Origin of the sequence: Listeria booriae (genome assembly GCF_000766865.1) — a bacterium.
GTDB lineage: Bacteria > Bacillota > Bacilli > Lactobacillales > Listeriaceae > Listeria_A > Listeria_A booriae.
The window spans coordinates 1-115,343 of the sequence record NZ_JNFA01000011.1 but is presented as its reverse complement, the minus strand read 5'-3'; the positions used below and the strand labels follow the sequence as shown (position 1 = coordinate 115,343).

Genomic DNA, 115,343 nt, shown 5'->3' with positions numbered 1-115,343 from the left:
CAACAATGGCTCAGGGAAATCGACCTTGCTCAATCTGCTAGCGACGAAACTAGGGATGAAAGGTGCCGAGACAAATAAGGTATGGGGTACGGTTGATTATTACATGAAGTACGTCGCAGAAAGCAAAGTGAGCTATGAAAGCGCGGAGAACGGTACTGGCGATATTGCAATTCCATACAACAGCCGCTATCTTAAAAGCGAAGATGTGCTATATGAAATTAAGAAAATTCAGCAGGAAGCGATACTTCGCGAAGGTTATTTGTATGAACGCGGCAAGCTGGGAATGACAAAAGAAGCGATTGCCAGTCACAACGGTTCGTATTTGATGAAAAAGCAAATCGAGAAACGGCAATTTGCCCAAGAGAAGTATTCCAATGGTGAGACGGCGATGCAGATTTATGAGGATTACATTTTGCCAGACGGTCTGTATTTATTGGATGAGCCGGAGAGTTCGTTGTCACCTGAGAACCAATTGAAGTTAGCCGAAATGATTAATCAGGCCGCGCGGTTACTGGGCTGCCAGTTTGTTATCGCAACACATTCTCCATTTTTACTCGGGTCGCTTGCGGGGACGGTCTATAATTTAGATTTGGATGGATTGCGGACTTGTAAATGGACGGAACTCGACAATATCAAAGTATTTGAGCAGTTTTTCTCTGCGCATCGGCATGAATTCGAAAAGCGTTAATTGTGATAGATTGGCGCTTTTTTCTGTATATTCTATGCTATAATGAAAGTTAATAGTGAATTTTAAGGAGATACAATCTATGAAAACCACAAACCGATTTTGGCCAATTGCTGCATTTCTCGTTTTTTGCGCGATTGGTATTCCGGCAATTATTGTTGCTATTAATACACAGCGAGCGGAAAGCGCCATCAACCAATATATTACGGATTATGGCATTCCCGAAACCGAAGTTGTGACGATTAGCCCAACGAGTTATGATCTGAAATTTGGCGGCTACAATAAGATAATCACTACCAAAAAGGACATGGCACGATGGAAAGCGTACTTAGAAAACCCTAAAAACGAAGCACTGAATTATTATTATGTTGGCGACGTTCGTAAAAAGAAAAATACGAATAGCTCCGCAGATACAGACTGGAGTTATATTTTTCATTATCAAGATGGTAAAGTGGATGCATCTGTGAACGTGTTTGGAACTTGGGTAGATCCGAATGATCCGAATACGAAAGAATTTTCGTCGCGCATGTCGTATCAAGCACCTGTATGGGTGAATAAATAAGGAGTGTGGCAACATGAAACAAGTCGCGCGTAGCAAGATGTAAACGGGAACTTAGCGATTTTTACGGAAGCGATATACGAAGAAGAGTAAAGAGGGGGAACGACCATGTACTGGATAACGAATGAATTACCGACGGCGTCCGAGTTTGTGCAACTTCGAGTGGATTGCGGACTTAGTTTTCGGGATGTAGGAATATCGGCAAAAGCATTGCAAAAAAGTGACTATTTCATAGGATTGCGTCATAATGACACGAACGCGCTAATCGGAATGGGGCGAATCGTCGGCGATGGCATTATGTTCATTGTTTCGGATGTCGCGGTTCACCCAACCCAGCAAGGACAAGGCCTGGGCAAGGTTATCATGACACATATTCAGAAACACATTGATACAACGATTGACAAAACAGCGTGCGTCACCTTACTTGCAGACGTCCCGGCAGATCAGCTTTACAAGCAATTCGGTTTTGAAGAATCGGCTCCAGCTTCTATTGGAATGATGTACAAGATGAAATAAAGGAGTAAAAACATGAAAACAAGAGACCCTATCATCAAAGTCAGCAGTTGGCTACTCATTATTTATTCGATTGTGGAAATCGTGATATATCTTATTTTCTTTATTGTGAGCAAAATTGCAAAGAAATACTTAAGCGGATACATCGACCAGTTAGCGAGCAATTATGTCGATTTTACTTTTCATGAACAAGTATCGAAATTCGCCAGTTCATGGATGATAAATTGGATAATGGATTCGTTCGTGTTTACGACGGAAATATTTTTGCTGTTTAGTATAATTAGGATAGTTGCGGCGACGCTTATTTTGAAAAACAACAAGTTCTCGATTATTTTCGTTATTGCAATGATGATTTGGGGAATTTGGATTTCAGTCACTGCAATCATTTTTATCCCCTTATTCACAATTATTGCTTTAGTTGCGAACATTGGGCTGTTTTTGGTTATTATGTTCCGGAAAGAGTATCGGGTGTTGGTGTTTGGCAGTTGGAAGCAGGGGGTTGGGAAATGAGGAAAATAGCAGTTGCGATTCTAAGCTTGATGCTCCTCTCAGGATGTAGCTTATTTTCTGATGAGGAAAAAGAAATGAAGCAGACCATTCCTGAAATCACATTGAAATCATCGCCAAATACGGAAATAAAGGCAACACGAAGCGGTTTTACTTGGTTGGGAGCTACGACAAAAGCGTATTTACCAACGCCGCAGGAATTTTTTAAGGATGAGAAGTTGGTGCGGGTGAGTAAGACGGATCAAATTCGTGTGGCGACGGAAAACAAGGTGCGGATGGGGCTTTTTAAGAAGGTGGATTTAGATTCGATGCGATTGACGCTGGTTCTTGATTCGGGGGAGTTTGAGCAGGTAGCTTTAACGGAGCGGGACGATGGGCGTTGGGAATTTTCGGTGCCGCAAAAGTCTGGAAAGTATATGTATGTGCTGGATGAAGGGTATCAGGACGGGGATTATGAAGTGAGTTATTATTTTGGTGTGGAAATTAGCGAGTGATGAAAGGAGGTATTCAAGATGGGTGAGGCAGTGATTTCTGTGCCTAGATGGCGGGATTTAATTCAGATTTTGTATGTGAAAATGGATTTTGTTAGTGGGAAAGAACTTGGGGATCAGTTGCAGGTGGATCCGCGGACGATTCGAAATGATATTAAAGCGCTTCATCCGATTTTGAGTGCCTCGAATAATGAGATTACCTCGGTGCGTGGCGTTGGTTATAAGCTTGTGGTTCGGGATGAGACGGCTTTGCGGAACTTGTTGCTTGCGGATGTTCGGGAGCGCTCGAACCTTCATATTACGCCGATGCTTGCGGAAGACCGGGTCGATTATATTATTCGCTATTTGTTACTGGAAAACAGATTTGTGAAATTGGAAGATATCGCGGACGAGCTTTATGTCAGCAAATCGACAATCAATCTTATCATTCCAGAAGTGAAGAAAAAGCTGGGCGAATTTCAGCTTACTTTGGATAAAAAAGCGGGACATGGGGTTAAAATTTCGGGAACGGAGTTAAATATCCGATTTTGCTTTTCGCATTTTTTATTAGGAAAGTCGCCGAGTTTGTTAATTAGTGAGACGGAGCAGGCGTTTTTTGATGATGTGGATTTGGAGCGAATTCAGCAAGTTGTGGTGGATAGTGTGTCGACATACGCGATTCATATGACAGATATTGCGCTGAAGAACTTGATTATTCATATTGCCATTGCGGTTTGCCGGATTCGTGATGATTGTTATGTGGCGGCCGATGAGTTGTTGAACGTTGAATTTAACATGCAGGAATTGCGTGCGGCGCAGACGATGATTCGCGGGATTGAGGAGCAGGAAGGGATTACGTTTCCGGAGACGGAGTTATCGTATTTGCTGCTACATTTGAGCGCGAAACATATCGCGGCGAATGAGGATGATGATCGGGAATATATGTTGGTCAGCAAAATGCTAGAACGGATTCAAAAACGTTACGGTTACGCGTTAATGCAAGATAAAGCGCTAGTTTCCAATCTTGTTTTGCATTTAAAACCTGCGATTAACCGGATAAAATTTCATATGAACATTCAAAATCCATATTTGCCGAATTTGAAACAAAATTATCCGCTAGCTTTTGAGTTGGGGCTTACGGCGAAAGATGTTTTGGAGGAGGAGCTTGGCGCGGAGGTGAATGAGGCGGAGGCCGGTTATTTGGCGATTCATTTGCTTTACGCGATGGATAAGGCAGAAGATGGGGCGAAGAAACGGGTACTTATTGTGTGTGCGTCGGGATTAGGAACTTCGCAACTTTTGGAGTCGAAGGTGAGGCGTGCCTTTGCCGAGCAGCTGGACATTATCGGCGTGCAGTCTTTTTATGCGTATGAGAATGAGCCGCGAGCTTGCGATTTCGTCATTGCGACAGTGCCTTTGCGCCAGAAAAATCATCCGTATGTTCAAGTATCGCCGTTTTTGACGCGTGCGGATGTGCGAGCCATTGAAGGAATGTTAGAATCAGGGGATGAAAAAGTAACGTTAGAGCTGGAAAACGTGTTTTCGGAGGACTTATTTTTAGTTTCACGGGCGAATCAGACGAAAAATGAGATTTTGCAGGATTTGGCGTTGTTATTGATGCAAAAAGGGTATGTTGGTGAGGATTATTTGCCGTCGATTTTCGAGCGGGAACAAGTGGTGCCGACGTATTTGGGGAATGGCTTGGCGACGCCGCATCCGATTCAAGCAGATGTTGCGCGAACGGCGATTGCAGTTTGTATTTGTGAGTCACCGGTGCTTTGGAATGAGGAAGACAAGGCGCAAGTCGTGTTTATGCTAGCCGTGAAAAACAAGGAACAGTCACAACTTGCTACGACGTATGAGTTGATTAGCGATATTGTGGAGGACCCTAAAACAATGCGCCAACTGAAAGAAGTTCGCGATTTTGAAGGGTTAATACGAATTTTAAGGAGGCTCAGCTTATAGCGTTGACCTTCTTTCTTTTCGTGGATTTCCTTTAGGTAAGACTTCTTGCGGAAAAAGTCTAGCTTTATTTATTAAAAAGAAAGCGCTACACTTGAGGTATAATAAAGAGGAGGGTTACAACATGAAGAAATTTGTTGAAAAACTGGGTTGGCTTTCGCAGAAGTTAGGGAATCAAATCCATTTGAAATCGATGCGTGATGCGTTTGCGACGATTTTGCCATTTATCATGCTAGCTGGTTTTATGGTTTTGATTAATAACGTGATTATTAAACCGGATGGGTTTATGTCAAATGTTATTAGTTCGGAGACGTTGGCTAATTGGCAGCAGCTCGGAAACAGTATTGTGAACGGGACGTTGGGGATTATTACGATTTTGATTGGGGCTTCGGTTTCGTATTTTCTAGCGCAAAATCGTCAATTTGAGAATCCGTTTGCGCCGGCTTTACAAACGATTGCTTTGATTGTCATTTTTATTCCGCTTACGAATGATGTGATTCCAGTTGGGGCGCAGAAGGCTGTGGAGATTGGTGGCGTTATTCCAACGGCTTTGACTGGTTCGGCTGGAATGTTCGTGGGGATTGTGACGGCGCTTTTGTCCACGGAATTGTTTATTCGTTTCTCACAGAGCGAGCGCTTGAAAATCAAGATTTCTGGTGATAGTGTGCCGCCAGCGGTTATTAAATCGTTTAATGTGTTGATTCCGACGATGTTGACGGTGCTTGTGTTTGCCTTTGTGTCATTCTTGTTGACGCAGTTGTTCTCGCTAAATATTTATGCATTAATTGGAACGATTATTCAAAAACCGTTAACGTTCTTGGTGACGAGTGTTCCTGGATTCTTAGCGTTGATGACGATTTCGCAAATGCTTTATTCGATTGGTATTGCGGGAAGTGGGATTTTGGGACCGATTATGGATCCGGTATTGCTTGCGAATATGCAGGATAATATGACGGCGTACGCGAATAATGCGGCAATTCCACATATTATTAATACGACATTCCGTGATATTTTTGGTGTTATGGGTGGCGGAGGAAATACGATTGCGCTACTCATTGCGATATTTATTTGGAGTAAGCGGAAAGATTATCGAGAAATTGCGGCTTTGTCTTCTGCGCCGGGGCTTTTCAATATTAATGAACCTGTCGTTTTTGGACTGCCGATTGTGTATAATTTAAGTTTGATGATACCTTTCATTATTTCAACCCCATTATGTTTACTTTTGGCGTATATTGCAACGAAGATTCATATGATTTCGGAGGTTGTCGTGATGGTACCGTGGACGACGCCGGTTGTCGCTTCTGGATTTTTGGCAACGGGTGGGGATTGGCGCGCAGCAGTTTTCCAAGTATTTTTAGTGGGGATTTGTGTGTTGCTATATCTACCGTTCTTGAAAGTGAATGACCGAATTAAAGCGTAAGGAGGAACAGCGATGAGACGGCTAATGTTAATGTGTAACGCTGGTATGTCTACAAGTGTGCTCGTTCGTAAAATGCAAAAAGTAGCCGCGGAAAAGGGCTTGGATATCGAAATTTGGGCGATTTCGGAGACGGATTTCGAGAAAAATTGGCGCAATGCTGAGGCGATTCTGTTAGGGCCGCAAGTGAGTTATATGCAGAGCAAGGTGAGCGAATCGGTTGGTCAGGCGATCCCAGTGGGCGTGATTGCGATTGTGGACTACGGCCGGATGGACGGCGAAAAGGTTCTGGCGCAAGGCTTGGCGTTGCTAGGAGAGGGGTGACATGATGGCGAACTATTTGGATGCGACGTGTGATGTGACGGAGCGTGTGGCGGATCTGTTGGGACGGATGACGTTGGTGGAGAAGTGTGGTCAGTTGAATCAGCGCTTATATGGCTGGGATACGTTTGTGCGTGACGGTGAGGATTTTGATGTGACGGCTGTTTTTAAGGATGAGGTCGCGACGTTTGGCGGGATTGGCGCGCTATACGGGTTGTTTCGGGCGGATCCGTGGTCGGGAATGAATCACGAAAATGGAATTAGTCGGGAAAATTCGGCACGTGTGGCGAACTTGTTGCAGCGGTATGTGATGGAGAATACAAGATTGGGAATCCCGATGCTACTTTCGGAGGAGGTGCCGCATGGGCATCAGGCGCTGGACAGTGAGTCTTATCCGGTGAACTTGGCACGGGGAGCGTCGTTTAATAGGGAGTTGCAACGGGAAATTGCGGCCGCGATTGCGACGGAGATTCGTGATAAGGGTGTGCATTTGGCACTAGCCTCGGCGCTTGATATTATGCGGGACCCGAGATGGGGGCGTGCTGAGGAGTGTTTCAGTGAGGACCCGTACTTAGCAGCGGAATTTACGAAGGCGATTACGACGGGATTCCAGGAGAGTGGCGAAATTGCAGTGATTCTGAAACATTTTGCGGCGCAAGGCGAGCCTGTTGGTGGGCATAATTCGGGGCCAGTTTCGATTGGGATGCGGGAATTACGCGAGATTTTCCTGCCGCCGATGGTTGCTGCAACGGATGCGCTTGGTGTGATGGCGGCCTACAATGAGATTGATGGTGTGCCGTGTCATGCGAATGTGGATTTGTTGACGGGAATTTTGCGGGATGAGCTTGGATTTGAGGGGATTGTGATGGCCGATGGTTGCGCGCTGGATCGATTGCTGAACTTGATGCCAGACACGAAAAAGGCTGCGGCTCTTGGACTCACGGCAGGTGTTGATTTGAGTTTGTGGGATTCTGTTTATCCTGACTTGGCTGCGGCTGTGACGGCTGGCGAGGTGGATGAAGCGCTCGTGGACCGTGCGGTTAGCAGAGTTTTGCGAGTGAAATTTGAACTTGGCTTATTTGAAAAACCATACGTGACTGAAAAAGTAGCTGAACATTCGGCGTCATGGCGTACCCTGAATTTACAAGCGGCACGTGAAGCAATTTGTTTGTTGGAAAATCGAAAGAACGTATTGCCGCTTCGTGGCGCGAAACATATTGCGGTAATTGGACCAAATGCGGATGCGCTATACAATCAACTCGGCGATTATACGGCGCCACAAAATATGGCGGATGGCGTGACGATTTTACAAGGATTGCAAAACTTAGCGCCTGAAAATGTAACAATCAGCTATGAAAAAGGTAGCGAAGTCCGTGAAAAAGTAATAAACGGTGTTGAAAAAGCAGTAGAACTAGCGAATTCTGCTGATGTCATTGTCCTTGCGCTCGGCGGGTCAAGTGCGCGTAATTTTGATATGGAATTTTTAAATAATGGTGCGGTCAGCTCGAAGGGGCCGAATATGGATGCGGGCGAGAACGTTGATGTGGCGGACCTTGCGTTGCCGGATGCGCAAATCGAACTTTTTCAAGCGGTCAGAGCATTAGGAAAACCAGTCGTGGTGGTGCTCGTTCATGGGCGGCCCAATGCGATTCCTGAAATTAGCGAACAAACCGATGCGCTTTTAACAGCTTGGTATCCAGGGGCACAGGGCGGAACGGCGGTTGCAGAAGTGCTATTTGGCATAACGAATCCATCGGGAAAACTGCCAGTCAGCATTCCGCGTTCCTCCGGCCAACTTCCCGTTTACTACAATCAAAAAGCTGGCGAATACAAAGAAGATTATTTCGACGAACGTGGCGCGGCACTTTACAACTTTGGCTACGGCTTGAGCTACAGTGATTTCGAGTATCAAAAAATCGAGACTGCGCGCACAAGTCTAACCATCGCTGAACTAGAAGCTGGCGAGCAATTCGAATTCCGCGTAACCATCGCCAACAATTCGGACGTCGCTGGGCAAGAAGTCGTACAGCTTTACATTCACGATGAAGAAGCAAGCATTACGCGCCGCAAAAAAGAACTAAAAGACTTCCAAAAAATAGAAATAGGCGCACGAAAAACACAAGAAGTCGTATTAAAAATCGGATTAGCCGAACTACAAATTTGGTCAATCAAAAATCGCTGGGAACTAGAGGCAGGAAACGTATGTATTTTTGTCGGCGGGAGTTCTGATACAGCATTAGAGACAATGATTCAAATCCAAAACGGGGTGGTATGAATGGAAAGCATGGAATTAGCCTCTTTTCAAATAATTAGTACAGTCGGCGGGGCTAGGAGCAAAATCACCGAAGCTTTACAATGTGCCAGACAGCGAAATTTTACAGAAGCCTATCAAAAAATCGACGAAGCCAATGAATTTTTAAAAGAAGGCCATAAAAATCACGTCGATCTCATTCAAAAAGAAGCTGATGGCCAAGAAATTCCGTTTTCCATGCTATTTATGCACGCAGAAGACCAATTTATGTCGGTGTATTTATTGCGTGACATTGCGTATGAAATGATTGCGATGTGGAAAGAAATTAAATAATTTTTTGAGTGTGCGCCTAACTTGGTGTACACTTTTTTGTTATGCTGAGTATATTACCTTGACTGTCATAGTAATATGATGTATTATATACTCATGGAGGCGATCACATGGCTGATAAAAAACTTTCCTCGGATTTACTTCGAGGGCACACGGATACCATTATTTTGAAGTTATTGATGAGCGGCGATAAATACGGTTACGATATTTTAAAGTTGATTCAGACGAATTCAAACGGGGAATATGAATTGAAGGAAGCAACGATGTATTCGAGTTTGAAGCGCTTAGAAAAAGAGGACTACATTACCTCTTATTGGGGCGATGCAACGCAAGGCGGTCGTCGAAAATACTACAAGTTAACAGAAAAAGGCGAAGAATTGTACGCTGAAAATAAGAAGCAATGGGAGTCTGCTAAACGCATTCTCGACCAGTTGCTATAAGGAAAGAGGTTAAAAGTGATGAAAGAGAAGTTGACCCTGCACATTGATGAAGTGTTCGCCGGATACGAGCTAACGGATGAAATACATGAATTGAAAGAAGAATTGGCCCACGATTTACAAGAGAAGTTCAATGATTTGAAAGAACAAGGTTACGAAGACGAAGAAGCGTATGAAATGACTATCCATTCACTAGGCGATGTTTCCGAGATTATCGAAAGCATCGGCGGCCAAAAGCTAGAAGACACTACCCCAATTGAATTCGGGACTGGCGGTATGAAGGGCATGAACATCCATGACGGCAAATTTAAAAACAGTACATTACAAGGTGCCGATTTCACAGGCTCGAACTTGACGGGCAGTAGTTTTGACGGTAGTAATATGAACGCCGCACGCTTTGATGGTTCTGATTTACGCGAAGCTAAACTAACAAACGCAACATTGAAAAACGCTAGTTTCACGAATAGTACGCTTGATAATGTGAACTTTAAATATTCGAATTTGTCGGGTATTAATTTTGACCATCAAACGATTTCAGAAGGCACATTTGATTACGCGAATGTAACCGATGCTTCGTTCGAAGACGTTGATTTTCACGGCGTTAGCTTCAAAGGAGTTTACGCGAAAAAAAGCGATGGACTGCCAAGCTTCAAAGGCTCCAGCTTATCCAATACGAATTTTTCAATCGTTACACTAAAAGGCGCGAATTTCAGTTACGCGAACTTGAGCAACTGCACGTTCAATGCTTCTGAGCTTACTGGAGCCTCATTTGAAGGCGCTGACTTAACATTTGCCGAACTGAAAAAATCAGCAATCCGCAAATCCAATTTCAAAAATGCGATTATGGATCAAGCTGACTTCACGCATTCCGACCTATCTGGCGTGAACTTCGACGGCGAGATTTTCCGTGGCACGAACTTCAGAGGTACCGGATTAATCGACGCTTCCTTCCAAAACGCGATTTTTGAAAATGTTTCTTTCAAAGGCAGTTATGTAAAACGAGCAAATTTCGACGGCGCCATCATGGACGCTGCGTCTTATGAAAGTCTAAAAAGTAATCGAAAAGCCGATTTAAGCGGTATTATCCTATCGTAAAAGGAGTGTAAAATCATGTTAGAAACTGTGATTTCAGTAAATAATCTCGAGAAATCTTATAAAAACGTAGATGTCTTGAAAAAAATCAATTTTACCGTTAAAAAAGGATCAATTTTCGCGCTGTTGGGTTCCAATGGCGCGGGAAAAACCACGACAATTCGTATTTTAACGACGCTAATCAAGCCAGATCGTGGCGATGCGCAAGTTTGTGGTGCCGATGTGGTGAAACAAGGAAATAAAGTACGCGAAGCGATCAGCTTAACTGGACAATCCGCAGCGGTTGACGATATTTTGACAGGCCGTGAAAATTTGCGATTAATCGCGAAATTACGCCATTTACCGAATGCGAAAGAAGTTGCAGACGAGTTATTGGAACGATTTAATCTGACGGATGCGGCGGACCGGGCACTTGCGACTTATTCTGGTGGGATGAGACGCCGGCTTGATTTAGCGATGAGTTTGGTTGGAACGCCAAGTGTTATTTTTCTAGATGAACCGACGACGGGACTTGATCCACAAAGTCGGATGGCAATGTGGAAAATTATTCGTGAGCTTGCGGATGGCGGAACAACGGTATTTTTAACGACACAATATTTAGAAGAAGCAGAACAATTAGCCGACCAAATCGCGATACTAAATGAAGGTACAATCGTTGCAGATGGCACGGTCGCAGAATTGAAGCAGCTATTGCCGAATGGTCATTTGGAGTTGCGTTTTGCAGAATTGGATGAGGCGAAACAAGCCGAAGTCGCATTAGCAGCCTACACACCAGTTTTAGATGAAGCGGCACAAATTGTAACGGTAACAATGGACGGCACGGTGAAACAAATGATGGCGATTTTGGGAGAACTAGAAGGCGCTAACATTCCTGTGTTGGAATTTTCGCAAAAATCACCGACGTTAGAAGACGTATTTCTTAAAATTGTGGAACACGGAAAGGAAGGATTATGATGCGGAACAAGTGGAGTGACATGGTAGTGATGCTTGGGCGTAATATGCGTCATGCTTTTCGGAGCGTGGACACAATTATTACAACCATCGCGATGCCATTAATGATGATGTTATTGTTTGTGTATGTATTTGGTGGTTCGATTGATACAGGTTCAGAAGATTATATTAATTATGTCGTACCGGGAATTATGTTTCTATGTATTGCCCTTGGAACGACTTACACAGCGGTTCGGCTCAACAATGACGTCACAAAAGGTATTATTGACCGCTTTCATTCAATGCCAATCGCGAAATCTTCTATTTTGACAGGACATGTTGTAACTTCGATCGTGTTTAACTTAATTTCCACATTATTTATCGTGCTAATCGCATTTATACTTGGATTCCGACCAGAAGCAGGATTTGTCGGCTGGCTCGTTATCATCTTGATTTTGCTATTATTCACGCTAGCGATGACATGGATTGCCGTTGTTTCAGGCCTACTCGCAAAATCGGCAGAAGGCTCTGGAACGTTCAGCTACCTCGTATTGATGCTACTATTCGTCAGCTCAGCGTTCACACCGACCGATTCGATGAACAATGTCGTTCGCGCATTTGCAGAAAACCAACCGATGACACCGATTATCGAAAGCGTCCGCTCACTTCTTGTGGGCAATGTAAATACAGGCGATGTTTGGACGGCGATCGCTTGGTGCGCAGGTATTTTCCTAGTCGCATGGGTTGCTGCGATACAAATTTATAAACACCGCACAGCATAAACATAAACAAGGTAACCGTCGCAATTTGGATGGTTACCTTGTTTATTTTTAGTTTTGCTGTAAAGAACGTTCTAACTCTAGTCGCTGAATTTTCATCGTCGCCGTACGAGGCATTTCCTCATATTTCATAATAATCGGCTCATTTAGATGCGGCATATCAGAGACCTTTTTCCACCACAAATCCCAGTTCATTTCTTTACTCTCATTTACCGCGATGATTGGCTGTGGACTGCCGTTTTCCCCACGAATAATAACAACTTCATCTAAAAATGTCAGCTCATCAAGAATCGCGTCCTCGATAGCAAGTGTACTTTCAATTTTATCAACCAAATCCACTTGGCGGTCAAGCAAAGATAGTACGCCGAAACGACTTTTCACACCGTAATCGCCACTGTCCCACCAAGCCCCGTATACATTTTCCTCAAAACGAGGCGTCTCTTTGTAGTACGTCAGCGCCCGACCTTTCGAGAACATCTGAATATTACCGCTCACACCAGCTTTGACAGGCTTCCCATTTTGATCCACAATCCGAGCTTTCGTCAGCCGCGGCATCCCAATTCCCATCGCCCGCGCATTCGTATTTTGGAGCGAAGACTTTGTATGGAAGCGCATAATCATCGGCCCACATTCACTTTGCCCATACACTTGCAGAAACACTGGTTTCGCGTGTTTCGAACAACGCAAAAACGTTGCCATCGTCTCCTTGTTTATCGCATCAAATGTCGAATGATAATACTTCAAACTTTGAAAAACTTCCGGCTTATCCCGAGCAAGCGAGGCCCACTGCACAAAATGATTCGGATGCGTTTCCAAAACCATCGGCTCGTAATCCATCAAAACCTTCGTAACATTCTCCCGACTTGGATTGGCAATCGGTAACAACGGAAAACCTTTCGCCATCAACGACGAAATCCCAATATTAAAACGAGAATGTACAGGCGAAATATGAAAAGCAACAAGCCCACGTTTACGAATCAAGCTCAAAATATTCTTTTGCCATTTCGTCCGCCATCCCATCGAATTCGCCGAGTGAGCGATCAACTTAGGCACACCAGTCGTTCCAGAAGTGTGCGTCATGTAAGATATCGTGTCTAGAGGTAATTTGCCTTGAGCGCAAGGTTGTTCAAAAGCAGTCGCAAGAATTTCCTCAACAGCAATCAATTTCTGCTTAGAGATGTTCTGAAGAATCTGAGCTTTATGCGCCGTATCCCCATCAAAAATCATCCAAGGATCATCCAGCCGAGAAACAAGAATATCCATCGTTTCAGCAGGAAGATGCGGCGAAATCATAATCGGAACCGCGCCAAGATAAGAAACAGCAACAGCCAAGAGATACGTGTCGAATTTCGCAGACTTATAAATAATAACTTTCTCGCCCTTTTTAACCCCAAGAGTATGAATTTGCGAAGCCTTCGTGATTAATGCATCCTTAGCCCCGAGATATGTAGTTTGCAATTGCAGCTCAGGAAAAGCAGTCAGCAGCTCATCAAAGTAAATAGCCTGCGTCGGAAATTTCTCAGCAGCCTCGGCGAAATTAGAATAAAGATTTAGCGGTTTGTATTTGTTAAACATGGGTGGATGGTCAACTCCTTTTTAGTTGTGATGGGGTTATTATAGCATTTTGAAAGCGGGATTTACAGAGCTTAGTGAAAAAGTATGCAAAAATATTTTGGGAAATAGAGGATAATATTTCATTTTTAAATCAGTTTATACATGCGTGAAATCAAACGGTATATTATACTAAAGATACATAAACAAAAAATCAAAGCATTACTAGGAGAGATGATATGGCTTCAGAACTGATACAGATAAAAAAATTTAAAAAAGCTTCTATCCAAGAAATAAATGCAACATACTTTAACAACTATCCAATAGTGTATATTCTGTATACAAATGCCAAAAAAGAAACGGCATATATAGGGCAAACAGTGCACTTACAAAGAAGAATGCAAAAGCATCTAAGTGATGCTTCAAGAAAAAAACTCGATACAGCTTTATTTATTGGCAATGAGAAGTTTAATCAATCTGCGACTTACAATATAGAAACGAACTTAATTAACTTTTTTATTGCAGATAAAAAATACGAGTTGCAAAACAAAAGTCAAACTATGGATAGCAAAATGCATGACTACTACAATAAAGAATACTATGATCAAACTTTTTTCAAGCATATATGGGAAGAATTGAGGCAACATAAAGTTGTAAGGGAGTCTCTGGAAGATTTACGGAATAAGGATGTTTTTAAGTTATCACCGTATAAAGAACTATCGGCAGAACAAATGGATTTGAAATATCATATAATTGATTACTGCAAAAAGCACATCAATGATGAGCAACACAGTATTTTCTTTATTGAAGGAGATGCTGGTACAGGAAAAAGCGTAGTTTTGAGCTCTACTTTTAATACCATTCAAGATCTTTCATACGACAAATCTTCCAAACTATATGGTACTAAAAACTACCTGTTAGTTAATCACCAAGAAATGCTTAAAACATATAAGGAAATTTCAGAAAGTCTCCCAAATTTAAAAAAGAAGAGCTTTATGAAGCCAACAAGTTTTATAAACCAGCAAATGAAATCGGACGCAGCTACTGCAGATATTGTATTTGTAGACGAGGCTCATCTACTACTTTCAAAAAAAGATAGCTATAATAACTTCAATCAAGATAATCATCTAGAAGAGATTATTAAACAAAGTAAAATCACAATAGTCGTTTTTGATAGAAGACAAGTACTTAAATTAAAAAGTTACTGGGATTCGAAGATGTTGGATAGTATAAAAAAAGGCTTGCACAGCGAAGTATTTATGCTGACGAATCAATTTCGAATTCAAGCTGAAGAGCGTGTATTGAATTGGATAGATGCATTTTCAAACAAGAAAGTACTAGATCTACCAGATAATAAAAAGGACAGTTTTGAATTAAAAATTTTTTCAGATGCAGATAAAATGTATCAAGAAATTAGAAAGAAAAACGAAGAATATGGTCTGTCTAGGCTTGTTGCTACTTTTGATTATATGCATAAAAAAGATGGTCAAGATTATTTTATTGAAGAGGGAAATTTCAAACTACCATGGAACAGAACACATTATAAAAATACATGGGCTGAGCAGGAATGTACAATTGATGAAGTTGGTTCCATTTATACGATTCAGGGCTTCGACTTAAATTATGTGGGTGTGATACTAGGCCCCTCTGTTTCATACAACTTTGAGAAACAAGAGTTAGAGATTATAACAACAAAATACGAAGACCTAGAAGCATTCAGAGGACGAGATGATATTTCTAAGGATAAAATGAGTGAAATAAAACAACAGATTATCTTAAACTCTATTAATGTTCTAATGAAACGAGGAATTAATGGTCTATATATCTATGCTAGTGACCCTAAGCTACAGCAAAAATTGATGTCGTTATATAAATAGTATTAGGAGGTTTTCAAATTGAATCAGAGTATGGACAAGATTAATAAATTCAGGGATGAGCGTGATTGGAGACAATTTCATAATCCAAAAGATTTATCAATTTCAATTTCATTGGAGGCTGCTGAATTACTAGAGAACTTTCAATGGAGAACTAGCGAGGAAGTTTTAGCAGGAGACACGGAAAATGTGAAAGAGGAACTTGCAGATATTTTGATATATTCATTTATGCTAGCTTCAGATTTAGGCTTAGATATAGATGAAATTATTGCAGAAAAGCTACTGAAAAATAACTTGAAATACCCAATCTCAACCAGTAAAGGGAGTAATAAAAAGTATACTGATTTCTAAAGAATAAAGCACTGAGTTTGGCGGAAATCTCAGTGCTTTTTCTTCATATCTTCCTCGGCAACCTAAACACCAACACAAAACAAACCACCAACAACGCAATATTCACATACATACTCATCTGCAAGCTATCAGAAAACGCGTTAGCCTTCGAGTGTGCGGTGGTATGATCTAGCGTCCTGAAAAACACCGAGCCAACAACGGCAATCCCGAATGACGAACCGATACGTTGCGCTGTGTTAAACATCCCACTCGCGCCGCCACGTTCAGGACCAACGACCGTCGAAAGCGTAAAACTGTTAAGCGGCGCAATAATCAAGCCACTCCCAATTCCCGCGGTAAGTAGGGGCAAGGCCATCCACCATGCGGAAAACACGCCATCATGTAGATGAAAAACGAGTGAAACGCCAGATAATCCGATAATGACTAACACAACGCCGAGATGTAGTAACTTTCGGCCAATTTTCATGATAAAACGATTGCTATTCGCAGCTGCGAGGACACTCCCAATCGCGAATGGCGTAATCGCAAGGCCTGACGAAATCGCGGATTGACCAAAACCTGTTTGCCATGTCACGGATAGAATAAAGAAGATACTCGTAAATGCTGCAAAGTAAACAAGTGATAGTACCATTCCAGATACAAATGGCTGATTTTTAAGCAAGTTTGGTGAAATTAACGGCTGTTTTCCTCTTTTTGCTTGGCGAACACTCCACCAGTATAACAAAAGGAAAACAGGAATAGATGAAGCCATCCAAATATAATCAACTAGTCTAAAACCGTTGGAACCACGTGAAATCACAGGGTAAAGCAACATCATCAAAGCAAGCGTTAATCCCAAGACACCAGGAATGTCAAAGCGTACTTTCTCTTTCGGAGCTTGATGTTTTGGCAAGTAAAGCATTGCTAAAACAAGTGTCACCAGAACGATCGGTACATTCACGAAAAACACTGCGCGCCAACCGTTATCAGCGCCAAATAATTCGATTAATAAACCACCGGCTAACGGTCCAATTGCTGTCCCGACACCAATAACAGAACCTAAAATCCCGAAAATTTTGCCGAGGTGTTTGCCACTGTACATATCCATTATTACCGCATTGATTTGTGGGAAGAATAAGCCGGCGCCAAGTCCTTGTATTACCCGAGAAATAATTAGACTTTCCTCAGATTGCGCGTATCCAGCTGTAATACTCATAATTAAAAATAGCAAAATCCCGAAAATATAAAGATTCTTCCGACCGAAGCGATCGCCTAGCCGTCCAGCTAAGATCAGCACAACACCAAACGCAAGTGCATAACCAGAAATAATCCACTCAATGGATTGGCTTGTAGCATGAAGTGCAACGGTTATATCAGGTAACGCGACATTCACAATCGTAGTGTCAAGTAATGAAATGAAAGCACCAAGCATGATTGAAATTAGTGCTAATGTTTTTCGTCTATTTGTTTTTTCCATTTTTCAGCCCCCTCTATACAGTTTATTTCCTCCAATTCAGATTTTAAACTGTCCTTCGTTAGTATATGCTATAATCCGCGAGAAATCCATTTTGTAATCGATAAATTTGTGGAGCCGTAATGACGTGAATTTATGTAAGCATTGCAAAAAGAAGGTAGACATGTTATAATGAGATTGAAAAAGAGAGTCATGCGCTAACATGACTCCCTTAACAAGACCATGTTAAGAATGGTTGACTATTTTGTAGAAATGTAAACTACTCGAAAGCCCTCATGCCAAAGAGTAGTTTATTTTTTTCGATCATTTTTCATGTAAGTTAACAGGGCAAGGGTGTATATCCCAAAAGCAAGCATAATTTCTATTGCCGTCCCAACTTCCATTTTATCACCTCCAATCTCGCTGACTGGGGCGAAAACAATCATAGGCGTCACCCCACTTTCATTCGGAGGTTAGCCAACTACTCATAACATTTACTTGTCATAATCCATTCTATATGAAAATATTATTAAAAACAACCCTTATTGTATTAATTTGAACACAAATAAAGAGGTGCATTCCAAATCGGCGATGCACCTCTTTATTATTATTCTCCTAAATCCACGTTATGATAGACTTTCTGCACATCTTCTAAATCTTCTAGTGCATCGAGCATTTTCTCGAATTTCACTAAATCTTCTTCGCCTAAAGTTACTTCATTCTGTGGAATCATTTCGATTTCGGCAACGGTGAATTCTTCAATACCTGCTGTTTTCAACGCTTCTTGTACGCTATGGAAATCTTCTGGTTCTGCGTAAACAATCGCTTGACCATCTTCGTCTAGTACATCGCGAACGTCGATGTCTGCTTCCATCAATAATTCCAATAGTTCATCTGCATCTTTATCGGCAATCCCGAAAATTGCTGTATTATCAAACATATAAGCAACGGAGCCGCTCACGCCCATGTTTCCGCCATTTTTGCTGTAGGCTGCGCGAACGTCTGATGCGGTACGGTTAACGTTGTTTGTTAAGGCGTCTACAATGACCATCGAGCCGTTTGGACCAAAGCCTTCGTAGCGTAATTCGGAATAGTTTTCATCGCCTGTGCCTTTTGCTTTTTCGATGGCGCGGTCGATGATGTGTTTTGGTACGTTGTATGTTTTGGCGCGCTCAATAACGAAGCGCAGTTTTTGATTGGAATGTGGGTCTGGATCGCCTTGTTTTGCGGCTACATAGATTTCAACCCCGAATTTTGCGTAAATACGACTGTTATTTGCGTCTTTTGATGCTTTCTTTTCTTTAATATTTGCCCATTTGCGGCCCATATTACCACTCTCTTTCTGATTAGGAGTTTCCTTTACTTGTTTCATTATAAATGTATTAGGCCGATTTGTTAAGTCTGATGTGAAATTCTTGCAAAAAAACACCAATCTCTATTTCCAAAAAATCGAAAATTAAAACTGGTTCAAAAGTACTGTTTTTAAAAATGTCTAGTATATATAAAGCGTAAACATTTCACAAATGAAACATAAAAACGGCTAATTGTGGCGAAAATGTGACGGAACTGCACATGTTGTCACGAAAAGGTGAATAATGTTACTAAATCATCATTTTGTGTTTTTCCTCTAGTTTTTAAAATTGTTTAGGTGTAAACTAACGATATTGAAATGATGAATAAGCGTAGATTCTTTTATTCATGCGGTGTTTGTGCAATATTGATTTGGCTTTGACATGTTTTTGAGAAGGCTTGTTTCATAGGAAGGGGAATCAAGATGAAAAGGTTTTTTAGTCTTTTCGCTGCTCTTCTCTTGATACTACAAATGATTTTACCGCAAATGGTTTTGGCACAAACAACTACGGATACAAAAGAGACAGACGGCGCTGTATTAGTGGATATTATTGTGAATAAAAACACAGATTCAACGAGTAATTATACGATTAGTGGACGGATGCTAAATCATTCGGATGAAGCAAAAGTGGGAACGGTGAAGGTTTCTGATAATGTGGAGGTCTCAGCGATTCAGGATGCTGTCGTGACGGATGATCAACAACAGGTTATTGGCAAATATGATGTGACAAATAATGAGATTACTTTTCCTATTTCAGGGAATTCGGATACTGTTTTTAATTTTCAAGTAAATGGTAAATATGTTGGTGATAGTACGGATGATCAGGTGACTTTTTCGGATGGTGTGCATGTGATTTCGAAAGATGTTGGTAAAACTGCCGAGCCTCAACAAGAGGAAGCAACGGCAACAGTGCCAGCAAGTCCAGCGCAACCTGAGGAAGCGGCTGTTCCAAAACGCGATACGGTTGTGAAAAAAGTGAAGGAAAACGGTCCGCGTGACTTGAAAGATATTTTTGCAGAACTTGGTTATCCGAGTGAGGAAAGTTCGATTTTGTCGGACATGAAAGTGACATACAGAGATAAGGACGGCAATGTGGTAACGGAGCCAACCGTGAATGATAAAATTGAATTTGCGTTTGACTGGCATATCCCAAACGATGTTGGGGAGTTAGTAAATGCAGGTGATTATTACACGTTTGAATTACCTGACAATATAAAAATTCCTAAAAATATGACAATTGATCTTGGTGAATTTGGGACAGCGACGGTAGATACGAACGGCAAGGTGACGATCACATTTACCGACGAAGTGAAAAATAATTCTGACGTGAATGGAACGCTTCATTTTGACGCTGGTTTTAATGAAAATGCGATTGACGGACCTGGCGATATGACAATTAAGATTCCAGATGAAGTCAATTTACCAAGTACGGAAGTTCCGATTAAGCCTTTTGGCGCGGGTATGATTGAAAAAAGCGGTCATTTTGACAAGGAGCAAAATCCGGATCGTGTCATTTGGAATGTGGATATTAATAAAGGCTTGAAGACAATTGATAATGCGAAAGTAACGGAGGCGTTTCCGGATGGTTTGACGTATGAATCTGTGAAAGTGTATCAGATTGACGTGGATTTGCATGGCAAAGTTATTCCTGATAGCGAGAAGCTTGTGACGACTGGCTATACGGTGGATGCGAACGGGAATGTGACGTTTACCGAACCGATTGACGGTGCCTATCGATTGGAATATACGACAAAAATCAATGATGACAAAAAGCCATTTGCAGGTGGTACGGTTAATTTTAAGAATAATGCGACATTGATTGGCGATAATTTAACAGATTTAACTACTTCAGCAACAGTGAGCGCGAAATATGGCAAAGTCCTTGCGAAATCAGCGACGAACTATAATTCGAAAGACCAAACATTCGACTGGACGATTAAATACAATTATGGCGAGAAACACATTAGCAAAGATGACGCGGTGATTAAAGATACTTTTGGCTCTGATAAAATGATTTTGGTCAGTGATTCTGTGCAACTGTACAATATGACATTTGATCAAAGTGGTAAGGAAATCCAAGGCGCGGCGCTAGTTGAAGGCATAGATTATGAACTTGTTCCGACGGCAAACGGTTTTGAAATTCACTTTTTGCATGATGTGGATGGTGCGGTGAAAATTGATTATAAAACTGGTGTGTCAGGCACGTTAACCGAAAATACGAATATTTCGAATAAAGTCGATGTCTCTACAGGTCAAATCAGCAACGGTACAGGCACGATGTATCAACAAAGTCTGGTGAAGAGACTTGGCGATGTGAACTACGATACGAAGACGGCTTCGTGGGTTATCGATGTGAATAAAAATCACTACTTTATGAAAAACTGGGAAATGACAGATACGTTGAGCCGCGGTTTGACGCTAATTCCAGATTCTTTAAAAGTTTATGATGTGGATCAAAAACACGAACTTGTAGCAGGAACAGACTATGATTTTGTGTATGATGAGGGTACGAATGTTTTTAAAATTACGTTTTTAAATAGTTACAAAGATGGGACGGAGAATCAATTCAGAATTTCCTATGATACGAAATATGATATGAATGTGGTGCGTGGTAGCGACTCTGAGTTGAGTTTCAAAAATGATGCTTCGGCTACTTGGATGGATCAAAATGGGGATCCGAAAACGAGTAAGGACTCTGTGGTTTTCAAACCGAATGATCCGACGAAATACAATGGTTTCAAAAATGGTTCTTATAACGCGCAAACGAAATTGATTACATGGTCGATTGGTGTGAACTACGACAGTATTGATTTGGAAAATGCGAAAGTGGTAGACCCGATTCTTGGAAATCAGCAATTTGTGCCGGGTTCTGTGAAGATTTATCATTATACGATTAATCATGACGGCTCGATTGTTAAGGGTGCGGAAATTAGTGATTATTCTGAGTTCTTAATTAGTGAACCTTCGAATAAAAATGATAATACTCTGACGGTGAACTTCCCAGATGACAAAGCGGCGATGTATTTGATTGAGTTCGATACGAGCGTGAAGGGTCAACTTGTTTCTGCGAACTACAAGAACGATGCGGTTTTTCAAAATGATACGTATCCGGATCAGACGTTAAGCGCGGATGTTTCTGTGACGAACGGCGGCAAATTTGCGGTGAAGTCAGGGATGCAGGATGATGACGGTTATGTGAATTGGTCGGTGACTGTGAATCCGAGCTTGTCGCAGTTGGATGATGTTGTTATGACGGATCGCCCGTCTACGAATCAGTCGATTGATTTGGCTTCGTTAGTTATTTATGGCACGACGGTGAATGCTGACGGGACGCTTGTGGTGAACAAGAATGTGAAGTTGACGAAAGATGTGGACTACACGGCGACGCTTACGACGGATAATGAGACTGGCCAGCAGGAATTGAAAGTGACTTTTGCGAAACAGTTGAATACGGCATACGTGGTGCAATACCGCACGATGGTTCTCATGACGGGGGACAAGGATAAAGTATCAAACAATGTTAAAATCACGGGGAATCATGAGGAAGAAGTGACTGGTGGCAGTGAGACAACGCTAGATGTTGTTGTGTCAAACGGTGGCGGGACAGCGGTTGGAACGAAAGGTAGCATTACGTTCCAAAAAGTCGACCCGAACGATGCGATATTGCACGGTGCTAAATTCCAACTTTTAGATAAGAATAACCGTGTCGTTGTGCGTGAAGGCACGATAGATCAAGACGGTAAGCTGACTTTTGGTAATTTGCCATATGGTACGTATTACTTAAAAGAAGTGAAGGCCCCAGAAGGATTCTCAGCCAGCGATGAGTTAGTAAACGGTAAGAAAGTAACGATTTCGAAAGACACGACGGATGCAAAAATTGCTGAAAAAATCGTGAACGCGGCGAATAAAGTAACCTTTGTGAAGCAAAATGAAGCGCATGATGCACTTTCAGGAGCCATTTTCAAATTACAATGGCAAGTTGGCGACGAGTGGCTAGATATTCGCGGAGATGAAACGTTTGAAACGGATTCGGACGGCAGACTTGTCATCGAAGGTTTGCTTCCTGCGAATTATCGCTTAGTGGAAACGGTCGCGCCACATGGTTATGTTTTAAATACAGAGCCAATTCCGTTCGCAGTAACGCAAGACAGCAACGGCCAAATCGCAGATGTTGATGTTGCACCATTTGTGAACTACAAAGGAAGTTTTGAATTTGAAAAACAAGATGACGCAGGAAATGCGCTAAGCGATGCAGCATTCATTTTGCAAGACCAAACAGGAGCAACAGTTGCTACACTAGCGTCCAGTTCGGATGGTAAAGTGAGTGCCACGGACCTAGCGCCAGGCGATTACACGATTACGGAAGTTAAAGCACCGACTGGCTACATCTTAAACACGCAACCGATTCATTTTACAATTGCGAGTCAGGCGAACGGCAAACCAGCCACAGAAATGCTCGACAATTTTACGAACTATAAAGGAAAAGCCTCTCTTAAGAAAAATGGGGAAGATGGCGCGGCACTAAAAGGCGCTGTATTCCAAGTGACAGACCAAGAAGGCAACGTGATACGCGAGAATTTGGTAACGAATTTAGACGGCATCATTGATGTCACTGACTTGGCACCAGGAACGTATCACTTTATCGAAACTGCGGCACCAACAGGTTATTTAATCAACGAAAAGCCAGTAGAATTCACAATCGCAGACAATGCAAACGGCGAACCAGTAAAAGTGCGAACACAATTGACGGATTATCAAGGTTCTGTAGTTTTAAAAAAAGTAAATGACAGTGGGCAAACACTTGAAGGAGCAGCATTTGATTTACTAAGCGAAGATGGCACGATCATTTCAAGCTTAGTAACAGACGCAGATGGAAAAATTAGCGCCAGCGGCCTTGCACCAGGCAATTACTACTTCACAGAAACAGCCGCGCCGGTAGGATATAAACTAGACAGCACACCAATTCCGTTCACAATTCTCACAACAGCAGTAGACAAACCGGAATTAATCGAGCTCGAATTCACCAACAAGAAATTACCACCACAAATCCTACCACCAAAACCAGTCGAGCCCGAAAAACCAACCACCCCAGAAAAACCGACAAAACCAGTGACCCCAACACCAACGCCAAAACCACTCGAAGTAACACCAGGGGAACAAACAATGCAACCACAACCAATACCAAAAGCAGAAGTAACACCGAAACCAGTAATCAAACCCGACACGAAATTACCACAAACCGGCGATAACAACGCAGAAACAGTTTTGTTTACACTTCTCGGCACAGCAATGATAGCCGCATGGTTCAGATTGACTCGAAAATAATAACCATAAATCCGCCTAAGACATAACTAATTTTCATACAAAATAAGCAGGAAATCACGAGCCACCTTTTTCGGGTAAGACGTGTTTTCTGCTTTACACAAATCGAGCGAAAGCGTTTGTATTCAGGGGATTTGGTGGAAGCCGGAAGCGGAGCATACTTGTGTATGTGATGACTGAAAGCAGGGAGGGAGTCGTATCCCCGACCATGCGAGAAGTTAAGCGTAACGTTAGTGTAGCAGAACCGCTTGGAAATTCACCGTCCAAATCCTGATGGAACGCCTACTCGCAAGCTCGTAGGCATATTGGGACTGTAACTCAGTTTCTTCGAACAGTCCCAACAATGCGAGCGCTTGTCGCCGATTTATTTGGGTTATGTCCTACCCCCTTTTTTCCATATTCGATGGAGTTCCACGTGGGAATGTACTATAATAGAAGTATAAAACCGAATGGAGGAAATTAAATATGGCTGATTTGCCAAAATGTCCAGAATGTAATTCCGAATACACGTACGAAGATAGAGGTCTATTTATTTGCCCAGAATGTGGTCACGAGTGGTCTGCTGATGCTGCAGAGGCAAGCGATGACGTGAAAGTTGTCCGCGATTCTAACGGTAACGTACTGACGGATGGCGATTCTATTACAGTAATTAAAGATCTAAAAGTAAAAGGCAGTTCATCGGTTGTCAAAATCGGAACAAAAGTAAAAAACATCCGTTTAGTAGACGGCGACCATGACATCGACTGCAAAATTGACGGGTTCGGACCAATGAAATTAAAATCAGAGTTTGTTAAGAAATTATGATTTATCAAAAACGCTTGCTCCAGCAAGCGTTTTTATATGAAAGGAGTGGAGATAATGAGGTATGTAAAATCACAAATGAAACAATTAGTACGTGAAAATGAGAGATTACAACAAAAATTACAAGCGTTGATGACAGAGCATGATTTAGAGAAGACTTTTGCGTTGAAAGCGTTGTATCATGCGGATGTAGCGGATGGTGGGAAGTATCAAGAAGACTATCAAGCGTTGGATGATTTACGATAATTTTTTTGCTATGAAGTATTGATGTAGAGGGCTTTTATGAGATTTGTCGGGTTTATACGGTAGCTTATGATGTGACGCGTCTGGAATTTGGTGATATGATGTTACTTTAAGAACTTTGGAATGTATTATTTGCAAGGTTTTTAACAATCATGAATTTTCAGGCGAAAGGAAGCGAACAAGGGATGCGGAAAACAACTTCGATTCCACTTTATGCATTACTTGTTGTTCTGATCCACATAGTTGCGGTCGTGTTATTGCTCATCTATGTCCAGACAACACCAGCATTACTTGCAAGTGCGATTCTTGCATATTCTTACGGGGCAAGGCATGCTTTTGACGCGGACCACATTGTAGCAATTGACAATACGGTGCGCAAATTAGTAAGTAGAAAGACAGACGGAAACGGTGTCGGATTTTTCTTCTCCATGGGGCATTCAACGGTAGTCATTCTAATGATTTTCGTGCTCATATGGGTGACAGGAAAATTAACGGGAAAATGGGCTTTCATTACAGATTACGGTCCAGCAATCGGCACAGTTGTAGCGGGTACTTTCCTGATTTTAATTGCAATTTCGAATATCATTTCATTGCGAAAATTAATGGCGGCAGAGCGAAATGGAACTGGCATGGACGACGCATTGGCGTCCCGCGGGTTTATTGTTCGTCTTGTAGAACCGCTCAACAAGTTTGTAACAAAAAGTTGGCATATTTATCCGATTGGCTTTTTGTTTGGGCTTGGGTTTGATACGGCGACAGAGATTGGGCTGATTACACTGAGCGTGCAGTCTAGTGCGACTGTTCCAGCGATTGGCTTGTTATGCTTACCATTGTCCTTTTTGGCGGGTATGTGCTTATTTGATACATTAGATAGTATCATAATGAGTCAAACATACGGTTGGGCATATGACAACCATAAACGTCGCTATCGTTATAATGTTATCGTCACGGTGATTTCAGTTGTTTCGGCAGTTGTTGTCGGTGGCACAATATTAATGCAGTTCTTGCTAAGCTATACAGACTTGAACGGTGCGGTTGTGCATTTCATTAACGGTATTGATTTTAATGGTTTTGGAATCACATTGATGCTCTCGTTCCTATTAATATGGTTCTGCGCCATGCTGATTTATCGACGGCAAAAAAGATTATAGCGCGAAGAGAGTTTGGGACATAACCCAAATAAATCGGCGACAAGCGCTCGCATTCAGGGAGTTTGGCGGACTTCCGGTTCTCACATACACGAGTATGCTCCGCTTCCGGCTTCCACCAAACTCCCTGAATACAAACGCTTTCGCTCGATTTGTGTATAGCAGGAAACACGTCTTACCCGAAAAAGGGGGTCGCGGTTTCCTGCTTATTTTGTGTGGAAATTAGTTATGTCTCAGGTTCTTTTACTAAAAAAATATAAAAAAATCGTGTTTTTTACTAACTATTCCTAGCAAATTTTTCACATAAGCTCTATAATAAAGCTAGTAAATACTTATAAAAGGTGATAAAAATGGCGACGATGACTGATATTGCGAAGCAAGCAGGTGTTTCGATAGCAACTGTTTCGCGTGTGTTAAATTATGATGAGACGCTCTCGGCTTCTGGGGAGACGCGGCGTAAGATTTTTGAAATTGCGGAGAGTTTAGATTATACGAAACATAAACAAAAAGCAACGAAAAAAACAGGTAAAATTGCAATTGTTCAATGGAATACGGAAGAGGAAGAATTAAATGATATATACTATATGTCAATTAGAATAGGTGCAGAGAATCGAGCACGGGAACATGGGATTGAGATATCGACATTGTATGAACTAGACAAGATTGCGCAGGCTACAATCGATGGAATTTTGGCGATTGGGAAGTTTACATTGGAGCAAGTAGAGCAGTTAAAGGAAATCCATCCACATATTTGTTTTGTTGATACGGATTATCGCTTGAATAAATATGATTCTGTAGTGATTGATTTTGTACAGTCGACGCGCGAGGTCATAGATTATTTTATTGCGGGTGGGCATACGAATATTGGCTTTATTGGTGCTGAGGAGCGTAGTGAAATTGACGGTAGCATGAATGATCCGCGTTCGGTGGCTTATGTGGAGTACATGAAAGAACGCCAGTTGTATGCCAAACAAAACATGTTTGTCGTTGGTGGTCGTTTCGACGTACCTTCGGGCTATGAGCAAATGAAGCAAGCGATTGAGCAGTTAGGCGAGGAACTTCCAACCGCGTTTTTCGTGGCGAATGATCCGATGGCGATTGGCTGTTTACGCGCGCTTTCGGAAGCTGGAATTGCAGTTCCAGAACGTGTGAGTATTGTTGGTTTTAATGATATTAGCGTGTCACAGTATGTGTCCCCTGCGCTGAGTACGATTCGCGTTTACACCGAATTTATGGGTGAAGAAGGCATGGATATGTTGATTGAACGGATGAACGGGCGCAAACACGCGAAACGAACGATATTAGAGACGGATTTAGTCCTCAGAGAAAGTTCCAGATAGAGCGATGAAACCTTGATAAATTTCAAGGTTTTTTATTTTTACTAAATATGTAGTAAAAATGATTGACTTTTAACTAAAAACTTGTTATTCTGATGATGAAGCACAACGAGGGATTTCACAAACTAACAAATGTTAGCGATTACAAAAATGGAGGGGTAAAGAATGAAGAAGCGTTTTGCAATACTTTTAATGGTAAGTATGGCTGTCATGTTAGTTGTAGCAGGGTGTGGAGGGGGAAGCTCAGATAGCGTAAACGAAAATAAAAAAGAACTGACTGCTTGGGCTTGGAATGTGAATGTTAAAGCTTTGGAAGGTGCAGCGAAAGAATACGAGAAAGATAACCCAGGCTTCAAACTAAAAGTCGTAGAAATGAGTAACACAGATGCGTATCAAAAAATCACAACAGGCTTACAAGCTGGTGGTAAAGGCTTGCCGGACATTTTGCTAATTGAAGATGACCAGGTGCAAGGGTACTTAGAGAACTTCCCGAAAGGCTTTGTCAACTTGTCTGATAAAGGTTTTGACGATGAAAAGAGTAAATTCCCAGAGTATAAAGTAAGTCTTTTAAGTAAAAATGATAAAATTTACGGATTCCCATTTGATGCGGGGCCAGCAGGCGTTTTCTATCGTACAGATATTTTCAAACAAGCAGGCGTTGATCCGAAATCGATTGAAACATGGGATGATTACATTGCGGCAGGTAAAACAATTAAAGCAAAAACAGGTAAAGATATGATTGGTATGGATTACAACAACGATGATGGGCAATACCGCATCATGCTAAACACGCTCGGCACGTTCTATTTTGATGACAAAGGCGATATCGCATTTACTTCTGATGAGTCCGAAAAAGCAATGAGCATGGTACAAAAAATCAAAGACGCTGGCGTTTCGAAAAACACGTCTGGCTGGGATCCTTGGGTTAGCGCCTTGGCGAATGGGGAAGTAGTGACAGCACCAACTGGCGCATGGTTCTCTGGTTCATTAATTCAACAAGCACCAGACTTAGCTGGTAAATGGAGCGTATTCCCGATTCCTGCTTTTGAAAAAGGTGGCAATCATGCGGCAAATAATGGCGGTAGTAATTTCATGATTCCATCGGCAAGTGAGAAATCAGACGAAGCATACAAGTTCTTGAAATATTTCAGCACGTCTAACGATATACAAGAGTTAGCAATGAGTGAGGGAGGTTTATTCCCATCGCTCAACACCGTTTATGAAACCGATACATTCAAAAATGCGGGCGATTATTTCACACAAGAAAATATTTGGCAGTTATTCGCGAATCAAATGGACGATATCAAACCAGCGAACTACACAGGAAATTACTCGATTGCAAAAGACGAAGCGGTAAAAGCACAATCTAAAGTTTTGGAAGGCGAAAATGTGAAGAAAGCGCTTGAAGCAGCGAAGAAAAGTTTAGCTAACCGAATTCAACAGTAAAACAGCCAACATGGTGAGGGCGGGGAACAATGTGTTGTTCTTCTGCCTTCCCTGTTTTTGAAAGGAGAATGGACATTTTGAGTAGAAGTAAGACTTTTCCGTATGTATTTATTTTACCGTCGGTGTTGCTGTTTGTTGTGTTTATTTTGTATCCGATTATTTCGTCCTTTGTATTGAGTTTTCAAACGAGTAATGGCGGGGAGACTTCGTTTGCGGGACTTGCGAATTATGAGCGATTGTTGCATGATGAAATTTTTTGGAAAGCTTTGAAGAATACGTTTATTATCTTTATTTTTCAAGTGCCGATTATGCTGTTTTTAGGGCTTGTTTTGGCGACGGTGTTGAATAATAAGTTATTGAAATGGAAAGGGTTTTTCCGAGTTGGCTTTTATTTGCCGGCGGTGACATCGCTTGTTGCGTATTCTTTGCTATTTTCGATTATGTTGCAGGATTCTGGACTGATTAATAATTTGTTGTCGTACATAGGGATTGGACCGATTCCTTGGCTTTCTTCGGCGAGTTGGTCGAAAGTATCGATTATTTTGGCGATGATTTGGCGTTGGACGGGTTACAATATGGTCATTTATTTGGCGGCGTTGCAAAATATACCGGAAGATACGTATGAAGCGGCGGATATGGATGGTGCTGGGAAGATACGACAGTTTTTCAGCATCACGATTCCGCAGTTGAAGCCAGTGATTTTGTTTACGGCAATCTTGTCGACGATTGGGACGCTGCAACTGTTTGACGAACCATTCAACTTAACAAAAGGTGGACCGGCGGATTCGACGATGACGCTTGGCTTGTATATTTATCAAAACGGATTTAAATATTTTGACTTCAGTTATGCGTCGGCAGTGGCTTATGTAGTCGTAATTATCGTTGCCGTGCTGTCGTTCTTACAATTCAAATTTACGGGAGCTGATAAAAAATGAGTGAGAGAATGTTAGGCAGGACGATTGGTAGATATGTATTGCTCTCGATTTTTATGGTTATTTCGATTTTTCCGTTTTATTGGATGTTGATCGGCGCGACGAACCACTCGAGTAAAATGTTTTCGAAACCGATTACGTTGTTGCCAGGGAAAGAATTTATTACGAATCTGGTGAATTTGAATGATAATATCGGAATTTACCGGGTGTTATTTAATTCTTTACTAGTGTCAGGTGCTTATGTGATTTTGGCATTGGCGATTTGTACGGCGGCGGCTTACGTGCTTGCAAAATTCCGATTTCGCGGGGCAAATTTGATTTTCTTAATGTTCATGTTATCGATGATGATACCTTCGCAGGCGACCGTGATACCGTTATTTAAATTAATGTCGAATTTTGAGTTGTTAAATACGTATTTTGCGTTGATTGTACCACAATTATGTTATCCTTTCGCGATCTTTTTAATGCGGCAAAATTTCATGGCGTTTCCGAGTGAACTGTTGGAGTCGGCACGATTGGACGGGGCGGGGGAGTATCGGATTTTCTTTCAAATTGTGTTGCCATCTATGAAACCTGCGCTTGCTGCGACGTCGATTTTCTTGTTTATGACGCAGTGGAATAACTTTATGTGGCCGCTTGTTGTAACGACTTCGAGTGAGATGTATACGTTCCCGGTGGCGCTTTCAAGCTTGATGGGCGTGTCGTTTACGGATTATGGGCAAGTGATGACGGGGATTACTTTTGCGACGATCCCGATTATTATTTTCTTCTTGATGTTGCAAAAACACTTTATTTCAGGAATGCTGGGCAGTGCGCTCAAGTAAAATGGGGAGGTTATTGGAATGTTGCGAGAACAGCAAAATTTTTATTATGGTGGAGATTATAACCCAGAGCAGTGGGACGAGTCGGTTTGGCTAGAGGACATGCGCTTGATGAAGAAGGCGGGCGTGAATTATGTGAGTGTGAATATTTTTAGTTGGGCGAAGTTGCAGCCGAATGAGGAGACGTACGATTTCACGACGCTCGATAAAATCATGAATATGCTTGCGGAAAATAGGATTGGTGCGGATTTGGCGACGGGAACGGCGGCGCCTCCTGCTTGGATTGCGCGGAAATATCCGGATTCGTTGCCGGTGGATGTGGACGGCGTGCGATTGTTGCCTGGGTCTAGGCAGCATTATTGCCCGAATAGTGAGGATTATGCGCGGCTTGCGGGAGCTTTGACGCGAAAAGTGGCGGAGCGTTACCATGATCATCCGGCGCTTGTGATGTGGCATATTAATAATGAATACGGATGCCATATTGGCGAGTGTTATTGCGGAAAGTGCCAGACGGAGTTTCAGGTTTGGTTGAAGGGGAAATATGAGACGGTAGAGCAGTTGAATGTGAGTTGGTCGACGGATTTTTGGAGTCAGCGTTACTATGAATGGGAAGAGATTTTTTTGCCTGGAAAAACGCCAACGTATGCGAATCCGAATCAGCAGGTAGATTTCAAGCGATTTATGAGCGATTCTTTGCTTGATTTATATAAAATGGAGCGGGATATTATACGGGAATTTTCGGCGGACATTCCGATTATGACAAATTTGATGGGGCTGCATAAGCCGATTGATGGCTTTAAATGGGGCGCAGAGATGGATTTGGTGTCGTGGGACGCGTATCCTGATCCGTATGATGAGATTCCGTATGCGCAGTTCATGGCGCATGATTTGACGCGGAGTTTGAAGAAAAAGCCGTTTTTACTTATGGAACAAGCGGCGAGTGCGGTGAATTGGCGTAGTCAGAATGGGGCGAAAACACCTGGAATCATGCGACTTTGGAGTTATGAATCGGTTGCGCACGGTGCGGACGGAATCATGTTTTTCCAATGGCGGGCATCACAAGGTGGCGCGGAGAAGTTTCATAGTGGGATGGTGCCGCATTCTGGTGATGAAGAAAGCCGGAATTTCAAAGAAGTTGCGGAGTTAGGGCAGGAATTGAAACGGTTAGATGAACTTGTTGGTTCAGAATTTGATGCGCAAGTGGCGATTATTTTTGACTGGGAGAATTGGTGGGCTTTGGAGCTTGATTCGAAACCGTCTGATTTAGTGACTTATATGCGTCAATTATTGGCTTATTATAAAGTGTTGCATCGCTTGAATGTTCGCGTGGACTTTGTGCATCCGAATGAAGACTTGTCAGGTTATAAACTTGTGTTTGCACCGGCGAGCTATCAAGTGTCGCGAGAGTTTGCGGATAAAGTCGCGAGTTATGTGGAGCAGGGTGGTCATTTTGTTGCGAATTTCTTTAGCGGGATTGTGGATGAGAATGAGCGGGTGTACTTGGGTGGCTATCCGGGGGCTTATCGTGATGTGTTGGGTATTTATGTGGAAGAGTTTGCTCCGATGAAACGCGGAACGACACATCAAATCCAGACGGCGTACGGCGATGTGGACATTGCGGTTTGGGAAGAAGTGATTCATTTGCGCGGCGCGAAAGCTATTGCATCGTTCAAGGATGGTTATGTGGCGGGAATGCCTGCGGTGACGGTGAATCAGCATGGCGCTGGGACGGCGTATTATGTTGGGACGCAACCTGAGACGGCGTATTTAGAGCAGCTGTTACGTGATTGTTTGGATGCGGCGGACATTACGCCTCCTTTTGCAGTGCCAGCAGGTGTTGAAGTTACGGCTCGTCAGAAGGGTGAGACGACGTACTATTTCTTCTTAAACCACACAGACAAGACGCAGGTTTTTGACATTGGCGGAACGTTCGCGGAGCTGATAAATAGCGAAAACATCTCGAATTTCATGACACTTCCAGCCCATGATGTGAAAATTTTAAAAAAGTAACGGAGGTCTCGTAAAAAATGAGCATTAGTTATGATGAGGCACGGCGGATATTTCATTTGCGCGGTAAGGACGTTAGTTATGTGTTAGGCGTAGTTCGTGACGGCTATTTGGCGCATTTGTATTATGGCAAAAAATTGCGAGAATATCGCGGTTCCAATGATTTGACGTTCATAAAACGTGATTTCTCGCCCAGTGTGGAAATAGGTGACGAGACGTTTTCGCTGGATTCGCTACCTCAGGAATATCCGCAATATGGCAATACAGATTTTCGAAAACCTGCGTACCAAGTGAAGGGGCCGGACGGTACGACGGTTTCTGATTTGCGCTATGGATCGCACCGCATCTATTCAGGAAAAGGCACGCTAGACGGTTTGCCGGCAACGCATGGAAGTGATGTGGATACGCTTGAAATCACGATAGTGGACGAGGTTCTGAAGCTACAGGTTGTTTTGCAATACGCCGTGTTTACAGAATACAATATCATCACTAGATCAGCCCGCTTCATAAATAATGGTGACAATACATTGCAAATTTTGAAAGCCGCAAGTGCCAGTGTTGATTTTAAAGATGGCGAGTATGATCTCCTAACTTTGCCTGGCGCTTGGGGAAACGAACGCCAAATAGAAAGAGGTCCCATACGCCGCGGCATACAAAGCGTTGAAAGCCTTCGTGGTGCCAGCAGTCATCAACAAAATCCCTTCATTGCCTTGCTCCGAAAAACGACAACCGAAGAACAAGGCGATGTTTACGGCTTCCATTTTGTTTACAGTGGCAATTTCGAAGCAACCGTTGAAGTAGACCAGTTTGCAACGACGCGCGTCAATTTTGGAATACATTCTTTCAATTTCAATTGGCAATTAAAGCAAGGCGAAACATTCCAAACCCCCGAAGTGGTCATGGTTTATTCCGACAAAGGCCTTGGCGACATGTCCAGACAATTGCACCATTTCTATCAAAATCACCTACTGCGAGGCGCTTACCGCGACAAAGAACGTCCAATCCTAGTAAACAACTGGGAAGCGACTTACTTTGACTTCACAGAAAAAAAGATTCTGGACATCGCAAAAATAGGAAGCAAGCTTGGTATGGAACTTCTAGTTTTAGACGATGGCTGGTTTGGTAAACGAAATTCCGATAAGACCTCATTAGGCGACTGGTTTCTCAACAAAGAAAAATTGCCACATGGATTAACAAAGCTAGCAGAAAAAATCAATAACCTAGACATGGCATTTGGTCTTTGGTTTGAGCCAGAAATGATTTCAGTAGACAGCGATTTATATCGCGACCATCCTGACTGGTGCCTACATGTTCCAGAACGAAGACGCTCAGAAAGCAGAAACCAACTCGTTCTCGATTTTTCACGCGAAGACGTCCGTTTGGCCATAGTGAATCAAATGACAACGATTCTAAAAGAGGTCCCGATAAAATATGTAAAGTGGGACATGAATCGCCATTTAACAGAGGTAGGTTCCGCCCATTTTCCAAAAGAGCAACAACAAGAAATCGCGCATCGTCACATTTTGGGCGTATACGATGTTATGAATCGAATAACCACTGAATTTCCAGATATTCTATTCGAAAGTTGCTCAGGTGGAGGCGGTCGTTTCGATCCAGGTATGTTATATTACATGCCACAAACATGGACTAGCGATAACACTGACGCAATCTCCCGCCTGAAAATTCAATACGGAACAAGTCTAGTCTACCCAATAGTTACAATGGGCGCCCACGTCTCTGTTGCCCCAAATCACCAAGTCAAACGGCACACATCGCTAGAAATCCGCGGCAATGTAGCAATGTCCGGAAACCTAGGCTATGAACTAGATTTAACAAAACTCACCGACACCGAAAAAGAAACCATCAAACAACAAATCCAAACATACAAAGAAATCCGTCCACTCATCCAATTCGGTGATTTTTACCGTCTAAAAAGCCCATTTGAAGGCAACGAAACAGCCTGGATGTTCGTCGATAAAACTAAAACCGAGGCCGTCGTATTCTATTTCCAAGTACTCGCAGTTCCCGCAAAACCATTGCAGACTCTCAAACTAGCAGGTCTAAATAAAGACGCGGAGTATAAAATAAACGCAACAAAACAAGTTTTCGGCGGAGACGAATTAATGTACAGCGGATTAAAAATACCAACCACACTAAAAGGCGATTTCCAAACATTCCAATGGCACCTCATCGCAAAAATGTAAAAAATCGCAGTTTAACTCGCTAATAGATACGGGTATATGGTAGAATGGACGTTTAACAGAAATAAAAAAGGAGTTGCTTAAAAAATGGGATTTTCAGAAGCATTTAAAGCTTTTTGGGGGAACTATGCGAACTTCAGCGGTAGAGCTAGTCGTTCAGAATATTGGTATGCTTGGTTAGCGGTTTGGTTGATTTTCTTCGTATTGGGGATTTTCAGTTATGTTAGTGAGTTCATTTATTATGTGGATGGACTACTAGGACTAATTGTATTATTACCAATGATTAGTCTAGGCGTTCGTCGTTTACACGATACAAACAAAAGCGGTTGGTTCATTTTAATGGCATTAATCCCGCTTGTTGGTTGGATTATCATGCTAGTCTTTTACTGTACAGCAGGAGACAGAGGCGCCAATCGTTTTGGCGAAGATCCATTAGCTAAATAAGTATTGAAGAACGTTTGAAATTCCTAATCAGGAAGCTCAAACGTTTTTTTGTATGGCTGAATTGGCAATCAACTGCTCATAATTAGTAATTTTGTAGTCCAGTTCACTATTAACTTCCATTAAGCGTTGCAGCTGCTCTTGGATAAACGCCTGATGTGCTTGCAATAACTCGAGTCGTTGCGCGGCAGTGTGGTCGCCTTCTGAAAATAGTTCGGCGTATTTCCGAATTTGTGCGAGAGGCATTTGCGTCGCTTTCAAACGAATCACGAAGCGCAACCAATTGAGATGTTCTTCGTTATAATAACGCTCACCACTTGTTTTGCGAGAAGGTGTAATAATTTTTTCCTGTTCATAATAACGTAATGTATAGGTGCTTAAACCCACGATTTTCGCCGTTTCGCCAATTGTATACATAAAATCACTCCTAACTGCTTGACTTAGAGTTCACTATAAGCCGTATAATGACGACTATACCATAAATAAACGGCGGAAGCCATTGGAGGAAATGAGATGAAATACACGGTAATAACAGGAGCAAGTTCAGGAATTGGTTACGAAACAGCATTGGCATTCGCAGCAAGAGGCAAAAATTTAGTCATTGTGGCACGCCGAAAAACAGAACTAGAAGAACTTAAAAACGCAGCGCTCGCAATCAATCCAGAATTAGATATCAAAATTAAAACAACAGATTTAACCGTCACAGAAAATGTATACGAACTCTATGAAGGCCTCAAGGAATTAGAGCTAGAAACATGGATCAACAACGCAGGCTTTGGCAATTTCGACCTTGTCGGCGAGCAAAAACTAACTAAAATCGAATCCATGCTACACTTAAATATCGAAGCATTGACAATCTTGTCCTCTCTTTTCGTTCGTGATTATGCAGAAATAGAAGGAACACAATTAATCAATATCTCATCACGCGGAGGCTACAACATCATTTCCAACGCCGTAACCTATTGCGCAACCAAATTCTACGTTAGCGCCTTCACGGAAGGTCTAGCACAAGAACTAATAACAACAGGTGCCAAAATGCGCGCTAAAGTACTGGCTCCATCAGCCACAGAAACCGAGTTCGCCCAAAGAGCGACAGACACAGACTCCTTTGACTATGAAAAAGGCATGGCGAAGTTCCATACAAGCAAAGAAATGGCTGGCTTCCTACTAGACTTATACGACAACGAAAAGATTGTTGGATTAGTAAATGGCCGCGACTTCACATTCGAGCTACAAGATCCACAATTCACCTATGTCAATTCCCCACGCTTCATTAAATAAAGTTGTAAAGCGAGTCATCACTGGCTCGTTTTTTATTTGTACAGCGAAATCAATAATTCTTCAATCTGCTTCATGTCGACTTGTTCGGGCAATGCGGTTTCTTTTGCTGCACGGTCAAATTCTAATTGTAATACAGCAACACGCTCAAAAATTTCATCAAAAGTCATTTCTCCAGAGCGAATCGCCATCAGCAAATCGTGTTCTGCACGACGTTTTGTAATAACACCTTTACCTTCTAAAATATCCCGTCCAGTCACGAGCATTCTTACTAAATGCATGGCATGCTTATACAATCGCGGCAATTCCTTCTGAGAATCATCCGGCCGAGCCTTATCAAATGTCCGTACGATTCCTTGCAAATCTGTATATATACCATTAAAATCACGCAATGGGTATCCTTGAAGATTCAAATCCATCACAATTTCCTTATTTTCCAGTCGTAAGTTCAGTGTGTTAGAATCTAAATTCGAATATTTATCACCAAACCGCCCAATCTGCGTGTTTAATCGTTCCAAGACCAGCGCTTCTTTCTCATCCTTTGAATTATCATTTCTAACTAAAGCATTCTGCAGTCGTTTTAATTGTGCTTTTGCATAGTTGCCAAATGTTTGCTCTACTCGCTTTGAAAGAAACAAATCCACATTATCACGCACCATTCGCCCAGTATCCGAGCAGATAAGAATATCCTCTTCCTCTACGCCAAGCAGTTCAAGAACATTCGGATTCGACTGTGCACACAACTTAATAAATTTCTTAGCACCAAAAATCACAGTATCCGTCTCTTTCTCTTCAAACTGCTCGAAAGTATGCAGGCCTAATAAATAATGCTCATCTTCCAACAAAAATCCGCGCAAATCTAAATCACTCGTCGCGATATTTGTTCCATAACCATGTGACCCACTAGCAACCAAATAAGCTATATTTTCTAAATCAGCATTTGCTCTCAAAAAATCATATTCATGGGACATAATCGTTGTCTTATATTTATCCATTTTCACCCACATCCTTCACTTATTTACTTGCAAACATTATACCAAAAGAAGCCGTCCGAAAATACTTTTTCTCCAAAGTAAAAATAGCTTGACTTTAAAAGCGAATCGAGGTATTTTAAGTATAACCAATTCCTACTTAATAAGTAAGAATTATAAAAATGATAACGAAGAAAAGGGGAGAAAGTATGAAAAAAGGTTTATTATTTATTTTCACATTAACGATGGTATTAGTTCTCGCAGCCTGCGGTGGTTCTGGGAGTTCCTCTGATAAAGCAAGCGGCTCGAAAGACAATAATTCCATTATCATCGGTGTTCCCGGCGATCCAGAAGTAGTAAACCCACTGTATTCAAGCGATCGCGTGAGCTTAACGATTCAACAAGCACTTTATGCTCCATTATTTTGGGAGTACGATGGTAAACCTGCCCTTGCGGATAAATTAGATATCTCACCTGACAATCTAACGTATACAGTGACATTAAAAGACGGTTTGACTTGGCACGACGGCAAGCCATTAACTGCGGACGATGTCGTATTCAGCGTCAATTCTATCATTGATGAAAAACAAAACAGTCCATTCCGTGGCAACTGGGTATTCGGTGACAAATCAGTCAAAGCCGAAGCTGAAAATGCAACAACTGTAAAATTCACGCTACCACAAGTTGCACCAGCATTTGAAAACACATTAAAAACATTTTATCCAATTCCAAAACACATCTTTGATGGCGTTGCAGATATCGGAAAAAGCGATAAAAACAACGCACCAGTTGGTTCAGGTCCATACAAATTCGTTAATTACAAATCAGGCGAATACTACTCTTTAGAGAAGTTCGATAACTATTTCGATGGCAAACCAAAACTTGATAAAGTAACATACCGAATCACAAAAGACCAAAATGCAGCGAACTTAGCATTGCAAAATGGCGAAATTAACTTAAAAGCTATCCAACCAGCTGAACGCAATAAAGTCGAAAAAGCAAGTGACGTCAACATCATTACGTATCCAGAAAATCGTCTAAGCTACATTGCGTTTAACCAAAACGTTGCAGCACTGAAATCAAAAGACTTGCGCCAAGCAATCTCATTAACACTTGACCGTAAAGACTTAATTGATGCAGCATACGGCTCAGAAGAATATGCAAAACCAGCAAGTTCATTCCTAACTGAGAACACGAAATTCTTCACAGACAAAGTAGAAACATACAATCAAGACCTAACAAAAGCTAAAGAACTACTAGCAAAAAGTGGCTATAAAAATTCTGATAAACTAAACATCATTTATTTGAACAACAGTAAAGCGCAAGAAAGTATCGCTTTATATGTGCAAGAACAATTGAAATCAATCGGCGTATCATTGGAATTGAAACCTACTGACCCAACTGCGATGAGCAATATTACACTTGATCGTAAGAGTGATGCTTACTCATTAATGCTTGGTGGTTATATCATGGGTAATGATCCAGATGCTTACAAAACACTCTACATGTCAGGCGAACCTTACAACTATATGAACTACAGTAATCCAGCGCTAGACAAACTTTGGAATGAAGGCGCAGTTACTGCCGATGAAACAAAACGTCAAGGTATTTATGAACAAATCCAAACAACGATTGCGGACGACGCAGTTATTTATCCAATTTCATACGATAATGCTGTACTAGCTATCGGTAAACAATACGGAGGAACAAAAGAAGCGACACCACAACCAGTAACCATGTTCCGCGACTTGTCTAAACTATATCTTAAATAAGATTAGTGAATGAAAAAAGGTAATTCAGAGCCAAAAACTTGTTTCTTGTTTGTGAATAGCCTAATCTGTATATATTAGAGCCCCGAACTGGTAGGGATTTATTCTCTACTGGTGAGGGCTTTTCCGTTGTTTTAACCATACTTTTTTTGTTAGGGGCTTTGCTTCATGATACAAACAATCTTTAAACGTTTACTACAAACGATACCAATGCTTTTTATTATTTCACTAGTCTCGTTTGCTTTGGTGCAATTAGCTCCAGGGGACCCGATTACTTCTTTTGTCACGCCCAATATGAATCCTGACGATGTGGAACGAATAAGACAAAGTCTTGGACTAGATCAACCGATTTATGTGCAATATTTCAAATGGCTTGCCAATGTATTGCAGGGGAACTTTGGTTATTCCTTGATTAATAATCAGCCTGTTTTAGGTCAAATTATTGAACGTTTACCGGCTACGATTGGTTTGATGGGAACAGCTTTATTTTTCACATTATTATTGTCTATTCCATTAGGTCTTGTGGCGGCTGCATATGAAAATACGAGATTAGATCGTGTACTTAATGCTGTTTCTTATATTGGTATTTCTATTCCGATTTTCTGGTTTGCGATGATTTTAATTGATGTATTCTCTGTTCAATTAGGTTGGCTTCCTAGTCTTGGGATGCGAACGATTGGCGTGGAGTCATTCTGGGATGTCGTGAAACATGCGATTCTGCCTGTCACGGCACTAACTTTCCAAGGATGCGCTTCGTATTATCGTTATGTTCGCTCCAATACGATTAACCAGTTAAAAGAAGAATATGTGTTATTCGGCTATGCTAAAGGGTTATCTAAAGCTCAAATTATGCGACACCATGTCTTGAAAAATTCATTACTCCCAGTTATTACATTACTAGGTATGTATTTACCACAAATCATTACTGGCGCATTCATTACGGAGAGTGTATTCTCTTGGCCAGGCATGGGTTCGCTTGGAATCAATGCGATTTTCCAATTGGATTATCCGATGATTATGGCGATTACGATGTTCTCGGCATTACTTCTTATTATTGGGAATTTACTAGCGGATATCGCGTATACCATTATTGACCCACGTATAAGGGAGGTTAGCTAATCATGATGAAAGCAGATATTTCTAAATTCACCAAGCCTAAAAATGTCCAACCTCCTGAAAAAGCCCAATTACCTAGGGAAAGAACCTTCTGGCATTTCTTATTAAGTCAAAAGCGAGGCATCTTTGCTATAGCGGTTCTACTTATTCTAGCTCTGGCGTGTGGCTTTGCATTCTTATCTCCATACGATCCGAATGCGTTGTCGATTCAAGATAAGCTATTACCTCCAAGTTCTTCTCACTGGTTTGGTACAGATGACCATGGACGAGATTACCTTACGCGTGTGCTTTATGGCGGCCGTGTCTCGCTTACTGTTGGATTCTTCGCGATGCTTATTGCATTAGTTGTTGGGACGGTAGCAGGGACAGTCAGTGGTTATTTCGGTGGATTCGTAGATAGTTTATTAATGCGCTTCTTAGATATATTTATGTCTATTCCATCGTTTTTCTTATTGATGATTTTGAATGCGTATTTGAAACCGGGTATCGGTAATATTATTTTGATTATTGGTTTGTTATCTTGGATGGATGTCGCCAGAATTGTTCGTGCGGAGACGCTGTCACTGAAAGAACGGGAATTTATCCTGTACTCTAAATCGAGTGGTGCGGGCGTTTGGCATATTATTACGCGACATATTATCCCAAATGCAATGCCTTCCATTGTGGTTGCGGCATCGCTAAATATTGCAGCAGCCATTCTGACGGAATCGGCTCTAAGCTTCTTGGGGCTTGGCGTGCAACAACCGAATTCTTCATGGGGAAGTATGCTGAATAATGCGCAGGGCTATATCGGCGATGCAACTTATCTGGCCTTGTTCCCAGGGGCCTTGATCTTGCTCACAATTCTTTCGTTCAACGTCCTTGGCGATGTGTTCCGAAAAGGATTAGAACCGCGTGATATTCACAAATAATCAAGTCTATGTACACCCTTTAAAATGCCTAGCGTGGCGTTTTAAAGGGTGTTTTATATATTATTTTACTTTCAATTCAATAACATCTGCACGCATTTCGTTTACGGCTTGTTCGATGATTTTAATCTCGCTTGCCAACTCACTTAAATTATCAATCGTTTTTTGGTAACGCTCTTCTCGTTCATCGTTCTTGCGCATCATCCATACAAGCAATGCTACAAAAAGGATGCCGAATGTTATTTCGGTCGCGTTAGCCACTAAGTTCTCCAGTCCCGTAATAATCACTTCCAAACTAAAATAGTTTTTCTTCTCCATCTTCATCATACCTCCCCGTTAAGTATGATACTTGCGCCTATATCTTAATGTGTCATGACCGGCTTTGCTTGTGTCTGCTCCGCATAATAGGCCGTTAAAAAGCCTTCCAGTGCAGCTTTCTTCAGTCGATAATAATGTGATTCACTCCATCCGATACTCATGTATACCTCGATGTTCGTTCGTTTCTTCTGTGATACGTATTTGGCTAAAAGGACCTCCCGTTGGTCCCCGTTTAATTTATTAATCGCATCTGTTATTTGTCTAATTTCGGTATACATCGTGGATTCGGCGATTCTTTTGGTTAGCTTGAGTTGATTGTCCTCGGTGCGTCTTGGCATACTTCTTTTTGGTAGGCTCAGCAGTAAGGTGTTGTACTTGAATAATAAACGCTCGGCTTCTTTGCACTTGTTCATTCATTATGCTCCCCCTAAGACTGTTTTATTTGTGTTAAAATGCTGTCATATAATTGTTGCCTTTCTTGTTCATCCCATGATGCGAGTTGTTGTTTGGAGTACGTAGAAAAATAGCTAATCAGCGCAACTTGAGTCCGTACTTCACTTGCTAGCTCATCGTTGTCTTCTAATTTCGCTTGTTCTTTTCTCAGATTCTTGATTTTACGACAGATGAAGCATTTGCGGTTACATTGATGGAACGTAATCGCTTGTTCGTTATGAAAATCAACCAGCCGCGAGAATAGAACATTGATTTCTCTTTGTCTTTTCTTGTTCATGTGCTTCTCTCCTTGTCCTGTTTTTTTAGGAGTAACTTTACTATAAACCCCTCTGAAATCGAAGTCAAGAGAAAAACGAACATTTGTTCTCTTTGCGGTTTTTGGTTGGCTATAGGACTTGGATGAGGCACTCTCTTTTTTTATAATTTGGGAGTTTTTTAAATTTTTTTGTGCTATAATAAAACTGCGAATGTGTGAAAACTAACAAATGAATGGGGATACTAGCATGGCTTTTGTGGAAATGAAAGAGGTTTATAAAAGGTATCATTTGGGTGAGAAAGTTGTAACGGCAAATGATGGCGTAACTTTTCAAATTGAGCAAGGGGAATTTGTCATTATTGTAGGGCCTTCAGGAGCCGGGAAGTCAACGGTTTTGAATATTTTAGGTGGTATGGATATGAGCGACGAAGGCCATATTTATATTGATGGTGTGGATATCGGTGCTTATAATGCTAAACAATTGACCGGATATCGGCGCCAAGACGTGGGTTTCGTGTTTCAATTTTATAATTTAGTGCCGAGTTTAACGGCGAAAGAAAATGTGGAATTAGCTACCCAAATTTCGCCGAAAGCGCTTGATGCGGGCGAGGTTTTGAAACAAGTTGGGTTAGAAGAGCGGATGGACAATTTCCCAGCGCAATTATCAGGCGGGGAGCAGCAACGTGTGGCGATTGCGAGGGCCTTGGCGAAGCAGCCGAAATTATTGCTTTGTGACGAGCCGACTGGTGCCCTTGATTACAATACGGGGAAATCGGTGTTGAAATTGTTGCAAGATACGTGTCGAAATACTGGGACAACAGTTATTGTTATCACGCATAATACAGCGATTACACCAATTGCTGATAGAATAATCGAAATCAACAACGCAAAAGTTCGTGATGTCAAAATCCAAGCCGATCCTGTGTCGATCGAAAGCCTTGAGTGGTAAGGAGACATCATATGAAAAAAGCATTATGGAAAGATATATGGCGTGAAATCGCAAAATCTAAAGGACGCTTCATTTCGATTTTTCTACTTATCGCACTTGGCGTCGCCTTCTTCGTAGGATTAAAAGCAACCGGACCCGACATGATTAATACGACCGACAAATACTACAAAGCGCAAAATTTAATGGATTTACAAGTCCAGTCAACATACGGCTTGAATAAAGATGATATTGCGATTTTAAACGCTATTTCTGGCGTGAAAAACGTACAACCTAGCTACACATCTGATGTGATGCTGAAAGATTCGCTCTTGATTACGAAAGTTTTCTCGTTACCAAAAACCGATGTTATTAATAAATATACTGTCGAAAAGGGACGTTTACCGAATAAGAACGGCGAAATTGCGCTCGATTCGGTGAATAAATCTTCCTCAAAATACAAAATAGGAGACAAGGTAACGTTTGTAAACAGTGATGGCAGCGCGCTGAAAGGCAAGTTTCACACGACGACTTTTACCGTAGTTGGTTTTGTCTCGACGGCTCAGTACATCGAGAAAGGAACGCGCGGAGCATCCACGATTGGTAACGGTCGAGCTGATATTTTTGCAGTGGTTCCTGAGGCGGATTTTGATGCGAAGTATTATTCGACGGCTTTCATGACTTTCAAAAACACAGCGAACGAAGAAGCCTACAGCGACGGGTACGATTCTGCGTTAGAACGGAACACCGCATTGGTGAAAAAAGCGCTTAAAGGCCAGCCAGAAGCGAGGCTGGAAGCTATTCGTTCGGATGGCGAGGCGAAAATCAAAGAAGGCCGTCAGGAAATTGCTGATGGTCAGGCTGAACTTGATGCTAATGAGCAGAAATTAAATGCCGCGCGTGCCGAGATTGACCGAGGTTGGTCAGCGTATTATCAAGGAAAACGTGAATTAGAAAGCAAGTTAGCAGAAGGTCAGGCAGAAATCACGAAAAACGAAGCCAAACTTGCCAAAGCAAAACAAGATTTAGAAGTAGCGGAACGTAAAATTACTGATGGTCAGGCGCAAATAGAAGATGCACAAGGGCAGCTAGAAACAGCGCAAACGGAGCTTGAAGACGGTCAGATGATGTTGGACGAAAATAAGGCGCAATTAGCGATGGTGCAACGTGTATACGACTCTGTGCGTAATTATACGCTAGGAGATATTCCAATTGCAGATATTGACGAAGAAACGAAGCAAGAAATCCTAGATAATGCCGATATGCTGGACCCTGAATTAGGAGCGTATATTCGAGATTATTTTGACGGAACGCTTTCGGAAGCGCAATTAAATCGTTTGAAAGCGGAGGCTAGTAAACAGCTAAGTGAAGCGAATAAGATGGTGTCAGAGGCGCAACAAGAAATCAACCGCAACCGCCAATTACTCGCGGATAAGCAGAGCCAGCTTGCTGAGAAAAAATACGAGTTGGAACAAGGGAAAGAGAAGCTTGCGCAAGGCAAGAAAGAATACGCCGATGGACGCGCGCAACTTGATGCAGCTAAGCAAAAATTAGCAGACGCGAAAACAACAGGTTATGCAAAATTAGCAGATGCGAAAGCGAAATTAGATGCAGGCGAAGCAAGCTATGCCAGCAATTTGGCTACATTTAATCAAGAAAAAGCAAAAGCGCTAACTAAAATCGCAGATGCTAAAAAGGACTTGCAAATCGCGCAAGAGAAACTAGATGACTTGGCGTTGCCGAAATATTTTATTAGTGACCGAACGGATAATCCGGGCTATACGGAATATAAAGATAATGCAGATCGAATTGCTTCGTTATCGACGGCATTTCCAGTGTTTTTCTTCTTGATAGCCGCGCTTGTTTGTTTAACGACGATGACGCGGATGATTGAGGAGCAGCGGACGCAGACGGGGACGTTGAAGGCGCTTGGTTATAGCAACGCGGATATCATTACGAAGTTTCTTGTGTATGGTTCGCTTGCAAGTGTTGCAGGGACAGCGATTGGTCTTGCGATTGGATTCCGAGTGTTTCCGCAAATCATTTTTGTGGCATACGGGTCGTTGTATAATTTGCCAGCATTAGATATTTCGTTTTATTGGAGTTATAGCCTGATTTCGCTGGCTGTGGCGTTATTCTGTACGACGTTGACGGCGTTCGTTTCTTGTCGGGCGGAGTTGCGTGAAAATGCGGCGTCCTTGATGCGACCGAAGGCACCGAAGAACGGGAAACGTATTTTGCTAGAACGAGTTGGCTTCATTTGGAATCGGATGAATTTTACGAGTAAGGTGACGGCGCGCAATATTTTCCGTTATAAGCAGCGGATGCTGATGACAATCCTTGGTGTTGCGGGATGTACGGCGCTTCTGGTGACGGGGTATGGGCTGAAAGATTCGATTGGCGATATCGCGCCATTGCAATATGGCCAGATTATGAAATATGACGCGGTGGTCGTTCTCGATAACAATGCAACCAAGACGCCGCTTCAAGACTACAACGACACAATCGAAAATACATCCAATGTGAAAAGTGCAGCCGATGTCTCGCAAAAAAATATGACGGTGGTCGAAAAAGGTGTGGCGAATCAAGGTGCAACGCTAATTACACCGAAGTCGACAGATAATTTTAGTGACTACATTGTGTTACGTGATCGCAAAAGCCACGATCCAGTACCGCTTACGAATCAAGGCGCAGTCATCTCCGAGAAGCTTGCCAAATTATACAACGTAAAAGCAGGCGACTCCTTGACGATTCGCGACGGTGATAACAATAGTTATAAAATCAAAGTCACAGGCATCACAGAGACCTACGCGATGCACTACATTTACGTGACGCCAGACTATTACAAACAAGTTTTTAATAACGGACCAGAGTACAACACCCAACTTCTTCAACTCAAAAAAACAGATACAAAATGGGAAGACAGTTTTGCAGAAAAATTGCTGAAAAATCCCGCGGTGCTCGCCGTCACATTTACTGACACGGCAAGCAATGCGTTTGGAAGCACGATGGACAGCTTAGATGTTGTCATCATCGTTCTCATTATTTCAGCGGCAGCTCTAGCCTTCATTGTTTTATACAATTTGACGAATATCAATGTTTCCGAGCGGATTCGCGAATTATCAACCATTAAAGTACTCGGGTTTTATCCAAAAGAAGTAACGATGTATGTTTACCGGGAAAACATTATTTTGAGTGTAATGGGTATACTTGTAGGCTTTGTTCTGGGGATATTCTTGCACGGATTTGTAACATCGACGGCCGAGGTAGATATGTTGATGTTCAGTCCAACGATTCATATGATGAGCTTTGTTTATGCGGCATTGCTAACACTACTATTTTCAACGCTCGTCATGATTGTAATGCATATAAAACTAAAACGTGTCGACATGATTGAAGCATTAAAATCAGTAGAATAAAAAAAGCCCGGCTTCGAGTCTCAAAGCCGGGTCTTTCTATGCGATTCTTAGTCTTCTTTTTTGTTAAACCAGCGTTTTTTAGCGCTTTTTTGTGCTTCTTGTTCTGCTTGTTTAGCTTCGTTGATTTCGTGAGCCACTAGACCTTCATCCATACGAACAACGCGACCGCCAAGTTTTTCGTTCACCAAGTCATTGATGAATTCATTGTTTTCTTCTTCGGCAATTAAAATAACGCCTGTTTGGTTTTCTGGAATTGTGTCGAGCGTTTTCTCAAACACGTTCATAGCATCGCGAATTTCTTTCGCATCTTGTGTTGAACCGATAATTGCACCGGTCATCCAGCCAAGTAACACGCCTAGTGGACCGCCTAGAATACCGACTAGCATACCAATTAGGCTGCCTTTCATATTCTTGTCGCCACCTGTGAAATCAAGGAAGTCTTTTGCGTTTATCTTATTGTTGGGATCGTGGACAACAACGGCCATCTGTTCCCCGTGAATTTTTCTCTCTGCGTGAAGTGTTTTAATCTCTGAAAATGCTTGATAGGACTTACTTTCTGTTTCGAAATTCATGATAAGTACTGTCTTATTTGTCTGTTTGCTCATGTCGAATAGCCTCCTAAATTTTTCTATGGATTATCAGCAATAAATGCCTTGGTTCTAGTATACCTATAATATCCTACAAAATAAAACATTAACCGCTATTTTGAGGAATTAATCGTGCGTTTCGTGTTAAAATGAAGAGGGAATGAAGAAGTATCACGTGATTTTGGAGGAGATAGGATGTTAAAAGGTTGGGAAGGTATTAATATTGCTGTAAGTAATCCAGAACAGTTCGTGCGTTTTTATAGCGAGCAGCTAGGTGTGCCGCTTGTATTTGAAGGACACGGTGGATATAACGGTGCCAAATTAGCTTTTTCAAGAAATGATCCTGGAATTATTGTTTGGAATAAAGAGAACAATGATGTATCCACACAAGGCCCTACAGAATTTGTTTTTAGGGCAGACGATTTGGACAAAACATATGAGCAATTAAAGTTTAATGGTGTAGCTATCCAGCCGCCGTTCATGGCAGATTGGGGCGGAAAAGAGTTGCGTTGTGCTGATCCAGAAGGAAATAGCATACTGATTCTTGACATCGAATATTAATTAGTAAAAGAGGGAGGTTGGGACAAAACTCAAGATAAAGCAAAACCGCCGAGCCATTTACTTTGGGTAAGACGAAAAATTTTGCTTTACACAAATCGAGCGAAAGCGTTTGTATTCAGGGAGTTTGGTGGAAGCCGGAAGCGGAGCATACTGGTGTATGTGAGAACCGGAAGTCCGCCAAACTCCCTGAATGCGAGCGCTTGTCGCCGATTTATTTGGGTTATGTTCCAGACTCTTTTTAGGTTGATTGCACGCGATTTACATAGTATGATAGTATCAAGAAATAAAGTGGAAAATGGTGAGCTATTTGAATAACAAGCGAAATTATCATGTGAAATTTTTGACAGAAAAAGATGTGGCGTTAGCAGAAGCAGTATGCGCTAATTGTGACGATTATTTCCTAATGGAGCAAGGCGCGCCAGCAACTTCTAAGAATGCGCAAGGAATCATTACCGACTTACCAAAAGGCAAAACAAAGCGTGACAAGTTCGTCATGGCCGTATTAGATGAGGCAGATAAGCCAATCGGTCTCATTGATGTCGTCGCAGATTTCCCGAAAAAAGGACAATGGATTATCGGGCTACTCATGCTAATTCCGGAAGAAAGAGGAAGCGGATTCGGCAAAGTCTTATACCAAGTAATTAAAGATTGGGCGCTAGACGGAGGAGCAGATTCATTGCGTATCGGCGTTCTAGAAGAAAACAAAGAAGCAGTAGGATTCTGGAGCCACTTAGGATTCAAAAAAATAGAGGGTCAACAACACACATACGGAGAAAAAGAACATACCGTGCACGTGATGGTTCAAGAAATAGCCTAAGAAAAAGACACTTAGCCATGATATTTGGCGGTGTCTTTTTATAATTAAGGGGTTAAAAATAAATAAACCTTCAATAAAAGACGGTTTTGACACATAATGTTATAATACGTTTACAAATTTCTTATTGTGTGTTAAAATGAAGATATAAAAAATGGAGGTGCACAGAAATGACATCAAATATGGAGAATAACGAACTTGTAAATGAAACTGCAACTAAATTTGCTTACGAACACAGCTGGGTAGCCTTGAACGATGAGATGATCACAGAGAAATTGCGCGAATCAGAGCAGGATTTCGCAATGGGGAAGGGTTTGTCATGGGAAGAAGTGAAAAGAAAGGCAGCCGCACTAGTAGCTCAAGCTAAAGCGCAGACTGCATTTGAACAGGAATAAGTATGGAGCGGGGTATTACAATTAAGTTTTCCAGACATGCAAGTTTGGATTACGATCGTATCTCACTGTACTTGACGGAAGATGTATACCAATTTCAAGCCGAGCAGAATTTTAGCAAGGCGATAGAGGCGTTATTAGGCAATTTGACTGCATTTCCTAGAATGGGGAGTGTGTATGACAATGGTAGATGCCTGTCAAGAGAATATCGAAGAATTAATGTGGGCAGGTATAGTATCTTCTACGTTTATTTAGAGGATAAAGCTGTAGTTGAAATACACCGAATCTTAGCAGGAATGGCGGATCATACTATTTTTATTAAGGATGAAACGCAGATGTATGATATATAAGTACCGGGGGAGCATGAATGACAGTGGCTCCCTAATTTTTTATTTGGTGGCTAATTGGCGAATCGAGTTGCCACTAATTAGTTTTGTTTCAATGATGGTATGTTTTGCAATATCATGTTGTTGCCCAATCAATTGGAACAGTAGTTCTGTGGCGGTTTTACCTAATCGTTTCGTTGGAATGTCAATCGCGGTTAATGGAGGCGTCAGGAATGTTGATACGACGCGGTCATTATAGCCAACAACAGATAAATCATGCGGAATACGTAGTCCTAAATCAGCAGCTACTTTGTAAATGCTAAGTACCTTTAAATCGTCCGTTGCAAAAATCGCAGTAGGCCGTTCAGGAAGTGTCAGTAAGCGGTGTGTCGCATTGTAGGCGTCCTCTGCCGAATAACCACTATCTATAATCCAATCTCCACGGATGTCTAAATGATGTTCAAACAAGGAACTGCGGTACCCAGCAAGTCGATCAATCGAGACATGGTAATTCAGCGGTGCGTGCAGACAAGCGATGTGTTGGTGACCTTGTTGAATAAGTAATTTTGTTAATTCGTAGGAGTCCTTGAAATTATCTGTGTCCACGGAATAAACATTGGTATAATCGCCATCTATTTTTCCTGTAACGACAATTGGTATGTTGAAAGGATCAAGCTTTTCGAAAAAGGATTCGTCTGCAGGAGAGCTCAGCATGATGATACCTTTAATCATTTTTTCTTTGATTTTTGTAATGCATTTCTCGAGTTCGTCGGCTGTGTTACGGGATGTTTGTAAGATTAAATCGAAATTCTGATCTTCTGCGATGGCTGAAATCGAGTGGATAATTTCTGAGAAGAAAGGGTTTCCAGCCGTTGTCTTTGTTGGTCGGTTTGAAATGACCATGATTGCATCGAAGCCGGAACTAGTAAGCGCACGTGCGAGTTTGCTTGGTCGGTATTCTAATTCTTCGATTGCGGCGAGAACGCGTTTTTTTGAATCGGGTGAAATATTTGCTTGGTTATTTAATACGCGTGAAACGGTGGATTTCGAGACTCCAGCGAGACGAGCGATATCATAAATGGTGGCTCCCATTAGTTTTGTCCTCCTCGTTATATCGTGATGAGACCGTTCCCATCTTTTTTCTATTCTATGTTCTATTCTACTCAATTGTGGTAAAGTTGTCCAATAGAAAACGAGCGATGGATAAATTGTTGGTATGAATAGAAAGATAGCTAATTTCAGAAATTAGTTTGAAAAACACTATTGACAGAAAGCGCTTTCTGTAATATACTCAATTTTGTGGGAGCGGTACCAGTAAAAGGAGGTCAAAATGGACATTATTACGAAGCGTTTAGAGACTATATATGAAAGTGAAAGCGTTGTATCTATTGCTAGTGAGATTCAACATAGGATAGAGCAAGCGAAAAGGAAGGTAAAAGCCCGCAAGCAAGGCTGGGACAATAAAGATGTTGTCTTGATTACATATGGTGATCAATTTTTTGAAGGGCAGGAACCTACGTTAGTTACGTTTAAGGAAATGTATGATAAGTATTTGCATGACATGTTTGAACTTGTTCATATTCTACCGTTTTATCCATACTCGTCAGATGATGGCTTTTCAGTGATTGATTATAAAATGGTGAATCCAAAACTTGGTGATTGGAATGATGTGAACAATTTAACAAAATCAACGAGACTGATGTTCGACTACGTTTGTAATCATATTTCTGCGAAAAGTGATTGGTTCGAGGAATACTTGAAGGGGAATCCAGAGTACGATAATTTCTTTGTAGAAATGTCACCAAATACTGATTTATCTGCGGTTACAAGGCCTCGTGCTACACCAGTTTTAACGGAGTTCGCACTTGCTGATGGGCAGAAGAAGCATATTTGGACGACATTCAGTGAGGATCAGATTGATTTGAACTTTAGTAATCCGCAAGTGTTACTTCGAATGATTGATGTACTCGCTTTTTATTTAGAAGAGGGTGCGGAATATGTGAGACTTGATGCGGTTGGATTCATGTGGAAAGAGCCGGGTACGTCTTGTATTCATTTGGAGAAGACGCATGAAATTGTGAAACTGTTCCGTGATGTTTTAGATGAGATTGCGCCAGGAACGGTGATGATTACTGAGACGAATGTGCCGCATAAGGACAACATTACGTACTTTGGAGATGGGAAAGATGAGGCGCACATGGTGTACCAGTTCCCGTTGCCACCACTTGTTTTACAGGCGATACACACAGGAAATGGTGAAGCGTTATCTGGTTGGGCGAATGGACTCGAATTGCCTGGTGACGATGCGACATTCTTTAACTTCCTTGCGTCACATGATGGGATTGGTTTGAATCCGATTCGCGGGATTGTACCGGAAAATGATATTTTGGCTTTGGTGAAAGACCTAGAAGCAGAAGGTGCGCTTGTTTCTTATAAGCAGAATCCGGATGGGACGAAGAGTCCGTATGAAATTAATGTGACGTATATGGATGCGTTAAATAAACTGTCGGATTCAGATGACTTGCGATTGCAACGATTTTTATTAGCGCATTCGATTTTATTAGTAATTCCAGGTGTGCCCGCGATTTATGTACAAAGTATTTTAGGGGCGCGTAATGATTTAGATGGAGTTGCCAAGACGGGTCATAATCGTTCTATCAACCGCAAAAAGTACCCGCTAGCCGATATCGAAGCGGGAATTGGCGATAGTAAAACATTGATGCACCGCGTTTTTGAAGGTATTAAAGGATTGGTGCAGTTGCGTAAGTCTGAGCAGTTATTCCATCCGAATGTAGCGATGGAAGTTCTGGATTATGGTGCAGCAGTTTTTGCAGTGAAGCGATATGATGAGGTTGGGGATTATGTATTAGCTTTGCATAATTTGTCGGATCAGGTTGTTTCATGTAATGTGGAGGATTCGTGGGATATGATGACGAATCAGCATATTTCTGGGAGCGCTCCAATAACGCTAGCTCCTTATGCGTTTCGTTGGCTAAAAAACAAAAACTAGGAGGATTTTAAGATGAAAAAGAGAGGTTTAGTTTTACTTGTTGTTGTTTTAATGTTGAGTGCTGTGTTGGCAGCGTGTGGCGGTTCGTCGGGAAGCTCGGATGATAAGCAAGTGACGATCGAATTCATGCATTCCTCGGTAGAAAAAGAGCGTTTAGATGTTATTAAAGAACTAGTAGCGAAATTTGAAAAAGAAAATCCAAATATTAAAGTAAAACAAGTACCAGTTGAAGAAGACGCGTTCAATACAAAAGTGGTGACACTAGCGCGTTCTGGGAAGTTACCTGCTGTTTTGGAAGTAAGTCAAGATTTTGCGAAAGTAATGGTTAAAGATAAGTTGATTGATGAAGATGCTGTAAAAGATGTTATTCAAAAAGTTGGCGAAGATAGTTATTATGAAGGCGCGCTGAATTTGACGCGTTCTGAAGATGGTAAAAGTTATATCGGTGTTCCGCTTACTGGCTGGGTGCAAGGTATTTGGTATGACAAGAAAGCTCTAGCTGCGGCGAATTTTGAAGAACCTAAGAACTGGAACGATATTTTAACAATCGCAAAGCATTTCACAAATAAATCGAATAAAAAATACGGTATTGCTATCCCTACAGCGGAAGGTGCGATGGCTGAGCAAGCATTTTCACAATTTGCGCTATCAAACAAAGCCAATGTGTTGGATGCGAAGGGCAATATAACAATCGATACGAAAGAAATGAATCAAGCGTTAACGTTTTATCAAGAGTTGTCTAAATACACAATGCCGGGTTCTAATGATGTAACGGAAATTAAAGATGCGTTCATGAATGGCACTGTTCCAATGGCTATCTACTCGACATATATTTTACCGGCAGTATTTACTGATGGCGATCCAAGCAATGTTGGTTTTATCATTCCGGAAGAAAAAGAAAAAGCTGTATACGGAACGATTTCAGCGCTTACTTTATCAGATGGCCTAGATGATTCACAAAAAGCAGCTGGTAAGAAATTAGTTGAATTCTTATCGGAACCAGAAAACCAAACGAAATGGGTACTTATGTCTCCAGGTGGTGCGCAACCAGTTAACAAAGGCGTACTTGAAAACGAAAATTACAAAAATAATGAAGTCGTAAAAGCATTTGGTAATCTATCAAATGAAATCGCGGAATCATTCAATGATATTCAAGTTTTCGGACTTGTTGATGGTAAGAACTTCACGAAAATGGGTGACATCACAAGCTCTGGCGTTGTTGGCAAGATGGTGAATAATGTAACGGTTGGCGGAAAAGATGTCGACTCAGAACTTGAGAAAGCGCAAAGTACGGCAGAATCCAATAACTAGGAGGATACTATGAAAACAAAAGCATATAAACGTTCGGATGCGAAAATGGCGCTAGCTTTGCTATCGCCTAGTATCCTCTTACTACTCGTATTAGTCGCCTATCCGATGATTTCGAATATCCAAATTAGTTTTCTAGAGTTACCGCTCAATCCTAATATGGATTCTACGTTTATCGGTTTGCAGAACTATATTGATATTTTAAAAGATCCGGAATTCTATAAATCACTAGCGCTTACTTTTGGCTATACGTTTCTAGTGGTTGTTGGTAGTACGGTGATGGGGCTCTTGGTTGCGATTTTCTTCAACCGGGAGTTTCGTTTCCGCAAAACGGCGCGTTCATTGATTATTTTGTCTTACGTGACGCCGTCGATTTCACTTATTTTTGCTTGGAAATACATGTTTAACAACAGTTACGGATTTATTAATTTTATTGGTGGCGATGTGTTGCATTTATGGAAGGATGCACCGCTTTGGTTTGATAATCCGGTTTCGAGCTTTGTTTTAGTCGTGTTGTTCGCGATTTGGCGCTATTTCCCGTATGCGTTTATTTCCTTCTTGGCAATCTTGCAAACGGTGGATAAATCGCTTTATGAGGCGGCTGACATGGACGGGGCAACTGTTTGGGATAAGTTCAAAATTGTTACGTTACCTGCGATTATGCCGGTTCTAGCAACAGTTGTGACGTTGCGTGCGATTTGGATGTTCTACATGTTCACGGACGTGTACTTACTGACAAATAAAGTGAATATTTTAGGGATTTATTTATACCAAACAGCCTTTGCTTTCAACGATTTAGGTAAGGCTTCGGCGATTTCGGTAATCCTATTTGTGATTATCTTTGTGGTCATCATGATTACGAGAAAGCGAGTGAATTTAAATGGCAGTAAGTAGTAAAAAAACAAAGCGTACGAAGAAAATTGTTTTTTATGTAGGTTTGGTGTTGTTTCTCGTTTTCACGTTGTTTCCATTCTTGATTATGTTTATGACGTCTTTTAAGAGTCCGAAAGAGGCTATATCGGCGCCACCAACGTTTTTTCCAAAAGACTGGACGTTCCAGCACTATATCGATATTTTCAATCCAGATATTTTCCCATTCTTGACGTACTTTAAGAACAGCTTTATTGTGTCGCTTGTGGCGTCAGGGATTGCGGTTGTTTTAGGGATTTTAGGTGCTTATGCGTTGTCAAAATTGCGTTTCCGGGCGCGGACAACAATTAATGCGAGCTTTTATACGGTATACATGTTCTCTGGGATTTTGTTAATTGTGCCGTTGTTTAAAATTATTTCGAGTGTTGGGCTTTATGACACTAGAACGGCGCTGATTATTACGATGGTTGTGCAGACATTGCCGACTGCGATTTTCATGTTGATTAGTTATTTTGATACGATTCCGGTGGATATTGAGGAAGCGGCGATGATGGATGGCTTGAATCGGATGCAAATTATTATGCGAATCATTGTGCCGCTAGCGATTTCAGGGATTATTTCGGTATTTGTCTATTGCTTTATGGTGGCTTGGAATGATTATCTGTTTGCCTCGATTTTCTTGTCGGATTCGGAATTATTTACGCTACCGATTGGTTTGAATACGCTGTTTAGTACGCCTGATTATATTTGGGGCCGTATGATGGCGGCATCTCTTGTGACGGCATTGCCAGTTGTTATTATGTATGCTTTGTCGGAACGGTTTATTAAGGGGAATCTTACAGACGGCGGCGTTAAAGGCTAGGCGAGCACGGGCGAGAAGCATTTATCTTCGTCGTTAAAGGCTGTGCTCCGATGCTCACGTACCGGGGTACGCTCCGCGTCGGTGCTCGCCTTTGCCTAGAAGCTAAACGCTTCTCGCCCGTGCTGGCGGGTTTGGAGGCACGGATTGATTAAATTAAGTTAGAAGGAGAATTTGGATATGAAGAAGTTGGTTGCTTTGGAGCCGCGGGTTGCGGGGTTAGTGGAGTATGAGGATAGAGCGGTTGCTCGGGATGAGGCGAAGATTAAGGTTGTGTTTGCGTCGCCGAAGCACGGGACGGAAGTTGTTGATTTTCGTGGTGTGAGCCCGTTTATTGATGAGGAGTTTAATGAGGAGTGGAATATGTTTATGCCGCGTGCGGAAGGTGCTGCGCGTGGGATTGTGTTTGGTGAATTTCAGCTTGGGAACATGGTTGTCGGTGAGATTGTTGAAATCGGCGCGGATGTGACGGAGTATGCGATTGGAGATATGGTTTGTACGTATGGGCCGATTATGGAGACGGTGATTGTGAAGGCTGTGGGTAACTATAAGCTTCGGAAAATGCCAGAGGGTGCGAGCTGGAAAAATGCGGTTTGTTATGATCCGGCGCAGTTCGCGATGAGTGGTGTTCGTGAGGCGCATGTGCGTGCGGGTGACTATGTTGTCGTTGTTGGACTTGGCGCGATTGGTCAAATTGCGATTCAACTAGCGAAAAAGGCTGGGGCGAGTATCGTGATTGGTATTGATCCGCTGGAACATCGACGGGAAATCGCGCTTCGTCATGGTGCGGATGCTTGTTTTAGCCCAATTGGAACGGATGTTGGTTATGAAGTGAAGAAATTGACGGGTAAACTTGGCGCGGATTCGATTATTGAGACGAGTGGGAATGGGCAAGCTTTGGAGGCTGCGTTGCGCGGAATTGCGTATGGTGGTATTATTTCGTACGTTGCTTTTGCGAAGCCGTTTCCAGAAGGTTTTAATTTAGGACGGGAAGCGCATTTTAACAATGCTAAAATTGTGTTTGCGCGTGCTTCTAGTGAGCCGAATCCGGATTATCCACGTTGGAATCGGAAGCGTATTGAGGAGACTTGTTGGGAACTTTTGATGAATGGGTATTTGGATTGTGAAGATTTGATCGACCCGATTGTGAATTTGTCGGAAAGTGCGGACGCGTATATGAAATATGTGGATCAGCAACCGGATTTGAGTATTAAGATGGGAATTGAACTTTAAAGGAGACGCGATGTATCATGAAAATTGGAACGCAAAATCAGGCATTTTTTCCGGAAACGATTATGGAGAAATTTGTTTATATAAAAGAAATGGGCTTTGAAGGATTTGAAATTGACGGGAAACTGTTGGTGGATAATGTGGAGGAAGTGAAGGATGCGATTGCTGCGACGGGAATTCCTGTAACGACGGCTTGTGGCGGTTATGATGGTTGGATTGGTGACTTTATTGAGGAGCGCCGTTTGAACGGTTTGCAGGAGATTCAGGCGATTTTAGAGGCGTTGCAAGCTGTTGGCGGGAAGGGGATTGTGGTTCCTGCGGCATGGGGAATGTTCACGTATCGCTTGCCTCCAATGGTTTCACCGCGTTCTCAAGATGGTGATTTTAAGGCTGTTAGTGAGTCGCTTGTTTATTTGGATCAGGTTGCTGGTGAGACGGGGACGACGATTTTCTTGGAGCCGCTGAATCGGTATCAGGATCACATGATTAATTTGCTGGGGGATGCGCGTCGTTATATCGAAGCCAATGGGTTGAAACATGTGAAAATTATTGCAGATTTTTATCATATGAATATTGAGGAAGACGGGATTTCAGAGGCATTGCATGCGAATCGTGATTTGGTGGAACATGTGCATGTGGCGGATAATCATCGTTATCAACCGGGAAGTGGTTCGCTTGATTTCAAGAAACATTTCGATCAGTTGAAAGCGGATGGCTACGACGGTTTCTTGACGTTTGAGTGCCGTGTTCGTGCGGAAGACCCGGAAAAAGCGTACAAAGATGCACTGGAACATTTGAAAAATTGTAGGTAAATAAGGATGCGGCTGCCTTCAAAAATGGGTTTTGGAGGCAGTGTTTAAAGGGGGCGTAGGACGTGAAGAAAGTGGCGATTATTGGTGCTGGGCAGGTGGCCGAGAAGGTGCATGCGGCGTATTATTTGACGCGGACGGCAGATTTGGAATTGGTCGCAGTTGTTGATCCAGACGAGAAACGAGGTGCGGATTTTGCGACGCAGAATGGGTTTGCGCGGAGTTATGTGGATGCGGGGACGATGTTTGCAACGGAAAAACCGGATTTGGTGAGTATTTGTACGCCGAATCGTTTTCATTTTGATAATGTGATGATGGCGCTTAGACATGGTGCGGCAGTAATGTGTGAGAAGCCTCCTGCGATGACGGCGAATGAGGCGAAGATGATGCGTGATTTTGCGGCTGAGAAAGGTTTGACGCTTGCTTATGATTTTCATCACCGTTTTGCGACGGATATGACTGAGGTGAAACGGGCTTATGCAGACGGTATGCTTGGTGAGGTGTATGTGACGAAAGCCAAGGCGTTGCGCCGTTCTGGTGTTCCTGGCTGGGGATCGTTTACGAATAAGGCGCTACAAGGCGGCGGACCGTTGATTGATATTGGGATTCATATGCTGGATGCTGCGATGTACGTTCTCGATTTTCCGAAGGTTAAGAAAGTGACTGCCAAAATGTTTCAAAAAATTGGGACAAAGAAGTCGGAAGGAACGTTTGGAACGTGGGACCCTGCGAAATATGATGTGGAGGACGCGGTTTTTGCTTTTATTGAGTTTGAAAATGGCGGTTTGCTAGAATTGGAAACGTCTTTTGTTTTGCAAATGAAGGATGAAGCGGTTTTGAATGTGGAATTTTTCGGTGATGAGGCGGGTGCTACGTTGTTTCCTGCGGAGGTTTATACAGACCGGGCTGGGGAATTGGTGACGCTTTTGAAACGGGATGTGGCGGACGAGGAACGACATGTGAAAAGCATGGAAGCGTTTGTGAATCGGGCGTTAGGTGCGGATGTGATGGTGGCGGATGCTGAGCAAGGTTACCAAATACAACGATTGATTGAGGCGATTTACGAATCGGCGGAAAAAGGTGAGAGTGTATATTTATGAGTAAAATTAGTGTGTTACGGGAAACGAAAATAGATGCGCATTATTTTAATACGTATGCTAGTTTGATGACGACGGGAAATGGTTATTTAGGGATTCGCGCGGCGTTTGAGGAGGATTATCCTGAACAGACGCGTGGCATGTTTGTTGCGGGGATTTATAATCGAGCGCAAGGGCAAGTGAGTTCTGATTTGGTGGATTTGCCTGATGTGACGCAGTTTTGGATGGAGCTTGACGGTGTTATTTTTTCACTGTTTAGTGGACAAGTGAGCGAGTTTAGACGGGAGCTTGATTTGGCGACGGGCGAATTGTCGCGGGAACTTGTTTGGGAGCATCCGAATGGGAAGCGATTTGGACTTTGTTTTAAACGGTTTGTTAGTAAGAAAAAATTACATACGGTGTATTCAAAAGTGGCTGTGACGTGTTTGACGGGGGAAGCGACGGTGCTGATTCGGACGGGAATTGACGGGCAGCAGACGAACTTCGGGACGCAGCATTTGGTGGAAGATTCTTTGCGAGTTTTCAGTGAAACGTGGATGCAGGGGGAATATACAACGACGCAAAGTGAGCAGCGGATTGCGGTGACGTCGATGATTAGCCAACCTGGTTCTTTTGCAGCGAAAAATAGACAGTTACTTGTGACGGTAAATCAGGAGCTACTGGAAAATCAGCCGTTTTCTGTAGAAAAAGTAAGCGTTGTCGCAACGAGTTTGGAAACGGAGAATCCGGCCGAGTTTGGATTGTTACAAATACGTGAGGCGAAAAGTTATGATGAGGCCTTGACTGAATCGCAAAATGCTTGGGAGAAATTTTGGCAGGATTATCGGGTGACGGTGTCTTCTAAAAATGATTTTGATCAGTTAGCGCTTGATTTTGCAGCGTATCATTTGGAAGTGATGACGCCGAGTCATGATGAGCGGTTTAGTGTTGGGGCTAAAGGACTGACGGGTGAGGGATACAAAGGTCATGTTTTTTGGGATACGGAGATTTTTATTGCGCCGTTTCATTTGTATAATCATCCTGAGAAAGCTCGGAAGTTGTTGCGGTACCGGTATTTGCATTTGGAACAAGCACGGGATAAGGCGGCCAAGAATGGATATCAAGGTGCGTTATTCCCTTGGGAGAGTGCGTTTAGCGGTGAGGAAGAGACGCCTGAATTTGCGGCGATTAATGTGCGGACTGGAAAACGTCAAAAGGTGGCTTCGGCAATCGCAGAACATCATATCGTGGCGGATGTTGCGCATGCTGTTGTGAGTTACTATGAGGCGAGTCAAGATGAGCTTTTCATGGAGAATGAGGGCTTGAAAATTTTGCAGGACACGGCGCGTTTTTGGTTAAGTCGGGCTGTATTAAGGGACGGGAAATATGTTATATTAGATGTAATCGGTCCGGATGAATATACAGAACATGTGGATAATAATGCGTATACGAACTACTTGGCGCACGAAAATGTGTACCAGACGTTGCGCTTTATGTCGAAATATGGACAGAAACATACGGCGTTTTATGATCTGTGTGAAGCGTTTTTACGCAAAATTTATTTGCCACAACCGAATGCTGACAAGTTGCTACCGCAGGACGATACGTTTCTTAGTAAGCCGGAAATTGATTTGACGGGGTACAAGGAGAAGCAAGGGTCACAGGCGATTTTGCTGGATTATTCGCGGGCGGAAGTGAATGAGATGCAGATTTTGAAGCAGGCAGATGTTGTGATGTTGCTTTATTTGATGCCAAATTTATTTTCGCAAGATATTGTGTCGCATAATTTGGATTATTACGAGCAGCATACTATTCATGATTCTTCGCTTAGCAAGGCGATTCACGCGATTGTGGCGAATCGGGTTGGGCAGCAGGATTTGGCGTACCGCTTTTTTGAAGAGGCGTGTCGGATTGATTTAGAAGCGGCTCCTGGTGGGACGGATGAAGGTGTTCATGCGGCGTCACTCGGTGCGATTTGGCTTTCTACGGTGTTCGGCTTTGGTGGAATCGCGATTATGGACGGCGAGCTGCATTTGAATCCTCGTTTACCTGCGGAATGGGAACGCTTAGATTTTTCTTTTGTATGGCACGGTGAGCGTTTGGAAATCACGCTAGAACAAGATCATATTGCGATTCGTAAACAATCAACAGCGCCGATTTCGATTCATGTTTTTGGGAAAGAACACTGTATGACGACAGGACTAGAAATTTAATTTTTGGAAGGAAGAGAGTAGACATGAAAATTGTCATTGCCCCGGATTCATATAAGGAAAGTTTGACAGCCCAGGAGGTTGCAAAGGCAATACAGACAGGATTTGCGACTGCTTTTCCGGATGCGGATTATCGACTTTTGCCTGTAGGTGATGGCGGTGAAGGGACGATTCCGATTTTGGCGCAAGCATCGAACGGCGTGATGGAAGAGGTTCAGGTGACTGGACCTTTTGGTGAACCTGTGACGGCAAAAATGGCATTTAGCGCGGATCGAACGCGTGCTTTTATTGAAATGGCAGAGGCGTGTGGTCTACATTTAGTGCCTTTAGAAAAACGTGATCCGCTCGCAGTTAGTACGGCGGGAGTCGGTGAATTGATGCGACATGCGTTGGACATCGGCGTCCGTGAAATGATTATCGGTGTTGGTGGAAGCGCCTCACATGATGGTGGGATCGGCATGGCTTCGGCGCTAGGGGCTCATTTTTACAATCTTCGTGGGGAAGCAGTGCCAGCGCTAGGTGGAAATTTAGGCGATATTAGTTCAGTGTCATTGCTAGATATGGACGCGCGGCTTGCTGAGACAACGATTCGGATTGCTGCCGATGTGGAGAATCCGCTTTGTGGTGCGAACGGTGCCGCAGCAATTTTCGGTCCGCAAAAAGGTTTGCCGAATGCGAAGATTACGAATATCGACAATGCGATGCGCGGTTTTTATTCGATTTTTAAGCAAGATGTGCGTGAGTTACCAGGAAGTGGTGCGGGTGGCGGCATGGGTGCTGGGTTGATGTTGTTTGCAGGTGCCAAATTTGAGCCTGGAATCGAGCTTGTTTTGCGGGAGTTGCGGATGAAGGAAGTGTGTGCTGACGCGGATATTATTGTTGTTGGCGAAGGACGCATGGACGGTCAGACGATCTTTGGCAAAGCGCCGATTGGTGTGGCTAATTGCGCGCCAGAAAACGCGACGGTTATCGGTATTTGTGGTAGTATTGGAGATGGAATTGACGCGGTTTATTCGAAAATTGATGCTGTTTTTCCGACGATTGCGACGGCGGGAACATTGGCTGAAATTTTGCCAAAAACGCGTGAAAATATTGAACGGACAGCCCGAAACGTGGCGGTTCTGCTGAAAGGGAGAGTATGGTGAAACAGTTAGAAGCAGTAATTTTTGACTTAGATGGTGTCATCACAGATAGCGCACATTTTCATTATTTAGCATGGAAACAACTAGCGGCGGACATAAATATCGAGATTGACGAGGCATTCAATGAGACGCTAAAAGGAATTAGCCGCATGGATTCGCTCGATTTAATTTTAGCAAAAGGCGGACGAGAACAAGATTTCACACTTGCCGAAAAAGAAGAATTAGCCGCAAAGAAAAACGCGCATTATGTGGAACTTCTAAAAGATTTGTCTCCAGCTGATATCTTGCCTGGGATCGCTTCATTATTAGAAGCAATTCGCACAGCTGGCCTAAAAATCGCACTGGCTTCCGTTTCTAAAAATGCACCAATGGTTCTGGCAGCACTGGGCTTAACGGATAGCTTCGATTATTTGGCAGATGCAGCGAAAATTACACATTCAAAACCAGACCCAGAAATCTTCTTAGTTGCAGCAGCAGGGCTTGGTGTTGCACCAGAAAACGCAGTCGGAATTGAAGATGCACAAGCTGGTGTAGAAGCGATTAAATCAGCAGGTATGAAAGCAATCGGTGTGGGAACAGGGCTGATTGGGTCGGATGAACTTGTAAGTGACACTTCTGAATTGACGCTAGCTATAATCCAAAAAGTATTCCACCTGTAGCTCAGCGTGCCGACAAACGCCCATCTCCGTCGTTAAAAGCTCCGTTCCGATGCTCACGTACTTTAGTACGCTCCGCGTCGGTACTCGCTTTTGCCTAGGATCTGGGCATTTGTCGACACGCTGAGGTTTGGAGGAACGGACAGGTTTTTATTTAAAATATAGTTTTTCTAGAGTCTGGGGGTAGTTTTTAATCGTTCCCCAAACCATAAAGTCATTGTTATAGTAATTACGAAAAGAAGGCATGTGCGAACATGACCTCCTTCAGTAGTGTCTTAAGTCTTAAGGGGACGACTCTTGTTGTATTGATAGCCATCAAGCTCGGTCAAACGGTTGATGGTTATTTTTGTGGGCATTTTCTAATTTGAATAATAGCTAAAAAATTTACTGGATAGACTTGTCAGCTTCTTTTCGGCAATCGAAAATCATTTTCGAAATGACTGTAACCGCTTGCACGACTAATAGTATATCCTTATAATAAAAATAACAAACGAGAAAGGTATAATAATTCCCAAAATTAGCTATGTAGATTGAATAAAATTGGAAAAATAGAAATATTTAATCATATTTTTGTTTTAAAACAATAAAAAAGGAGAGTTTGAGCATGAAAAAAATTATATCCATCAGTTGTATAGTAGCAGTTCTAATGCTTTTGGCTAGTTGTGGCGGAGGCGGAGATTCCTCAAGTTCAGCAGTGGAGTTTTATACCGATAAGGGTGGCGAAAATGTTGGTATCATGAATTCCATGTCCGACCAAATTAAAAAAGATGGTGGTGTAGGTTACAAAACAGTTGGTTACACAGAAGTAACAGCCTACGAAACGGCCATTCAGCAATCGCTTGATAGCGACAAAGCGCCAGGTTTATTCACGTGGTGGAGTGGCGATAAGTTGAAAAAACTAGTGGACAACGATTTAGTAGTCGACTTAACGAAAGAATGGAAAGATTACTATGAAAAAGAAGGCGTGAACCCAGGGCTTGCCGATGCTTTCACTATTGACGGCAAAGTTTACGCAGCGCCATACAGCGTTCTTTATAACGGCATTTTATATAATAAGCATCTTTTCGATAAATATAATCTAGAAGTACCTAAAACATGGGACGAGTTCATCAAAGTTTGTGACACGTTAAAAGCAAATAAAGTCGAGCCAATCGGTCTGAAAAATGATCCATGGGCGAGCTTCCTCTGGTTCCAAACACTCATCGCCAGCTACAATCCTGATCTTTACGTCGGTTTAACAAAAGGGGATATTAAATACACCGACCCTGAAATGAAGAAAGTCATGAAAATCTGGCAAAAGATGATCAAAAAAGGCTATTTCGGCGATCCAGTCGATCCAGCATCTCAAGTGAAAATGTTCTCATCTGATGAGAGCGCCATGATTTACGAACCAACCGTGACGTCTACTACTTTGAAAAAAGACTATAACATGGAACCGGGCAAAGACTTCGATGTATTTGTGGCACCATCCATGACTGCTGATCAAAAACAAGTTATTTTCTACGAAGCAGCTCCAATCGTCGTGTCAAAAAATAGTAAACAAAGCGCAGAAGCTAAAAAAGTATTGCAAAGTTTCTACAAAAAAGATGTGCAACAAATCTTCGTCGATGAAGCGGGCGTTATTAATACCGATCAAACAAAATCGGACGACCCTGTTAATGGTGGTTTTGTAAAAGAAGCCGCGGATGCTAGTAAATACACAGTGATGATTCGCTACTATGAAGCAACACCAATCGATGTGGTGAATGTAGCTACCGACGAGTTGTGGAAGTTCTTCTACAACCCAACAGACGCCATGATTGACGATACATTAAACACGATTCAAAAAGCAGCAGATAGCGCATTTAAATAATGTAAAAGCAAGGGGGAGTCTTAATACTGCTCACCTCTTGCTTTAGAATGAGTTTACTAGAAGGGTGTGACCTGTATGAGTCTGCAAGCAAAGCCGAACTTAAGAAGAGGAGCTGGGTTAAAAACCTATTTATATATTGCGCCAGCCGTGCTCTTTGTCTTTTGTTTTTGTATTTTATCGATTTTGTTCACGTTGGTTATTAGCTTCACGAATTGGAGCGGTTTAGGGGATTTTGAATTTGTCGGTTTTAGTAATTATATTGCGGTTTTTCAAGATAAGAATTTCCTATTGTCTTGTATTAATACGTTGGTTTGGGTAGCTGCGGGCTTGATTATTCCAGTTGTTTTGCCACTGCTTTTCGCCATCGCTATTACAAAAAGTTCATTTTCAACGTTATTCAAAAATCTGTTTTACTTTCCGAATGCGGTTTCGGGTGTTATTGTTGGCTTAATTATGACGAGCTTGCTATCAATGTATGGTTTGCCGCAACTTCTTGGAATGATGGGTTTTGATAATTTGGATAAGAACTGGTTGAATATACCGTATGTCAATACTGGCGTTATGATTGGGGCGGGGATTTGGCAAGGTATCGGGATGAACATGTTGCTCTTTATTATTGGTCTGGTGAACATGCCGACAGAGCCGATTGAAGCGGCGAAATTAGAAGGTGCTTCTGGGCTTACGTTGTATACGAAAATTATTTTGCCACTGCTAAAGCCAACGATTATTGTGGTTGTCCTCATGTCACTCGTGAACAGTTTCAAGACATTTGATAGTATTTGGGTCATGACTGGTGGTGGGCCGTACCGAACTTCGGAAACATTGGCGGTTACGATGTACAAAGAGTCGTTTTCCAATAGTCATCTAGGGATGGGGTCAGCCATTGCTGTCATGCTATCCGTGATTATATTAGTTATTTCGATTTTCTACTTAAGGAAGACGTTCACTAGAGAAGGGGGTCAATAAAGATGGTAGAAGCAAAACATGCTGGCGTTGGGAAATGGGTCATCAACGGTGTCCTGATTATCTTGGCGATTATATGGATTTTTCCGTTCCTTTACGTTATTGTTAACGCTGTAAAAAGTTCTGCGGAATATAGCACGGGGAACTTTTGGGACTTGCCAAAATCATTCTCGATTTCAGAAAACTGGCAGTACTTGACGCAACAAATACAACTCGGTTCGGGCTTTCTCAATAGTATGATTTACGGCGCGCTTGGCGGAGCTCTTGGGATTATCATGGCGGCACTGGCGGCGTACGCGATTGAAACACTGAAAATTAAGCATGGTTTGCTATGGTTTTTCGTGATTTATAGTGGGACTATTTTTCCGTTTCAAGTGTATTTGATTCCGATTTTTAAAGCGTATAATAAGGTTGGGTTGTATGATACGCGGTTTGGGATGATTTTAATTTATGCGGCGCTCATTATTCCATTTAGTGTGTTTGTACTGCGGAACTTCTTGATGGGTGTCTCCAAAGAAATGTTAGAAAGCGCAAGGATTGACGGAGCTTCGGATTTCTATATTTTCCGCAAAATTTACATGCCAATGGCGCGCGCACCGCTTGCAGCTGTGTTTTTGTTCCAGTTTACTTGGATTTGGAGCGATTTGCTGTTCGGGATGACGTTAACGAAATCCGAGTCGGCACGCCCAGTAATGGCATCGGTTTCATTGCTCGGTGGGGCGACAATTCAGAAAGTACCACCGATTCTACTAGCAGCCATCATTGTTTCGATACCGACCATCATTTTATTCGTACTTTCACACCGAAATTTGGAAAAAGGCTTTATCGTCACTACAAAATAAGGAGTGTTTTGAAAAATGGGTTTATCAAAAAAATGGACATTGTACTTACTGCACCATTCGCACACAGACATTGGCTACACGGAGCGTCAAGAAAAGTTGAAGCGGTATCATGTGGATTTTATTCAGCAAGCCATCGATATTTTAACGGATATTGAAAATGGTAAACATCCAGAGTGGGAAGGTTTTCGGTGGGTATGTGAGAATTATTGGCAAGTGGAGAACTTCCTTGCGAACAGTAGTCCAGATAATATTGCGTGCTTTGAGCGCTACGTTCAGGCGGGACTTATTGATATTTCGCTCAACTATTTGAATATGACAGAGCTGGCGGATAATGATTTGCTGAATTACAAATTAGCGCAAGGCAGAAGTTATGCAGATCGGTTGGCGGTACCGCTTGATTCAGCGATGACGGCGGACATTAATGGCTATTCTTGGGGCTATGCGGATGCGCTGGCTAAGAACGGGATTGAGAATTTATTCAGTTGTATTCATACGCATCATGGGATGTACCCACTTGGCAAAAAGCATAACGGTTTTTGGTGGGAAGGGCCGAGCGGCGAGCGCGTGTTGACGTGGGTATCGGATCATTATCATATGGGAAATGAGCTATGTCTCGTACCGGAACACGGGATCACGTATTTATTGGAGGACCGCTACAATCCGAATGCGGCAGTAGCTGATTTTAAAATTGCGGAAGAGCGGATTTATAAATATATCGAGAACTTGGATAATGATGCAGAATATGACTATCATTTTGTGCCGGTGATGATTTCGGGGATGAGTACGGATAATGGTGCGCCGAATGGGCGGATTCTGGAGCGCGTGAAGGTTTGGAATGAGCTGCATGGCGATGAAATCGAAATCGAGATGATTACGCTGAACCACTTTTTTGAAATTTTGCGGGAACAGGTGAATGAGTTGCCGGTTTATCGTGGCGATTGGAATGATTGGTGGGCTGACGGGATTGGCTCGACGCCTGCGGTTGTGAAGCATTATAAAGATGCCCAACGAAAATTCCATCTTGGGAAGCAGTTGGCGCCTGATGCTGTCGCGGCGGATAAGGCGTATATGGATGACGTGGCGTATGAGTTGACGCTATACGCGGAGCACACGTGGGGCTATTCTTCATCGGTATCGGAACCTTGGGAAACGCTCGTCAATGATTTAGATTTCAGAAAATCGGCGTACGCGATTCGGGCTAATCAGTTGGCTTCGCTTAAGTTAGATGCCATTTTGGCGGATAAAGGGGAAGTTAGTATTCGGCCGGATCGGGAAAAATTGTTTAAAGTGATAAATCCGCAGGCAACGAAGCGCAAGGATAGTGTTCGCTTGTATATTGAGCATTGGGAAGACGTGGAGGGCGTTGCGGTTGATATTTTACTGCAAAATATGGAGGTTGTGGATGAGCAGACGGGGAACGTATTGCCGTCACAAGTTCGTGATATTGCGCGCGCGAAAGAAGTGGAAGTTGTTATCGAACTGGACGCTTTGGAAGAACGGATTTTGCGAATTCGACCTAAAAAGGAATTGCAGAAGGAGAAATATCGTTACTTAGCGGTGGATAAAGTGAACGATATTATGTATGATGGTTGGCAAGAGGGCTTGCGTGTCAATGCGCATCAGGTGGAGACGCCGTATTATTCGATGGTTCTGGATGAATCGCAAGGCATAGTTTCGCTGATTGATAAGCAGGACGGGCGTTCGTTGCTACGCGAAAACATGGAGCATGCGCCGTTTGCCGGGATTTATGAGCGGACGGAAACGAAGCCGAGTGCGTGGGAAGTGCGGCACACGATGGGGCGTAATCGCAAGAAGGTGGACACGATGCGGTATGTGTCGCAATTGCGGGACGTTCGCGTTGCGGAAGCTGGTACTGTGAGCGCGACGGTTGTTTTCACGTACGACTTGGAAGGTACGCAAATGTATGAAATTCACATGAAGGTCTACCGTGATACGCCAAAAATTGATGTGACATTGCGTTTGCATAAGGACAGTGTTTGGGACCCTGAGAATTTATATATTTCCTTCCCATTCACGACGGGCGTCAAAGAAGAACTTTTCGTTGATAAAACGGGATGTATTTTGCGACCTGGGATTGATCAGTTGCCAGAAACGAATCAGGAATTTTACTTGGTACAAGAAGGCGCGGCTTATGTTGGTGAACAGAAGTCACTTATTGTGGCTGTGAAAGATACGCCACTACTTGTGTTTGGCGATTTGAAACATCACCTGATTGAGCTATCTGGACACGGAGACAAGAACAAGAACGCAGAGCCGCTTTATGTTTGGGCGATGAATAATTTTTGGGAAACGAATTTTAAAGTGGATTTGGCGGGCTTTTATGAGTTTCGTTATACGGTTGCGACGGTACCAACAGGTGAGGCGGAGGCTGCGGTCGATGCTTGTAAGTCATACAATCAAGGCTTTTTATCGATGTATATATGAGAGGTGTAGGCGATGTATCGAATTGGCATAGACATTGGCGCTACGAATATGCGAGTCGGCTTGTTTGATCCGGCTGATCAGTTGGTGGCGCGCGAACAAAGCAATACAGAGGCAACATTAGGTGCAACGCAAGCCTTGGAAAAATTGGTGCGTATGATTGAGGCGGTCGACCCGGAACGATTGGCGTCGGGCATCGGGATTGGCGCACCAGGACCTCTTGATGTGGACAATGGCATTATTTTAGACGCGCCAAATCTCCCCGGCTGGCATGGCTTTCGGATTCGTGATGAACTGGAGAGTCGTGCGGGGAAAACCGTGTTTCTTATGAACGATGCCAAAGTGGCGGCACTAGCTGAAGCGAAAATCGGAGCTGGCGCGGGGTACAGTAGTGTGCAGTATATTACGGTGAGTACGGGCGTTGGCGGTGGTTTGGTTTGTGATGGCGAGGTATTTGCAGGAAGTCACCAGCACGCGTCGGAACTCGGGAATATGATTGTGGATGTGAGCTTGAAAAACGGGACGCTAGAAGATTTATGTAGCGGAACTGTGCTCAAAAGAGAGAGCAAGGTATTGTTTGGTAAAGACAAGACGGCAGCCAATTTGTTCATACACTATGATGCTTACCATCCAGAAGCACGACGCGTTATCGCTGGCTGGTTACAACATTTCGGAGCTGCCTTAACATCGATTATCCAAGTCATTGACCCAGAAGTTTTTGTACTCGGTGGCGCGGTAATTTTGCATAATCCTTGGCTGGTCGAAGAACTAAAAACGATTGTAGCGCAGCGGGTTTACGGCACGATGAAAGAAACGATTCAATTAAAAGTCGCGAGTTTAGGCGATGATGCCGGGCTTTATGGCGCCGCAATGCTCGTCAGGTGAAGGGAATGGTGAAATTTTGGATAACGATGTACTAAAAAATACAAGTCTAGACAAGGAACTAATGGGCGACGACACGTATTTACGACTGCGACGGATTACCGATAATATTTTAAAACAAGCGGCAAGGGACAACACAGAACTTGCGCAACTTATCGATGAATCGGTGGATCAAGTGCTACAAAACACGAACCTCTCTGAAAAATTACAACGGATGTTTCGTAAATGTATGCTAAACACCATCACAACCACGCTTGTGCAAAAAGAAGATGATTCGGCGTTCTTGTTTACAGGCGATATTCCAGCCATGTGGTTGCGCGATTCTGGCGGTCAGTTACGCGTATTTCTCAATTTAGAAGATCCAAGTGGGAAATTATACGATGCAATCGGCGCGGTGATTCGCCAGCAATTCCGCTACATTCTTCTGGACCCGTACACAAATGCGTTTAATTTTGCGGCTGATGGGAACTGTTGGAGCGCGATTGATCGGAGTGAACGGCAAAATCCTTGGAGCTGGGAGCGAAAATATGAATTAGACTCGCTTTGTTTTCCAGTGGAACTTGCGTATTTTTATTGGAAGCAGGCAAAGCGGACGGACTTGTTCGATGGTGACTTTTTGGCAGCGGTGAAGGAATTGATTCGTGTTTTTCGTGTGGAACAGCATCATGAGGAACAATCGGAGTACTTCTTTATTCGCGATAATGGGATTGAGCAGGACACGCTTCCAAATGAAGGCCGTGGAACGAAAGTCGGCTATACAGGCATGATTTGGTCAGGTTTTCGCCCGAGTGATGATGCGTGTGAATATGGTTATTTATTGCCAGCGAACATGTTTGCCGTCGTGATTCTTGGTTATTTGCAGGAGATTGTGGATGCTTTTTATCCGAATGAAGGGGAATTACTGGCGACGATAACAGCGATGCGAGCGGAAGTTCAAGCTGGAATCGAGAAGTTTGGAATCGTGGAACACCCGACGTATGGTGACATATACGCGTATGAAGTGGATGGATTGGGCAATTACAACATAATGGATGATACTGGTGTGCCAAGCTTGCTCTCCCTGCCGTATATAAAATATTGCGAAATAGATGACCCGATTTATCAAAACACGCGCCGCTTCTCATTATCAACGGATAATCGGTATTATTTTGAAGGAAAAGCTGCAAAAGGATTGGGTAGTCCGCACACACCGCCGGGTTATGTTTGGCATATGGGGCTGGCGATTCAAGGTTTGACGTCTACAGATGCTAACGAATGTCAGGAGTTATTAGCTTTATTTGAAACGACAGATGCGGGAACAGACCTGACGCATGAAGGCTTTTTAGCAGATGATCCGAATGTGTATACGCGTGAATGGTTCTCGTGGTCGAACTCGATATTTTGCGAATTTATTTTAAAAGAAGTTGGGAAATTGAAGTTATAACTTGTTTTCGATAAGAATGGGATATCTCCGTGGTTATTTTTGAAATAATTGCGGGGATTTTCGTTGTATAATGGTTATATTAAGAGGAAAAGAGGTTTTAGCGATGAAATCAGGTATTGTACAATTGCAAGCATTGGCCAAGCAGTCGATGGGTTCCTATCAAGACATTGCCAAATACATTGTGACGAATGCAGAAACGGTCAAAACGATGCATATTACGCAATTAGCAGACGAATGTTATACAAGTCCAGCCACGATTGTACGGATGTGTAAGAAACTTGGTTATAAAGGCTACACCGATTTTAAACAAGACTTAGTGCTGAATTTACATAAATGGTTTTTCGAAAAACAAGAAGTATACAACCGCGGTTATATTTATCCGAATAAAGCGGCGATTGAAATTGGCGAAGTAATCACGAATTTGACGATTAACGGGATGATTAAAAGTGTTCAGTTTCTAGATTCAGAGCTGGTAACAGATTTAGCGAAGATATTGTATGAGGCAGAACGGATTGATTTTTATGGCTGTGGGATATCGAATCTGGTCGCGCAGGATTTTTCGTATCGCTTTTTGCGTGCAGGGAAGAATACGAGTGCTTTCGCCGATTCGCATATTCAAATTTCGCAGGCGCAGCAATCGGATGCTGGTTGCGTTGCAGTGGGGATTTCGTATAGCGGGGAAACAAAAGAGGTGATTGCGTCGCTAGAAATCGCGAAACAATTGGGAGCGTACACGATTTCCTTTACGTCGGATGAAGACAATAGCTTGGCGCAAGTCGCGGAATGCAATATTACGGTGGCGCAAATCGAGCATCCAGAAGGGTATGTTGCAGCGGCCTCCCGGATTGAGATGTTGCACGTGATGGACATTATTTATTCTGTGTATGCGAGTACGTACGACGAAACGATTGCCCCGAAAATTTCGCGGACGAGGCCTTATTTTAAGAAGCGGAGTGAGGATGGGGAGAAGGATAGTTAGTAGGTACAAAATCACTTCCTTTAAAAAATGTTTGTTTTAAACATCGCTTTTCCATTTATTCTAGTATAGAATATCTATATAGCTAAAGAGATAGGAAAATGAAAACAGCTGAAGGAAGGGAGTCCATTCATAATGCAAGTAACCTACTTAGCAAACATTATTCAACAAAAAATCAAATCACTAGATGAAGATAGCGTCACTGAATTCAAAGTTAATAATACCAATCCTGAAACTATTGGCGAGTATATTTCCGCACTGAGTAATTCTGCTGCATTAAAAAATGTTTCACAAGCTTTTTTAATTTGGGGTGTAGAAGATGGGACAAAAACGATTGTGGGGACCGACTTCTATCCAGCAAGTGTCAAAAAAGGAAATGAAGATTTAGAAAGTTGGCTCGCGCACTCATTATCTCCACGTGTATCCTTTGAATTTAGCGAGATAACACTTGAGGATAAAAGGTTAGTTATTCTAATTATTGAAAAAGCCACCTATCAGCCCATCAAGTTTAAGGGAGAAGAGTATGTACGAATAGGTTCCTATAAAAAGAAACTAAAGGATTTCCCAGAGAAAGAAAAAAACTTGTGGTCTACTTTTGCTAATAATCCTTTCGAGTACCAAATCGCGAAGATAGTTGGCAACAAAGAAGAAGTTTTATCAGCCTTAGATTATGAGAGTTACTATAGACTTCTTCATTTGGCAATACCTGAAAATAAAGATCTTATTATTGAGAATTTTATAAGCGATAAACTCATAAAAAATGAGGGGAATTGGGAGATTACAAATTTAGGCGCAATCTTATTTGCAAATAAGTTAGCAGACTTTGAAACCTTGTATAGAAAAGCAACAAGGATAATTATTTATAGAGGGAAAGGGAAGACGGCAGCACAGCATGAACGGCTAGGAGATAGAGGCTATGCATCAGAATTTGAAGAGTTGATTCAGTACGTTAACAACCAACTTCCAGTTAACGAAGTGATTGGGACAGCTTTGAGAAAAGACGTACCGATGTATCCTGAATTAGCAGTACGGGAATTGATAGTCAATGCTCTAATACATCAAGACTTCACTATTACAGGTACTGGGCCCACCATTGAAATATTCGAAAATAGAATGGAAATAACTAATCCAGGCATTCCTCTGATTCAAGTAGAGCGATTTTTAGATTCTCCACCGAGATCGCGTAATGAAGCATTGGCATCTTTAATGAGAAGAATGGGAATTTGCGAAGAAAGAGGAAGCGGTATTGATAAAGTAGTTGCCGAAACCGAGGAATATCAATTACCTGCGCCATTAATTAGACTGTACGAAGAACATTTAAAAGTTAGCCTTTTTGCACATAAATCACTTAATGACATGACAAGAGAGGAAAAGATACAGGCAACATACATGCATGCTTGTCTGAAATATGTTGAACAGGATGCGATGTCTAATCAAACGTTACGAGAACGATTTGGATTGATTGATACAAAGAACTCTGTAGCATCACGAATTATTAAAGAGGCACTCACTGAAGGGAAAATTAAAGCGATTGATCCCAATACATCAACAAGATATATGAAATATATACCTCACTGGGCTTAAAAAATTTTGAAAGGAATAAAATATAGTCTTTGCTTGCACGTCGCTTGCAAAAGTAAAAAAATTAGCGCAGAAAGTGTGGAGAAATGAAGCGAAATGAAGCAATCCAAGATCTGTTTCTTGCTTGCACGTCGCTTGCAGAAGTAAAAGAATTAGGCGTAGAAAGTGTATAGAAGGGAGGTAAATGAAGCGATTCAAGGTCTAATTCTTGCTTGCATGTCGCTTGCAAAAGTAAAAGAATCGGTCATAGAAAGTGCAAGGAAAGAAGGATTTCAAGCCCCAATCTTTGCTTGCACGTCGCTTGCAAAATTTACACTAGGAGGTTAAACAATATAAAATGGAACCGTCTATGTCCTATCACTTTTACCTCTAACGCCCCGTTTTCCTCCTCCTTTTTTTTCGTACGGCGGAAATGGTTTTCGCTATTTGCTAAAAGTATTGTAGAAAGCGCTTTAAATTCTTATACTGAAGGCATGAAGGGAAGGAGGCGTTGTAATTGGGTAACGAGAAAACGACATACGATCATTGTCCTACAACTAAAGTGAAAGGTGATTTTACGACTTGGACGGGGTTCCAAGCTATTTTTTCAGAGCTTTCGCGTGCTACAGCTAAACTTGCCAAAAAGAAAGCTGTCCTTGCGATAGAAGTCTATCCGGGAGCGCGTATTGAAAAATTGAAAGAGGCTTTGACGCAAAATTTTGCTGAGGCCAATCTGGTTTGTTCGGATGATTTTGCGCTTAGCGGTCCACATATTCGCGACAAATTCGCGATGTTAATTACGGAAGATCGGGTTTTTGGGCGAATGGCTGCTATCCAGATAGAGGACTATTATGATAAAGAGAAATTGCGAGCCTTGCAAGAAGAGGTTGCCGCGCTGGAAAATGGGCTAATCATCGTTTTTGGAACTGGGGCGAGTTTGGCGGCGGAGGCAGATCTGACTGTGTACGTGGATGTCGCGCGTTGGGAGATTCAGCAACGGATGCGTTCTGGCGAGATGGGAAATTGGCAGGATACGAATTTTGAGGAAGATATTTTGCGGAAATATAAGCGGGGATTTTTCTTGGATTGGCGTGCTGCGGATCGTTTGAAGGTCGAACTTTTTAGCAAAATAGATTATTATGTGGATGAAAATGTGCTAGATGCGCCTAAAATGGTAAGTTGGGCGGATTATTGCGCAGGTTTGGAGCAGATGTTGCAAGGGCCGTTTCGCTTTGTTCCGTATTTCGACCCGGGAGTTTGGGGCGGACAATGGATGAAGGAGAAGTTAGGGCTGGACGCGGGTCAGGAGAATCTTGCATGGGCGTTTGACGGGGTTGCTGAAGAGAACAGTTTGTATTTGCAATTTGGTGAGACGCGGATTGAGACGCCTGCAATCAATGCGGTTTTGAAATATCCGATGCCACTTTTAGGGGAGCTTGTGTTTAGCCGATTTGGCGCGGAATTGCCGATTCGCTTTGATTTTTTAGATACGATGGGCGGGCAAAATTTGAGCTTACAGGTGCATCCGAATAAGGAATACATTAAAAAACAATTCGGTATGGACTACACGCAGGAGGAAAGTTATTACTTACTAGATACGAAAGATGATGCGGTTGTTTACTTAGGCGTGAAGGACGATGTGGCGCCCGACTCATTATTAGCAGCTTTGGAGGTAGCACAAACTGGTTCAGGTGAAATCGATGTCACGCAGTACGTCAATACATTTCCTGCGAAAAAACATGACCATTTCTTAATACCATCAGGTACGGTGCATTGTTCGGGCGCCAATGCGATGGTCCTTGAAATTAGCTTATGCGCCTATATCTTCACGTTCAAACTTTGGGATTGGGGACGTTTAGGCTTAGACGACAAGCCGCGGCCAGTTCACATCAACCACGGTAAAAAAGTCATCAACTGGAACCGCTCAGAAAAATGGGTGGCGGACAATTTAGTGAATCATTTTGAGCTTATGGAAGAGAACGAAACACATAAAAAAGAGCACACCGGCTTGTATAAAACGGAACAAATCAGAACCGAACGCGATTGGTTCACGGATTTTGTAGACTACGATAATTCCGAAAAAACGGTAAACATGTTGAATCTAGTAGAAGGGGACAAAGTCGTTGTAGAAAGTGTGGACAATGCGTTCGAGCCTTTTGAAGTACACTATGTAGAGACATTTGTTATTCCGGCACAAGTCGAGAAGTTTAGAATAAGAAATATAGGAACGAGTGAACGAGTCGCCATTTTACGCGCCCGAATCATGTAACTTCCATAATAGGTTAGCTGTTGATATACCGAATCAATAGCTGGCCTATTTTTTGTATGTCTAATAATCTGAAAAAGCGCGTCAAATTTCTGGAAAATCACGAATTCTGGATTTTGGGGTGGTATGCTAGTAGTACATTAAGCGACACACAAATACAAAGGATGTGAATATAAATGGAAAAAATAGATTTTAAAGTTCCAACCCAATCCACGTATAAAGCCGCACACGAAAAACCGTTACACGATGCAATATGGCGAATCATTGACATCATCGCCGCTGTTTTCGCAATCATCATATCGGCGCCAGTCCTCCTCGTTATCGCGGGCAGTATCAAAGTTGAAAACTGGAGGGCACCGATTTTCTTCAAACAAAAGCGTGTCGGTAAAAACGGTCAGACCTTCTACATGTATAAATTCCGCTCGATGTACGTTGATGCAGAAGCCCAACTCGAGAAACTACAAGCACAAAACGAAATGCAAGGCCATATGTTCAAAATGAAAGATGACCCCCGAATCACCAAAGTCGGTAAATGGATCCGCAAAACAAGCCTCGACGAATTTCCCCAATTTATTAACATCTTAAAAGGCGACATGTCCTTCGTTGGCCCGCGCCCCCCTCTTACGCAAGAATATGCTAACTACTCCAATTACGATAAGAAAAGACTCCTTGTTACGCCAGGATGCACAGGTTTATGGCAAGTAAGTGGTCGAAACAACTTAGACTTCCACAAAATGGTTTCTCTAGACTTAAAGTATATAGAAAAACGCTCTATTCTGTTCAATATGAAGATTTTGCTACTTACATTCAAAAAATTTACGAGTAAAGGAAACGGGATGTAAGCCAAGAAAATGAAAGGATGATAAACGTGAGAACACAAATACTTGGTAGTAATCTAGATTGTTTAACATTATCGCAAACATTAAACCGAATTGAAGATATTATTCAAAAAGGTCAACCGACGCAACATGTCGTCATTAATGCAAATAAAATCAACCTGATGCACCAAGATACTAAGCTCCGCGATATCGTCAATGGTTCCCCGTTAATCAACGCAGACGGCTCATCGATTGTTCTTGCTGGAAAACTCCTCGGCCAGCCTATCCCAGAAAGAGTCACCGGCATTGATCTTTTCGAAGAGTTACTCGATATCTGTAACGAAAAAGAATACCGTCCGTATTTCCTAGGTGCCACACAAGAAGTGATTGAAGAAATCGAAACCCATTACCGCGCAAAATACCCAGACATGTCTTTCGGTGGCTTCCGTAACGGTTATTTTTCACCAGAAGAATCCGTAAGTATCGCTGATGAAATCCGTGAAAGCGACTCGGATATCTTATTCTTAGCCTTTTCCAGCCCGCAAAAAGAATATTGGGCAAGCGAGCATTTAGAACGCCTTGACGTACCATTCGTGATGGGAGTTGGCGGCACATTCGATGTTATTGCAGGCAAAACAAACCGTGCCCCGCAATGGATGCAACGAGCAGGACTAGAATGGTTTTATCGCTTCGTTCAAGAACCTCGCCGCATGTTTTCCCGTTACTTTTTTGGCAACTTACGCTTTTTGAATCATGTGAAGCAAGAGAAAATCAAGTTATGGAAAGAAAATCGCTTCGTTGGAAGGAGTCAAGATGAAAGAAACTATTAGTATTAAAATGATATTCACGATAATTAAACGCCATTTAGTGTTGATCATATCTACAGCAGTCGTCGGCATGATGGTTGCTGGAGCAGCTCTTGTATTTTTAGTCACGCCGATGTATGAAGCTAGAACGCAAATTCTTGTCACGCAGTCCGCCCAGACAGAGATGAACAGCAATATACAAACATCAGAAGTACAGGCTAATATTCAACTTGTTAACACGTATACCGCACTATTAAAAAGCCCGCGTATCTTGGATGATGTGGCGAGAAATTTAGACGGTAACTTCACCGCAGGACAATTAATGAGTAAAATCACGGTTGCCAGCGAGCATAATTCCCAAGTTATTAACGTAAGCGTAACAGATCCTAATCAAGCAGTAGCTGCAGAAATCGCCAACGAAATCGCCGCGTCTTTCGCAAAAATCACACCAAACGTGATGAACGTCAACAACATTGAAATTTTAGCGAAAGCAACAGCGCTTGAAAATCCAAAACCAGTAAGTCCAAGCTCGATTATTTTTATCGGTGGAGGAGCGGCTGGTGGGATGGTTATCGGTTTTGCAATCATGATTATCCGCGTTATTTTTAATACGAGATTTAAAGATGAATCAGATGTTCTCGATGAGTTAGGCATTCCACTCCTTGGAAATATCGCGAAAATTCCCGGCCAGAAATCACTTTAAAGAGAGGTTGAGTTAGATTGAAAAGCAGAAAAACGAAAGCTAAGAAGCAATCAGAAATGAGCCACAGACGCCAAAAAACGGACGAGCCGCAAAAACTAATCGCAAAAATCAATCCGAAATCACCCCATTCCGAATTATTCCGCTCCATCCGAACTAATATTGAATTTTCCAGTGTGGATAAGCCGATGCGCTCCATCTTGATTACTTCTTCTGAACCCGATTCTGGGAAATCGCTTATCTGCGCCAATCTAGCAGTAGTATTCGCCCAACAAGGCAAAAAAACATTACTCATCGACGGCGACTTGCGTAAGCCAACCGTGAAAAAAATCTTCCCAGAAGCAGTATCACATGGTTTGACTGGCATATTAACAAATCGCGTCACGATTGACGAAGCCATCCGTGAAACAGAAGTCGAGAACTTGTACGTTTTGCCAGCAGGCGTTGTGCCGCCGAATCCTTCTGAATTACTCGGTTCTGAGAAAATGAAGCAAGTGTACGCAGAACTGTATGAAATTTTTGATCAAATTATCTTTGATACACCGCCGATTCAGCTCGTAGTAGACGCGCAATTACTTTGTTCGCTAGTCGACGGTTCGATTTTGCTTGTCCGTAGCAATCACTCGTCTAAAGAAAACAGCAAGAAGGCGCTCCAGAAGCTCCAGACGGCGAACGCGCATGTTATCGGAAGTATTTTCAACAACAATAAAATGAAAATGGACGGTTATTACTATGCAGACTAATGTTTTAGAACAAGTCAAACGAGTAGAATTAAGCATTTTAGTAGATGTTGCAGCACTTTGCGATAAACACGATTTGACGTACTATCTCATTGGTGGCACACTGCTTGGCGCAATTCGCCACGACGGATTTATCCCTTGGGACGACGATATTGACATCGCAATGCCCCGCAAGGACTTCGAAACATTCCAGAAAATCGCCCAAACCGAACTTCCCGAATCCCTCTTCCTTCACTATGGCACGACCGATCCCGATTACTATTTACCAATCATCAAAATCAAGAAAAATGGCACCATTTTTGAAGAACAAAGCGCCTCATCTTCCATTAAACACAAAGGCATTTTCATCGACATTTTTCCGCTAGACAACGCCAATACAAACACAGGATTCCGTTTCCATACAAAAGGCATGCTCATCAAACAAATCAAAAACTACCTATTCCTAAAAATCAACCAAGAAAAACAACTATCCGCGTGGAAAAAAGCCATTTTAAACCTCACAAAACCAATCCCCGCAAGCTTCGTCTTCCAACTACTAACTAAATATATGCAAACCGAAACAAGTGAAGACGCCCCGTTCTATGTCAACTATGGCAGCCAATACGGCTACAAAAAACAAACAATGCCCAAAGAAATGTACGACGCCCCATCAAAAACCACTTTTGAAGACCAATTATTCAAAATCCCCCGCGAAACCCCGCAATTACTAGAACGTATCTATGGCAAGAACTACATGGACATTCCCCCCGCAAGCAAACGCATCACCCACAATCCAAAACGAATCCAATTAAACGAGGAGTGCATGGCATGAAAAAATATCGTATCGGTTTAACGACAGGCGTATTCGACCTTTTCCATATCGGCCATTTAAATATTTTAAAAAACGCCAAGTCCCAATGTGACATCTTAATCGTCGGTGTTAGCACAGATGAATTTGTCCAAGCATACAAGCAGAAAAACCCAGTCATTCCATTCGAAGACCGCAAACAAATCGTCGAAGCACTACAATACGTCGATTTAGTCGTTCCCCAAACAAGCCACGAAAGCAAATTACAAATGATTGACAACCACAATGTAGATGTCATGTTCCACGGCAACGATTGGAAAGGCAGCCCCACATTCAACAAACTAGAAGCCGAATTCAAACGCCGCAACGTGGACATTGTCTACTTTGACTACACAGCAGGCGTTTCCTCCACCAAACTAGTAGAAACAATCCAACAAGAGACCGTACTTGTCGTCAGCGCCTAATCATAGCTCGAATTTTAAAATGGATACTTCTCCATTTTAAAATTTTGCCCAGCGTGTCTAAAAAATTGATTTTAAAAATGAACTTATTGGAAAAATCCTATTTTGACGAAAAAATACGATAAACTGTAATTAAGCCAAGAGAAACATGAACTTAAAGGAGGTGGCGGCAATGTAAAGCTAACTGTAATCCCAATTTCCTCATAATATCATTCCTCTCTAAGCAATATAAATCCCCAAAATTCAAAGGATAAGATCCCCTCTTATCGAAAAGGAGAAAAATTAAACATGACAAAAAAACAAATTCCATTCAACGTATTACCTACTAAAAAGGTGAAAAAAGCCTTATTCGCCACATTAGCAACAGTCACAGTTTTATCTCAAATGTTAACAGTCTATCCAACAACAAGTGCAGCAGCAGAAGGCTCCGAAATTGGAACAACTGAAGCAGCAACACAAGTAGGCGATTTCGCAGCATTAAAGGACGCCCTTGAAAAAGATAATGGCATTACGAACATCGAATTAACAGCAGACATCACGATGACAGGACCCATTAATGTTCATCTGAATAAAACAGAAGTGACGATTAACGGAAATGGGCACACATTCACAGAGAGTAAATTGAACTTACTATCCTATACCGCAACTGTCTATGTTGCACCTAATTCTAAAATGAAGACGATGAATATCAAAAATATGAAAATTCGTGGGACACATTATTACTCCACATTCCAAGTACACGATGCTGTGACAGGTGTTGTACAAAACTTTGAAAACATCGATTATGTAGGCCCGCAAATGGTCGCTAACACCTATGGTACAGCTAACTTTACAGGAACAAATACAGTTAACATTTCCCAATTCGATAACGTAGGAACACTATATCAAATGGTTCGTGCCAACAAAGTAAACATCGCAGGAAACTTTACAGCGGATCATAATACAGACGGACTCAATACGTTCCAACTGTATGGTACGAATCCACAACTTAATATTCTAGATAATGCTAACGTTAATATCAAAGTAAAACATGACAAACTAATCGGTTCTGCAGCCAATACAACCGACTTCACAGTAGGGAAAAATGCAACATTAAACATAGATACTGTGTCTGAATTATTCGTCGAGGGGATGTCCAACATTATATTTGACACAAACTCCACGACAACGATTAATCGTACTGGCGTAGGAGCAGGAGCTTTGATGGAAGTCGCAAAGAATTTCACCATCAATTCCAATGCAAGTTTAGTAGCAAAACAACCAGCAGCAGCTACAGCACATATTATCCGTACGACCGTAGCAAACGCAACAATCAACATTAATGACCCGCGTAAACTAGACCTTGATGCGAGTGGAACAGGCGCTAACCGTGTATTCTCCGCATATGGCAAAACAACGATTAACTTCAACAACCTGGCAGAAATCGGTGTATTTAATGCGACAAACAAAACAGAAACACCAACTCTAGCGTGGCAAGATGCAACATTCCAAGTAGTACAAGCATCAGCCCAAGCCGGAATTGTACAAACAGGCGCAATTTCATCTACTAACGATATCCAAACTAAATTCGTATTAGCAGACGCAAAACGTATTACAACAACAGGAACTGCTGAGATTGCCCAAAAAGCAGTAAACGAACTTTTCACTAATAATGATACAGCAACAGACACAATCAAAGATACAACAACACAAGCTTCCATCGACGCAGCCCAAGCATTAGTCAATAAAGTGACAGACCCAGCAACAAAAGCAGCACTACAAAAAGATCTAGACCGCGCCCAAGAATTACTAAATGAGCGTAACGCAGCTAACTCAGAGAAAGATCGTCAAGCAGCGGCATTAAAAGCAGTAAACGAATTATTTAACAACGACCAACCATCAACAGACGCAATCAAAGACAGCACAAACCAAGAAGCAATCGACGCGGCCCAAAAATTAGTAGACGCAGTAACAGATCCAGTAGTAAAAGCAGCATTACAAAAAGATCTAGACCGTGCACAAGAATTACTAGATGCACGTAACGCAGCAATCGCAGCCGAAAAAGCCCGTCAAGAAGCAGCACTAAAAGCAGTAAATGAATTGTTTAACAGTGACCAACCATCAACAGACGCAATCAAAGACATCACGAACCAAGAAGCAATTGACGCAGCCCAAAAATTAGTAGACGCAGTAACAGATCCATCAGTAAAAGCAGCATTACAAAAAGATCTAGACCGTGCGCAAGAACTATTAGATGCACGTAATGCAGTAGACGCAGCCGAAAAGGCCCGTCAAGAAGCAGCACTAAAAGCAGTAAACGAATTGTTCAACAGCGACAATCCATCGACAGACGCAATCAAAGGATCAACAACACAAGATTCTATTGATGCAGCTCAAAAATTAGTAGACGCAGTAACAGACCCAACAGTAAAAGCAGAACTACAAAAAGATCTAGACCGTGCGCAAGAATTATTAGATGCACGTAATGCAGCAGCGGCCGAAAAAGCGCGCCAAGAAGCAGCGCTAAAAGCAGTAAATGAATTGTTTAACAGCGATAAGCCATCGACAGACGTAATCAAAGATACAACGACACAAGCAACAATCGATGCAGCTCAAAAACTAATTGATGCAGTAACAGATCCAGCAGTAAAAGCAGCACTACAAAAAGATCTAAACCGTGCGCAAGAATTGCTGAACGAACGCTTGGCAACAGTCGGAACAATCACACCAGCTGATTTCCTAATCGGTGGCGACAAATATGTAACAGGAACATTCACAGGTAGCGTAGCTAAAGTTTCCCTACTCGTGAACGACAAAGAATACACTGGCGGAACAGTCAAAGCAGACGGCACATTCACATTCTATGCCAACGATAAAAACATCAAGAAAACCGACGAAGTATTCGCAGTAGCCTATGACAAATACGGTAAAGAACTATCAAGAACAAAAGTGAAATTCGTAGTCGTAACAGCAGGTAAAATCACACCAGCAACATACAGCCTAGCAACAGACAAAAACATCACAGGAACATACACGGAAGACGTAACAAAAATAACAGTTACAGTCGGCGATAAAGTTTACAAAGGCGGAACAGTAGCAAACGGCACATTCACATTCTACGCTTTTGACAAAATCAAGAACACAACTGACCCAGTAACGATTCATGCATACGACGCAGCAGGTAAATTGCTAGACACGAAAACACTGAAAGTAGTAACAGGCGTACCAGTAGTCACAAAAGGTAGCATTACACCACTAGAAATGGCAGTACCAGGCGACAAAAACATCACAGGAACATATACAGATGACGTACACTATGTAGTAGTAACAGTAAACGGTATAGACTACAAAGGCGGCACATTTGCAGACGGTGAATTCAAGTTCTACGCACTCGATAAAATTTCAAGTGCAAACGATGTAGTAACAATGGCAGCATACGACAAAGCAGGTAAACTACTAGACACGAAAACAATTAAACTAGTAGGTCCAGCACCAGAGAACGTAATCAAAGGTACCATTACTCCAAACCAACTAGTACTTGGAACAGATAAAAACATCACAGGAACATATACAGGCGAAGTAAAATCAGTACAAGTAACAGTAAACGATACAACTTACAAAGGTGGAACATTCACAGATGGCGAATTCAAGTTCTACTCTCACGATAAAGTTAAATCCGTAACAGACGAAGTTATCATCGTAGCACTAGACAAAGCTGGCAACGTGCTAGATACAAAAACGATTGAAGTTGTAAAATAAAAAATAAATGAAGGCGGGAAAGGGCAATAAGAAGCTCTTTCTCGTTTTTCAAAAACATATTATTGATAAAAAGTCAATACTAATTTAAATGAAAGCTGTATTTTCAAAACCGTTTTTGTGTCTAATATGTGAATTAAAATGATAAAAACTTCACTTTTTGAAAGAAAATGGGTGAATTAAATAACCAATATGGTATGATAGATAAGTAAACGAGAGCGGCCCATCCCAAAGCCATCTCGCCATTTAAAATAGCAAGATCCTCATGAAATACTGAATATAGAAATTATTTTGATTAGTCTGTCATCCTCGCCGCCCCCTTGGCACTAGACATAATCAATCCCCCCAAACCCCCTCCCAATCCCCAACAGAACTCCCAATTCTGTTGGGGATTAAGTATGTCGACAAACGAGACAGGCTCTATAATTTGAAAGAAACACCCCAATCTCTGACTCGAGATTGGGGTGTTTTTTCGTCTTATTTAAAGCTCCGCACGTGTACTCAACACACGCCCTGAGATAACTGGCAAATTGCCGTTGATTGTACGAATTGCGTCGATTAGTTCTTTTTCTTCTGCGATGTTTTTTAGTTTGATATAGTATCGTAATTCCATTAAGCTGCCCATGTTTGTTGTCTTTACTTGTTCTAACAAAACTTCGTGGCCATACTCTTGTAACAACTCATCGAAAAGATTCGCGTAATCGATATCTTCTGGAATCGAAATGCGTAATGAGCGTTCTGCTACTTTTGTTTTTGCTCCGAAACGGTATTTTGTAAGGGCGAGTAGTACAATGGCTACGAATACGGAGAAAATTAGTGCGTAAACGAGATATCCCATTCCTGTTGCCAGGCCAATTCCCATGGACCAGAAAATACTGCTGATTTCGCGTGCGCCACCTGCTACTGAACGGAAGCGGATCAAACTGAATGCGCCGAGAACTGCGATACCAGTACCGACATTCCCGTTGACAAGCATAATGACCGATTGTACCAAAATCGGCAAAATCGTTAACGTTACAATAAAGCTTTGTGAATAGGTGTTGCGATACATGTGTACACAAGCCACCAATAATCCTAGCACAACGGAAGCCCCGCTATACATGATGATTTGCCATACGTCTAAATTCATCGTTGCATCTTTGACTACATTTTCTAACATTATATAATTCCTACTTTCTCGCTTAATAAATATCTTCTATACACTTGTTCATACTTGGAAAACTTGGATGGATAAAGGTCTAAATCAGATAGGATGTCAACGAACCACAGGGGATAGGCACCTAATGATTTAACTTCCATCAAAACATAGATTTCTGGTGCAACTGGGCTGCCTGCGTGTCCGTTCGATAAAATGAGGTCGTCATTGCGCCATCTGATTTTGGCGTCGAAGGTGATGCGGAAACCTTTTTCTTGGTGGGCGCTAAAAGCTCGGCGATCATAGGAAATAATGACTTTCGGTGCGATAGGGTCTTTGCGCTTCATCCAGTTGATTTCATTGCTAATTTGTTGGCTCAGCCTGTCGCTGAATTCGATATTCTCGTTACCCTCCATGAACGCATGTGCTTTACTTAATGGCATGGAAATGCGTCTTTTATAAACAATCCCTTTTAACTTCTTTTTAATTTCTAAAAATACTTTTTGATTTTTGTCTGGTGTGCCGTAACTGCGGATTCTGAATTTTTCTTTGTAGGTGGGTTTTTCGCTGGAGCGTCGAATGAGGTCATAATTTGGTGTGTCGTAATAGAGGGAGCAGATAGTGTGGAGGCCGTAGGAGTCTTCTGTCATGTATTCGGATAGCCGTTCTAAAAGCTTGGTATATTTATCTTCGTCTAGGATGTACTTCTTTTCTTTTCGTTCAAAAATTTGCATTGCTTTCTCCTTTTTAGATTGCTCCCTGCACATAGGACTGGCAGGGAGCTGTTCAGTGTGTTATTTATTGATGATGACCGTCACAGTTTTAAGTGTTGTTCCTGCTGCGTTGTATGCGGATAAAGTGACGACATCAGATTGGCTCTTAATGAGCGGTTTGGCGTAGTATTGGAAGTCTGGGCCCGGTACTGGAACGGCGATTGTTGTTTGCTTCACACCGTTCACGCTGATGCTAACTTTGGAAACGTCGCCTGTGTACTGGCCTTTGATGTAGCCGTCTCCAATGGTGAACGGACTTACGGTAATATCTCCGCCTGTAGATATGATTGGAACGGTTTTGGTGCTTACAGCAACGCCTGCTGTGTTAAAGCCTACGAGTTTGACGTCGTCGGTTGTTTTCGTGATGTTGGGTTTGGCGTAGTATTTAATGCTGTCTGTCGTCACGTTGATGCGTTGGAGTGCCACGCCGTTGACTTGGATTTCTACTCGGGCAATGTCGCCTGTGTAGTTTGCAGTGATGTAGCCGTCTGTGCCTAGCTTGAATGGTGCTACGTCTGTAATTACGGCTGGTGTTTCTTTGGCAACTTTGATGGCTTTGCTATCTAGTAGGTTACCGTTTGTGTCGTAGGCGTTTAGCGTCGCGATGTCAGTTAAGTTGCGAATCACGTTGTTGGCGTAGTATTTAATTTCTGAAGCTGAAGCGATGATTTTTGTGCCTTCAACTCCGTTTACCGTCAAGCTGATTTTGGCGATATCGCCCGTGAATAGGCCTGTGACATAGTTATCTTTACCGAGATAGAAAACGTTTGGTGTTAGTTGACCGCTTGCTGGTTTTAGGACATTGACTTTTGTTTTTTGTAGTTGTGTGCCTTTTGTATCATAGGCAATCATGTAGACTGTGTCCGTTGCCGCGTTGATTTTGCCTTTGGCGTAGTATTGGTAGGGGCTGCCGGTTGCTGTGATGATTTGTAGCAGTGCACCATTTACTTCGAGTGCAAGCTTAGCCACATCGCCAGCATAGGTTCCTTTCACATAGCTGTCTGTACCAATTGTAAAGTCGTTCGTTGTAATGCTACCACTTGTTTTATTGGCAAAAAGTTCTTTGGCTTTGTTTAGCTGTGTTTGCAATGCTGCTTTGGCTGTTGTGTCTTGAACGGCATCGACTGCTTTTTGTGCTGCGTCAAGGGCTTTTTGATCCGTTGCAGCTTTTAGTGAATCAGAATCTGGGTTGTTATCTGTGAATAGTTCAGAAACGGCTTTTGTTGCTGTGTCTTCGGTTTGGGCATCTTCGGCTGCTTTTGTATTGTCGCTGATTGGACCCCAGTTGTTTGTTGTGAAAGCACGCATTGTTAACGGTGTTGTTTTGCTTAAAACGGTTCCTGGTGTGTATTTCACGGCTTTGCTTGAGATGACGCCGTCTGCACCCATTGGATCGCTACCGTCTGTTGTGTAGTAAACGTCGGTGTTGGCATTTGGATTTTCGAGTGTTACGCCTGTGCCTGTTTTTAGGACATTGACGTTTTGAAGTGTGTGTGCCATGCCGTATTTTGTCCACATGTCTAGAGAGAATTTCACGCGATCGGGAACTTGGTTTTGTACTTTTGTTTGTAGTGTTAGCCAGTCTTTATACATTGTGCTTCGTGCGCCCATGAATGCGGCATCTACTTTGTAAGCTGCGTCTAGTTCTTTTTGATTGTCTAAAATGAGTTGTCTTACGTTCGCAACAGATAATGGTGCACCGTCAGCGCCTGCGAAATCACCACTTGCAGGTCCGATTTGTTGCAAGACTTGGTCTTTGACAAGTGTTTTGAATTCTAGATTTCCAGCTGTTGGTACGGTACTGTTTCCTGAAAAACTACCGAAGAATCCGCCGGCACCGTTTCTGGATATGGTGTCTGAATTCCATTTGAAGCGGTATGTTCCACCGCCACCTGCTAGGGCTGAAGAACTTGTTCCAGTTCCGCCGTTATTATAGAAAGCGCCGTCTGTGTCATTGATGTTGAATTTCATTTTGACACCATTGCCGTTTGCAATATCATTAGAAACGACTGCATCAACTTCGCGTTCTGTGTCGATGAACATGAAGAGAATCTGCGTTTTAATAAGGTCTTCGATGTCTACGTATTTCTTAAATTCTTGCAAGTTTTTCGCAGTTGCTAAAGCTTTTACTTTTGTCAAAATGGCTGCGTCACCGTCGCCGGCTTCGACATTTCCTGGAGCGAAATAATCATCTTGGAAACGTATTTTTGTATAGTCGTCATCGCTGTCGCCGAAGTATTCTTCAAACATGTTTTGTCCGAAGTCTTCACGCATTGTTTTAACGCCCATGTATTGACCGTTATAGAAGTATTGTACGTATTTCGTGTGCAGTGCGATTTTGTTCATTTGTTGTGCTAATGTGTCTGTTACGGTTTCGTCATAACGATTGTAGCCAAGATTGTAAATGTCATTTTGCGGGCCGTCTTGACCTTCTTTTAGTTCTAATTTACTGAACTTGCCTACGACTGGGAAGGCTTCACCTGGTGTTGGATCAAAGAAGTTATATTTTGCTTTTTTGGCACCGAAATCGCGGTGGAATTTCACGGCAACGCCTGAGTTAAACTGACCTGAGCTGACTTGTCCGAATTTTTTAGCTCCGGAATAGCTAAAGTAGTTCGTGCCACCGCTGTTTGTGTGTGTATCTAGAAATTCGAATGTGCCGGTTGCGTAGTTAATAGCGTCTAGCGTTGCTACATTACCAGTTACAGATACGATTGGGAAATCATCGATAGCTGCGGCATATTCATCACTTGTGATAGTGTTTTTAAATTGCCATTGGTAGCCGACTGGAATTTCATTTTTGTAGTTGTCGCGTAAGATGTAACTGCTTGAAATAACACCGGAATTACCGTCTGCATCATAAGCGTAGGCTTTGACGATAGTTGTTTTGCTAATTGTGAGTGGGCCTGTGTAAGTTAGCGCCTTGGTTCCTGTTGGATCGCTTCCGTCTAGGGTGTATTTGATAGTTGTGCCTGCATTGGAGCTTAAGCTTAATGTGAAGCCAGTGTCATATACGCCGCGTTCTTTGCTGAATTGGAGCGGGTAGTTTGTTTGACCGACGTTATTTGTTTTGCCGAATGTATCGGAGCTAAATAGCGTTAAATTCTTGCTAGCGTCTGGTTTACGCCCGAATGATTGATTGTAAGCTTGTTTCGTGTATTTGATGGAGTCGATTGTTTTCATGTCAGAACCGACTTTTGCGGATAAAATAACGTCACCGCTACCACCAATTTCAAAACTTAAGTGGTCATTGCCGAGTTCTGGGGCTTTGTCGGAATACAAAATACGGTATCCTTTTGCCGGAATAACAAGGTTTGAAAACTCGAATTTGTCTAGTGTCTTCGATTTGTCTGTGATGTACGTGCCTTTTCCTAGAACGACTGGAACATCGTTGTCATTGTAAAGTTCAATCCATGCTGCTTTAGAGTTGGCAGTACCTTCAGACGATAATTCGTTGATGTAGACGTTTTTGATTTTGTCTGGTGTTGCAAGTGCGTTTGTGATGTTTGCGCCTTTGTTGTTGTTTTTGTATTTGATAATAAGTCGGGCAGCTTGGGCAGTTCCACCTTGATAAACGCTACCGATATAGTTGTCGCCATCAACGCGGAAGGCCATTCCTTGTCCATTTTTCCAGCCGGCGAGGCGATTTTCATCAATGATGTCTTTTAGGTTGGCTGTACGAACGATTTGGTTACTAGCGGCGAATGCTGGTTGGCTGTATTTAACGACCATGCTGCTGTAGTTACGTGAAGTGATATTGCCTGCTGTTGTTGTGTAACCTGCAGGATCTCCAAATTCTGAACGGATTTCCATGTTGGAGCTAATTTTACTAGCATTTGTGTTATACGTTGTGAACTCCATGTACGCGTCTTCGATTTCAGCACCTTCTGGGATGTTGACGTTCAGAAAGCGGAAAGCGGATGTGTCTTTGTAAGTGGGAGTCAATGTTGTGGAGTAGTAGCCGCCGATACTTAAATTAGCATTCAAGTTTATTGCTTTTGCTGTGCCGTACTCTTCGGCGTCATCTGTGTATGCTGCTACTTTTCCAGCAAAATCACCAGAACCGGAGTAATATTCTAAAACTAATTTCGGAGCCATGGCAGGGCTAGAATCATAAGAGCGCGCAATGTATGATCCTGTTTTGTCACCACTGATTTTGAAAACAAGATTATTAGCGTCTGGATTTGCTGAACGCATCTCGTTAACGACTGGTGTTAAGTCTTCGCTGTTTAAGACATCGTTAATAGCAACTTTCGATGGTGTCGTTGTTTTCACGGTTTGATTTGTGAATTGGCGGTTTGTGAAAGAAGCGACTGTGCTTGTGAAAATATCACCTTTACCAAGTTCACCTGAAATCGTCAAATTCGTTGCGGTTGTTGAAGCGTCGCGTGCTGTGAAAACAAGATATGCTTTACTAATCACGGCGTCTTCCGGAATAGTAACATCGGCAAAACGAACATAAGAATCTTGTGCGACGTTGCTTAACGTTCCTTGTAACTCAAGACCAGTACTTGTCAAATTGACCGTCGTGGCTGTTACTTTGGCGTCGTCTGCGCTTGTTTTGACGCTAAATTCTTTTGTGGCAAGCGGGATGTTTTCAGCATCTTCGCGGATGGCGTAGAAATATGATTGTACGCCGCTATTTTGTTTTGCGTTGTAGGCGTAAGCTTTTACTGTGGTGTTTTTGTCAATCGTAATTGCTTTCGTGTATGTCGTGCCGTTTGTTTCGCTCGGTGTGGAACCGTCTAGTGTGTATTTAATCGTGTTGATAGAATCCGTGTTTAGCGTCAAGTTGAAACTTTCTTTGTACATGCCAGGCGCTTGACTAGGCGTGATGCGAACAATTGGTGTTGCGTCGTTGTTGGATTTCTCGTACGTGCCGACGTTGTAGGAAACAAGATGGCTATCTGCATCGTTAAAACGGCCGTTTGTTTCATTGAACGCCATTTTCTTCGCGGCGAACGTATCGATTTTGTGAAGCGTGTTATCGTATTTTGTTGCTAAATAAAGCGTCGCGTCGCGGTCGCCTAACGTGAAGTTCACAGAAGCATTGTTTTGCGTCCCGTCAGCTTTCACTACGCGGTAACCTTTTGCAGGGATATAAAGGTTTTTCAACTCGGATTTGCCTAAATTGCCAGCATCATCAGATAGGAAAACGTCTTTTTCAAAAAATACTGCTTCGTCGTTGTTATTAAAAATTTCAATCCAGCCGTCTTTCTGGTTGTCCGTCCCCATACTTGCGACTTCGTTGATAAATAGGTTTTTCATTAATGCAGGATCTTTTGTGACTTCGCTTGCGATGGCGTCTTTTTCGCTGTACGTGTACTTAATGATAAGTCGTGGCTGATACGCTGCGGCTGAACCGCCTTGATACACGCTACCAATATAGTTGTCACCGTCCACTTTGAATGCCATCGCGTTACCGTTTTGCCAACCCATTAAGCGCGTTTCGTCAATGATGTTTTTTAAGTTCGGCGTTCTAACGGTTTGTGATGCTGTCGTGAAAGAAGGCTGCTCGTACTTCACCGCGGAAGCCGTATAATTACGACCACTAATATTACCAGCAGTGCTGGCATACGTTGCGGGATTGCCTAATTCAGCAGAAATAGCGAGATTAGCGCTACGATTTGCCGTAACTGCCTTTGTTGTGAATTCTAAATAAGCGTCTTCAATTTTTGCGTTTTCAGGAAGTGTTACATTGCCAAAACGGAAGGCTGAAATTTCTTTGTTAGCCGGTGTCAATGTTGTTGACGTGTAACCACCGATTTCCATTTCCGTATTTAAGTCGATCGCATTGGCTGTGCCACGTTCTTCCGCGTCATCAGAAGTGTTGCTAATACTAGCCGCGTAATCACCTGATGTAGAAGTGTATTCAATCACTAGTTTTGGCGCCATTGTCGCGCTGGAATCGAAAGAGCGCATGACGAATGAACCAACGCCGTTCCCATTAATTTTAAAAACATAATCTTTAAGATCTGCCGTATTAGCTCGCATTTCATTAATAACAGAAGTCAAATCATTCGTGTTAAAAATACTATTTGCTGCGACAGCCGGTGTTGCCATACTTACTGCTGCATTTGTAAAAGTTCGACTTGTAAAAGAAGCGACCGTACTTGCAAAAGCGGCTTGCGTTCCAAGTTCCCCTGTAATATTAAGCATTGTAGATTGCGCAGCCGTTGAAGCATCGCGTACCGTAAACGAAAGATAAGCATTCGTGATTTTGGCGTCTGCCGGTAATTCAAGGCCAGTGAAACGTAGATACGTTCCTTGTACCGTCGCGGCTGGACCGTGTAAATCCAGTCCTGTACTCGTTAAATTGACCGCTGTACTCGAAACTTCGGCATCATCAGCACTAGTTTTAATCATGGATTCTTTCTTTAATGCGAAATTTTTCTCTGTATTTGTGGTTTGTTCCGTGGGTATAGTAGTGAGGGACTCTGCGGCATAAACGAGGTTTCCAATAGAGTTCGGTAATACTAGAGAAAAAATCATTGCCAAGGATAAAGCTTTCATTTTAAAATTTTTGCGTTTCTTCATGTTTTAAATTATAACTACTTATGCATAAATATTATGTGGTAGTAGTCATGTCCTCCTTTTCTGATGTGAACTTGTTTACGTTTTGTTTTTGCATTTCATTGGCTGTTTTGGAATAATAGTATCGGTGTGGTTTTTGCACAGTCTAACAGGGGATAGGGCGTGGTGATTGCGCGGGAGGCTTGCTTTTGTACAGGGAATCTTTCACCTCTTTCGGATTTCTTTGCCTACCTTTATCTTACCCTCAGAGCCCCTACAAGTCATTAAAATATCGAAGGATTTTAAACAAGTATTTTAGACGTTCACAAAACTGCCATCTAAAAAATGCAAACGAGAACATGTATATTTATGCATTAAAAATACAGCTCCCGTCTTAAACGAAAGCTGCATCCTGTTTTTTATTCTATTGTTCCATATTTCGCACGTACAATCATATCTAAATCTGCCAGATCGCGTTTGGTCGGTGGCATGTGCCAAACGAGGACATCGACATCGGTAACTTCGGGCAACGGAAAATCGCTAATAATAAAATCATGTTGTGCCCAGTGCTCTTTGGGATTGAGTTCATCACAAAAAACGATGAAATCTTCCGAATAGTGACGGCGAATCTCAGCTTTCAAGAATTCTTCCCACATGAAGCCTTTTTTAGCAATAATTTTAATATGAAGGGAACTCGTGTAACTTTCCATCATCAACGCGGCAGTGAACAAATCATGAATATACGTCGCAATAACATCCATATTAGCTTTAATAAAACTATAATCTGGCACCGATTCGTATTTTTGCAAGGTAGAAATGATCTTTTGCTTATCTATAGAGTCAGGAACGAACTTTTTTGTGAAGGAATCGACATCCAGAAGTAGACTGGTTTTTCGAACAAAGTAAAACCGTGCGAAATAGTCAACAAGAGTCGTTTTTAAAACAAGTGTGTCAGAAATGCGTTCGTCCACAATGGTCAGAAGCTCCTCGACTAAATGAAGCCGAATCCGTTGATATTTCTCTGTATAGGAAAGGCGCAGCGTCATCTGCTCGTGATTCACATACGTGAAGTAGCTGAGTGCGCTAATGATTATTAATAAATAACGTTCTTCCTGACTAAGCGGTTCCCCAAGTGCATCTTCCAAGTCACTAAAATCCATTTCCGTCACATTATGATACGTATACACATCATGCCAAAACTGCATATTCTCATCACTGACTCGAACGGGATGCCCTTGTTTAATCCTTTTTAAAGTAACTGCAATGGCAATCGCATATTCCGTCCTAGCGCTAAGTGAAAAGAAGATATTTAAGCTTTTTTCGAATTTTTGTATAAAGGCATTGATGGGCGTTTCAAAACCGAAATCATCAATAACCCAGCCAGAATACGGATAACACTTACTAAATAGGTGGTAGTAGAAAACACGCACATTGATTTCATTCCCCTGAATCTCAAGCGGTGTCGTGTTAAGAATAAGCCCATTACGAGATAAAAACGTATCCACTTCTGCCAATTTCACATAAAAAGTCGAGCGGCTCACGAAATTTTTTTCCGCCCATTCTGAAATCGTTTGGTTTTCTTCGTTGAATGCCGATAGCGCGAGTTGAAAAAGATGGCTAGTAGAAATCATGAACGCCGTTAAATAATCAAAATTAATTCTAGTGGCAGCTCGTAGTGTGAGTTTTCGGTCAATTTCATCTACGTGAGCGATATCATCCGGAATGGCCGTATTAAGCGTCTCGATGTCGGCGTTGAGCGTATTGATGGAGCATTCCACAAAGTTCGCCGCTTCTTTCTTAGGGATTGGCGACTCCGCGAAAAACAGCAAGTTCAGCAACTTTAGCCGACGATACTCCGATGCGGGAATAATATTTTTCATTTGTAAAACCTCCCCTAGTTACTTAACTCTATCCTAATGAAATTTTTCTGTGGGGTCAAATTTGAATCGCTAATCATTGGCTTAGGATGAATAGAAAGCGTTTTCTTTGAGCTTTTTAGATGCCGATAATTCATATTATGTCTACAGCAATAGTCAGCCATACATAGTATAATTTGGAAGAACTACGTAAGATGAAAAAGAAAGGGTGAAGAAAAAATGAAATCATGTTTGAAAGTAGTGGTATTATTAAGTGCTGTATTAGCGATATGGTGGGGAATTATAAATCAGAATCCCCATCAAGTAGCCGCTCAACAGAAAGATATCAACGATCCAATTATTATTACTGCGTCATATAATCCAATTGAAGGTATTGCTTTACCAGGTGCGAAGATTATTCTAACAGATTATCTAGGCAATACAACAGATACAATCGCAGATAAAACAGGTGAGTTTTCACTTAGGGCCCCAGTCGCCCACAATGGAACGCTTGATATACACCAAGAATTGAATGGCTTGTCGGGGCCTAAGAACAGAATGACAGTTGGAAATCGGACACAAGTTCGAAGATGTACGTCTACAGAATTCGTTCTGTCTACCTTTGCTGATGCAGACATACAAATCAGAACAGAGACTGGCGCTATTTTAAGTCAAGGAAAAACAGGTAGTGACCATAGCTATATCTTAGATATTACGAATGTTCGGCCAGGTACTATACTAACAAGCATGGTAAAATCGGGAGGGCTTGAGTATCATTTTTCGTATACATTGCCACCTGTTCCGCCTAAGTTTATTGTTACAAAAATAACAGAATACGAGATTGAGGGAATAGGAATGCCAGGTGCACTTACTGGTATTAAAGATGATGGTTATTGGGGGAGAAACGCTTCAGATGGCTCAATATGGCTCCAATTTTGGAGGCCTGTACCACTGGGATCAAAGCAGTTTTTCCTCCAGGAGTATGATTTACGTGAGGGTAACCCGCAAGAAGTACTAATAGGCTGGTCGCAAGTAGTAAATCCTGTAACAGCGGCGAGTACGAAGGTGACTGGAACGGGAACTCCGAATACGCCAACACATGTGCAAACAGAAAATGGACAGGTTCTTGGTCGGGGGCAAGCTGATAAGGATGGCAAATATACCATCACGATACCGATACAAGCAGAGGGTACGAAGCTTCGCGTATTCCAAACTATTGCTGGCACGGAGTATATGTCGCCCATCACTGTCGAGAAAAATCCTTATACACTGACCGCATCACCGTATCAAATCGGCACGAGTAACGTGACGGGAACATATGCTGGCACAGATTTAGACCAAATTACCAAAGTGGTTCTACTAGTCGATGGCGTCATTGTCAAAAATGGTGTATTTAATAATACGACGAAAACCTTCCAAGTTGCCGCTAACGGTTTTGTTACTAATACGAATCAGCGTGTCGAAGTTGCGTTATTCCACGGAAATACCGAATTAAAACGGGCACCAGTAACCGTCACAGCACGACCGAGTGGTAGCTACACAGTGACTCCAGCGACATACCAGCTGGGGACCAGTAACGTGACGGGAACGTATACGGGAACGGATTTGAGCCAAATAACTAAAGTAGTTTTGTTAGTCGATGGTGTCATCGTCAAAAATGGTGCATTTAATAATACGACGAAAACCTTCCAAATTGCCGCTAACGGTTTTGTTACTAATACGAATCAACGTGTGGAAGTTGCGTTATTCCACGGAAATACCGAATTAAAACGGGCACCAGTGACCGTCACAGCACGACCGAGTGGTAGCTATACGGTGACTCCCGCGACATACCAGCTGGGGACCAGTTTAGTAACGGGAACGTATACGGGGACGGATTTGAGTCAAATCACAAAAGTAGTTTTGTTAGTCGATGGTGTAGTTGTTAAGAACGGCGCGTTTAATAACACCACAAAAGCGTTCCAAATTGCAGCAGGTGGTCTCGTAAACAACAGTAAGCAACGTGTCGAAGTCGCTCTATTTAACGGTACAAACGAACTGAAACGGGCAACCGTCTTTGTCACGGATGCATATACATTAAACACAGCTACCTATCAAATCGGTAATGCGAACTTGACGGGGAGCTATGCAGGCCTAAACACGGAAGCCATTACAAAAGCTGTGCTTCTCGTGGATGGTGTCGTTGTCAAAAATGGTGCTCTAAATACGAGTGATAATACCTTCCGAATCGCAGCGAATGGATTTGTGACGAACATGCGCCAACGAGTCGAAGTGGCCCTGTATATCGGAACGACCGAAGTAAAACGTACGCCAGTGAATGTCATCGGCAATTTTACGTTGACCCCAACGGCGTACCAGCTAGGAACAAATAACGTGACGGGAAGCTACACGGGCAACGATTTAGAAGCTATCACCAAAGTGGTTCTTCTTGTCGACGGTGTGGTAGTTAAGATTGGCGCATTTGATCCTGCCACGAAAACGTTCCAAATCTATGCCAAAGGCTTAGTCACGACAGCCACTCAACGCGTGGAAGTGGCCTTGTTTAACAACACCACAGAATTAAAACGGGCGACTGTCACTGTATCTCCTGGCGGAAGTTATAGTATCACCGCTACGCCATACCAACTAGGAGGTAGCTACATCACGGGGACGTATACTGCTACCAATTTGGAGGCCATTACGAAAGTGTCACTCCTCGTGGACGGCGTAGTAGTTAAAAATGGTACACTTGCCCCTACGACGAAAACCTTCCAAATCTATGCCAATGGTTTTGTGACTACGGCCAATCAACGTGTGGAGGTTGCATTGTACGTAGGGAGTACCCAAGTATCACGCACCAGTGTCCCGTTTAGATAGGTTTCTAATCGAGCTTGTCCCAAAAGCGCTATCCAAGCGTGAGGGGCAAGCTCGATTTTTGATTGTGAATGAAGAATCTGTACGGAGGTATAAGTACGAAATGTACATATCTTGTAACCGTTATATTTGTAACGTAAAATCTTGTTGTGTTTTACTTAGTAGCATAGTAAAATAGGCTTTGATAGGCATTATATTAAACGCAGAAAAAAGGAGAAGAAAATATGCTATTTAGTACGACGACATTTTTATTTGTGTTTTTACCATGTGTTTTAGTCATTTATCTCATTACACCAAGAAAGCTAAAAAACATTGTTTTGCTGCTTGCCAGCTTATTTTTTTATGCTTGGGGAGAGCCGAAGTTTCTTTATGTCATGCTACTTTCGATTGCGCTCAACTATGTGTTTGGTATACTTGCCGATAAGGCGAAGCGTGAGGGAAAACATGGTAAGTTAGTCATCACGCTGATGGTTATTGGGAATTTAATTATTCTTGGAATTTTTAAATATGCGAATTTTGTTGTATTTAATATGGAATCATTGTTTGGCGCTAATTTTGATTGGAAAATGATTGCGTTACCACTCGGGATTTCGTTCTATACGTTCCAAGGGATTAGTTATGTTATCGATGTATACCGAGGGGATGGCAAAGTACAGAAAAATCCGTTAAATATTGCATTATACATATCATTATTTCCTCAACTCGTGGCAGGACCGATTGTTCGTTACCAAACGGTTGCGGATCAGATTGAGAGTCGCCGAGTTGATTTGAATTTATTTACGAGCGGAGTGAAGCGTTTTATTATCGGATTGGCGAAGAAGATGTTCATTGCGAATAACTGTGGTTTAGTCGCGGATCAGATTTTTCAAAGTCAGGGCGGTAGTTTATCTGTTGGGACGGCTTGGATTGGGCTGATTTTCTATTCCTTGCAAATTTTCTTTGATTTCTCTGGGTATTCGGATATGGCGATTGGGCTTGGACGGATGTTTGGATTTAAATTCTTGGAGAACTTTAATTACCCGTACATTGCGAAGTCGGTTTCTGAGTTTTGGCGGAGATGGCATATTTCGCTTGGAACTTGGTTTAAGGATTATGTATACATTCCGTTAGGCGGAAATCGTGTTTCTCCTATTAAAATATACCGGAACTTGGCGATTGTCTGGTTGGCTACTGGTATTTGGCATGGCGCTAGTTGGAATTTCTTGCTGTGGGGCGCGTATTATGGCGCATTCATTATGCTGGAAAAAGCCTTTTTAGGTAAAGCATTACTGCGAGTTCCAGCGGCATTGCAACATGTGTACGCATTGATTGTCATTGTTTTTGGCTGGTTACTATTCCGAATTGATAATGTGAGCGATATTTGGACCTATTTATGTTCCATGTTTGGTTCTGGCGCGTTTTGGGATGCAAGGGCAACGTACTATATGCACGAATATTACATGGTGCTTATTGTTGCAATTATTGCGTGTACGCCGCTTGTTAAGAACTTTTTTGCGAGTGATAAATTACTTACTTTCATGCAAAAACATCGCGCGTTACACATCACAAAAGATATTGCTACATTAGCCGTATTGGCGTTCATTTTTGTGTATTCTGTGGCGTTGGTCGTTGGTTCAACATTTAATCCGTTCATTTATTTCAGATTTTAAAACGTGAGGAGAATTACTGTGAATAAAAAACTATTTAACTTATTGCTATCAGCGGGATTTCTGCTCTTTATTTTCGGAGTGTTTTTCTTCTATATCGTGGCTGGAGATAATAAAGTATCGATTTTAGAAAGTCGGAATTTGGCGCAGGAACCTACGTATAGCGCGGAGGCGGTTGCCAGTGGGGATTATATGCGTGCTTGGGATAGCTTCTTTAATGACCAGTTTCCGCGAAGGGATGCTTTTACGGAGCTGAACATGCGTGTGAATGAGTTGGCGCTGGGCCAAGATGTGTATAAGGATGTTTATGTGGCGCCAGATGGTTATTTACTAACGAAAGTGGAATCTTATACAAAAGACGACGCCAAAAAAATTGCGAAACGCATTAACAATGTTGGTAAGGAATTACAAACATTAGATGTAAAAACAAGTCTTGTTGTAGTTCCGAACAAATCGACTGTTTTTGAAGATAAGTTTCCGACGTACTATCCGAGTTTCGGGCGCGAAGGCTACAATCGCCTCATGCCGCTAATTGACGATACGTACGTGCAAAATATTGACGTTTCACAAATCCTTTATAAAAATAAAGAAAAGCCAAACATGTTTTTCTATACCGATCACCATTGGCAAGCGACTGCTGCGTTTTTAGCTTCCGAGAAAGTAACGAAAGATATGAATCCTGGCGTAAAACAGCTGACAAAAGACGACTGGACATGGAAAATGGAAGGCTTGCCGTTTTACGGTTCGGATGCTCGAAAAACAACATCTGCGCTTGCTTCGAAGTCGGATCAAGTGATGGTTGCGACGCAGAAAAATTTAAGCGCGCCGTATAAATTAGATGTTATTCAGGAACAGCGGGATTCGCTTTATGTAATGAGTAGATTAACGGACCCGGCCGTGTATGCCAACCGTTATACCGCCTATATTGGCACGGATTACCCAGAGTTGCATATCACATCCCCAGATCCACTGACGAAGAAGAATTTGCTGATTTTTAAAGATTCTTATGCGAACGCCTTTATTCAGTTTATCGCGCCGTACTATGCGAATGTGCATGTACTTGATTTGCGCTACTACAAGAATCTAGACTTACAAGCTTACGTGAAAAAATACAAGATTGATGATACCTTATTGTTCTTCAATAATAACTCGATTTATGCGACACCACAGTTGACGACGTTCCATTAGGAGGAAAAACAATGCTTACAAAAGAAACCATTATGCAAATCGCGACAAGTGAAGCAAACGCAGGCGATTTTCCAAAAGTCGTGCAAGGATTTAAAGCCGCTGGTGTGACAAAATATGATTACATCGTGGCAACTGGAATGTACGTGTTTTACGATGCGGAAGGCGCGAAAGTGGAAGCACAGTTGAACGGCATTCCAAAAGAAGTCGCCGCAGAATCATCCGTAGACGCGATAACCGATGCCATCAAACAAGCCCAAGCTGGCAAAGTTGATTTTGAGAAATTTTGCGCGTTGGCGGGTCAAGCTGGTGTTCCTTATTGGCATGCGGATTTAGTCGGGATGTTGGTGACGTATAAAGATAGAAATGATGCGGTTCTTAAAGCGGAGGCAATTCCAAATGAATAAGTACATGAGAGGGTCCTAGATAGGGCTCTTTTTTTATGTAATTTATGTTACTAAAATCGGTTAATAGGGTATTAAGTTACGTATGTGATATTGAAATGAATAAGGGGGAATGAGGTATGAAACGGATTTTTGCGGCTGTGTGTGCGGTGGCTATCGTTTTGCAACTCTTTTTACCACAAATGATTTATGCAGTGACAACTGGTGATGAAAACGGGAATGTATTGCGTGTTTCGGATATTGTGGTTGAAAATCAAGAAAAATTGGATGCTAAGGCTATCCATATAACGTTTAAAGGACATGTGGAAACGGCTGATGCAGAACAAGAAATTGCGATTGGTTTACCGGCTAACGCTACTTTCTTAGATCAAAAAGGAGAATTAAAAGATGAGGCGCAACGTACGATTGGGCAATATGAAACGGCAAATCAGACATTATTATTGACGATTAAACCTAATGTTGCGAATGATCTGACTGTAAAACTTGACGCGGCATTAAAAGATGCGAAAACACCGCAAGGATCGCTTGTTTTTGATGTGAACGGTGAGAAAATTACGAGAGATTATACATTGATGGCACCCGACGAGAAAGATAGTGTGGTAGAAAAACCTGTAGACACGACGAAAGATGCGGCGGATAAGAGCGTGACAACGAAGGAGAAAAAAGCAAACACGGTTAAGGCGCTAGCGGCACGGGAGCCTGTGGACATCACGACGCTTTTTGGAGCTGATGATACGTTTTTGACGGAGCTTGCGTTGACGTATAAAGATGAGAATGGGAATGCTGTGACAAATCCGACGGTAGATGATCGTGTGAATTTTAAATTAACATTTGATTTACCGGAGTCTGTTCGTGCGCAAATGGAAAACGGTGATTATTACACATTTACGTTACCGAATACTACGAAAATTTTGCAGAAGCAGAACTTCTCTTTAAAAAATAGTGATGGAGAGGCTTACGCTGCTGTGACGGTAGGCTTGGACGGTGTCGTGAAAATCGTGTTTAATGAAAAAGTGAATGAAGAGTCGGAAATTCATGGTGATTTTAATTTTGATGGGGCGTTTAATGAGGTGAATATTCCGGGACCAGGTGATATCACGATTGCCTTGCCAGGTGTGGACAAAGTGCCGGGCGTGGGTGTTACAATTAAGCCATCTGTTTCTAGTTCGGTAAGTAAGGAAGGGCATTTTGATAAGACGCCAAATCCGAATCAAGTGATTTGGAACGTGGATGTTAATAAGAAGATGGACCATGTGACGAACGCGACGATGACGGAAAATCTGCCAGCTGGGCTTGCAGTTACGGGCGTGAAGGTATACGCGATTAAGGTGGATTTTGATGGGAATGTGATTGCAGAGAGTGCGACGGAGATTCCGACGAGTGACTATACGGTAGACGCTGCGGGCAAAGTCGTTTTTCTAAACGCGATTGATCAGCCTTACCGCATCGAATATACAACGACGATTGCTGAAAATGCCAAACCAGGCAATGAAGGCGGCGATGTGACATTTAAAAATAACGTCGTTTTTGATGGGGATGAAATTGCGCCTATTCCAGCAGTTGCAACGGTGACGGCGAATTATAAGACCGGTCTTGTGAAGGGCGAGCCAGATTATCATCCGGAAAATCAGACATTTGATTGGATGATTGAATATAATCATAATGAATTTAAAATAAAAGAATCACAAGCAACAGTACACGATGCCATTAGCGGTAACATGTCGTTAGTAAGTGATAGTGTTGTTTTGAAAAAAGTGACATTTGACAGTAACGGCAATGCTCAAGAAGGCGCGACACTGGTTGCAGGAGAAGATTACACGCTTGTTCCAGCGGTAAACGATAAAGGTTTTGACATCCAATTTATTGGAGACGTCGATTATGCAGTCAATATTAACTACACAACCAAAGCCAACGATGTGATTGACAAAGATATAACTTATGACAACAGCGTTTCCGATGGTAGTGGTAATGCGGACAGCGAGTCAGGAACGGCGCAACAACAAGGTTTGATTAAGCAACATGAAAATCCGAACTATGCGGATAAAACGATTGCATGGGTTGTCGATGTGAATAAGAACAATTATCAGATGGAAAATTGGACATTTACAGATACTCTGAGTAAAGGTCTGACCTACAACAGCCCTAGTTTTACAATTCAAGATACTACAGTGGATATGCCGCTACAAGAAGGTAGAGATTACACTTTTTCGTATGACCCTGTGACAAATCAGCTACATGTTACTTTCATTGGAGATCTTAAGAGTACAAGAGATACCTTTCAAATCCGCTACAGCACACATTTTGATACAAATATGTTGACCGATAGTGCCACTTCTTTCAAAAATAACGCCACATCCGATTGGGTTAGCACAACAGATAATACGCATAAAAATCCAGGAGATAGCGCAACATTTCGACCTAGCACTGCTTCTAAAAATAACGGATTTAAAACAGGTTCGTATAATGCCTCAAACAAATTAATTACTTGGACACTAGCCACTAACTACAATAAAGAAGTATTAAACAACGCCAAAATAACGGACAAAATGACGGACAACCAAAAATATGTGCCGGGTAGCCTAAAAGCATTCTATTATCAAGTGAATGCAAACGGCAACTATACAAAAGGCGCGGAACTTAGCGCAGGGGAAATGGCAGATTTAACGGTCACAGAGCCTTCTGACGCAAACGATAAAACGTTGACAATCAAAATTCCAAATAGTGATCCGGGAACACAAATCATCTTCGAATACCAGACATCACTCGCGGGTGAGGTGATTCATACATCGGACAGCTACACGAATGTCGCCAAAGTAGAAAACGATGGCTTCCCAACATCTAATATTACCGGAAAAGTTTCTGTAGCTAACGGCGGCAGTTACGCGACAAAAACAGGCGCTCAAGACGAAGATGGCTACGTCAATTGGGATGTCATGATTAATCCGAGCCAGTCCACGCTAAACAATGTGATCGTGTCCGATAATCCATCAACAAACCAAGTGATAGATGAAAGCTCCATCATAGTTTACACCACAACCATCGATGCCTCAGGAAAAATCACACGTGGCGCTCCCTTAGATGAATCGCTATACGACGTCGTTTTGACAACCGATAACGTCACTGGCTCGCAACATTTAGAAGTCAAACTAAAAAATCAAATTACAGCGAGCTACGAACTTAGCTACCGTTCCATGGTGTTTTTAACAGGAAATACAGGAACCGTTTCAAATGATTTAACAGTTGTCGGTGATAATATCGAAACCATCAAAGGCGAGGACAAAAAAGAAGTCAATGTGCACGTATCCAATGGTGGCGGAACCGCGATAGGTACAAAAGGAAATATTACGCTTCACAAAGTAGACGAAACAGGAGCAGCCTTAACAGGTGCAAGGTTCGAACTGCTTAACGCTGCCAAAACGATAGAGCTAAGAGAAGGAACAGTAGACAGTAACGGTAGCATCGAGTTCGGTAATTTACCATTCGGTACGTATATTTTGCGAGAAGTTCAAGCGCCAGCGGGTGTATCGATTCCACCAGAATTGCTAGCAGGAAAACCCGTAACGATTGACGCCAAATCTTCAGCTCCGATTGCGTTTACAAACATCGTCAACGAGCGCTCCAAAGTCGAATTAAGCAAAGTAGGCCCAGATAACGAAAAACTAGCGAACGCCACATTTAAATTAGAACAAAAAGTAGGTAACGCATGGCTACCAATTCGCGCTAATGAAACCTTCACTACGAATCAAGACGGCAAGCTAATCGTCCGAGGCCTAGATGAGGGAACCTACCGTTTTACAGAAACGAAAGCACCAAACGGCTATATTTTAAATACAAAACCTACCGAGTTTACCGTCACGCGTGATGTCAATGGCGCCATTGCTGACCAATCCATCGGGCCAGTTGTTAACTATTTAGGCGGTATCGGCTTCCAGAAAGTCGCCAGCGACGGCATGACAGGACTAGCAGGAGCAGTTTTCAAAGTAACGAGAGTGGCAGACGGAGCGGGAAACATTGTTAATCAGCCAATCACCACGAATCTCACATCAGGCTCAGATGGTTTGGTTCGTTTAACAGGGCTAGCCCCGGGCCGGTACACCATGCAAGAAACCAAAGCGCCAACAGGTTACATTTTAAATACGCAAGTAAGAACATTTACGATCGCGTCCCAACATAGCGGTGGCGTCGATCCAATAACGCTTGAAAACCAAGTGAACTACAAAGGCAGCATGGCATTTACAAAAACAGATCCAACCAACCAGTCACTAAGCGGCGCCGTATTCGAGATTAGAACATTGACAAACCAACTCGTTCAAACCGTGACAAGCGACAGCCAAGGAAAAGTCTCCGCTACGAATTTAGCACCAGGAAAATATAAAGTAGTCGAAACACAAGCACCAGCAAACTATATCGTAAACACCGAAGCCAAATTTTTCACTGTCCCAACACAAGCAAGCGGAGAGCCACAAGTCATCACGTTGCCAAACGCCATCAACTATCAAGGTAGCGTTCTCCTCACCAAAGTCAACGGACAAGGAGAGAAATTACAAGGCGCAGAATTCACGCTATACGATGCCAACGAACAACCACTTGGTGTCTATACATCAAATAGCGCAGGCGAAATCAACATCGACCAATTAGCACCAGGTGACTACACATTAAAAGAAACCAAAGCACCACTACAAAGCAACGGTCAGCCATACATTTTGAATGAATTCCCAGTCGACTTCGCAATCGCAAGCAAGCAACAAGGCAAAGTAAAACAACTCGACCTCGGCGAATATCAAAACTTCAAAGGCATCGTCAAACTAACCAAAATAGGCAATTCCAAAGCATTGAGCGGCGCCGTATTTGATCTGTATAAATCCGACGAAGAAGTCCCAATAAAAGAAGTCATTTCAGACGACGCAGGAAACATTGACTACGGCAAAATCGGTCCCGGTTATTACAAACTAGTCGAAACCAAAGCACCAGAAGGGTTCATCATTAATAAAAACCCAATTTATTTCGTAGTCTCCAATTCCGGAGGCACAAACCAAATCATCGACAAAGGCAATTTTGAAAATTACCAAGCAGCCATTCGCTTCCAAAAAACAGCCCCAGATGGTAAAAAACTGGACACCGCCGTCTTCTCGCTCACAAAAGTAACAAATATCGACGGCAAAAAAGTCAATCAAGTGCTCACCAACGAATTAAAAGCAGACGATAAAGGCGATTATGGTTACGGCGGACTAGCCCCAGGAAAATACGAAATTCGCGAAGTAAAAGCACCAGCTGGCTATATCCGAACAATGAAACCACACACATTTGAAATCACCTCAGAATTCCTCGACCACCCAGGCACCATAGAATTAGGCGATTTCGTCAATTACCAAGGTAGCGCAGAACTAACAAAAGTAAGCGAGCAGAACAAACCATTATCAGGCGTTGGATTCCAACTAACCAACACCACAACAAAAGAAACAAGCACCTACACGACCGACAAAAACGGCAAACTACAAATAAGCCATTTAGCCCCAGGAAAATACACTTTACAAGAAACAAAAGCTAAATCAGGCTATATTTTAAACAAGAAAACGATCCAGTTTGCAATCACACCAACGACCGAAACCGAACCAGCGACCGTAAATCTCGGCAAATTTATCAACTACAAAGGCACAGTACTCCTCACGAAAGTCGATGCCAACCAGCCAACCAAGAAACTAAAAAACACACAGTTCAAGCTCATCGACAATACCGGAAAAGCAATCAAAACTAATCTGGTGACAAACCGTGCCGGCGAGATTACTGTTTCCAATCTAAGCCCAGGCAAATACGCCTTCGTAGAAACCAAAGCAACACCAAACTATCAAATCGACAGCGAGCAACTACCATTCACCATCCAAGCCAATCAAACAGGAAAACCAACAATCCAAACGCTCACTGCCAAAAACAAAGCACTACCAATCGACACTAATCAAGGTGATCCTACACCACCAACAGTTGATAAAACATCGCCGACAGTTATAAGAACAACGATCACTGGCGATGGCAAAGCAAAAGCAACATTACCAATGACCGGCGATAGCCAACAAGACATCTTACAACTACTCGGAACAATTATACTGAGCGTAGGCCTTTACATCACCTTACGAAAACGTAAATAACACATAAAAACGCGATTCTACACCTAATTCAGGCTAGAATCGCGTTTTATTCATTATCAGAATGTATATTTTTTTTCAAAAAGGGTATTAAAATAAAGTTGTTAGCATTTGTTTTGGAAAAGGGGCTAGAAAATGTATCTATTAATTATAGGAATTGTTATTTTAGCTGTGGGCTTGTTCATATTCGAACCGAAACGCCGCGATGATTGAAATACAAACGCTTTCGCCGAATGTACGTCTTACCTATAGTCTTTGGGTAAGGCGGTCTACGGCTTTGTTTAGGTTGTGGTTCTAACTTTCAAATAAAAGACAACTTAAGTACGCCAATAATAAACCATCAGTTTTGCGCAATGACAAGTTGGTTAGTTCTTGGAATTTATCGATACGATATTGAATGGTGTTTCGGTGCATAAACATTGCTTTGGCAGTCATGCTGAGGTTGCCTTGTTGTGCCCAAAGCGCCTTAATTAACGGCTCCCACGTGTCGTCTTTTTCAAAAATGAGCCCGATTTGGCGTACTAGTAAACTATCTGTTAAATGTGCTGCGATCATCGGCAGGCAATTGGATTCTACGGTTTGCACGAGTTGATTCGTGTTTTGGCGGAATAAATGCTGTTCTTCGGCGAATAAATCACGTAACAGTAGGTTCTTTGGATGAAATAAGCCCATAAAAAACTGTACTCGCATGTAAAAATCGCTTTCTAACGTTGTTGAAATCGCGTCTAACTCCTCCTCGCCGAGCAATGACCCCGCAACTTTTTCGATAATGACGCCATAATCATCTGTAAGCATTAGCAGTTCGCTATCTTGTGCGAAGAAACTAGCCAATGCTTTTTGCCATTCCTGCAATGTTTTCTTAGGAGGGATGGCGGATTGAATTTGAAATTGGATGATGCGGTAGTTCGTGTTCTCCTCTTTTAAATCCAGATTTTCCTGTGTGAATAATAAGGTATACCAATCATGCAACTGCTCGTTTTTGAAGGCAGGAGCGGGTGCTTGAAATAAGGTTTGCAGTAAATCTTGCTCCACAGAAGTTAGCGCTTTCTTCGGAATTGCAAAATAATACGGTGACTCGTAAAAAAATAAGTGCGTGGCGTTTTGTTTTAACGGTTTTTCAGAATATGTAAGTTCGGGATAGCGTTCTTTCAGTTTTTGGATGCGCATGGTTTTGACCTCACTTTCTACTATAATTATTGTGGCAAATCCAGTTTGGAAAGTCAAATTTGATTGCATCGCTAATATTAGCTATAATGAGTAAAGTTGATAGCGCAACTAATGTGCTACATAGAAAGAGGGAATAATATGGCAGGTCGGTACGAAATTATCGCAAAATCGATGTCCATTGTGAATCGGTGTGGGAATACATTTAAATTAAATCGGTTAAAAGAATACGGCTTGGGCGTAGGGCAATTACGCTATATCACGACGTTATATCATCATGGCGGCTTATCGCAAGACACAATTGTGAAGCGTTTCATGGTAGACAAAGCAAACGTCGCGCGCCACATCCAGCGGTTAGAAGACTTAGGAATGATCAGACGCGAAGTCGACCAGACCGACAAGCGAAAACATCTCATTTATTTAACGGAAAAAGGCCAAGAAGTACAGCCAATCATTGAAGAAACGATGAAAGCTTGGTCGGGAATTTTGACAGACGGTTTTACAGAAGAAGAACGCGAGCAGCTCGTGCATTTATTAGTACGAATGGCTGAAAACGCGCAAAATTTTCAAGAGGAGGTGAGCGGTGATGAAGGAACAGAGTAAGCGATTAGGAGAAGACAAAATTGGTTCGCTCATGTGGCGGCTATCCGTTCCTGCCTTTATCGGCATGTTTGTCATGGGAATGTATAACATTGTCGATACGATTTTCGTGGCGCGGGGCGTTGGTTCACTAGGCGTTGCGGCACTTTCTATCGCGTTTCCAGTACAGATGATTATGATGGCCATGGCAGCAATGTTCGGAATTGGTGGGGCCTCGATTATTTCGCGGGCCCTAGGTGCCGGAGACCAAGAACGGGCCAACAAAGTGTACCACCAAGTAATTTGGCTTGTGGTAATTTCCAGCTTGTTGCTCGCCCTCGTGACATTTGTTTACCTAGATCCGCTCATCACAATGTTCGGCGCGACACCAGAAATCCACCAGTACGCGAAGGATTTCCTGCAAATTCTACTGCTGGGCTCGGTTTTCCAAACGTTCGGGATGGCGATGAACAACATTGTTCGTTCCGAAGGTAATGCCAAAATTGCAATGCTGACCATGATTATTTCAGCAGTTTTAAACATGATTTTAAATCCGATTTTCATTATGGGTCTTGATTGGGGCATTCGCGGCTCCGCTTTTGCGACATTGATTGCTCAAGCAGTTGGCGCGGCATGGCTACTTATTTACTTCCTATCCGGAAAAAGTTCGCTCACACTTCGCGGCTTCCGTTTTCATATCGATTGGAAATTGTCGGGAAGCATTGTGGCGATTGGATTCCCGTCATTTATCATGATGTCGGCGGGGAGTATCGTATCGATTGCCGTGAACTGGATGCTTAATATTCATGGCGGTACAATGGCGATTGCGGCGTATGGCGTTGCGAACCGAATTGCATCTTTCATGATTATGCCGATAAACGGAGTCACCCAAGGAATGCAGCCGATTGTTGGCTTTAACTACGGTTCCCGAGAATACAAACGTGTGATTAAAGCAGTCAAATTATCGATTATCGCGGCAACAGCGATGTCCATCATAGCATTTGTCGTAGTAGAGCTGTTCCCAGACTTATTAGTCAGCGTCTTTACAGAAGACAAAGCTTTGCTAAGAGACGGCGCACATGCCGTACAAGTTGTCTTACTCGCAGCACCAACAATTGGCTTCCAAATAGTATGCGGGGGCTTGTATCAAGCACTAGGTCGCGCTCGGATTTCCTTCGTGATCTCCCTGATGCGCCAGATTATTTGCTTAGTCCCATTACTACTCATTTTGCCGAATTTCTGGGGCTTGGACGGCGTTTGGTATGCCTTCCCACTCGCAGATGTCGGAGCATTCACCGTTTGCCTCATCATTATGTTGCGAACTTGGCGCGGTTTGTTCAAAAATCCAGAAATGGTCTAGCTCAGCGTGTCGACAAACGCTCATCTGCGTCGTTAAAAGTTCCGTTCCAGTGCTCTTCTACGCTGCGCTACGCATAACTTCTCACATGGTCGAGGATACGACTCTCTCCCTGTTTTCAGTCAATGTACTCTAGTACGCTCCGCGCTGGTACTCACTTTTGCCTAGCAGCTAAGCATTTGTCGACCCGCTGAGGTTTGGTGGGATATCGTGTAGTGCGATTTTTCTACAGCTCAGCTCCGTGCATTACTGCGGGGCTTTTTTAGTGCAGAAATTGCGATTGAAAATCCTTGTAAACCGTACTAATAACGCGGCGTCCAGCATGAATCTGAGCGTCGCCCTTAAACGCGATAATCCCATTTTTCCGGTCGATGCGGGTGACGTTATTTAGATTAATTAAATACGAATTGACCCCTGAAAACTCGGCGTGGCTCGCCAATCCAGCTTTAATATTTTTCAAAAAATCCGCGATAATATACGTGCCATTACGAGTGTGCAGCATGACCTTCCTCGTACGCGGAATCGTCTCGAAATACAGAATATCCTCATACGCGACTCGATTTTCATTATCAAAAACAAAACAGTTCGTATTTTGGCGCAACATCTCCCTAGAAAAAACAGACTGCAACGCAAAAGCAATGTCATCCCAGCTCCGCGAAATCTCCTCTTGCTTCACAATATACGCAGTCGGCGCAATGTACTGCCCCACAATATCATGCAGCGCACCAGCACAATCCGTGAAAAAAATAAGATACCCGTGCACATCCAACTCCCTAATCTGCCAAGCAACATCCGCCGAATCCGCCGTTAGAAAATAAATATTAGGCAACTCCCCAATATCCCGCAAAATCGCCGCCGGTTCAGTGACCAGATGAATGTCAAAAGGATACTGATGCGCATCAATAACTTCCTTCGTTATTTGGACTAACTGCTCTTCCACAATAAAAATCCGCATAAAAACCACATCCTCTCCATACAAGTATAGCAAAGGAAACAAGTCTAGCGTGGATTGTTCAACAAAGATTCATTTTCGCGCTCAATGAGAACGCTTTCTTGGTTTATGCACGAAAAAATGAGGCATGAACTGCTATTCCAAGCAATCAAACCTCATCTCTTCTACATAAATGGTCGGAAATCATCATCCATGTTCACTAATTTCCTCAAATAAGCCACATCCGTAATCACCCACGGTTTCTTAGAAGACTGCAAGACACCCTTTTCCCGTAAATCAGCCAGAACTCGAGTCGTATAACTTTGCGACGTTTCCGAGAACTCGGCAAGCAGCCCATAATTTAAAAATAAAGGTAACTCCGCCTGGTTATTTTTGATTTGGATACCTGATTCAGTACAAAGAAGTAATGAAAAATACACACGTTCTACAGATGACAGATGATATTTTTTGACTATCAAATAGAGATAGTACCGCGTTTGTAAAGCAAAAGAAAGCATAATATGGTTCCTGGGGTCCTCCATAAAAAGCATCTTTCGTAAGTAGTTCATGTCAATTTTCCACCAAATCAAATCTGTTAAAGCGCGCATTTCACCTATCATAGGGACTTGGTTTTCCGAAATAGGCAATACCGCAAATGAACCTGGCCACGTAATAAAGAAATAACCAGCCCCCACTTTACCAGTATACGTGTAACTTAAGTAGCCATTCTCCAATAAATAAGCGTTCTTCCGATTATCGACTACTTGTACAGTCCCCTTTGGTATTCTATGCTGTGTGCAGTATTGATTAAATTGCGGATCTTTCTTTAGCAACTTCATAATATTAGAAAATGAAGCGAAAGTTGCTAGTTCACCATCACGATACATATTTTATACATCCTTTCTTCCAAATGAATTTATAGTTCTCCTATTATTTTCTATACCCCATTTCTTAAACGCCAAAATAGTGAACTAGTACACTATTTACAACGAAATCTGTTTATTTTAGATATTAAAAAAAGAATTAACGTTATTATAAATGTTCAATAAATGTTCAAATAAAGCCTATTTTAGCCGTTTTTGCCCTATCCTTGTTCTCATAAATCAAGAAAAAACGATTATAAGATTTATAAATGTTATATATGTATTTTGGTTAGCCTATTTTCTAAAAATCAAGAAAAAATAAATCATAGTATACTGTTGTTATTCGAAAGAGCAATAGTAACAAGGAGGAGAGCAAGATGTTATTAAACCCATGTGAACTTGAAAATAATTGTATTAATCGTGAATTTAGAGAGTACTTATTAAATGATCCAAGCTATTCCATCTCCTACGATAAACTATACTTTGACGCAAACAAAACGATAATAAAAGAAACACAAACCACAGATGCCATCTATATCGTGGTCTCAGGCGTAGTCATTGAAACGAAAAATCAAGTCGTTCTTCATTTTCTAGGTACAGAGGAGTGCCTCGGACTAGACACCATGTTTCACAATCAAATAGCCGCATCTAGCATCATCTCCCTAACCAAAACAACCATTTACAAAATCCCAACCCACGAAGTCATTCAAAAATTAAAAGCACAACCAGAAGGTATCCTGAAATTAAATAAATTACTGAGCAACCACACAGCCATCCTAAAAAAAAGACTAACCACAAGAACAAGCAACTACGATAAAACATTACAAGCATTATTACATTTAGCATTTCTGTATGGCGAAGAAAAAAACGATGCGATTTACATGACCATGTATTTCTCAAAAAAAATGCTCGCCAACTACTTACAACTAAGCTACGCCACTGTCGCTTCCATCTGCAAACGACTCGTAGCACAAGGAATTCTACACGACGAACCCCACGGTATGATTATTTATACGAAAAATAACACCAATTTATAACGCGTTCACATATTGTTCGGAAAAGACATTCGACAAGTCAGCATATTTGCGAAACAAGAATTTTAAAAGGTGCTAAGATAAATATATCGAAAGAGTGTTCACTGTTTTGAAAAGCACAAAGAAAGGAGTTAGCACAATGTCTTATATGCAGTTATTCGATAAAGAAGTCATGGAAGAAACATTCAATACTAACCAATTAATCAATTTACTATTAGATAAAGAAATCTATCCGATTCCAAGTACAACACTACTATTAAACAAACGGGATATCTTGTTCGATGAAAACCAAATACATGAATATATATATATCGTAAAAAGCGGACTTTTCAGTAATTGGAGAAAAGGACACGTCATTAGTTTCACAAAACAAAACGAATTCATTGGCGTTGACAGCATTCTCGGCAATGAACCATCGTTCTTCACCGTCCAAGCACTAGCCCATGCAGAAGTATGGCGCTTCACCAAAGAAGACGTCATGCGCAAACTAATGTCCACTCAAGAAGGCGTCTTCTATCTATACAATGAGATGAAAACAAATAACGAATATTTAATCCAACGAAACGTTTACCAAATGGCTGAAACAAAAGAACGCATCATGGCAAACATGATTCAACTAGCAAAACGATACGGCAAAGAAGATTCACAGCATTTAATATTACCGAAAAGTTTAACTAAAAAAATAATTGCTAATTATTTAAATATAACAATGACAACGATGTACTATATTTGCAAGCAATTAACGCAAGAAGGATTTTTAGAACCGATATCCCATCAATTAGTAATGAATAAAGCAGTAATACAAGAAAACAGCATATTAGCAGGATTACTAAAGTAGACCCATACTAAGAAAAGCAAAAAGGAGTCGGTGTTCATGAATTCAAGCTAAACGCAATGGAATGAAACCATAGCTGAAGGGAGTTAGAAACAATCGAACAATTCCAACGTCAATTAATTCATGAGAAAATGACAAGATTATATCAAGAGGAGACAATCGTCAATTAATTCATGAGAAAATGACAAGATTATATAAAGAGGAGACAATAAATAATGAGTAAGAATCAAACAATGAAAAAAGTTGCAATGGCAGTAGTCGCGGCGAATGTAGTAGCAAGTTCGCTAATTACAACAATGCCAGCGAAGAGCATGGCGGCGGAGAATGATGGTAGTACGTCAGTTGGGAATCAAGCAGAGACGAAATTGAAGAGTGGATTAACAGCCACACAAAATTTAGTGAAGAACGCAGCGTTTACTGATTTAGCCTATTGGGGTTTTGAAAAATCTGGAACTTCATCGGTTACTCCAAATGGGGATGGGTCAGTTACAATAAACTCAACTGCTTCCAGTGCTGGTTATTTATCTCAAAAAATAGATACTATTCCAGGGCACACGTATCGTTTAACAGTTACTGCAACAAATGTTTCAAATGCACAGTACGCGATATTTTTGGGGGCTACAGCGTCGACTGTAGGCTCAATATCAGGTGATTGGCGTTATTTCACTGGCACGCAAAATATTACTCTTAATACAACTGCAACAGGTGTTAAGACTGTTGTTAGTTTTCAATCGACACCTCACACTGAGGCTAATGGAATTTTTAAATTTTCAAATGTAAAAGTAGTCGATACATCAGTTCTTGACCAAACGACGATAAGTGATATTTCTACAAATACAACAACTGTGTCAGGTAAGGGAGAACCAAATGGAGCAGTGCTTATAAAAAATGGTGACGTACAAATTGGCTCTGGTAAAGTGAATTCAAATGGAGACTATAGTGTAACTATTCCAGAGCAAGCCTATGGTTCAACAATTACAGCGACCGTGATGTCTGGTACGCTATCTTCATCTGCAAATCAAACTGTAACACAAGCACCAATTGCGGCACCAACCATAAACCCATTAACAACTAAAAGCACGACAGCATCTGGAACAGGTGAAGCAGGTTCTACACTAACATTCAAAGCAAACGGCATCGAATACCCAACAACAGTCACTTCAGACGGCACGTGGAGCGTAACGATTCCAAAACAAGCAGCAAATGCAGTAGTAGAAGCAACATCCGTATTAAACAGCGTATCTAGCGCGAAAGCTACTGAAACTGTATCCTATGAAGGGCCAAATACACCAGTCTTAGACAACGTAACGAACACATCCACACGAGTAACAGGAACAGGTGACCCAGGTAACACCATCACAGTTAAAGTAAAACCAAGCAACATTTCTTACAGCGGTACAGTAGACGTTCTTGGTGAATTTTCTATTAACATTGACACGCCAGATGCAGGCGCAACCGTAGAAGCTGTTGCTCAAGATAGCACAGGTACAATCAGTCCAAAAGCAACTAAAACAGTCCTAGACGTCATCGCACCAGACGCACCAAGCGTAAATGCAGTCAAAGACACAGACACAGTCATCTCAGGAACAGGCGAAGCAAACTGTGACGTAGCCGTGAAACTACCATCAGGCGGTATCATCGAAGGTCGTACAAACAGCGAAGGCGCATTCAGCATCACCATGTCAAAACAAGCCATCGGTGCACACATCGAAGTTTCCCTCACAGACGAAGCTGGCAACAAAGGCGCAGCAACAACAGTAACCGTTCAAGCAGACACATTAGCAAACCCAACGGTTAACCGCGTATCCAACCAAGATACTAAAGTAACAGGAACAGGTGTCGCAGGCGCAACAGTCACAGTGAAAGCAAACAACATGACTTACACAGGTACAGTTCAAACAGACGGAACATACGAAGTAACGGTTCCTAAACTAGCAGCCGGCACAAGCGTATCGGTAGAACAAACAAAAGCAGGCGTAACAAGTGGCTCTGTCACTACGATTGTACAAGATGACGCAGTACCATCTGCACCAACTGTCAACGCAGTG

General features: G+C 42.2%; 91 protein-coding genes (1 of these 91 running past the window's edge). 73 read left to right on the top strand and 18 right to left on the bottom strand.

Going from position 1 to position 115,343, the window contains the following annotated elements; all coding sequences use genetic code 11:
• The 14 genes from EP57_RS03790 to EP57_RS03725 all read left to right on the top strand — a co-directional run.
• On the top strand, nt 1-688 hold the 3' portion of the coding sequence (locus EP57_RS03790) for an AAA family ATPase (protein ID WP_036084381.1). Its footprint begins 128 nt before the window's first position; only the last 688 of its 816 coding nucleotides appear in the window; the start codon falls outside the window, past its left edge; the stop codon is at nt 686-688.
• A gap of 79 nt (nt 689-767) precedes the next feature.
• A complete protein-coding gene (locus tag EP57_RS03785; protein WP_036084380.1) occupies nt 768-1,247 on the top strand; it encodes a hypothetical protein in 480 nt (159 codons plus the stop codon).
• Between the two features lie 105 nt (nt 1,248-1,352).
• Nucleotides 1,353-1,760 (top strand): GNAT family N-acetyltransferase, encoded by a 408-nt coding sequence (locus EP57_RS03780; RefSeq protein ID WP_036084379.1) that lies wholly within the window; start codon nt 1,353-1,355, stop codon nt 1,758-1,760.
• Between the two features lie 12 nt (nt 1,761-1,772).
• Nucleotides 1,773-2,267 carry a hypothetical protein gene (locus EP57_RS03775; RefSeq protein ID WP_036084377.1) on the top strand — a complete coding sequence of 165 codons (495 nt, stop codon included), beginning with the start codon at nt 1,773-1,775 and terminating at the stop codon, nt 2,265-2,267.
• The gene (locus EP57_RS03770) at nt 2,264-2,758 is read left to right on the top strand and encodes a hypothetical protein (protein ID WP_036084375.1); all 495 of its coding nucleotides are present in this window, start codon (nt 2,264-2,266) and stop codon (nt 2,756-2,758) included. The genes EP57_RS03775 and EP57_RS03770 overlap by 4 nt, the downstream gene beginning before the upstream one ends.
• A gap of 18 nt (nt 2,759-2,776) precedes the next feature.
• Complete coding sequence (locus tag EP57_RS03765) at nt 2,777-4,699, top strand: BglG family transcription antiterminator (protein WP_036084374.1); 1,923 nt, start codon at nt 2,777-2,779, stop codon at nt 4,697-4,699.
• A 121-nt stretch (nt 4,700-4,820) separates the two neighbouring features.
• Nucleotides 4,821-6,116 (top strand): PTS sugar transporter subunit IIC, encoded by a 1,296-nt coding sequence (locus EP57_RS03760; RefSeq protein ID WP_036084371.1) that lies wholly within the window; start codon nt 4,821-4,823, stop codon nt 6,114-6,116.
• Between the two features lie 12 nt (nt 6,117-6,128).
• Nucleotides 6,129-6,437 carry a PTS sugar transporter subunit IIB gene (locus tag EP57_RS03755; protein ID WP_036084369.1) on the top strand — a complete coding sequence of 103 codons (309 nt, stop codon included), beginning with the start codon at nt 6,129-6,131 and terminating at the stop codon, nt 6,435-6,437.
• Between the two features lie 4 nt (nt 6,438-6,441).
• The gene (locus EP57_RS03750) at nt 6,442-8,709 is read left to right on the top strand and encodes a glycoside hydrolase family 3 N-terminal domain-containing protein (protein WP_036085036.1); all 2,268 of its coding nucleotides are present in this window, start codon (nt 6,442-6,444) and stop codon (nt 8,707-8,709) included.
• Entirely contained in the window at nt 8,710-9,018 is a 309-nt protein-coding gene (locus tag EP57_RS03745; protein ID WP_036084364.1) for a PTS sugar transporter subunit IIA, read from the top strand.
• A 107-nt stretch (nt 9,019-9,125) separates the two neighbouring features.
• A complete protein-coding gene (locus EP57_RS03740; RefSeq protein WP_036084362.1) occupies nt 9,126-9,455 on the top strand; it encodes a PadR family transcriptional regulator in 330 nt (109 codons plus the stop codon).
• 18 nt (nt 9,456-9,473) lie between these two features.
• Nucleotides 9,474-10,547, top strand: a complete 1,074-nt coding sequence (locus EP57_RS16380) for a pentapeptide repeat-containing protein (RefSeq protein ID WP_052167532.1) — start codon at nt 9,474-9,476, stop codon at nt 10,545-10,547.
• A gap of 15 nt (nt 10,548-10,562) precedes the next feature.
• Complete coding sequence (locus EP57_RS03730) at nt 10,563-11,498, top strand: daunorubicin resistance protein DrrA family ABC transporter ATP-binding protein (protein WP_036084360.1); 936 nt, start codon at nt 10,563-10,565, stop codon at nt 11,496-11,498.
• Nucleotides 11,495-12,256, top strand: a complete 762-nt coding sequence (locus tag EP57_RS03725; protein ID WP_036084359.1) for an ABC transporter permease — start codon at nt 11,495-11,497, stop codon at nt 12,254-12,256. Before EP57_RS03730 ends, EP57_RS03725 begins: the two co-directional genes overlap by 4 nt.
• 48 nt (nt 12,257-12,304) lie before the next feature.
• Here the strand turns inward: EP57_RS03725 and EP57_RS03720 are convergent, their stop codons facing one another.
• Complete coding sequence (locus EP57_RS03720) at nt 12,305-13,828, bottom strand: AMP-binding protein (protein ID WP_036084357.1); 1,524 nt, start codon at nt 13,826-13,828, stop codon at nt 12,305-12,307.
• Nucleotides 13,829-14,043: 215 nt separating this feature from the next.
• On the opposite strand from EP57_RS03720, the gene EP57_RS03715 reads away from it, so the two are divergent.
• Together EP57_RS03715 and EP57_RS03710 are read left to right on the top strand one after the other, a co-directional pair.
• On the top strand, nt 14,044-15,681 hold the full coding sequence (locus tag EP57_RS03715) for a DUF2075 domain-containing protein (RefSeq protein ID WP_036084355.1): 1,638 nt from the start codon (nt 14,044-14,046) through the stop codon (nt 15,679-15,681).
• A gap of 18 nt (nt 15,682-15,699) precedes the next feature.
• Complete coding sequence (locus tag EP57_RS03710; RefSeq protein ID WP_218017412.1) at nt 15,700-16,029, top strand: nucleotide pyrophosphohydrolase; 330 nt, start codon at nt 15,700-15,702, stop codon at nt 16,027-16,029.
• 43 nt (nt 16,030-16,072) lie between these two features.
• Here the strand turns inward: EP57_RS03710 and EP57_RS03705 are convergent, their stop codons facing one another.
• The 3 genes from EP57_RS03705 to EP57_RS03700 form a co-directional block, all read right to left on the bottom strand.
• Complete coding sequence (locus tag EP57_RS03705; RefSeq protein WP_036084353.1) at nt 16,073-17,485, bottom strand: MFS transporter; 1,413 nt, start codon at nt 17,483-17,485, stop codon at nt 16,073-16,075.
• 287 nt (nt 17,486-17,772) lie between these two features.
• Complete coding sequence (locus tag EP57_RS17135; RefSeq protein ID WP_221642011.1) at nt 17,773-17,865, bottom strand: putative holin-like toxin; 93 nt, start codon at nt 17,863-17,865, stop codon at nt 17,773-17,775.
• Nucleotides 17,866-18,068: 203 nt separating this feature from the next.
• Nucleotides 18,069-18,788: a YebC/PmpR family DNA-binding transcriptional regulator gene (locus EP57_RS03700; protein ID WP_036084351.1), complete on the bottom strand. Its 720-nt coding sequence runs from the start codon at nt 18,786-18,788 to the stop codon at nt 18,069-18,071.
• A gap of 447 nt (nt 18,789-19,235) precedes the next feature.
• Between EP57_RS03700 and EP57_RS03695 the strand changes: the two genes are divergently transcribed.
• The 11 genes from EP57_RS03695 to EP57_RS03645 all read left to right on the top strand — a co-directional run bounded on the left by EP57_RS03695 (nt 19,236) and on the right by EP57_RS03645 (nt 35,514).
• On the top strand, nt 19,236-24,137 hold the full coding sequence (locus EP57_RS03695) for a SpaA isopeptide-forming pilin-related protein (RefSeq protein ID WP_052167531.1): 4,902 nt from the start codon (nt 19,236-19,238) through the stop codon (nt 24,135-24,137).
• 462 nt (nt 24,138-24,599) lie between these two features.
• On the top strand, nt 24,600-24,938 hold the full coding sequence (locus tag EP57_RS03690; protein ID WP_036078022.1) for a zinc ribbon domain-containing protein YjdM: 339 nt from the start codon (nt 24,600-24,602) through the stop codon (nt 24,936-24,938).
• A gap of 54 nt (nt 24,939-24,992) precedes the next feature.
• Nucleotides 24,993-25,181 carry a hypothetical protein gene (locus tag EP57_RS03685; RefSeq protein WP_036084349.1) on the top strand — a complete coding sequence of 63 codons (189 nt, stop codon included), beginning with the start codon at nt 24,993-24,995 and terminating at the stop codon, nt 25,179-25,181.
• A 182-nt stretch (nt 25,182-25,363) separates the two neighbouring features.
• Entirely contained in the window at nt 25,364-26,329 is a 966-nt protein-coding gene (locus EP57_RS03680) for a HoxN/HupN/NixA family nickel/cobalt transporter (RefSeq protein ID WP_036084347.1), read from the top strand.
• Nucleotides 26,330-26,676: 347 nt separating this feature from the next.
• On the top strand, nt 26,677-27,666 hold the full coding sequence (locus EP57_RS03675; RefSeq protein WP_036084346.1) for a LacI family DNA-binding transcriptional regulator: 990 nt from the start codon (nt 26,677-26,679) through the stop codon (nt 27,664-27,666).
• A 162-nt stretch (nt 27,667-27,828) separates the two neighbouring features.
• Nucleotides 27,829-29,109, top strand: coding sequence for an ABC transporter substrate-binding protein (locus EP57_RS03670; RefSeq protein WP_036084344.1), 1,281 nt, complete (start codon nt 27,829-27,831; stop codon nt 29,107-29,109).
• A 77-nt stretch (nt 29,110-29,186) separates the two neighbouring features.
• Nucleotides 29,187-30,044 carry a carbohydrate ABC transporter permease gene (locus tag EP57_RS03665; protein ID WP_114982862.1) on the top strand — a complete coding sequence of 286 codons (858 nt, stop codon included), beginning with the start codon at nt 29,187-29,189 and terminating at the stop codon, nt 30,042-30,044.
• Complete coding sequence (locus EP57_RS03660) at nt 30,041-30,865, top strand: carbohydrate ABC transporter permease (RefSeq protein WP_052167530.1); 825 nt, start codon at nt 30,041-30,043, stop codon at nt 30,863-30,865. Before EP57_RS03665 ends, EP57_RS03660 begins: the two co-directional genes overlap by 4 nt.
• Before the next feature lie 18 nt (nt 30,866-30,883).
• Nucleotides 30,884-32,872, top strand: coding sequence for a beta-galactosidase (locus tag EP57_RS03655; RefSeq protein ID WP_173405077.1), 1,989 nt, complete (start codon nt 30,884-30,886; stop codon nt 32,870-32,872).
• A 17-nt stretch (nt 32,873-32,889) separates the two neighbouring features.
• Complete coding sequence (locus EP57_RS03650; protein WP_036084339.1) at nt 32,890-35,073, top strand: alpha-galactosidase; 2,184 nt, start codon at nt 32,890-32,892, stop codon at nt 35,071-35,073.
• Between the two features lie 84 nt (nt 35,074-35,157).
• Complete coding sequence (locus tag EP57_RS03645) at nt 35,158-35,514, top strand: DUF805 domain-containing protein (protein ID WP_036084337.1); 357 nt, start codon at nt 35,158-35,160, stop codon at nt 35,512-35,514.
• Nucleotides 35,515-35,550: 36 nt separating this feature from the next.
• Here the strand turns inward: EP57_RS03645 and EP57_RS03640 are convergent, their stop codons facing one another.
• Entirely contained in the window at nt 35,551-35,928 is a 378-nt protein-coding gene (locus EP57_RS03640) for a MerR family transcriptional regulator (protein WP_036084336.1), read from the bottom strand.
• 96 nt (nt 35,929-36,024) lie between these two features.
• On the opposite strand from EP57_RS03640, the gene EP57_RS03635 reads away from it, so the two are divergent.
• The gene (locus tag EP57_RS03635; RefSeq protein WP_036084334.1) at nt 36,025-36,792 is read left to right on the top strand and encodes an SDR family NAD(P)-dependent oxidoreductase; all 768 of its coding nucleotides are present in this window, start codon (nt 36,025-36,027) and stop codon (nt 36,790-36,792) included.
• Between the two features lie 32 nt (nt 36,793-36,824).
• Here EP57_RS03635 and EP57_RS03630 read toward each other — a convergent pair whose 3' ends face one another.
• Nucleotides 36,825-37,784, bottom strand: coding sequence for a DNA polymerase beta superfamily protein (locus tag EP57_RS03630; RefSeq protein ID WP_036084332.1), 960 nt, complete (start codon nt 37,782-37,784; stop codon nt 36,825-36,827).
• 185 nt (nt 37,785-37,969) lie between these two features.
• Between EP57_RS03630 and EP57_RS03625 the strand changes: the two genes are divergently transcribed.
• From EP57_RS03625 to EP57_RS03615, 3 genes are all read left to right on the top strand, one after another.
• Complete coding sequence (locus EP57_RS03625) at nt 37,970-39,532, top strand: ABC transporter substrate-binding protein (RefSeq protein WP_036084330.1); 1,563 nt, start codon at nt 37,970-37,972, stop codon at nt 39,530-39,532.
• Between the two features lie 165 nt (nt 39,533-39,697).
• Nucleotides 39,698-40,648, top strand: a complete 951-nt coding sequence (locus tag EP57_RS03620; RefSeq protein ID WP_036084328.1) for an ABC transporter permease — start codon at nt 39,698-39,700, stop codon at nt 40,646-40,648.
• 5 nt (nt 40,649-40,653) lie between these two features.
• Nucleotides 40,654-41,556 (top strand): ABC transporter permease, encoded by a 903-nt coding sequence (locus EP57_RS03615; protein ID WP_036085026.1) that lies wholly within the window; start codon nt 40,654-40,656, stop codon nt 41,554-41,556.
• Between the two features lie 60 nt (nt 41,557-41,616).
• On the opposite strand, the gene EP57_RS03610 is transcribed toward EP57_RS03615, so the two are convergent.
• The 3 genes from EP57_RS03610 to EP57_RS03600 are packed head-to-tail and all read right to left on the bottom strand — an operon-like array spanning nt 41,617 to nt 42,601.
• A complete protein-coding gene (locus EP57_RS03610; protein ID WP_052167529.1) occupies nt 41,617-41,871 on the bottom strand; it encodes a BhlA/UviB family holin-like peptide in 255 nt (84 codons plus the stop codon).
• 44 nt (nt 41,872-41,915) lie between these two features.
• Nucleotides 41,916-42,284, bottom strand: coding sequence for an ArpU family phage packaging/lysis transcriptional regulator (locus EP57_RS03605; protein WP_036084326.1), 369 nt, complete (start codon nt 42,282-42,284; stop codon nt 41,916-41,918).
• A gap of 14 nt (nt 42,285-42,298) precedes the next feature.
• Nucleotides 42,299-42,601, bottom strand: a complete 303-nt coding sequence (locus EP57_RS03600) for a hypothetical protein (protein ID WP_036084324.1) — start codon at nt 42,599-42,601, stop codon at nt 42,299-42,301.
• Between the two features lie 226 nt (nt 42,602-42,827).
• Here EP57_RS03600 and EP57_RS03595 point away from each other — a divergent pair, with 226 nt between their 5' ends.
• On the top strand, nt 42,828-43,529 hold the full coding sequence (locus EP57_RS03595; protein WP_036084323.1) for an ABC transporter ATP-binding protein: 702 nt from the start codon (nt 42,828-42,830) through the stop codon (nt 43,527-43,529).
• Nucleotides 43,530-43,540: 11 nt separating this feature from the next.
• Nucleotides 43,541-46,924, top strand: a complete 3,384-nt coding sequence (locus EP57_RS03590; protein ID WP_036084321.1) for an ABC transporter permease — start codon at nt 43,541-43,543, stop codon at nt 46,922-46,924.
• 47 nt (nt 46,925-46,971) lie between these two features.
• On the opposite strand, the gene EP57_RS03585 is transcribed toward EP57_RS03590, so the two are convergent.
• On the bottom strand, nt 46,972-47,529 hold the full coding sequence (locus tag EP57_RS03585; protein WP_036084320.1) for a DUF1269 domain-containing protein: 558 nt from the start codon (nt 47,527-47,529) through the stop codon (nt 46,972-46,974).
• 177 nt (nt 47,530-47,706) lie between these two features.
• Between EP57_RS03585 and EP57_RS03580 the strand changes: the two genes are divergently transcribed.
• The 4 genes from EP57_RS03580 to EP57_RS17335 all read left to right on the top strand — a co-directional run bounded on the left by EP57_RS03580 (nt 47,707) and on the right by EP57_RS17335 (nt 49,628).
• Nucleotides 47,707-48,072: a VOC family protein gene (locus EP57_RS03580; RefSeq protein ID WP_036084318.1), complete on the top strand. Its 366-nt coding sequence runs from the start codon at nt 47,707-47,709 to the stop codon at nt 48,070-48,072.
• 295 nt (nt 48,073-48,367) lie between these two features.
• Nucleotides 48,368-48,889 (top strand): GNAT family N-acetyltransferase, encoded by a 522-nt coding sequence (locus EP57_RS03575; protein WP_036084316.1) that lies wholly within the window; start codon nt 48,368-48,370, stop codon nt 48,887-48,889.
• A 167-nt stretch (nt 48,890-49,056) separates the two neighbouring features.
• Nucleotides 49,057-49,281 carry a hypothetical protein gene (locus EP57_RS03570; protein WP_036084313.1) on the top strand — a complete coding sequence of 75 codons (225 nt, stop codon included), beginning with the start codon at nt 49,057-49,059 and terminating at the stop codon, nt 49,279-49,281.
• A 2-nt stretch (nt 49,282-49,283) separates the two neighbouring features.
• Nucleotides 49,284-49,628, top strand: a complete 345-nt coding sequence (locus EP57_RS17335; RefSeq protein WP_036084311.1) for a type II toxin-antitoxin system RelE/ParE family toxin — start codon at nt 49,284-49,286, stop codon at nt 49,626-49,628.
• A gap of 39 nt (nt 49,629-49,667) precedes the next feature.
• Here EP57_RS17335 and EP57_RS03560 read toward each other — a convergent pair whose 3' ends face one another.
• Nucleotides 49,668-50,696: a LacI family DNA-binding transcriptional regulator gene (locus tag EP57_RS03560; protein ID WP_036084309.1), complete on the bottom strand. Its 1,029-nt coding sequence runs from the start codon at nt 50,694-50,696 to the stop codon at nt 49,668-49,670.
• Nucleotides 50,697-50,934: 238 nt separating this feature from the next.
• Between EP57_RS03560 and EP57_RS03555 the strand changes: the two genes are divergently transcribed.
• The 26 genes from EP57_RS03555 to EP57_RS03430 all read left to right on the top strand — a co-directional run bounded on the left by EP57_RS03555 (nt 50,935) and on the right by EP57_RS03430 (nt 84,030).
• The gene (locus tag EP57_RS03555; protein WP_036084307.1) at nt 50,935-52,614 is read left to right on the top strand and encodes an alpha-amylase family glycosyl hydrolase; all 1,680 of its coding nucleotides are present in this window, start codon (nt 50,935-50,937) and stop codon (nt 52,612-52,614) included.
• A gap of 12 nt (nt 52,615-52,626) precedes the next feature.
• Nucleotides 52,627-53,925, top strand: coding sequence for an ABC transporter substrate-binding protein (locus EP57_RS03550; protein WP_036084305.1), 1,299 nt, complete (start codon nt 52,627-52,629; stop codon nt 53,923-53,925).
• Between the two features lie 9 nt (nt 53,926-53,934).
• Entirely contained in the window at nt 53,935-54,816 is an 882-nt protein-coding gene (locus EP57_RS03545) for a carbohydrate ABC transporter permease (RefSeq protein ID WP_036084304.1), read from the top strand.
• Entirely contained in the window at nt 54,803-55,654 is an 852-nt protein-coding gene (locus EP57_RS03540; protein WP_036084302.1) for a carbohydrate ABC transporter permease, read from the top strand. Before EP57_RS03545 ends, EP57_RS03540 begins: the two co-directional genes overlap by 14 nt.
• Before the next feature lie 177 nt (nt 55,655-55,831).
• Nucleotides 55,832-56,884: a zinc-dependent alcohol dehydrogenase gene (locus EP57_RS03535; protein WP_036084300.1), complete on the top strand. Its 1,053-nt coding sequence runs from the start codon at nt 55,832-55,834 to the stop codon at nt 56,882-56,884.
• A 17-nt stretch (nt 56,885-56,901) separates the two neighbouring features.
• Nucleotides 56,902-57,693 (top strand): sugar phosphate isomerase/epimerase family protein, encoded by a 792-nt coding sequence (locus tag EP57_RS03530; RefSeq protein WP_036084298.1) that lies wholly within the window; start codon nt 56,902-56,904, stop codon nt 57,691-57,693.
• Nucleotides 57,694-57,755: 62 nt separating this feature from the next.
• Nucleotides 57,756-58,790 (top strand): Gfo/Idh/MocA family protein, encoded by a 1,035-nt coding sequence (locus EP57_RS03525; protein ID WP_036084296.1) that lies wholly within the window; start codon nt 57,756-57,758, stop codon nt 58,788-58,790.
• A 5-nt stretch (nt 58,791-58,795) separates the two neighbouring features.
• Nucleotides 58,796-60,979, top strand: coding sequence for a glycoside hydrolase family 65 protein (locus EP57_RS03520; RefSeq protein ID WP_415820495.1), 2,184 nt, complete (start codon nt 58,796-58,798; stop codon nt 60,977-60,979).
• Between the two features lie 23 nt (nt 60,980-61,002).
• Nucleotides 61,003-62,121 (top strand): glycerate kinase, encoded by a 1,119-nt coding sequence (locus tag EP57_RS03515; protein ID WP_036084293.1) that lies wholly within the window; start codon nt 61,003-61,005, stop codon nt 62,119-62,121.
• Entirely contained in the window at nt 62,115-62,777 is a 663-nt protein-coding gene (gene pgmB / locus EP57_RS03510) for a beta-phosphoglucomutase (protein ID WP_036084291.1), read from the top strand. The genes EP57_RS03515 and pgmB overlap by 7 nt, the downstream gene beginning before the upstream one ends.
• A gap of 601 nt (nt 62,778-63,378) precedes the next feature.
• Nucleotides 63,379-64,626 (top strand): ABC transporter substrate-binding protein, encoded by a 1,248-nt coding sequence (locus EP57_RS03505; protein WP_036084288.1) that lies wholly within the window; start codon nt 63,379-63,381, stop codon nt 64,624-64,626.
• A 75-nt stretch (nt 64,627-64,701) separates the two neighbouring features.
• Nucleotides 64,702-65,592, top strand: coding sequence for a carbohydrate ABC transporter permease (locus EP57_RS03500; protein ID WP_036084287.1), 891 nt, complete (start codon nt 64,702-64,704; stop codon nt 65,590-65,592).
• A gap of 2 nt (nt 65,593-65,594) precedes the next feature.
• Entirely contained in the window at nt 65,595-66,431 is an 837-nt protein-coding gene (locus tag EP57_RS03495) for a carbohydrate ABC transporter permease (RefSeq protein ID WP_036084285.1), read from the top strand.
• A 15-nt stretch (nt 66,432-66,446) separates the two neighbouring features.
• Nucleotides 66,447-68,876: a glycoside hydrolase family 38 N-terminal domain-containing protein gene (locus EP57_RS03490; protein ID WP_036084283.1), complete on the top strand. Its 2,430-nt coding sequence runs from the start codon at nt 66,447-66,449 to the stop codon at nt 68,874-68,876.
• A gap of 12 nt (nt 68,877-68,888) precedes the next feature.
• Complete coding sequence (locus EP57_RS03485; RefSeq protein ID WP_036084281.1) at nt 68,889-69,758, top strand: ROK family protein; 870 nt, start codon at nt 68,889-68,891, stop codon at nt 69,756-69,758.
• Nucleotides 69,718-71,178: a glycoside hydrolase family 125 protein gene (locus EP57_RS03480; protein ID WP_241480702.1), complete on the top strand. Its 1,461-nt coding sequence runs from the start codon at nt 69,718-69,720 to the stop codon at nt 71,176-71,178. Before EP57_RS03485 ends, EP57_RS03480 begins: the two co-directional genes overlap by 41 nt.
• A 103-nt stretch (nt 71,179-71,281) precedes the next feature.
• Nucleotides 71,282-72,157, top strand: a complete 876-nt coding sequence (locus EP57_RS03475) for a MurR/RpiR family transcriptional regulator (RefSeq protein WP_036084278.1) — start codon at nt 71,282-71,284, stop codon at nt 72,155-72,157.
• Nucleotides 72,158-72,289: 132 nt separating this feature from the next.
• Nucleotides 72,290-73,738, top strand: coding sequence for an ATP-binding protein (locus EP57_RS03470; protein ID WP_036084277.1), 1,449 nt, complete (start codon nt 72,290-72,292; stop codon nt 73,736-73,738).
• Nucleotides 73,739-74,231: 493 nt separating this feature from the next.
• Nucleotides 74,232-75,983 carry a class I mannose-6-phosphate isomerase gene (locus EP57_RS03465; protein ID WP_036084276.1) on the top strand — a complete coding sequence of 584 codons (1,752 nt, stop codon included), beginning with the start codon at nt 74,232-74,234 and terminating at the stop codon, nt 75,981-75,983.
• A gap of 173 nt (nt 75,984-76,156) precedes the next feature.
• Nucleotides 76,157-76,822: a sugar transferase gene (locus EP57_RS03460; RefSeq protein WP_036084275.1), complete on the top strand. Its 666-nt coding sequence runs from the start codon at nt 76,157-76,159 to the stop codon at nt 76,820-76,822.
• Between the two features lie 17 nt (nt 76,823-76,839).
• Nucleotides 76,840-77,628 (top strand): WecB/TagA/CpsF family glycosyltransferase, encoded by a 789-nt coding sequence (locus tag EP57_RS03455; protein WP_052167528.1) that lies wholly within the window; start codon nt 76,840-76,842, stop codon nt 77,626-77,628.
• Entirely contained in the window at nt 77,612-78,307 is a 696-nt protein-coding gene (locus EP57_RS03450) for a YveK family protein (protein ID WP_036084273.1), read from the top strand. Before EP57_RS03455 ends, EP57_RS03450 begins: the two co-directional genes overlap by 17 nt.
• 17 nt (nt 78,308-78,324) lie before the next feature.
• Nucleotides 78,325-79,047 (top strand): CpsD/CapB family tyrosine-protein kinase, encoded by a 723-nt coding sequence (locus tag EP57_RS03445; protein WP_241480701.1) that lies wholly within the window; start codon nt 78,325-78,327, stop codon nt 79,045-79,047.
• Nucleotides 79,037-79,855, top strand: a complete 819-nt coding sequence (locus tag EP57_RS03440) for a LicD family protein (protein WP_036084272.1) — start codon at nt 79,037-79,039, stop codon at nt 79,853-79,855. The genes EP57_RS03445 and EP57_RS03440 overlap by 11 nt, the downstream gene beginning before the upstream one ends.
• Complete coding sequence (locus EP57_RS03435; RefSeq protein ID WP_036084270.1) at nt 79,852-80,295, top strand: FAD synthase family protein; 444 nt, start codon at nt 79,852-79,854, stop codon at nt 80,293-80,295. Before EP57_RS03440 ends, EP57_RS03435 begins: the two co-directional genes overlap by 4 nt.
• A gap of 285 nt (nt 80,296-80,580) precedes the next feature.
• Complete coding sequence (locus tag EP57_RS03430; protein WP_036084269.1) at nt 80,581-84,030, top strand: immunoglobulin-like domain-containing protein; 3,450 nt, start codon at nt 80,581-80,583, stop codon at nt 84,028-84,030.
• Between the two features lie 478 nt (nt 84,031-84,508).
• Here EP57_RS03430 and EP57_RS03425 read toward each other — a convergent pair whose 3' ends face one another.
• From EP57_RS03425 to EP57_RS03410, 4 genes are all read right to left on the bottom strand, one after another.
• Nucleotides 84,509-85,186, bottom strand: a complete 678-nt coding sequence (locus tag EP57_RS03425; protein WP_036084267.1) for a DUF4956 domain-containing protein — start codon at nt 85,184-85,186, stop codon at nt 84,509-84,511.
• Nucleotides 85,186-85,896 carry a polyphosphate polymerase domain-containing protein gene (locus tag EP57_RS03420; protein ID WP_036084265.1) on the bottom strand — a complete coding sequence of 237 codons (711 nt, stop codon included), beginning with the start codon at nt 85,894-85,896 and terminating at the stop codon, nt 85,186-85,188. Before EP57_RS03420 ends, EP57_RS03425 begins: the two co-directional genes overlap by 1 nt.
• A 60-nt stretch (nt 85,897-85,956) precedes the next feature.
• Nucleotides 85,957-92,301, bottom strand: coding sequence for an immunoglobulin-like domain-containing protein (locus tag EP57_RS03415; RefSeq protein WP_159106411.1), 6,345 nt, complete (start codon nt 92,299-92,301; stop codon nt 85,957-85,959).
• A 566-nt stretch (nt 92,302-92,867) separates the two neighbouring features.
• Nucleotides 92,868-94,328, bottom strand: a complete 1,461-nt coding sequence (locus EP57_RS03410) for an AcpB/EbpR/MafR family transcriptional regulator (protein ID WP_036084263.1) — start codon at nt 94,326-94,328, stop codon at nt 92,868-92,870.
• A 216-nt stretch (nt 94,329-94,544) separates the two neighbouring features.
• Here EP57_RS03410 and EP57_RS03405 point away from each other — a divergent pair, with 216 nt between their 5' ends.
• From EP57_RS03405 to EP57_RS03385, 5 genes are all read left to right on the top strand, one after another.
• A complete protein-coding gene (locus EP57_RS03405; RefSeq protein WP_036084261.1) occupies nt 94,545-97,160 on the top strand; it encodes an immunoglobulin-like domain-containing protein in 2,616 nt (871 codons plus the stop codon).
• 221 nt (nt 97,161-97,381) lie between these two features.
• The gene (locus EP57_RS03400; RefSeq protein WP_036084260.1) at nt 97,382-98,806 is read left to right on the top strand and encodes an MBOAT family O-acyltransferase; all 1,425 of its coding nucleotides are present in this window, start codon (nt 97,382-97,384) and stop codon (nt 98,804-98,806) included.
• Nucleotides 98,807-98,824: 18 nt separating this feature from the next.
• Nucleotides 98,825-99,991 (top strand): DHHW family protein, encoded by a 1,167-nt coding sequence (locus tag EP57_RS03395; protein ID WP_036084259.1) that lies wholly within the window; start codon nt 98,825-98,827, stop codon nt 99,989-99,991.
• Nucleotides 99,992-100,002: 11 nt separating this feature from the next.
• On the top strand, nt 100,003-100,395 hold the full coding sequence (locus EP57_RS03390) for a DUF1398 domain-containing protein (RefSeq protein ID WP_036084258.1): 393 nt from the start codon (nt 100,003-100,005) through the stop codon (nt 100,393-100,395).
• 116 nt (nt 100,396-100,511) lie between these two features.
• Nucleotides 100,512-106,535 carry a SpaA isopeptide-forming pilin-related protein gene (locus EP57_RS03385; protein WP_052167527.1) on the top strand — a complete coding sequence of 2,008 codons (6,024 nt, stop codon included), beginning with the start codon at nt 100,512-100,514 and terminating at the stop codon, nt 106,533-106,535.
• 291 nt (nt 106,536-106,826) lie between these two features.
• On the opposite strand, the gene EP57_RS03380 is transcribed toward EP57_RS03385, so the two are convergent.
• On the bottom strand, nt 106,827-107,699 hold the full coding sequence (locus EP57_RS03380; RefSeq protein ID WP_036084256.1) for a helix-turn-helix domain-containing protein: 873 nt from the start codon (nt 107,697-107,699) through the stop codon (nt 106,827-106,829).
• A gap of 138 nt (nt 107,700-107,837) precedes the next feature.
• On the opposite strand from EP57_RS03380, the gene EP57_RS03375 reads away from it, so the two are divergent.
• Together EP57_RS03375 and EP57_RS03370 are read left to right on the top strand one after the other, a co-directional pair.
• Nucleotides 107,838-108,299 (top strand): MarR family winged helix-turn-helix transcriptional regulator, encoded by a 462-nt coding sequence (locus EP57_RS03375; RefSeq protein ID WP_036084254.1) that lies wholly within the window; start codon nt 107,838-107,840, stop codon nt 108,297-108,299.
• Nucleotides 108,283-109,635 (top strand): MATE family efflux transporter, encoded by a 1,353-nt coding sequence (locus EP57_RS03370; RefSeq protein WP_036084253.1) that lies wholly within the window; start codon nt 108,283-108,285, stop codon nt 109,633-109,635. The genes EP57_RS03375 and EP57_RS03370 overlap by 17 nt, the downstream gene beginning before the upstream one ends.
• A gap of 259 nt (nt 109,636-109,894) precedes the next feature.
• On the opposite strand, the gene EP57_RS03365 is transcribed toward EP57_RS03370, so the two are convergent.
• Entirely contained in the window at nt 109,895-110,587 is a 693-nt protein-coding gene (locus EP57_RS03365) for a LytTR family DNA-binding domain-containing protein (protein ID WP_036084251.1), read from the bottom strand.
• A gap of 161 nt (nt 110,588-110,748) precedes the next feature.
• A complete protein-coding gene (locus EP57_RS03360) occupies nt 110,749-111,450 on the bottom strand; it encodes a helix-turn-helix domain-containing protein (protein WP_036084250.1) in 702 nt (233 codons plus the stop codon).
• Between the two features lie 353 nt (nt 111,451-111,803).
• Here EP57_RS03360 and EP57_RS03355 point away from each other — a divergent pair, with 353 nt between their 5' ends.
• From EP57_RS03355 to EP57_RS03345, 3 genes are all read left to right on the top strand, one after another.
• Nucleotides 111,804-112,463 carry a Crp/Fnr family transcriptional regulator gene (locus tag EP57_RS03355; protein ID WP_036084249.1) on the top strand — a complete coding sequence of 220 codons (660 nt, stop codon included), beginning with the start codon at nt 111,804-111,806 and terminating at the stop codon, nt 112,461-112,463.
• A gap of 136 nt (nt 112,464-112,599) precedes the next feature.
• Nucleotides 112,600-113,298 (top strand): Crp/Fnr family transcriptional regulator, encoded by a 699-nt coding sequence (locus tag EP57_RS03350; RefSeq protein ID WP_036084248.1) that lies wholly within the window; start codon nt 112,600-112,602, stop codon nt 113,296-113,298.
• A 212-nt stretch (nt 113,299-113,510) separates the two neighbouring features.
• Nucleotides 113,511-115,343: Ig-like domain-containing protein (locus EP57_RS03345; RefSeq protein ID WP_036084246.1), on the top strand; the 1,833-nt coding region annotated here is incomplete at its 3' end.

Excerpts from the sequence above, each read along its gene's own strand:
- EP57_RS03785 (WP_036084380.1), top strand. The coding sequence starts at position 768 with ATGAAAACCACAAACCGATTTTGGCCAATTGCTGCATTTCTCGTTTTT.
- EP57_RS03780 (WP_036084379.1), top strand. The coding sequence starts at position 1,353 with ATGTACTGGATAACGAATGAATTACCGACGGCGTCCGAGTTTGTGCAA.
- EP57_RS03775 (WP_036084377.1), top strand. The coding sequence starts at position 1,773 with ATGAAAACAAGAGACCCTATCATCAAAGTCAGCAGTTGGCTACTCATT.
- EP57_RS03770 (WP_036084375.1), top strand. The coding sequence starts at position 2,264 with ATGAGGAAAATAGCAGTTGCGATTCTAAGCTTGATGCTCCTCTCAGGA.
- EP57_RS03765 (WP_036084374.1), top strand. The coding sequence starts at position 2,777 with ATGGGTGAGGCAGTGATTTCTGTGCCTAGATGGCGGGATTTAATTCAG.
- EP57_RS03760 (WP_036084371.1), top strand. The coding sequence starts at position 4,821 with ATGAAGAAATTTGTTGAAAAACTGGGTTGGCTTTCGCAGAAGTTAGGG.
- EP57_RS03755 (WP_036084369.1), top strand. The coding sequence starts at position 6,129 with ATGAGACGGCTAATGTTAATGTGTAACGCTGGTATGTCTACAAGTGTG.
- EP57_RS03750 (WP_036085036.1), top strand. The coding sequence starts at position 6,442 with ATGGCGAACTATTTGGATGCGACGTGTGATGTGACGGAGCGTGTGGCG.
- EP57_RS03745 (WP_036084364.1), top strand. The coding sequence starts at position 8,710 with ATGGAAAGCATGGAATTAGCCTCTTTTCAAATAATTAGTACAGTCGGC.
- EP57_RS03740 (WP_036084362.1), top strand. The coding sequence starts at position 9,126 with ATGGCTGATAAAAAACTTTCCTCGGATTTACTTCGAGGGCACACGGAT.
- EP57_RS16380 (WP_052167532.1), top strand. The coding sequence starts at position 9,474 with ATGAAAGAGAAGTTGACCCTGCACATTGATGAAGTGTTCGCCGGATAC.
- EP57_RS03730 (WP_036084360.1), top strand. The coding sequence starts at position 10,563 with ATGTTAGAAACTGTGATTTCAGTAAATAATCTCGAGAAATCTTATAAA.
- EP57_RS03725 (WP_036084359.1), top strand. The coding sequence starts at position 11,495 with ATGATGCGGAACAAGTGGAGTGACATGGTAGTGATGCTTGGGCGTAAT.
- EP57_RS03720 (WP_036084357.1), bottom strand. The coding sequence starts at position 13,828 with ATGTTTAACAAATACAAACCGCTAAATCTTTATTCTAATTTCGCCGAG.
- EP57_RS03715 (WP_036084355.1), top strand. The coding sequence starts at position 14,044 with ATGGCTTCAGAACTGATACAGATAAAAAAATTTAAAAAAGCTTCTATC.
- EP57_RS03705 (WP_036084353.1), bottom strand. The coding sequence starts at position 17,485 with ATGGAAAAAACAAATAGACGAAAAACATTAGCACTAATTTCAATCATG.
- EP57_RS17135 (WP_221642011.1), bottom strand. The coding sequence starts at position 17,865 with ATGGAAGTTGGGACGGCAATAGAAATTATGCTTGCTTTTGGGATATAC.
- EP57_RS03700 (WP_036084351.1), bottom strand. The coding sequence starts at position 18,788 with ATGGGCCGCAAATGGGCAAATATTAAAGAAAAGAAAGCATCAAAAGAC.
- EP57_RS03695 (WP_052167531.1), top strand. The coding sequence starts at position 19,236 with ATGAAAAGGTTTTTTAGTCTTTTCGCTGCTCTTCTCTTGATACTACAA.
- EP57_RS03690 (WP_036078022.1), top strand. The coding sequence starts at position 24,600 with ATGGCTGATTTGCCAAAATGTCCAGAATGTAATTCCGAATACACGTAC.
- EP57_RS03685 (WP_036084349.1), top strand. The coding sequence starts at position 24,993 with ATGAGGTATGTAAAATCACAAATGAAACAATTAGTACGTGAAAATGAG.
- EP57_RS03680 (WP_036084347.1), top strand. The coding sequence starts at position 25,364 with ATGCGGAAAACAACTTCGATTCCACTTTATGCATTACTTGTTGTTCTG.
- EP57_RS03675 (WP_036084346.1), top strand. The coding sequence starts at position 26,677 with ATGGCGACGATGACTGATATTGCGAAGCAAGCAGGTGTTTCGATAGCA.
- EP57_RS03670 (WP_036084344.1), top strand. The coding sequence starts at position 27,829 with ATGAAGAAGCGTTTTGCAATACTTTTAATGGTAAGTATGGCTGTCATG.
- EP57_RS03660 (WP_052167530.1), top strand. The coding sequence starts at position 30,041 with ATGAGTGAGAGAATGTTAGGCAGGACGATTGGTAGATATGTATTGCTC.
- EP57_RS03655 (WP_173405077.1), top strand. The coding sequence starts at position 30,884 with ATGTTGCGAGAACAGCAAAATTTTTATTATGGTGGAGATTATAACCCA.
- EP57_RS03650 (WP_036084339.1), top strand. The coding sequence starts at position 32,890 with ATGAGCATTAGTTATGATGAGGCACGGCGGATATTTCATTTGCGCGGT.
- EP57_RS03645 (WP_036084337.1), top strand. The coding sequence starts at position 35,158 with ATGGGATTTTCAGAAGCATTTAAAGCTTTTTGGGGGAACTATGCGAAC.
- EP57_RS03640 (WP_036084336.1), bottom strand. The coding sequence starts at position 35,928 with ATGTATACAATTGGCGAAACGGCGAAAATCGTGGGTTTAAGCACCTAT.
- EP57_RS03635 (WP_036084334.1), top strand. The coding sequence starts at position 36,025 with ATGAAATACACGGTAATAACAGGAGCAAGTTCAGGAATTGGTTACGAA.
- EP57_RS03630 (WP_036084332.1), bottom strand. The coding sequence starts at position 37,784 with ATGGATAAATATAAGACAACGATTATGTCCCATGAATATGATTTTTTG.
- EP57_RS03625 (WP_036084330.1), top strand. The coding sequence starts at position 37,970 with ATGAAAAAAGGTTTATTATTTATTTTCACATTAACGATGGTATTAGTT.
- EP57_RS03620 (WP_036084328.1), top strand. The coding sequence starts at position 39,698 with ATGATACAAACAATCTTTAAACGTTTACTACAAACGATACCAATGCTT.
- EP57_RS03615 (WP_036085026.1), top strand. The coding sequence starts at position 40,654 with ATGAAAGCAGATATTTCTAAATTCACCAAGCCTAAAAATGTCCAACCT.
- EP57_RS03610 (WP_052167529.1), bottom strand. The coding sequence starts at position 41,871 with ATGGAGAAGAAAAACTATTTTAGTTTGGAAGTGATTATTACGGGACTG.
- EP57_RS03605 (WP_036084326.1), bottom strand. The coding sequence starts at position 42,284 with ATGAACAAGTGCAAAGAAGCCGAGCGTTTATTATTCAAGTACAACACC.
- EP57_RS03600 (WP_036084324.1), bottom strand. The coding sequence starts at position 42,601 with ATGAACAAGAAAAGACAAAGAGAAATCAATGTTCTATTCTCGCGGCTG.
- EP57_RS03595 (WP_036084323.1), top strand. The coding sequence starts at position 42,828 with ATGGCTTTTGTGGAAATGAAAGAGGTTTATAAAAGGTATCATTTGGGT.
- EP57_RS03590 (WP_036084321.1), top strand. The coding sequence starts at position 43,541 with ATGAAAAAAGCATTATGGAAAGATATATGGCGTGAAATCGCAAAATCT.
- EP57_RS03585 (WP_036084320.1), bottom strand. The coding sequence starts at position 47,529 with ATGAGCAAACAGACAAATAAGACAGTACTTATCATGAATTTCGAAACA.
- EP57_RS03580 (WP_036084318.1), top strand. The coding sequence starts at position 47,707 with ATGTTAAAAGGTTGGGAAGGTATTAATATTGCTGTAAGTAATCCAGAA.
- EP57_RS03575 (WP_036084316.1), top strand. The coding sequence starts at position 48,368 with ATGGTGAGCTATTTGAATAACAAGCGAAATTATCATGTGAAATTTTTG.
- EP57_RS03570 (WP_036084313.1), top strand. The coding sequence starts at position 49,057 with ATGACATCAAATATGGAGAATAACGAACTTGTAAATGAAACTGCAACT.
- EP57_RS17335 (WP_036084311.1), top strand. The coding sequence starts at position 49,284 with ATGGAGCGGGGTATTACAATTAAGTTTTCCAGACATGCAAGTTTGGAT.
- EP57_RS03560 (WP_036084309.1), bottom strand. The coding sequence starts at position 50,696 with ATGGGAGCCACCATTTATGATATCGCTCGTCTCGCTGGAGTCTCGAAA.
- EP57_RS03555 (WP_036084307.1), top strand. The coding sequence starts at position 50,935 with ATGGACATTATTACGAAGCGTTTAGAGACTATATATGAAAGTGAAAGC.
- EP57_RS03550 (WP_036084305.1), top strand. The coding sequence starts at position 52,627 with ATGAAAAAGAGAGGTTTAGTTTTACTTGTTGTTGTTTTAATGTTGAGT.
- EP57_RS03545 (WP_036084304.1), top strand. The coding sequence starts at position 53,935 with ATGAAAACAAAAGCATATAAACGTTCGGATGCGAAAATGGCGCTAGCT.
- EP57_RS03540 (WP_036084302.1), top strand. The coding sequence starts at position 54,803 with ATGGCAGTAAGTAGTAAAAAAACAAAGCGTACGAAGAAAATTGTTTTT.
- EP57_RS03535 (WP_036084300.1), top strand. The coding sequence starts at position 55,832 with ATGAAGAAGTTGGTTGCTTTGGAGCCGCGGGTTGCGGGGTTAGTGGAG.
- EP57_RS03530 (WP_036084298.1), top strand. The coding sequence starts at position 56,902 with ATGAAAATTGGAACGCAAAATCAGGCATTTTTTCCGGAAACGATTATG.
- EP57_RS03515 (WP_036084293.1), top strand. The coding sequence starts at position 61,003 with ATGAAAATTGTCATTGCCCCGGATTCATATAAGGAAAGTTTGACAGCC.
- pgmB (WP_036084291.1), top strand. The coding sequence starts at position 62,115 with ATGGTGAAACAGTTAGAAGCAGTAATTTTTGACTTAGATGGTGTCATC.
- EP57_RS03505 (WP_036084288.1), top strand. The coding sequence starts at position 63,379 with ATGAAAAAAATTATATCCATCAGTTGTATAGTAGCAGTTCTAATGCTT.
- EP57_RS03500 (WP_036084287.1), top strand. The coding sequence starts at position 64,702 with ATGAGTCTGCAAGCAAAGCCGAACTTAAGAAGAGGAGCTGGGTTAAAA.
- EP57_RS03495 (WP_036084285.1), top strand. The coding sequence starts at position 65,595 with ATGGTAGAAGCAAAACATGCTGGCGTTGGGAAATGGGTCATCAACGGT.
- EP57_RS03490 (WP_036084283.1), top strand. The coding sequence starts at position 66,447 with ATGGGTTTATCAAAAAAATGGACATTGTACTTACTGCACCATTCGCAC.
- EP57_RS03485 (WP_036084281.1), top strand. The coding sequence starts at position 68,889 with ATGTATCGAATTGGCATAGACATTGGCGCTACGAATATGCGAGTCGGC.
- EP57_RS03480 (WP_241480702.1), top strand. The coding sequence starts at position 69,718 with ATGATGCCGGGCTTTATGGCGCCGCAATGCTCGTCAGGTGAAGGGAAT.
- EP57_RS03475 (WP_036084278.1), top strand. The coding sequence starts at position 71,282 with ATGAAATCAGGTATTGTACAATTGCAAGCATTGGCCAAGCAGTCGATG.
- EP57_RS03470 (WP_036084277.1), top strand. The coding sequence starts at position 72,290 with ATGCAAGTAACCTACTTAGCAAACATTATTCAACAAAAAATCAAATCA.
- EP57_RS03460 (WP_036084275.1), top strand. The coding sequence starts at position 76,157 with ATGGAAAAAATAGATTTTAAAGTTCCAACCCAATCCACGTATAAAGCC.
- EP57_RS03455 (WP_052167528.1), top strand. The coding sequence starts at position 76,840 with ATGATAAACGTGAGAACACAAATACTTGGTAGTAATCTAGATTGTTTA.
- EP57_RS03450 (WP_036084273.1), top strand. The coding sequence starts at position 77,612 with ATGAAAGAAACTATTAGTATTAAAATGATATTCACGATAATTAAACGC.
- EP57_RS03440 (WP_036084272.1), top strand. The coding sequence starts at position 79,037 with ATGCAGACTAATGTTTTAGAACAAGTCAAACGAGTAGAATTAAGCATT.
- EP57_RS03435 (WP_036084270.1), top strand. The coding sequence starts at position 79,852 with ATGAAAAAATATCGTATCGGTTTAACGACAGGCGTATTCGACCTTTTC.
- EP57_RS03430 (WP_036084269.1), top strand. The coding sequence starts at position 80,581 with ATGACAAAAAAACAAATTCCATTCAACGTATTACCTACTAAAAAGGTG.
- EP57_RS03425 (WP_036084267.1), bottom strand. The coding sequence starts at position 85,186 with ATGTTAGAAAATGTAGTCAAAGATGCAACGATGAATTTAGACGTATGG.
- EP57_RS03420 (WP_036084265.1), bottom strand. The coding sequence starts at position 85,896 with ATGCAAATTTTTGAACGAAAAGAAAAGAAGTACATCCTAGACGAAGAT.
- EP57_RS03415 (WP_159106411.1), bottom strand. The coding sequence starts at position 92,301 with ATGATTAAAACTAGTGCTGATGATGCCGAAGTTTCGAGTACAGCGGTC.
- EP57_RS03410 (WP_036084263.1), bottom strand. The coding sequence starts at position 94,328 with ATGAAAAATATTATTCCCGCATCGGAGTATCGTCGGCTAAAGTTGCTG.
- EP57_RS03405 (WP_036084261.1), top strand. The coding sequence starts at position 94,545 with ATGAAATCATGTTTGAAAGTAGTGGTATTATTAAGTGCTGTATTAGCG.
- EP57_RS03400 (WP_036084260.1), top strand. The coding sequence starts at position 97,382 with ATGCTATTTAGTACGACGACATTTTTATTTGTGTTTTTACCATGTGTT.
- EP57_RS03390 (WP_036084258.1), top strand. The coding sequence starts at position 100,003 with ATGCTTACAAAAGAAACCATTATGCAAATCGCGACAAGTGAAGCAAAC.
- EP57_RS03385 (WP_052167527.1), top strand. The coding sequence starts at position 100,512 with ATGAAACGGATTTTTGCGGCTGTGTGTGCGGTGGCTATCGTTTTGCAA.
- EP57_RS03380 (WP_036084256.1), bottom strand. The coding sequence starts at position 107,699 with ATGCGCATCCAAAAACTGAAAGAACGCTATCCCGAACTTACATATTCT.
- EP57_RS03375 (WP_036084254.1), top strand. The coding sequence starts at position 107,838 with ATGGCAGGTCGGTACGAAATTATCGCAAAATCGATGTCCATTGTGAAT.
- EP57_RS03370 (WP_036084253.1), top strand. The coding sequence starts at position 108,283 with ATGAAGGAACAGAGTAAGCGATTAGGAGAAGACAAAATTGGTTCGCTC.
- EP57_RS03365 (WP_036084251.1), bottom strand. The coding sequence starts at position 110,587 with ATGCGGATTTTTATTGTGGAAGAGCAGTTAGTCCAAATAACGAAGGAA.
- EP57_RS03360 (WP_036084250.1), bottom strand. The coding sequence starts at position 111,450 with ATGTATCGTGATGGTGAACTAGCAACTTTCGCTTCATTTTCTAATATT.
- EP57_RS03355 (WP_036084249.1), top strand. The coding sequence starts at position 111,804 with ATGTTATTAAACCCATGTGAACTTGAAAATAATTGTATTAATCGTGAA.
- EP57_RS03350 (WP_036084248.1), top strand. The coding sequence starts at position 112,600 with ATGTCTTATATGCAGTTATTCGATAAAGAAGTCATGGAAGAAACATTC.